The 92757-nt window shown below is 40.5% G+C and carries 77 protein-coding genes; 35 read left to right on the forward strand and 42 right to left on the reverse strand.

The features are described from left to right. Positions 1–969: 969 nt before the first annotated feature. On the reverse strand, positions 970–1692 hold the full coding sequence (locus tag LA313_RS09500) for a DUF4294 domain-containing protein (RefSeq protein WP_408641371.1): 723 nt from the start codon (positions 1690–1692) through the stop codon (positions 970–972). A 69-nt stretch (positions 1693–1761) separates the two neighbouring features. Here LA313_RS09500 and LA313_RS09505 point away from each other — a divergent pair, with 69 nt between their 5' ends. Further along, positions 1762–2850 (forward strand): M42 family metallopeptidase, encoded by a 1089-nt coding sequence (locus tag LA313_RS09505; protein ID WP_228914458.1) that lies wholly within the window; start codon positions 1762–1764, stop codon positions 2848–2850. Positions 2851–2966: 116 nt separating this feature from the next. Beyond that, positions 2967–4061, forward strand: coding sequence for a DNA topoisomerase IB (locus tag LA313_RS09510; protein ID WP_228914459.1), 1095 nt, complete (start codon positions 2967–2969; stop codon positions 4059–4061). A 131-nt stretch (positions 4062–4192) separates the two neighbouring features. On the opposite strand, the gene acs is transcribed toward LA313_RS09510, so the two are convergent. Next, positions 4193–6100, reverse strand: a complete 1908-nt coding sequence (gene acs, locus LA313_RS09515) for an acetate--CoA ligase (RefSeq protein WP_228914460.1) — start codon at positions 6098–6100, stop codon at positions 4193–4195. 188 nt (positions 6101–6288) lie between these two features. On the opposite strand from acs, the gene LA313_RS09520 reads away from it, so the two are divergent. After that, complete coding sequence (locus tag LA313_RS09520) at positions 6289–7218, forward strand: DnaJ C-terminal domain-containing protein (protein ID WP_228914461.1); 930 nt, start codon at positions 6289–6291, stop codon at positions 7216–7218. Then, entirely contained in the window at positions 7211–7501 is a 291-nt protein-coding gene (locus tag LA313_RS09525) for a chaperone modulator CbpM (RefSeq protein WP_228914462.1), read from the forward strand. Before LA313_RS09520 ends, LA313_RS09525 begins: the two co-directional genes overlap by 8 nt. Positions 7502–7583: 82 nt before the next feature. Here the strand turns inward: LA313_RS09525 and LA313_RS09530 are convergent, their stop codons facing one another. Continuing rightward, complete coding sequence (locus tag LA313_RS09530; protein ID WP_228914463.1) at positions 7584–10343, reverse strand: TonB-dependent receptor; 2760 nt, start codon at positions 10341–10343, stop codon at positions 7584–7586. A 158-nt stretch (positions 10344–10501) separates the two neighbouring features. Between LA313_RS09530 and LA313_RS09535 the strand changes: the two genes are divergently transcribed. Beyond that, entirely contained in the window at positions 10502–10834 is a 333-nt protein-coding gene (locus LA313_RS09535; protein ID WP_228914464.1) for a hypothetical protein, read from the forward strand. A gap of 236 nt (positions 10835–11070) precedes the next feature. Here LA313_RS09535 and LA313_RS09540 read toward each other — a convergent pair whose 3' ends face one another. Continuing rightward, positions 11071–12015 carry a phosphoribosylaminoimidazolesuccinocarboxamide synthase gene (locus tag LA313_RS09540; RefSeq protein ID WP_228914465.1) on the reverse strand — a complete coding sequence of 315 codons (945 nt, stop codon included), beginning with the start codon at positions 12013–12015 and terminating at the stop codon, positions 11071–11073. Between the two features lie 57 nt (positions 12016–12072). Continuing rightward, positions 12073–13026: a PhoH family protein gene (locus LA313_RS09545; protein WP_228914466.1), complete on the reverse strand. Its 954-nt coding sequence runs from the start codon at positions 13024–13026 to the stop codon at positions 12073–12075. Positions 13027–13133: 107 nt separating this feature from the next. On the opposite strand from LA313_RS09545, the gene LA313_RS09550 reads away from it, so the two are divergent. From LA313_RS09550 to dnaN, 5 genes are all read left to right on the forward strand, one after another. After that, positions 13134–13961 (forward strand): SAM hydrolase/SAM-dependent halogenase family protein, encoded by an 828-nt coding sequence (locus tag LA313_RS09550; protein ID WP_228914467.1) that lies wholly within the window; start codon positions 13134–13136, stop codon positions 13959–13961. 471 nt (positions 13962–14432) lie between these two features. Further along, positions 14433–14750 carry a putative quinol monooxygenase gene (locus LA313_RS09555; RefSeq protein ID WP_228914468.1) on the forward strand — a complete coding sequence of 106 codons (318 nt, stop codon included), beginning with the start codon at positions 14433–14435 and terminating at the stop codon, positions 14748–14750. Between the two features lie 223 nt (positions 14751–14973). After that, the gene (gldF, locus tag LA313_RS09560; protein ID WP_228914469.1) at positions 14974–15708 is read left to right on the forward strand and encodes a gliding motility-associated ABC transporter permease subunit GldF; all 735 of its coding nucleotides are present in this window, start codon (positions 14974–14976) and stop codon (positions 15706–15708) included. 1 nt (position 15709) lies between these two features. Further along, on the forward strand, positions 15710–17386 hold the full coding sequence (gldG, locus tag LA313_RS09565) for a gliding motility-associated ABC transporter substrate-binding protein GldG (protein WP_228914470.1): 1677 nt from the start codon (positions 15710–15712) through the stop codon (positions 17384–17386). A 183-nt stretch (positions 17387–17569) separates the two neighbouring features. Next, entirely contained in the window at positions 17570–18688 is a 1119-nt protein-coding gene (gene dnaN / locus LA313_RS09570) for a DNA polymerase III subunit beta (RefSeq protein WP_228914471.1), read from the forward strand. Positions 18689–18980: 292 nt separating this feature from the next. On the opposite strand, the gene LA313_RS09575 is transcribed toward dnaN, so the two are convergent. Beyond that, complete coding sequence (locus tag LA313_RS09575) at positions 18981–19319, reverse strand: DUF4870 domain-containing protein (protein WP_097057416.1); 339 nt, start codon at positions 19317–19319, stop codon at positions 18981–18983. Between the two features lie 292 nt (positions 19320–19611). Between LA313_RS09575 and mnmE the strand changes: the two genes are divergently transcribed. Further along, the gene (gene mnmE, locus LA313_RS09580) at positions 19612–21075 is read left to right on the forward strand and encodes a tRNA uridine-5-carboxymethylaminomethyl(34) synthesis GTPase MnmE (RefSeq protein WP_228914472.1); all 1464 of its coding nucleotides are present in this window, start codon (positions 19612–19614) and stop codon (positions 21073–21075) included. Between the two features lie 167 nt (positions 21076–21242). After that, positions 21243–22223, forward strand: coding sequence for a YihY/virulence factor BrkB family protein (locus LA313_RS09585; RefSeq protein WP_228914473.1), 981 nt, complete (start codon positions 21243–21245; stop codon positions 22221–22223). Between the two features lie 158 nt (positions 22224–22381). On the opposite strand, the gene LA313_RS09590 is transcribed toward LA313_RS09585, so the two are convergent. Together LA313_RS09590 and LA313_RS09595 are read right to left on the reverse strand one after the other, a co-directional pair. After that, positions 22382–23485: a fatty acid desaturase family protein gene (locus LA313_RS09590; protein ID WP_228914474.1), complete on the reverse strand. Its 1104-nt coding sequence runs from the start codon at positions 23483–23485 to the stop codon at positions 22382–22384. Between the two features lie 390 nt (positions 23486–23875). Continuing rightward, positions 23876–24382, reverse strand: coding sequence for a DUF2141 domain-containing protein (locus tag LA313_RS09595; protein WP_228914475.1), 507 nt, complete (start codon positions 24380–24382; stop codon positions 23876–23878). A gap of 661 nt (positions 24383–25043) precedes the next feature. Here LA313_RS09595 and LA313_RS09600 point away from each other — a divergent pair. Beyond that, positions 25044–25511: a CBS domain-containing protein gene (locus LA313_RS09600; RefSeq protein WP_228914476.1), complete on the forward strand. Its 468-nt coding sequence runs from the start codon at positions 25044–25046 to the stop codon at positions 25509–25511. Between the two features lie 133 nt (positions 25512–25644). Here the strand turns inward: LA313_RS09600 and LA313_RS09605 are convergent, their stop codons facing one another. Next, positions 25645–26766: an ATP-binding protein gene (locus LA313_RS09605; RefSeq protein ID WP_228914477.1), complete on the reverse strand. Its 1122-nt coding sequence runs from the start codon at positions 26764–26766 to the stop codon at positions 25645–25647. 555 nt (positions 26767–27321) lie between these two features. On the opposite strand from LA313_RS09605, the gene LA313_RS09610 reads away from it, so the two are divergent. Together LA313_RS09610 and LA313_RS09615 are read left to right on the forward strand one after the other, a co-directional pair. After that, positions 27322–28638: a paraquat-inducible protein A gene (locus tag LA313_RS09610; protein WP_228914478.1), complete on the forward strand. Its 1317-nt coding sequence runs from the start codon at positions 27322–27324 to the stop codon at positions 28636–28638. Positions 28639–28762: 124 nt separating this feature from the next. Then, the gene (locus LA313_RS09615; RefSeq protein WP_228914479.1) at positions 28763–29857 is read left to right on the forward strand and encodes a sensor histidine kinase; all 1095 of its coding nucleotides are present in this window, start codon (positions 28763–28765) and stop codon (positions 29855–29857) included. A 267-nt stretch (positions 29858–30124) separates the two neighbouring features. Here LA313_RS09615 and LA313_RS09620 read toward each other — a convergent pair whose 3' ends face one another. The 3 genes from LA313_RS09620 to LA313_RS09630 form a co-directional block, all read right to left on the reverse strand. Beyond that, complete coding sequence (locus tag LA313_RS09620) at positions 30125–30967, reverse strand: hypothetical protein (RefSeq protein ID WP_228914480.1); 843 nt, start codon at positions 30965–30967, stop codon at positions 30125–30127. A 242-nt stretch (positions 30968–31209) separates the two neighbouring features. Next, on the reverse strand, positions 31210–31968 hold the full coding sequence (locus tag LA313_RS09625; protein WP_228914481.1) for an SDR family NAD(P)-dependent oxidoreductase: 759 nt from the start codon (positions 31966–31968) through the stop codon (positions 31210–31212). A gap of 552 nt (positions 31969–32520) precedes the next feature. Further along, on the reverse strand, positions 32521–38091 hold the full coding sequence (locus tag LA313_RS09630; RefSeq protein ID WP_228914482.1) for a PAS domain S-box protein: 5571 nt from the start codon (positions 38089–38091) through the stop codon (positions 32521–32523). 404 nt (positions 38092–38495) lie between these two features. Between LA313_RS09630 and LA313_RS09635 the strand changes: the two genes are divergently transcribed. Beyond that, positions 38496–39137: a fasciclin domain-containing protein gene (locus LA313_RS09635; protein WP_228914483.1), complete on the forward strand. Its 642-nt coding sequence runs from the start codon at positions 38496–38498 to the stop codon at positions 39135–39137. Between the two features lie 102 nt (positions 39138–39239). Here the strand turns inward: LA313_RS09635 and LA313_RS09640 are convergent, their stop codons facing one another. Further along, positions 39240–39683: a hypothetical protein gene (locus LA313_RS09640; RefSeq protein ID WP_228914484.1), complete on the reverse strand. Its 444-nt coding sequence runs from the start codon at positions 39681–39683 to the stop codon at positions 39240–39242. A 148-nt stretch (positions 39684–39831) separates the two neighbouring features. Between LA313_RS09640 and LA313_RS09645 the strand changes: the two genes are divergently transcribed. From LA313_RS09645 to LA313_RS09660, 4 genes are all read left to right on the forward strand, one after another. Continuing rightward, a complete protein-coding gene (locus tag LA313_RS09645) occupies positions 39832–40320 on the forward strand; it encodes an RNA polymerase sigma factor (protein WP_228914485.1) in 489 nt (162 codons plus the stop codon). Next, positions 40304–40909 carry a hypothetical protein gene (locus tag LA313_RS09650; protein ID WP_228914486.1) on the forward strand — a complete coding sequence of 202 codons (606 nt, stop codon included), beginning with the start codon at positions 40304–40306 and terminating at the stop codon, positions 40907–40909. The genes LA313_RS09645 and LA313_RS09650 overlap by 17 nt, the downstream gene beginning before the upstream one ends. Before the next feature lie 215 nt (positions 40910–41124). Then, entirely contained in the window at positions 41125–41517 is a 393-nt protein-coding gene (locus tag LA313_RS09655; protein ID WP_228914487.1) for a hypothetical protein, read from the forward strand. Then, positions 41514–41708: a helix-turn-helix transcriptional regulator gene (locus LA313_RS09660; RefSeq protein ID WP_228914488.1), complete on the forward strand. Its 195-nt coding sequence runs from the start codon at positions 41514–41516 to the stop codon at positions 41706–41708. The genes LA313_RS09655 and LA313_RS09660 overlap by 4 nt, the downstream gene beginning before the upstream one ends. A gap of 9 nt (positions 41709–41717) precedes the next feature. Here LA313_RS09660 and LA313_RS09665 read toward each other — a convergent pair whose 3' ends face one another. Then, positions 41718–42620, reverse strand: a complete 903-nt coding sequence (locus LA313_RS09665) for a hypothetical protein (RefSeq protein ID WP_228914489.1) — start codon at positions 42618–42620, stop codon at positions 41718–41720. Positions 42621–42946: 326 nt separating this feature from the next. Between LA313_RS09665 and LA313_RS09670 the strand changes: the two genes are divergently transcribed. Then, the gene (locus LA313_RS09670; protein WP_228914490.1) at positions 42947–43897 is read left to right on the forward strand and encodes an NADP-dependent oxidoreductase; all 951 of its coding nucleotides are present in this window, start codon (positions 42947–42949) and stop codon (positions 43895–43897) included. Between the two features lie 135 nt (positions 43898–44032). Here LA313_RS09670 and LA313_RS09675 read toward each other — a convergent pair whose 3' ends face one another. From LA313_RS09675 to LA313_RS09700, 6 genes are all read right to left on the reverse strand, one after another. Beyond that, positions 44033–44635 carry a hypothetical protein gene (locus tag LA313_RS09675; RefSeq protein WP_228914491.1) on the reverse strand — a complete coding sequence of 201 codons (603 nt, stop codon included), beginning with the start codon at positions 44633–44635 and terminating at the stop codon, positions 44033–44035. Between the two features lie 102 nt (positions 44636–44737). Continuing rightward, entirely contained in the window at positions 44738–45388 is a 651-nt protein-coding gene (locus LA313_RS09680; RefSeq protein WP_228914492.1) for a porin family protein, read from the reverse strand. Between the two features lie 71 nt (positions 45389–45459). Continuing rightward, the gene (locus LA313_RS09685; RefSeq protein ID WP_228914493.1) at positions 45460–47172 is read right to left on the reverse strand and encodes a S41 family peptidase; all 1713 of its coding nucleotides are present in this window, start codon (positions 47170–47172) and stop codon (positions 45460–45462) included. 18 nt (positions 47173–47190) lie between these two features. After that, complete coding sequence (locus tag LA313_RS09690; RefSeq protein WP_228914494.1) at positions 47191–47412, reverse strand: hypothetical protein; 222 nt, start codon at positions 47410–47412, stop codon at positions 47191–47193. 6 nt (positions 47413–47418) lie between these two features. Next, positions 47419–47607 (reverse strand): hypothetical protein, encoded by a 189-nt coding sequence (locus LA313_RS09695; protein WP_228914495.1) that lies wholly within the window; start codon positions 47605–47607, stop codon positions 47419–47421. A 163-nt stretch (positions 47608–47770) separates the two neighbouring features. Next, a complete protein-coding gene (locus LA313_RS09700; RefSeq protein WP_228914496.1) occupies positions 47771–49057 on the reverse strand; it encodes a toxin-antitoxin system YwqK family antitoxin in 1287 nt (428 codons plus the stop codon). Between the two features lie 241 nt (positions 49058–49298). On the opposite strand from LA313_RS09700, the gene LA313_RS09705 reads away from it, so the two are divergent. Continuing rightward, complete coding sequence (locus LA313_RS09705) at positions 49299–50414, forward strand: DUF2914 domain-containing protein (RefSeq protein ID WP_228914497.1); 1116 nt, start codon at positions 49299–49301, stop codon at positions 50412–50414. Positions 50415–50609: 195 nt separating this feature from the next. Here the strand turns inward: LA313_RS09705 and LA313_RS09710 are convergent, their stop codons facing one another. The 14 genes from LA313_RS09710 to LA313_RS09775 form a co-directional block, all read right to left on the reverse strand. Then, positions 50610–50867: a hypothetical protein gene (locus LA313_RS09710; RefSeq protein WP_228914498.1), complete on the reverse strand. Its 258-nt coding sequence runs from the start codon at positions 50865–50867 to the stop codon at positions 50610–50612. Between the two features lie 173 nt (positions 50868–51040). Next, positions 51041–51448 carry a hypothetical protein gene (locus tag LA313_RS09715; RefSeq protein WP_228914499.1) on the reverse strand — a complete coding sequence of 136 codons (408 nt, stop codon included), beginning with the start codon at positions 51446–51448 and terminating at the stop codon, positions 51041–51043. Positions 51449–51532: 84 nt separating this feature from the next. Beyond that, positions 51533–51973 carry a hypothetical protein gene (locus LA313_RS09720; RefSeq protein ID WP_228914500.1) on the reverse strand — a complete coding sequence of 147 codons (441 nt, stop codon included), beginning with the start codon at positions 51971–51973 and terminating at the stop codon, positions 51533–51535. A gap of 19 nt (positions 51974–51992) precedes the next feature. Next, on the reverse strand, positions 51993–52445 hold the full coding sequence (locus LA313_RS09725; RefSeq protein ID WP_228914501.1) for a hypothetical protein: 453 nt from the start codon (positions 52443–52445) through the stop codon (positions 51993–51995). 315 nt (positions 52446–52760) lie between these two features. Next, the gene (locus LA313_RS09730; protein WP_228914502.1) at positions 52761–52910 is read right to left on the reverse strand and encodes a hypothetical protein; all 150 of its coding nucleotides are present in this window, start codon (positions 52908–52910) and stop codon (positions 52761–52763) included. A 148-nt stretch (positions 52911–53058) separates the two neighbouring features. Further along, the gene (locus tag LA313_RS09735; RefSeq protein ID WP_228914503.1) at positions 53059–53916 is read right to left on the reverse strand and encodes an alpha/beta hydrolase; all 858 of its coding nucleotides are present in this window, start codon (positions 53914–53916) and stop codon (positions 53059–53061) included. A gap of 253 nt (positions 53917–54169) precedes the next feature. Then, positions 54170–54943, reverse strand: a complete 774-nt coding sequence (locus LA313_RS09740) for a hypothetical protein (RefSeq protein WP_228914504.1) — start codon at positions 54941–54943, stop codon at positions 54170–54172. 85 nt (positions 54944–55028) lie between these two features. Beyond that, positions 55029–55469: a hypothetical protein gene (locus LA313_RS09745; RefSeq protein ID WP_228914505.1), complete on the reverse strand. Its 441-nt coding sequence runs from the start codon at positions 55467–55469 to the stop codon at positions 55029–55031. 194 nt (positions 55470–55663) lie between these two features. Continuing rightward, complete coding sequence (locus tag LA313_RS09750; protein ID WP_228914506.1) at positions 55664–56344, reverse strand: DUF6624 domain-containing protein; 681 nt, start codon at positions 56342–56344, stop codon at positions 55664–55666. 141 nt (positions 56345–56485) lie between these two features. Continuing rightward, positions 56486–59086: an NB-ARC domain-containing protein gene (locus LA313_RS09755; protein ID WP_228914507.1), complete on the reverse strand. Its 2601-nt coding sequence runs from the start codon at positions 59084–59086 to the stop codon at positions 56486–56488. Positions 59087–59145: 59 nt separating this feature from the next. Continuing rightward, positions 59146–59739 (reverse strand): hypothetical protein, encoded by a 594-nt coding sequence (locus LA313_RS09760; RefSeq protein ID WP_228914508.1) that lies wholly within the window; start codon positions 59737–59739, stop codon positions 59146–59148. 5 nt (positions 59740–59744) lie between these two features. Continuing rightward, entirely contained in the window at positions 59745–63557 is a 3813-nt protein-coding gene (locus LA313_RS09765) for a class I SAM-dependent DNA methyltransferase (protein ID WP_228914509.1), read from the reverse strand. Positions 63558–64163: 606 nt separating this feature from the next. Continuing rightward, complete coding sequence (locus tag LA313_RS09770; protein WP_228914510.1) at positions 64164–65540, reverse strand: hypothetical protein; 1377 nt, start codon at positions 65538–65540, stop codon at positions 64164–64166. 467 nt (positions 65541–66007) lie between these two features. Next, positions 66008–66211, reverse strand: coding sequence for a hypothetical protein (locus LA313_RS09775; protein WP_228914511.1), 204 nt, complete (start codon positions 66209–66211; stop codon positions 66008–66010). A gap of 818 nt (positions 66212–67029) precedes the next feature. Here LA313_RS09775 and LA313_RS09780 point away from each other — a divergent pair. The 3 genes from LA313_RS09780 (at position 67030) to LA313_RS09790 (ending at position 68843) form a co-directional block, all read left to right on the forward strand. Continuing rightward, complete coding sequence (locus LA313_RS09780) at positions 67030–67455, forward strand: DoxX family protein (protein WP_228914512.1); 426 nt, start codon at positions 67030–67032, stop codon at positions 67453–67455. A 3-nt stretch (positions 67456–67458) separates the two neighbouring features. Beyond that, positions 67459–67926 carry a MarR family winged helix-turn-helix transcriptional regulator gene (locus LA313_RS09785; RefSeq protein ID WP_228914513.1) on the forward strand — a complete coding sequence of 156 codons (468 nt, stop codon included), beginning with the start codon at positions 67459–67461 and terminating at the stop codon, positions 67924–67926. A 287-nt stretch (positions 67927–68213) separates the two neighbouring features. Continuing rightward, positions 68214–68843, forward strand: coding sequence for an SDR family oxidoreductase (locus LA313_RS09790; protein WP_228914514.1), 630 nt, complete (start codon positions 68214–68216; stop codon positions 68841–68843). Between the two features lie 298 nt (positions 68844–69141). On the opposite strand, the gene LA313_RS09795 is transcribed toward LA313_RS09790, so the two are convergent. Beyond that, the gene (locus tag LA313_RS09795; protein ID WP_228914515.1) at positions 69142–70047 is read right to left on the reverse strand and encodes a hypothetical protein; all 906 of its coding nucleotides are present in this window, start codon (positions 70045–70047) and stop codon (positions 69142–69144) included. Between the two features lie 597 nt (positions 70048–70644). Here LA313_RS09795 and tnpA point away from each other — a divergent pair. After that, complete coding sequence (tnpA, locus tag LA313_RS09800; protein ID WP_228914516.1) at positions 70645–71097, forward strand: IS200/IS605 family transposase; 453 nt, start codon at positions 70645–70647, stop codon at positions 71095–71097. A 781-nt stretch (positions 71098–71878) separates the two neighbouring features. Here the strand turns inward: tnpA and LA313_RS09805 are convergent. Together LA313_RS09805 and LA313_RS09810 are read right to left on the reverse strand one after the other, a co-directional pair. After that, on the reverse strand, positions 71879–72721 hold the full coding sequence (locus LA313_RS09805) for a DUF1206 domain-containing protein (RefSeq protein ID WP_228914517.1): 843 nt from the start codon (positions 72719–72721) through the stop codon (positions 71879–71881). 278 nt (positions 72722–72999) lie between these two features. Beyond that, entirely contained in the window at positions 73000–77487 is a 4488-nt protein-coding gene (locus tag LA313_RS09810; RefSeq protein ID WP_228914518.1) for an ATP-binding cassette domain-containing protein, read from the reverse strand. A 440-nt stretch (positions 77488–77927) separates the two neighbouring features. Here LA313_RS09810 and LA313_RS09815 point away from each other — a divergent pair, with 440 nt between their 5' ends. The 4 genes from LA313_RS09815 (at position 77928) to LA313_RS09830 (ending at position 82807) form a co-directional block, all read left to right on the forward strand. Continuing rightward, positions 77928–79805 (forward strand): sensor histidine kinase, encoded by a 1878-nt coding sequence (locus LA313_RS09815; RefSeq protein ID WP_228914519.1) that lies wholly within the window; start codon positions 77928–77930, stop codon positions 79803–79805. Between the two features lie 23 nt (positions 79806–79828). Further along, positions 79829–80749: an NAD(P)-dependent alcohol dehydrogenase gene (locus LA313_RS09820; protein ID WP_228914520.1), complete on the forward strand. Its 921-nt coding sequence runs from the start codon at positions 79829–79831 to the stop codon at positions 80747–80749. Between the two features lie 293 nt (positions 80750–81042). After that, complete coding sequence (locus LA313_RS09825; RefSeq protein ID WP_228914521.1) at positions 81043–81846, forward strand: formate/nitrite transporter family protein; 804 nt, start codon at positions 81043–81045, stop codon at positions 81844–81846. Between the two features lie 361 nt (positions 81847–82207). Next, positions 82208–82807 carry a DUF998 domain-containing protein gene (locus tag LA313_RS09830; RefSeq protein ID WP_228914522.1) on the forward strand — a complete coding sequence of 200 codons (600 nt, stop codon included), beginning with the start codon at positions 82208–82210 and terminating at the stop codon, positions 82805–82807. 138 nt (positions 82808–82945) lie between these two features. On the opposite strand, the gene LA313_RS09835 is transcribed toward LA313_RS09830, so the two are convergent. Next, positions 82946–83380: a hypothetical protein gene (locus LA313_RS09835; RefSeq protein ID WP_228914523.1), complete on the reverse strand. Its 435-nt coding sequence runs from the start codon at positions 83378–83380 to the stop codon at positions 82946–82948. A 344-nt stretch (positions 83381–83724) separates the two neighbouring features. On the opposite strand from LA313_RS09835, the gene LA313_RS09840 reads away from it, so the two are divergent. Further along, positions 83725–85188, forward strand: coding sequence for a glycosyltransferase (locus LA313_RS09840; RefSeq protein WP_228914524.1), 1464 nt, complete (start codon positions 83725–83727; stop codon positions 85186–85188). 185 nt (positions 85189–85373) lie between these two features. Here LA313_RS09840 and LA313_RS09845 read toward each other — a convergent pair whose 3' ends face one another. The 4 genes from LA313_RS09845 to LA313_RS09860 all read right to left on the reverse strand — a co-directional run bounded on the left by LA313_RS09845 (position 85374) and on the right by LA313_RS09860 (position 89188). Then, entirely contained in the window at positions 85374–86849 is a 1476-nt protein-coding gene (locus tag LA313_RS09845; protein WP_228914525.1) for an exonuclease domain-containing protein, read from the reverse strand. A 220-nt stretch (positions 86850–87069) separates the two neighbouring features. Then, the gene (locus LA313_RS09850; RefSeq protein ID WP_228914526.1) at positions 87070–87588 is read right to left on the reverse strand and encodes a DUF4494 domain-containing protein; all 519 of its coding nucleotides are present in this window, start codon (positions 87586–87588) and stop codon (positions 87070–87072) included. A gap of 279 nt (positions 87589–87867) precedes the next feature. After that, on the reverse strand, positions 87868–88611 hold the full coding sequence (locus LA313_RS09855) for an energy transducer TonB (RefSeq protein ID WP_228914527.1): 744 nt from the start codon (positions 88609–88611) through the stop codon (positions 87868–87870). Between the two features lie 355 nt (positions 88612–88966). Further along, the gene (locus LA313_RS09860) at positions 88967–89188 is read right to left on the reverse strand and encodes a CDGSH iron-sulfur domain-containing protein (RefSeq protein ID WP_228914528.1); all 222 of its coding nucleotides are present in this window, start codon (positions 89186–89188) and stop codon (positions 88967–88969) included. Positions 89189–89489: 301 nt separating this feature from the next. On the opposite strand from LA313_RS09860, the gene LA313_RS09865 reads away from it, so the two are divergent. The 4 genes from LA313_RS09865 (at position 89490) to LA313_RS09880 (ending at position 92661) form a co-directional block, all read left to right on the forward strand. Continuing rightward, positions 89490–90107, forward strand: a complete 618-nt coding sequence (locus tag LA313_RS09865) for a SatD family protein (RefSeq protein ID WP_228914529.1) — start codon at positions 89490–89492, stop codon at positions 90105–90107. Next, positions 90104–90820 carry a DUF3307 domain-containing protein gene (locus LA313_RS09870; protein ID WP_228914530.1) on the forward strand — a complete coding sequence of 239 codons (717 nt, stop codon included), beginning with the start codon at positions 90104–90106 and terminating at the stop codon, positions 90818–90820. The genes LA313_RS09865 and LA313_RS09870 overlap by 4 nt, the downstream gene beginning before the upstream one ends. 24 nt (positions 90821–90844) lie before the next feature. Beyond that, positions 90845–90997, forward strand: a complete 153-nt coding sequence (locus LA313_RS09875; protein WP_228914531.1) for a hypothetical protein — start codon at positions 90845–90847, stop codon at positions 90995–90997. A 173-nt stretch (positions 90998–91170) separates the two neighbouring features. Then, positions 91171–92661 carry a S41 family peptidase gene (locus LA313_RS09880; protein ID WP_228914532.1) on the forward strand — a complete coding sequence of 497 codons (1491 nt, stop codon included), beginning with the start codon at positions 91171–91173 and terminating at the stop codon, positions 92659–92661. The last annotated feature ends 96 nt before the right edge of the window (positions 92662–92757 follow it).

Raw genomic sequence — 92757 nt, forward strand, 5'->3', positions numbered from 1 at the left:
CCTGAGCCAGGATCAAACTCTTCATCGTTAAATCTTATATACTTTAACAACTACTAAAGGAATTCCTCTTCTTCATCTCACCGAAGTGAGAATCAAAGCTCAAAACGTTCTTCTAGTCTTAATTCTTATTATTGCATTTGTTGTTAATGAAAACAACATACGCGCTGTCAATTCAATATGTCAATGAACTCCACCCCTCTGTCCTTCCGGACATCTCCCCTTAATAAGGGGAGAAACTTTTCCTGAAAACAGGAGGCGTTTCTTGTTGAAATAAAAGGAGTTGAACCTTTTCTGCTACTGCCCTACACCGGGATTTCTTTTCAGTATATCTTGTGAACTTTTGCTCTGTCTCAAAGCGGCTGCAAATGTACAACCTTTTTTAAACCCTGCAAGAAAAAAAATATTTTTTTTCAAATGCTTCGGAAGTTATTTTGTCGCAAAAGCGGATGCAAACTTACAACCTTTCCTGCTTAACTTCAAAAACTTTTTTTAAGAACTTTTTTCGACTTTAAAAGAACACATAATTATGTCTCTCAAAGCGGATGCAAAGATAAAACCAATTTCCTTTACAATCCAAGATAAAATTCAAAAAATTTTCAGAGAACTTATTTGCTTCAATCCTTTACTACAACTGGGCTAAGCTACTGCCTCCCCCATCTCGTCACTCCCTCTCAAAGCGGCTGCAAATATACAACCGAATTCCATTCCCGCAAGTCTTCAGCTAAACTTTTTTAAGGTTTTTTTGACATTTTTGAAAACCCCAAAACTAAGGTGCTGAAAATGACATTTTTGAGAGGTGATTTTTTTCCGTTAAAACTCTTCCAAAGTTTGAAACTTTGGAAGAGTTCCGTAAACCCGCGTTAGGGATAGCAGCGAAAATCCTTTTTGGGAAGCATGGACAAAAAGATTGAAGCGAATAGCCCGGCCCCATCCAAGCGGCAGCGAAGGCGGGGAAACGCCCAAAAAAAATTAGGACTTCCTGTCCCCTTTCTTAGGGGAAGACCATTTATCTGTAAGTTCGAGGAAATTATAATCCAGGGCCGAGGGTTGTTTCTCGAGCTGTTTTCCCTGGAAAGCTCTCTGTAAAATGTCTTCAATATAATAGTCCTCCTGGTTCCCGGCAGGATTGTATTCTTCCTTTAGTGAAATATCAAAGAAACTGGCAGAAGTGTTATACCAAAAAGCTCTCCATCCACTTTTGAGATCTTTTACCAAATCAAAGGTGGTGATCCCGGTTTGACGATGAACTAACTTCACAAGGATTTGACCTTCGGTTCTAGTTAATTTCTTTAATTCTGCCGAAAATTCGTTTTCAATATAATCCTGAACAATTTTCGTGTAACGTTTCCTGTCACGCCTGGACTTTATCTGGTCCAGCCTGCTGTTGAGCTCCACCAATCTTTCCGAAGCAAGTTTTGCGTAAGGGTAAACTTTTATGGTTTTTCTGCGAAGAATAAGATATTTTCGACGCTCAAGGTCATTGTCGAACTTCAATCTTCCCAGGATAAGCACTTCATCAAGGTCAATTTGTTTACGCGCGACCGTATCTCCTTCTATTATATAATACTCATAGTCCACAGTATCCTCCACAGGTTCTTCAACCTGTGCGAGAACAGACAATGGTGCGAACAAGAGAAAAAAGAATAAAAAGTTTTTCAAAATATTCGTTTTCAATACTTGAGCTAAAATCATTCCAAAATTACGTTATCTATAAATTGTCAGCTCTTTAAATCTTATTAAATTCGTCAAAAAGTAAAAGAAATGGGTCAGAAAGAAATTCTCACCGAGGAATCTGTAAGTTTTCTCGAACAGTATTTAAATAATGCCGCGCCTACCGGCTATGAGTGGGAAGGTCAAAAGTTGTGGATGAATTACATAGAACCTTATGTGGATGAATTCATAACGGACACCTACGGGACCGCTGTAGGAGTGATCAACCCCAAAGCAAAATACAAAGTAGTAATAGAAGGTCATGCCGATGAGATTTCCTGGTATGTAAATTATATTACCGACGACGGATTAATTTATGTTATTCGCAATGGAGGAAGTGACCACCAGATCGCGGCTTCAAAAAGAGTAAATATCCACACCAAAAATGGGATTGTAAAAGGAGTTTTTGGATGGCCTGCAATTCATACCCGTGACAAGGAAAAAGAACAAGCTCCAAAGCTGGACAACATATCTATTGATGTGGGTTGCTCCTCAAAAGAAGAAGTGGAAGCTCTTGGGGTACATGTTGGTTGCGTCATCACTTATCCCGATGAATTTTTTATACTTAATAAGGACAAGTTCGTTAGCAGAGCTCTCGATAATCGAATCGGCGGATTCATGATTGCTGAAGTTGCACGCCTGCTAAAGGAAAACAAAAAGAAATTACCATTTGGCCTATACATTACAAATTCGGTACAGGAGGAGATTGGTTTAAGAGGGGCCGAAATGATCACTCAGCGCATAAAGCCTAATGTAGCAATTGTGACTGATGTTACGCACGACACCACTACCCCAATGATCGAGAAAAAGACCAACGGCCTTACCAGGATCGGAGACGGTCCGGTTATTTCCTATGCGCCGGCGGTACAAAATAAGTTGAGAAATCTTCTCATCCAGACTGCCGAAGACAAAAAGATCCCATTTCAACGTATGGCATCTTCCAGAATGACCGGTACAGATACAGATGCTTTTGCCTACAGTAATGGCGGAGTAGCTTCGGCTTTGATCTCTCTTCCCCTGCGTTACATGCATACAACTGTAGAAATGGTGCACCGTAATGATGTGGAAAATGTAATAAGGTTGATCTATGAAAGTTTATTACAACTTAAAGATGGGGATACCTTCAGCTATTTCGAATAGCATTCAATAAAGACATTTTAAACCTCCTATATAAGGAGGTTTTTTATTTTCTGAAGTTTTCACATTTCTTTACAAGGCTGAATTAATGATGAAAGCTATATTTAGAAAAAAATTTCATGGTCCTTTCTTCAGAAGAAGTAGAAGTTCTTCTCTCTAACCCCGATATGACTGCCGAAAAAGCAAATCTTCAGTATATTTCTGAAGATGATCTGTGCATTGTTCGGCGCAAAAGAGGAAAGGGTTACCAATACTTGCAGGAAGGGGAACCACTTAAAGATGATAAAGCCCTCGATAGAATTAAAAAACTTGTCATCCCGCCCGCCTGGGAAAAGGTGAAAATTTGCCCTTTTTCAAACGGACATTTGCAGGTTGTTGGTCTAGATGCGAAAAAGCGGAAGCAATACATTTATCATCCCGACTGGACCAAGCTTCGTAATCTCACCAAGTTTTTTAAGATGACCGCCTTCGGCAAGGTATTGCCAAAAATTAGAGCACAGGTAGATAAGGACCTGGATAAAAAAGGAATGCCACAAGAGAAAGTATTGGCATTGGTCATTAGACTCATGGAAGAGACCCACATTCGAATAGGAAATGAATCTTATGCCAAACAAAATAAATCATACGGTCTTTCAACATTAAGAAGCCGACACGTACAGATCTCAAGAGGCGAACTTACTTTCAATTTTGTGGGCAAACGCGGAATTGAGAATACGGTTTCTTTACGCGATAAAAAATTAATAAAACTGGTCAATAAATGCGAGGAGATTCCGGGTTGGGAGGTTTTCAAATATATAGGTGAAGACGGAAAGAAACACAGTATTGATAGCGGAATGGTGAATCAATATATACAGGAGTTGAGTGGAGAGCTTTTTTCGGCTAAAGATTTTAGAACCTGGAGTGCTACCAAGATCTTTTTTGAAAAACTGAGGGAAACTGGGTTTAATGAAGAAGAAAAGCAGAACAAAAAGAACATATTAGAGGCTTACGACACTGCAGCCGAAGCATTGAACAACACCCGAAGTGTATGCCGAAGCTATTATGTGCACCCGCATGTAGTTCAATTATATGAAACAGGAGGAATTGTCCCCTATTTCAAAAAGGTGGAAAGAAAGCGCACCTCCAAACCAAACCTTTCCCAAACAGAGGAAGTCTTGCTGGAGCTTTTAAAAGATTTTGAAATAGAACTGGAAGAAAAAGAAAAAGCCTCTTAAAGGCTATTACTGCTCCCAAACTTTCCTAATAATTAGATGACCCCAGAACTTTTAAGCTCTGGGGTCATCTTTTCCAATGAATTCATAATGGCCATTTAAGTATAGAACTGATCCTGCAATTCTTAATTTGATTAAATTTTTGCTTCGGCCATTATTTCATCAACAATTTCAGGGTTAAGCAAGGTAGAAGTATCTCCCAGGTTTTCTGTATCATTGGATGCGATCTTCCTAAGGATCCGCCTCATAATCTTACCACTCCTGGTTTTTGGAAGTCCGCTCACAAATTGGATTTTTTCAGGTTTTGCGATTGGCCCCAGGCTTTGGGAAACAATGTCCTTGATTTCCTTCTCCAGTTCTTCTGAAGGTTCCACTTTATTATAAAGAATCACATACGCATAAAGGGCATTTCCTTTAACCTCATGGGGAAAACCGACTACAGCACTCTCTACCACGTGTTCATGTTCATCAATAGCATTTTCGATTGCAGCAGTTCCCAGGTTGTGCCCCGAAACTATTACTATATCATCTACTCTTCCTGTAATACGATAATTCCCGGTAGCATCACGATAGGCCCCGTCCCCGGTAAAGTACTTGTTATTAAAAGTGGAAAAATACACCTCTTTATAGCGTTGATGATCGCCATAAATTGTACGGGCAATAGACGGCCATGGAAATTTAATGGCCAGCCTTCCTTCCACCGGCTCACCTGTACTGGGGATTTCCTCTCCCTGTTCATCCATGAGTGCCGGTTGCACCCCGGGTAAAGGTAGAGTTGCAAACGTAGGTCTTGTAGGCGTGATCCCTGCCATAGGTGAGATCATTATTGCCCCGGTTTCGGTTTGCCACCAGGTATCTACCACAGGGCAATTCCCCTTTCCGATATTATCATTATACCAGTGCCAGGCTTCTTCATTTATCGGTTCTCCCACACTTCCCAGAACTTTTAGAGAAGAGAGATCATGGCTTTCTACAAAATTCAAAGGTTGTTTAGCCAGGGATCTTATTGCGGTTGGTGCAGTATAAAAGTGGGTAACTTTTAACTTATCTACAATATCCCAAAACCTACCGTAGTCGGGATAGCTGGGAATCCCCTCAAACATCACAGTGGTCGCACCAGATGCCAGTGGACCGTAGATGATATAGGAGTGACCGGTGATCCAGCCAATATCGGCCGTACACCAATAAATGTCATTTTTTTCAAGCTGAAATACATTCTGAAATGAATACGTGGTGCCAACCATATAACCTGCCACAGTATGAACCATACCCTTGGGTTTCCCGGTTGAGCCTGAAGTATAAAGGATAAACAACAAATCTTCAGCATCCATAACTTCTGCGGGACATTCTTTTTCGGCTTTTTGAAGCTCATCGAACCAGAACTTGTCCCTGCCCTCTTTCATTGGAGTAGGCTCCACCGTTCGCCGGTAAACAATAACTGTTTCTATGCCAGGTGTTTCCTCCAGAGCCTTATCGCACATCTCCTTTAAATTCACTTTTTTGGCACCTCTGTAAACCTCATTTGCTGTGATGAGCATCTTGCAATTTGAATCATTGATGCGGCGTGCAATAGCCGAACTGGAAAATCCTGCAAAAACAATGGAGTGAACAGCTCCAATACGGGCACAAGCCAGCATTGCAATAGCCAGTTCGGGGATCATGGGCATATATAGACATACCTTATCCCCTTTTTTAATTCCATTATTCTTCAGCACATTGGCAAAGTGAGACACTTTTACAAAAAGCTGCCTATAGGTGATATAGCGCGATTCTTCATCGGGATCATTTGGTTCCCAAATAATTGCGGTTTTGTTTCCCAGGGTCTCAAGGTGCCGGTCCAGGCAATTTTCGGTAATGTTAAGTTTCCCTCCCTTAAACCATTTCACTTCGGGTTTTTCAAAATCCCATTCCAGGGTGCTGTCCCATTTCTTTTGCCATTTAAAAGTTGTGGCTATCTCATCCCAAAATGCTTCGGGATCTGTAATACTTTTTTTATAAGCTTTCTTATAATCGGCGAAGCTGCGCAGTTGTAGATTTTCCATAATCTAAATTTAGGAAAAGCAGCTTCAAAAACAAATATTTAAAATTAATTGATTTCCAGGAAAGTATCTAAAAATGACATTTTTGAGAGGAATTATTCTGAAGTAATAAATCCAGGGAACAGCCTGTTTATTTTTTCGAATTATGTATCTTTAAAGGAGCAGAAGATTAAAAAACTTCATAAAAACCTATGGAATTCATCGATTATTACAAGGTTTTAGAGCTGGATAAAAATGCTACTAAAAGTGATATCAAAAAGGCCTACCGGAAACTGGCCCGAAAGTACCATCCCGATCTCAACCCGAACGATACTGCAGCGCAAAAGAAATTTCAACAGATTAATGAGGCCCACGAGGTGCTGATCGATCCTGAAAAACGTAAGAAATACGACCAGTACGGCAAAGATTGGGAACACGCCGAAGAATTTGAAAGACAAAAAGCTCAGCAGCAACAATATCAGCGGCAGTATTCGGGTGGAAGACCCGGTGGCTTTGGAGGCGCAGAAAGCTTTAGCGGTGGCGGATTCGAAGGCGGGGATTTTTCAGACTTTTTTGAATCCATGTTCGGAGGGGCACAGGGCGGCAGACAAAGGACAACCCGTTTTAGAGGGCAGGATTTTAATGCCGAACTACATATTAATCTTACTGATGTTTACCGAACCCATAAACAAACAGTTACCGTAAACGGTAAAAATATAAGGCTTACAATTCCCGCCGGGGTGGAAAACGGACAAACCATAAGGATTAAAGGCTATGGTGGCGAAGGAATGAACGGTGGACCTAACGGAGACCTGTTGATCACTTTTGCCATAAAAAACAATACATCTTTTAAGCGGGAAGGGAAAAATCTCTACAAGGATGTGGATCTCGACATTTATACTGCAACTTTAGGTGGTGATCTCACAGTGGACGCCTTTGACGGAAAAGTAAAATTAAATGTAAAACCCGAAACTCAGAATGGCACTACCGTTAAATTAAAAGGAAAAGGATTCCCGGTGTACAAAAAAGAAGGTCAGTTTGGCGATCTCTTTATCACATATAAACTAAAGATCCCAACCAATTTGAGCGGCAGGGAGAAAGAACTTTTACAGGAACTAAAAAAACTGCGAAAAAATGGATGACCGATATATTTCAATTATAGAGTTCTGTAACTGGCACCAGCTCGAAGTATCCTTTATTCATACTCTTAGGGAACATGACCTTATTCAAACCGTAGTAATTGAAGAAGATGAATATATTGAGCAGGAAAAGTTGCAGGACCTGGAGCGAATCATGCGCTTACATTATGACCTGGAAATAAACCTGGAGGGAATAGACGCCATTAACCATTTACTTGACCGGGTTTCGCAACTTCAGCAAGAAGTGAGAATCCTTCAGAATAAATTAAGAAGATTCGAAGAGTAAAGCTCTTGCCATTCAAAAAAGGTAAAAAATGATGTAAAAAAAGGGAGCCTTAGCTCCCTTCAGTTTTTATCGTAGCCATCATTTAAAACCCCTGGAAGGTAAGCGAAAGATAATACTGCTGGCCTATATAGCCTGTACCGTAAGCGGTATAATATTCATCACCTCCAATATTGGTAGCCCCAGCCTTGATAACCGAATTAACAGCCGGCAATGCATAGTTCACCTGGGCATCAACAACCGAATAGGCAGGAACCTTGCCATTGGCAAAACTTGCCTGCCACATGAAAGCATCACTCCATCTATAGTTAATCCCAAATCCAAAATTGTCAAATAAGTCTGTGTTACCAAAAAATAATTTCACTTTGTGTTCGGGTGTATTGAAATTGGTCTGGAAATCGGGTGCAGAAGATTGGTCGAAGTCTTCCTGGGCGTAGGTGTAATTAGCACCAAAGTCATAATCGCCGAATATTTTGGTAGTAAGTCCTAAAGAAGTTCCATATGACTTAACATCTGCGGGAGAATTTGTGTAAGTCTGGAAAACCCGGTAGTCTCCTTGTTGAAGCGCAAGCAATGACAATTGACTATCGCCAACCTGTCCATAAAATGGTACCAGCACATTCTCTGTAGAAATAAAATCTTCGTAAATATTATAATACGCATTGATATCCAGGACTACCTGTCCCAGCTTTCCTCGATACCCAAGTTCATAGGCCGTTACTTGCTCCGGTTTTACAAGCTCATTTTCTGCCGCCGCCGGGGCCCCGGCTTGTACAGAAGCTACAGAGAAAGAATTTTCGTAGGCGTTTCTTCCTGAAATTTCGGCTGTAGGGCTTCCGGTTACAGCAGCTCCTGTTGCACTTAATTCGAAGGTCCTCACATACCTGTCAAGGTTATCTTCTGCTGAACCTACAAGAATTGCCCTACCTACATCAAGACCTATAAAAAGATCCTGAGTAGTTGGGTACCTGAAACCAGTTTGAACCGATGCCCTAAAGTTATGTTCTCTTGAATCCCCTGCTGTATAACCAACTGAAAGTCTTGGGGAAAAATTGCCTTCAAACAGTTCGGAATCATCATATCTAATGCTTCCGGTTAACTTTAGGCGCTCATCTATAAATTTCTTCTGAACCTGTGTGTAAATACCGTATTCAGAATAGCTGATAGGACCATCATAATCTGTAAAAATAGTTCCGGAGGAATTTAAACGGTATTCCCTGAAGGAGCCTCCCACCTGTACCTCGGCGATGTCACTTGTGAGGTGTGTAAAATTGTAATTTGCATCAACATGTCGAATTTGAGAAGCATCTGTAAATTGTGAACCTGTAAGGAGATCAGAATCTGTAGTAACTTCATCAAAAGCCTGTTGAAATTCGGCAGTACCGGGTTCAAATCTACCAGTTTCGGCCACCTGTCTGGCTACCATATGCGCCTGATCCTCTGGAGCACCCTGGCTTCTTGCCTGTACAAAAGCCCCGGCATACTGGCCAAACCACTGTTGATCTGTTTTCCAACGTCTGTTGACATTGATCCCGGTGAACCGGATGTCATAGGAATCACCCGCATCTTCATCGGTAATATAACCTCTAACAAAGAAATTATTGTTTTGCACCTCCAGTTTATGCTGTTGTAGAAAGAAATCTTTTAAAGCATACCTGTTTCCTCCCTGGTAGATAGTACTTCCAAAACCGGCTTTTCCAAGATAGCTAATCTCGAAATCATCGGCAAAAGGACGAAAATGTATGGCAGCATCAAATTTCACGCTTTTTGCTTCATAATCTGTGAGATCCTGTTCTGCATATCCTGTTCGACTTACAGCTTCATCTGGTAATAATGCCACGGCCTCTTCGGGTATTAATCCGGCAGCAGCAAGTCCCTCTCCCACTACCCGAATGTTTGTACTCACTTCATCACCGTAGATGTTTAATCCATCATAGTTGGGATGCATTCTCGTTCTACCGGGGTTTAGGACATCCTCCTGGCTTGTTGCAAACCAGTCTGTCCCTTCTAAGTATGAAAAATTTACTTTTGCCGCCCACTTATCTGAAAACTTGTGAGCCAGTCTAACACCAAAATCATAAACCGGGTTGGTGCCGGCGGCATCCTGAGAGGTGAATCCCTGTTTGTAGTAGGCACTAATTCCCGGAAAATCGAACGGATTCTTACTCTTCATAAAGAGAATTCCGTTAAAAGCATTAGCTCCATAAAGGGCTGAAGAAGCTCCTGGGAGAAGTTCCACGCTGTAGACATCAAGCTCGGTCATGCCCAGTAAATTCCCCAGAACAAAGTTCAAAGCCGGCGACGAATTATCCATACCATCCACTAGCTGTACGAACCTCGGATTATTAAAGGTTGCAAAACCTCTGGTATTTACCGACTGGAAAGTTAGGCTGTTGGTATTAATATCCACACCTTTCAGGTTCTCCAGTCCGCCGTAAAAAGATGCAGAAGGAGTATTCTGGATCTCTTTTAACCCATAATGCTCAATGGTTACCGGGGATTCAAAGATCCGCTCTGGTGTACGCGAAGCTGAAACTACGATTTCATCCAAAGAAGTACCCTGATTAAGAACAATTTCAAGGTTGGCATTGTTCTCGGTCACCTGGATTCTCTTCTCTTCGTATCCCATACTGGACACGGCCAAAGAAAAAGGAGGGTCCTGAGTGACCACAAAGGAAAATTTCCCATCAAGGTCTGTGGCCGTACCCTGGGTAGTTCCAAAGACAATAATGTTTACCCCCGGAACAGGAGAATTGTTGCTGTCCACTACCTTTCCAGAGACGGTTGTCTGGGCCAGGGAAGTGAAAAAACCAAAAATGAAGAAAATGAAAAATAATGGTTTCATACCTGATAATTAATAAGATTAGTCTTGTGAATATAACATAATTATCTAATCCTTAACACTAAACATAAATTTAACATAGTAATTGTTTTAGATTTTACAGATAAAAGGCGTCACTTTTTAATTACTTTTACAGGAAATTTAAAAACGTACCTACTATCATGAAAACCCTCACATCAATTTTCTTTGGAAGTTTACTCGTTATTTTCACAGCTACCTGCAGTAATATTTCAAAAGAGGAAGACAAACCGGCTTCAGCTATTAATGAAACAACTATGGAGATCACAGGCACCATCCAGGAACAGGGAATAACTTCTTACCAGTACGGTACGCATACCATTACTACTACCGGGGATGAGTATTATGCCCTAAAAAGTGAGGCAGTAGATCTCAATGATTATTTAGAAGTAAAAGTCACTATTGTGGCCGAAAAAATTGAAGGTTATCCGGTAGATGGTGGACCGGAATATCTTTTAGTACTGGAAGTGAAATAAAGTGCGGAGTTAGACCTACGAAGTTAGAAGTACTACCTTTTAAAAGTGGTCAGTGGTCAGTGGTCAGTGGTCAGGAAAATTTGAAATCCTGTACAATACCCCTAAAACACTAAAAGATTTCTCGTCGCATCTCCTTTCTACCGAAAGAAGATGCTCTGTCGAAATGACAATGCTTGATCATGTCAGGCAAGAGTAATTAGGTGCCTTTTTAGAACTCCTAACGCCAAGACTCTTAATTAGCGCAGATATTCGACCACATTCTTCTCAATCCTCTCTTCAATATTGGAAATATCTGCCTTCATAAATTGGTCTCCTGTTATTTGTTCGTAGAGCTCGATATACCTTTCCGAAACTGAGTTGATGTATTCATCACTCATCTCAGGGATTTGCTGTCCTTCTTTTCCCTGGAAACCATTCTGAATTAGCCACTGCCTTACAAATTCCTTTGAAAGTTGTTTTTGAGGTTCTCCCGAAGCCAGTCGATCAAGATATCCTTCAGCGTAAAAGTAACGGGAAGAATCGGGAGTGTGGATCTCGTCAATTAGCACTATTTCACCTTCAGAAGTTTTTCCGAATTCGTACTTGGTATCCACCAGGATAAGACCATTATCTTTGGCCAGTTGGCTGCCGCGAAGGAATAGTTGTCGCGTATACAATTCAAGAGTGTTGTAATCTGCTTCAGAAACAATGCCTTTTTTAAGGATCTCTTCCCGTGAAATGTCCATGTCATGTTCTCCCGATTCGGCTTTTGTGGTTGGAGTAATGATGGGTGCGGCAAAAGCTTCATTTTCCTTCATCCCTTCGGGCATATGTACCCCGCAAAGACTGCGTTTGCCACTTGCATATTCACGAGCCGCATGGCCGGTGAGATAACCACGAATGACCATCTCTACCTTGAAAGGTTCACATTTTTGCCCAACTGCAACATTAGGATCTGGGGTAGCCTGTAACCAGTTTGGCACAAGATCTTCTGTGGCCTTCATCATTTTTGTAGCAAGTTGGTTGAGAATTTGCCCTTTGTAAGGAATTCCTTTTGGCATTACTACATCGAAAGCCGAAAGTCTGTCGGTCACTATCATGACCAGCCGGTCATCTTCAAGCGTATAAACATCCCGCACTTTTCCTTTGTAAACAGCCTTTTGACCGGGAAAATTAAAATTTGTAGAGGTAATGGTATTCATCAAATATGTTTTTATTTATAAAGACCCCACAGGTGTGAGGTCTCAAAAATGTCATTTTTATTCAGCGTTTTCTATGCGTTTGTATGCAGCGATAATCTTCTTCACCAGCTTATGGCGAATCACATCTTTATCATCAAGATGAATTATCCCTACCCCATCTACATCCTGAAGTACCAGGATCGCTTCTTTAAGGCCCGAAACTACTCTTTTTGGAAGGTCGATTTGCCCGGGATCTCCGGTGACCATGAATTTGGCGCTTTTCCCCATCCGGGTAAGGAACATCTTCATTTGGGCGTGAGTAGTATTCTGAGCTTCATCCAGGATCACGAAAGCATGATCCAAAGTTCTACCACGCATAAAAGCCAGTGGTGCGATCTGTATGACTCCTTTTTCGATATAACTCTCCAGTTTTTCATGAGGGATCATATCACGCAGCGCGTCATATAGCGGTTGCATATAAGGATCCAGTTTTTCTTTTAGGTCCCCGGGTAAAAATCCAAGATTCTCCCCTGCTTCCACGGCAGGTCTGGTAAGGATGATCCTCTTTACCTGTTTCTCCTTAAGGGCTTTGACAGCCAGGGCTACTCCTGTATAAGTTTTTCCTGTCCCTGCAGGACCAATGGCAAAAACCATGTCATTTTTCCTCATGAGCTCCACCAGGCGACGTTGATTGGCCGTCTGCGGCTTGATCATCCTGCCGCTCACTCCATGAACAAGGACTTCACCGCTTTCATTGGAAGTGTCGTACTCTTCCCTGCTTTGGCTGGTGAGGACCCGCTCAATCGCATTTTCATCTAATCGGTTGAACTTTCCGTAGTGGTCGATCAACATATTGAACCTCCTGTCGAATTCTTCGAGCATTTCCTCGTCTCCGTAGATGCGAAGTTTATTGCCTCTTGCCACAATTTTTAGCTTCGGAAAATATTTCTTCAGCAGTTCAATATGAGAGTTTTGTTCTCCGAAAAAATCCCTCGGACTTATTTCAGAAAGTTCAATGATAAGTTCGTTCAAAAGCGACCGGATTTAATTTAAAAAATGAGTTAATTATCTTTAGATTTGCATTACAAACTTAAATAAATAAAGGTTTAAGTTAGGAAAAATATTATTAGAAATTGCCCATGGCCATAATTACCTTAACGACAGATTTTGGGGAAAAAGATCATTTTGCAGGGGCAGTTAAAGGAGCAATTTATACCGAATTACCTTCGGCAAGAATTGTGGACATTTCCCACTCTATCGCTCCCTTCCATATTACAGAAGCTTCCTACATCATAAAAAACGCCTACAAAAGTTTTCCTGAAGGCAGTATCCATATAATCGGGGTGGATTCAGAATTAACACCTGAAAATAAGCACATTGCCCTAAAACTTGACGGGCATTATTTCATTTGTGCCAACAATGGAATCCTTTCTTTAATTGCTTCGGAATTTGTGGCAGAAAAGATCGTGGAGATAAACATACATGACAAAGTGCAGAGCAATTTTCCCGTGCTTGATGTTTTTGTAAAGGTAGCAGGACATCTTGCCCGCGGTGGCACCCTGGAAGTTATTGGAAAACCCATTCCCGAAATCAGACAACTGAAGGAAATGGAACCCCTGATCAACCCCGAACAAAACCAGATCAAAGGTAACGTGATCTACATTGACAATTATGGAAATGTGGTCACCAATATTCCGAAAAAGCTGTTTGAAAAGGTGGGGAAAGGCCGTAGATTTAGTATGAGAGCCAGAACGGCTACTTTTAACGAGATCTATAGCACCTACAGTGAGGCCATAAATTTTGATACCGATATGATCAACCGGGAAGATGGCAAGAAACTGGCCATCTTTAACTCCGGCGGATATATTGAACTTGCGATCTATAAGAGTAACCCGAGTACGGTAGGTAGTGCCTCAACCCTATTTGGATTGGAATACAGAGATACGGTGACGGTGAATTTTGAGTAGATGTGAGTTGCGAGTTGCGGGTTGCGGGTTACAAAATTTTCGTTTTGCCCCTTCCCTAAAGGGAGCCGAAAATTTTGAATTAGATTTGAAAGGTTACCCGTAACTTGTCAGGCTGAGCCCGACCGCAGGGAGGAAAGTCGAAGCCGGCTTGGAAAAAGAGCCAAGAAACAAGAACCAGGAGCCAAGACTTAGATGAGTTGGAATTGGTGCTTGGAAATTGATGCTTTTCCAAATTGTCAGGCTGAGCCCGACCGCAGGGAGGAAAGTCGAAGCCGGTTTGGAAAAAGAGCCAAGAAACAAGAACCAGGAGCCAAGACTTAGATGAGTTGGAATTGGTGCTTGGAAATTGGTGCTTGGAATTTAGAATTTAGGGCTTGATTGCAAAATTTTCGTTTTATCCCTTCCCTAAAGGGATCCGAAAATTTTGCCTGGCTTTTTTGAGCTTGTTAATTGCTAATTGTAAATTAAAGAATGTTAGTACGAATAGTAAAAATGACTTTTGAACCTTCAGAAACCGAAGCTTTTCAGAAGTTGTTTGAAAGGAATAGAAATAAGATAAGAGGTTTTGAGGGCAATGAGTTCCTGGAGCTTTATCGCGATAAGAACAATAAAAACATATTTTTCACGTACAGTTACTGGAAAGATGAAGAGGCGCTGGAAAATTACCGTGTATCTTCACTTTTTAAAGAGGTATGGAGTGAAACAAAGAAGATGTTCTCGGCTAAACCTGAAGCCTGGAGCGTGGATAAGGTTTGGACCTCCGGTCCAGTAGACAGTTCGCAGGAATAAGTTGGCAGTAGGTCACTTAAGAAAATCAGGAGTCAAGAGTCAAGAGTCAAGAGACAAGACTTTTAGGATTAGTGTTTGTTGGTTGGAATTGGAATGCGATATGGGTTGATGCCAAAGAAGAGACCTCCCGACTCGGCTCGAGGTGACATTGCAATAAAATTTAGAACTTAATGCCCGGAATTTTTTATTATACTTTAATCCTTTAACATTAAACATTTACAAGTTGTTTGCAATTTTAAAGAAAGAAATAAACTCATTTTTCGCCTCTCCCATAGGCTACCTGGTTATTGGACTTTTCCTTGTGGTCAACGGGCTATTTCTCTGGGTTTTTAAAGGGGATTACAACATTGTTGACAGCGGTTTTGCCAATCTTGAACCTTTTTTCACCCTGGCCCCATGGATCTTTCTTTTCCTCATTCCCGCCATTACAATGAAAAGCTTTTCCGAAGAAATAAAGCAAGGGACCCTAGAATTACTACTCACAAAACCATTAAACACTTTAGAGCTCGTTTTGGGCAAATATTTTGGTGCACTTTCCCTGGTGATCCTGGCTCTTTTACCAACCTTATTATATATTGCGGCGATTTACTCCCTTGGCCGGGCAGAGAACCATCTGGACTGGGGAGTACTCATAGGATCCTACTTTGGACTTTTATTTCTTGGAGCCTGTTATACAGCTATAGGAATTTTTGCATCTATACTTTCTCCAAATCAAATTGTGTCGTTCATCCTGGCAATTTTCCTTTGCTTTATTGCCTATTTTGCTTTTGAAGGCATTGCAAATCTTAACTTGTTTAGCAGTAGATATTTTAGTGTTGAAGACCTAGGGCTTAGTGCACATTATGAAAGCATAAGCCGCGGGATCATTGACACCAGGGATTTAATTTACTTCCTAAGTTTGATCTTCTTTTTCCTGGCCCTCACAAACCTGAGTCTCAACAACAAAAAACTATCCTGAAGTGAAGTTTCAAAAATCACATTTTTCAAAGGCTTTTTTGTTGCTGCTTATAATTGTAGTGATCAATGTAATCTCCTATAATTTCTACGGAAGATTTGACCTCACTGCCGATCAACGTTATACCCTTTCTGAAGCCTCAAAAGAGATCATTTCCAAAGCTGAAGCTCCTATAATCGTTGACGTCTTTTTAGAAGGAGAATTTCCACCAGAGTTTAGAAGGCTACAGGCAGAGACAAGACAACTGCTGGAAGAATTTGCTGCAGTGAATCCGCAGATCACATTCCGGTTTACAAATCCGTTGGAAGAAGGAGGAAATGCCAATGAGATCGCAACCCAATTCTACGATATGGGGATGACCCCGGCACGTATTAATGTGGTTGAGAACGGCCGAACCAGTGAAGCCATTGTATTCCCTTGGGCTATGGCCAATTTCGGAAAAAATTCTGTTGCTATTCCCTTACTAAAGAATCAGCTGGGGGCAACTACCGAAGACCGCGTTGCAGCCTCTGTGCAGCAACTGGAATATGCTTTTGCCGATGCTTTTTCAAAGCTTCTGGAGCCAAAACGCAAAAAAATTGCTGTGATGCGGGGCAACGGGGAATTACAGGACCGTTATATAGCCGATTTTGTAAAGAGCATTCAGGAATATTATTACATAGCTCCTTTTACACTTGATTCTGTGGCTGCAAATCCGCAGGGAACATTGGCGCAGCTAAAGGAGTACGATCTTGTAATAGACGCCAAACCTACAGAACCTTATACCGAAGCCGAAAAGCTGGTGCTGGACCAGTACTTAATGAACGGCGGGAAACAACTGTGGCTGGTTGAACATGCAGCCATGGAAACCGATAGTCTTTTCTCTCCCGCAGGCACTGCTTTTGCCCTGCCGCGCGACCTCAATCTTGGAGATTACTTTTTCAAATATGGGCTGCGTATTAATCCCACTCTGGTAAAAGATCTTTATTCAGCGCCAATCATTCTGGCCACCGGCAGTGGAAGTGAAGCACAGTTCAACCCTTATCCCTGGTTCTATTATCCGCTTTCCTCCTCGCCTTCAGCTCATCCAATCGTCAATAATCTGGAAGCGGTGAAATTTGAATATGCCAGTCCTATAGACATCCTGGAAAACAGCATTCAGAAAACGGTTTTGCTCTCTACTTCCCCCCGTACTGCCGTGGTTGGACTTCCGCGGGAGATAAGCCTGGAGGAAATTACCGCTGAACCCGATCTTTCTGAATTTGCTTCAGGAGAGCAACCTTTGGCAGTAATGCTGGAAGGAGAATTTAAGTCGGTTTATGAGAACCGGGTGCTGCCTTTTGAGTTGGATAACTTCCGAAGTAAAAGTAAAGAGACAAAAATGCTGGTGATAAGTGATGGTGATATGGTAAAAAACCAGTTACAGCAAGGGCAGCCTCTTGCGCTTGGGTTTGATCGATTTACAGGAACTACCTATGGCAACAGGGAATTTTTACTCAACGCCGTAAATTACCTCCTGGACGACAGGGGCCTTTTAAACATTAGAAGCAAAGAGGTGAAAATAGCATTTTTGGATCCCGAAAAAGTGGAAGAATCAAAAGGCTTTTGGCAGGTGATGAACATATTGCTTCCGCTTGGTCTGCTGGCTTTGTTTGCAGGACTTTTCGGGCTGGTAAGGAAGAGAAAATACACCAGGAAGTAAAATGCTTCCCCAAAAAGGGTGGTTTATTAACAATTCCGGAGCTATTAAAAAGATAAAGTGCTGAAAATGGCATTTTTAGGAGGTATTTTCAACGATTTACTGTTAATAAAAAATACCCGCTGCTTTCCTGCTTTTTAAAGGATTAGGATATATTTGTATCAAGATTAACTTATTACCAAGCCAATGAAATTTATTGTATCGAGCACATATTTGCTGAAACAGCTACAAATACTCGGGGGAGTGATCAACAACAACAACACCCTGCCCATCCTGGATAACTTTCTTTTCGAACTAAATCAAGATGAACTCACAGTTTCTGCGTCCGACCTGGAGACTACTATGTCTACGAAACTTACCGTGGAATCTGACTCTGAAGGGAAGATCGCAGTCCCTGCGCGTCTTTTGCTCGAAACTTTAAAGACTTTTCCGGAACAGCCTCTAACTTTTGTGGTAGAAGACAACAACACTATTGAGCTTAGTTCCAACCATGGAAAATATGCCCTGGCATATGCCGGTGGCGAGGAATTCCCCAAAGCGGTAAGTCTGGAAGAACCCAGTAGCACTACCATTGAGGGAGATGTACTGGCAACAGCAATTAGTAAAACCATTTTTGCTTCGGGAAATGATGATCTAAGGCCTGTCATGAGCGGGGTCTTCTTTCAGTTTACCCAGGACCATCTTACGTTTGTAGCTACAGATGCTCACAAACTTGTAAAATACTCCAGAAATGATATTGCAGCTTCGCAAAATGCTGAATTTATCATGCCTAAGAAACCTTTGAACCTTTTAAAGGGAATTCTTTCAGGATCAGATTCTGAAGTGCTTATTGAATACAACGAATCGAATGCACGTTTTACTTTTGAAGATACTACTTTGGTTTGTCGTCTTATCGACGGAAAGTATCCAAATTATGAAGCTGTGATCCCTAAGGAGAATCCAAACAAGCTGGTTATTGACCGCGGACAATTCCTTAGCTCTGTAAAAAGGGTTTCTATCTTCTCCAACAAAACAACGCACCAGGTACGTTTGAAGATCGCCGGAGCAGAATTGAATATTTCTGCGGAAGATGTTGATTACAGCAACAAAGCCGAGGAGCGTCTTACCTGTTCATATCAGGGAGACGATATGCAAATTGGTTTTAACTCCCGTTTCCTTACTGAAATGCTTTCCAACCTGAACGCAAATGAAGTACAACTGGAAATGAGCCTGCCAAATCGCGCCGGAATACTTACTCCCGTTGATGGTCTGGATGAAGGAGAGAAAGTGACGATGCTGGTAATGCCGGTAATGCTGAATAACTAAAGCTGCGCTTTAGTTATAGACCGCTGCGCTGTTAGATCGATTTGCTGTTAGATATTAGATCGCTGCCTTTGGCAGCTGTTAGACTAAAAAAACACCCTCTGAAAATGTCATTTTTCAGAGGGTATTTTTTTAGTCTTCTAATCTTTTTTTTCGCCCCTACAGGGACTGTCTTTTTTTCTTAAAGATCTTCTATAATCATTTTCCCCGGGTTATGTAGTTATAAAGAAAAACCTACAAGATCAGGAAAAAGACCTTGTAGGTTTAATTTTAACTGACCACCGTCCACTGTCCACTATTTAATAATCTCTATCGACAAAGGATAAGAAGGTATCTCACCGTTATTGACCTTGATCGCGTTAAGGATAGGGAAAACTATAGCAATAATTCCGATTCCTATTAGCAACAAGATCCCAATTCCGAATAACAGGATTAGCGGTATGGAGATAATCGAATAGATAAAAATAGAGATCTGGAAGTTCAGGATCATTTTTCCATGGGCGTCCATCCCTAAGACCTTGTCCTTTTGGGTAAGCCAAATCACCAGCGGAACAATAAATCCACCAATCCCGGTCACCAGATCCAGTAATTGACTAAGGTGCGTAAGCATTAATAACTGTCTGTCTTCTCTCATAATAGTTGCGTTTGAATATTCCATTTTTTGATTTGATTGATGATTGTCTAACAAATATACGCTTTAATATAGTACTATGTTATAAAAGATACGTAAAAATATTTTTCCTTTTACGGGTTGCGGGTAGAAAAAGAATCAAGAGTCAAGAGACAAGAGACAAGACTGATCTACGAAAACTCAAAGTTTAGTGTTTTTTTCTTGTTGCGGGTTGCGGGTTGCGGGCACCACTCCAAAGTCTCAAGTCTCAATTCTCACATCTCCTGTCTAACATCTAATTTATTACTTTTGCAGCATGAAATTAAACGACAACATCGTAGCTCTTGCAACACCTTCGGGAGCGGGTGCTATAGCGGTTATACGGGTTTCCGGGCCCGAAGCGGTGAAGCTGGTAGCACCTGTATTTGAAGCTAAAAGCAAAAAAGATCTGCAGGAACAACTTTCTCACACACTACACCTGGGAAATATTGTGGACGGCGAGCGTATTATTGATGAAGTACTGGTCTCGGTTTTCCACGGTCCGAAATCTTATACGGGTGAAAACACCATTGAGATCTCCTGTCACGGGAGCCCATATATTCAGCAAGAGATAATTCAGCTGATGATACGCCGAGGTTGTCGTGCTGCCGAAGCCGGGGAATTCACCCTGCGTGCCTTCCTTAACGGAAAGATGGATCTGAGTCAGGCAGAGGCGGTGGCCGATCTTATTTCTTCTGAAAACCAGGCGAGCCACCAGATGGCCATGCAGCAAATGCGCGGCGGATTCTCAAATGAGATCCAGAAGCTGCGGCAGGAACTGCTGAATTTCGCTTCCCTCATAGAACTGGAATTGGATTTTGCAGAAGAAGATGTGGAATTTGCCAACCGGGATGAATTCAAGAACCTGGTAAGTAAGATACAGCAGGTGTTGAAACGGCTTATCGATTCCTTTGCCGTGGGTAATGTATTGAAAAACGGAATACCCGTTGCCATTGTGGGGGAGCCCAATGTGGGAAAATCCACCTTGCTTAATGCTCTTTTAAACGAGGAACGCGCGATCGTTTCCGAGATCGCCGGCACTACCCGGGACACCATTGAAGACGAGATCTCTATTGGCGGAGTGGGCTTCAGGTTTATAGATACCGCAGGGATCAGGGAGACCAAAGATGTGGTGGAAAGCATCGGGATCAAACGAACGTTTGAGAAGATAAGTCAGGCGCAGGTTGTACTGTACCTCTTTGACGCCTCCCGTCTCTATGGTCCTAAACCTGATACAGGATACAAACCCGAACGTCATCCTGAACTTGTTTCAGGATCTCAGCAACCCCCTGCCCCTACCGTAGAGCAGATCAAAATTGAAATTGAAAAGATCAGGAACCAGTTTCCGCAGAAACCATTGGTGATCCTGGCCAACAAGATCGATGAGTTGAATGGGAAGCAGAGAGAAAATCTCAGATCTCAAATCTCAGATCTCACTACTATCTCCGCCAAGAGCGGAGAAGGTGTCGAAGAACTTCAACAAAAACTGCTGCAATTCGTGAATACCGGCGAGTTGCGCAACAACAACACCATCGTTACCAACAGCCGACACTACAACGCGCTGCTCAGCGCCCTGGAAGAGATCAACAAGGTGCAGGACGGTTTGAACAATGACCTCTCGGGAGACCTGCTGGCGATCGACATCCGGGAAGCGCTCCACTACTTTGGCGAGATCACCGGCGAGATCACTAATGACGATCTACTGGGGAACATTTTTGCTAATTTTTGTATTGGCAAATGATTTCACGTAAATGGTTATTGACCACTTTGGAGTTATCCCGCTTTTTTTAATATAATGCCGTTATCCAAACCTCTAGATAAATAGGTTTTAAAGGACGATAATTTAAGGATATATAACAAGATTTAATTTTTTATCTTTTATGGTTATTAACTTTTAATCTTAGCATTATGGGTATTACATCAACAGGCGAAAGAGGTCATAACGCCGAAAAACCGACACAAATACTAAAAAAAGGATGGAAAGATATTGCCTTACGAGTAAAAGACCGGCTGACAAAGGATCATGTAACCATAGTTTCAGCTGGAATTGCATTTTATTTTTTCCTTGCAATTTTTCCCGCTATTGCAGCTGCTTTATCCATATATGGACTGCTAATGGAACCGGTACAGGTAGAGCAGCAGATGAGTCAAATAGCAAATGTCCTTCCTGAGCAGGCGCACCAAATGATAAGCAATATTTTAAAACAGCAATCCGAAAAGCCGGGATCATCCCTGGGCTGGAGTTTAGTTTTGGGTATATTGATCAGTATCTTGAGTGCCAATAAAGGTATAAAGTCCGTTTTTGAAGGAGTAAATATTACATATAATGAAATAGATGAACGTGGCTTTTTTAAAAAAAATGCTATTACCCTTCTTTTTACCATAGGGGGCATTATTATCGGTTTTATTGCTATTGCAATGGTTGTGGCTTTTCCAGCATTTATCGGTAAGATTGGTTTATCTTCAACATTAGAAACCATTATTCAATTATTACGCTGGCCCATACTTGGAGTGATAGTCATGTTTGCGCTGGCCGCGGTATATAAAGTTGCACCCCATCGTGAAATTCCTCCATTCAAATGGATTAGCTGGGGAGCAATTATAGCTACAGTGCTCTGGCTTGGAGGATCGCTGCTTTTTACACTTTATGTAAAGAATTTTGGCAGTTTCGATGAGACCTATGGCAGCTTTGCAGCAGTAATTATCCTTATGCTGTGGTTCTTTCTTACGGCATTTATTATCCTCCTCGGTTCAGAAATTAATTCTGAAATGGAACACCAAACGAGCCGGGATATTATAACCGGTGAAAATAAACCCATGGGACAGCGTGGGGGCTATCATGCTGATCATGTTGCCGGAGAAAATAACGGAAAAAAGAAAAGGCAGTAAACACAAAAAATATAAGTTAATACCAGGCTCGACAGTGATCGTTCAATATATTTTACAGATTTTCCTAACAATGCCAACTTAGAAGGCCAGTAGGCCAATATGATCTTATAACAGTAATAACAGATGTCCCGTCTAAGCTTACGGAAAAGAATTCAGATTTAAACTGAAAGTGCGGGTTTGGCCCCTATAGCTTTCAAGTGCTGAAAATGCGCTTTTATAGCGGCTCTCATAGTTTCATATTCATTATACGGCAAATTACAATCCCTGGCAGTTTTTTTTACTATTTCTGCTATTTTATTGTAATGGATATGGCTGATGTTTGGAAAAATATGATGCTCTACCTGATGGTTGAGCCCTCCTGTGAACCAGTTCACAAGTTTGTTATTGGTGGCGAAATTAACAGTGGTATAAAGCTGATGAATGGCCCAGGTATTTTTCATAGATCCCGTTTCATCCGGTAAAGGCATTTCGGTTTCCTTTACAACATGAGCAAGCTGAAAAACTATGCTCAAAATAAGTCCCGCGGTGTAATGCATCACGAAAAATCCAATCAAAACTTTCCACCAGGCGACAGAGATAAAAAACATCGGAATCGCGATCCAGATCGCAAAATAAATCAATTTTGTTATCGCAATAATACTCCATTGCCTCCTTGCACTTGGTAATTTACCATAAGAAAGTTTTTTCGCAAGATATCTTCTGGTTTGTTTAAAATCAGTGGTAAGTGCCCAGTTGAAAGTCATCAGCCCATACAGGAAAACGGCATAGTAATGCTGAAACCGGTGAAATCTCGACCATTTGGCATGCCGGGAAAAACGAATAATTCTCCCAGCATCAAGGTCTTCATCGTGGCCATGAATATTTGTATAGGTATGGTGTAAGACATTATGTTGAACCTGCCAGTTATATACATTTCCGGCTAAGATATAAATCGTGCCCCCCATAAATTTATTAATCCAGTTTTTAGAGGAGTAAGATCCGTGGTTTCCATCATGCATCACGTTCATTCCAACGCCAGCCATGCCGACTCCCATAACCACAGTTAATACCAGCATCCACCATTGGGAAATGTCAAGAGTGAGTAGAAGAAAATAAGGAGCCAGGAACAGACTGAACATTGCCGCAGTCTTAAGATATAACTTCCAGTTTCCCGTTTTCGGGATATTATTATCCTTAAAATACGAATTTACGCGCTTGTTGAGAGTCCTGAAAAATTTTGTTTTATCGGTTCGGGAAAATCTTATAGTATTAAGATTTTTCATATCATATAGATTTATGGAATTCTACATTTTCTATTTGTCACATGATTTTTGAAGTAGAGTATAGAACTTGTTTAAATTCAGAGAGAGAACTTCATGCTAATAACAGGTATATTAAAATAGAATAAAAATATCAAAATTACAAGTTTTTAGGAAGCCTAAATATTGATAATCAAAATTTTACGCAAATATAAATAAGGAGGATGCTGATGTTCATAACATTGGTAAAAAGCGGACGACCTATATCGTGCTGCGAAATTTTATTATCCCATTCTTTTGCCTGAAAATATTGCCCCCCTTACCTTTTAAGGCAACAGGTTTTTTATTTCCTTTTACTCAAACTTTACCAACAATCTTCGCAATTAGCAGGAGAACTATTTTTGAAGCCAAATTTTAATAGTTCAGGTCTATAATCATTTGCAGATCTCCTCCATCATATGTGAATTCAGCGTCAGAAAAGGAAGGAGCACTTAATGAAACTTCGGCACCACTGGAAAAGCCATAGCCTTCTTTAGGTATACCCAACCAATTGGTTTCCAGTTCGCCGTCGTAATTTTCATCATGGATTACGACAATGGCGTATCTTCCCGGTTTGATATCTGAGAACTCAAAACTCGCATCTTTTCCTTTTATTTGTGTTATCATGACTTTGGATGCGAATCTCAGGAATTTTTTGGGGAAGCCTTCAGGGGAATCAAAAATCGCACAAGCGATAACTCCGGTATTGTTATCAATGTTTTGAATTTTTACATTAATGGCAGGACATTCCGCCTGAGCAAATCCATTTGATGGTACCAACAAGAAGCTCAGAGCAAACCAAAAAACTAATTTTTGGAAAATCCGGGACGATTCACATGGGCAGATTCTTTGAAAAAACGATTTGATAAGTGAATTATTCATGATCCTAAGAATTTTAAATACATATCTACAAGATGTAAAAAGGATCTAAATGGAAAACATTCTTCTCAAATTTAGCCTAAACAAACCTTTTTAATTACTCATACATAATAACATATAATATACAAAAAATCCTGAAGTATCTTCTGGGTGATAGTCCGAACACCATTAAATTCAGTTTTGTTGTGGATTGATTGTGTAACTGCTGGTGCTGGTGGCTCAAAAAAGGATTAAAAACCTGGGCCTATTTCAACATGATTTCCGTGGTGCGCCTACATCTGATGAGTTAGAATAATTAACGGCTGATATCTTCTACTTTTCTTCAATCACTCTTAAATTTCACCTAAGTACCTGAATCAAAAGAACCAAAGCAAGGCTGTAATAAAGCCTAAGAATATAAGGACTATAAAAAATTTATTGGAATGCTTAAAACAAAAGGAATAAATGTACTTCTTTTTCATATGGATAGTTATTACTTCCGGCAGACAAAAAGAGAGGGGGATATCCATTTGAAAGAGGTGGTTTGTACTATTTAGTCGTAAAGTAATATAAAGATTACATATTTTTTAACAAATAGTAGAAAATATTTCCCAATACCGCTTGAATAATTTATGAAACAATAAAATTTGCCTATTTTAAATACTCATTCTTAAAATAGGAAACCATGGGTATAAAAAGTTTTCAAGGCAGAAAGGTAGAAAAGGAAAAAATCGAGAGTAAAGCGGTAAGAGTAGCAGATCATATGGTTAGAGATATTATCACCTTCCGAACTGACCAGACAATTTATGAAGTAATGGAACTCTTAATAAAAAATAATATTTCCGGTGGATGCGTTGTGGATGAAAAAAATAATCTGTTAGGAATTATTTCAAAGGGAGATTGCTTAAAACATATTTCTGATTCTAAATATTTTAATATGCCAATAGATGATATATCTGTTGAGAAACGTATGACCTCCAACCCCCAGACAATTGATGTAGAAATGAGTCTTTTGGATGCAGCCAAAAGATTTGTTGAAAATCATTTCCGCCTATTTCCAGTAACAGAAAGGGGTAAATTGGTGGGGCAGATAAGCGAGAGCGAAATAATACAGGCAGCCTTGAATTTGCGAGGTCAGAATTGGCACTCTTAGACAATCTTTACCTTCCTGTTAAATAAGGCTTTTAATGGCCTTAAAAGATAAAACTGTCATACATCAAATTCTGGACGCTTTAACAACTGCCCTTGTCTACCAATTGTAGGTTCCGCATGGAAAATAAATAAAATTATCGTCTTGGAAGAGTTATTTTAAAAGTGGTGCCTTTTTCTTCAGTGCTTATTAAATTTATCTGTCCTTTATGCCCGTCTACTATTTGTTTTACGATGTACAAACCAAGACCATAACTCTCCTTTTTCCTGTGATCTCCATTAGTCTTAGTTACCATTCCTTTTGAAATCATATCTTTTATTTCCTCCGGTACTGGCGAACCTTCATTATGAACTTTAAAAAATGCTTCATTGCCTTTAGCAGAGATATTTACTGTAACAGGGCCTCCCGGTTTTCCGTGACGCAGAGCATTAGTAATTAGATTGGTCATTAATTGATCCAGCTTCACGACATCCCACTCCCCCTGTACGGGACCCGGAGACTGAATAATTAATTCGGCTTCAGGGTAAGCTAATTGCACTTCCTGAACAATCTTCTCACTTTGTTCCGAAAGATCAACCGGGGCTTTATGGATCTTCATTCCGCTTCCCAACCGCAAATCTGTTAATTCCAAAAGATTATCTATTAATTCTGTCATACGTTTTACACTGGAACCCGCTCGTCCAAGTAAAGATCTTTCTTTTTCTGACAAATTTTTAGATAACTTGAGAATAGACTGCACGCCCGAAATGGCAGCAAGAGGATTGCGCAAATCATGTCCCACAATACCCATAACCCAATTCTTTCTTTCATCTACCTTATCCTGGAAACGGTCCAGGGAAATTAACCACAATTCGTCAACGGCTTCATTAAATCGTATCATGTCATGGAAATCAGTTTCCCACTCCTCTGTCTTGCTATTTATTTCCCACAGTCGCAATACACTTGCCCTTAGAGCTCTAAATTCCGAGCTTAATTCCATAGCGTCAAAACCTTTATCTGCCCGCTGTTCACCATGTTGATTAGCAGCCTTGCTTTCGCCAGATGACATATTCTTATTCCCTTTAGATTTTTTTTCCTGCTGGGCATCAGTTTCCGAGGTTTCCATGCTTTCTACAATCCTTTCAAGCATTTGTTTGATATGGTCCCGCACCTCCTCAAGTTGCATTTTATTGACCCCACTAATATTATCCTGGGCAAATTTCACCCATTCGTCGGTAATCTCTTCTGTATGTTTCTTAATAAATGGAATGAACTTCATATATCATGTTTGTTTGGTCATCAATATAAAGTTTTTAATGGATTTCTCTCTATTTTGATCTTTTTCCAGTGGATCAAAGCCTAATTTGAGGCTTTCTGTTCCTTATAAGATCATAATTGTTTAGTTCTGAAAACTTTCCAAATGCAGTCGGTGGAGGATTATTAGAATGAAGAAATATTGCCATTAGTATGGGAGAACATAGGAGAAATCTTATCAGGGATTTTTTTTCAAAAGATAGGACGAATTCTCCTGTCAATTTAATGTACCTTCATGTACCTTCGTTTGTCACACCGCATGTATTGGTAAAAGTTAAATGATGTATTAACAAAGAAAATATAATTGGTTAATTAGTGGTTAATAGTCTTTTAACCATTCTCTCCCGGATCAGCAAACCTAGATCAAAAAATTTTTATCCGGAATTTCTATTAAATGGTAGGAAGAATAATAGACTTTAGAAATCCCTTAGACTCCATTTCATTTTGTTTGTTACAATAGGTGAGTTGCAAAAGTGAGCTAATCAATCCTAAAGACTACCTTTAATAAATTTCAACCTACATGTCCAGGACCTTACAACAATTTATTTTGATTCTTCTCGCTGGTGCTTTATTACTAATCGCGGGATGGAACAGCTATTCGGTATACAAGTATTCTTCAGAAGTAGCAGATATTAAAAGGGATTACAGTGAGCTCAACAGTATCACTCACGGCATAATGTCAGTTAACATCTGGCGGGACCATCTTACTACCATGGTTCTAAACAGGATTGATGAATTTGAGTTCACAGAGGCCCAGGAGGACACCCTGGTTCACCAGGTTGAAAATATACTAACGGCGGGCATTGACAAGGGAGCAGATATTCTGGATCAAAAGCAGAAAGGAATAAAGGCTAAACTTCAAAAATTTGCGGTAAAGACTTTGGTGCCAGAAGATAAAATAAGAGCTCTTGTCCCCATGTTTGCCCAGACCATCGTCAATGAAATTCAAAAACCGGAAAACAAAGAGGCATTAAAATATGTCATTAAGAGCAAATTGCAGGAATACAGCGATCTTACATATGATGATTCCCAGGTGGCAACGTTAAAAATAAGAGCTCTGTTAGACAAATATAAAGTCCAAAGTCTTACCGAATTTAATGAGCAAATTCCGAAGAAGATATATGTCCTGGAGGCTCAAACCTATTTCCACACCTATATTTTGTTAGGAATTATTGGAATATTTCTTCTCCTGTGGTGGCTGTTTAGAAATCAGAAAGCGCAACACACACCACTTTTTATTATTTCGGTCCTGGTATCTCTGGTTGTCCTTTTTTCAGGCCTTACGGCGCCAATGATTGAAATCGATGCCCGTTTTCAAGAGATCAACTTCCTACTTATTGGGGAAAGTATCACCTTCAATGATCAGGTAATCTTCTTTCAAAGCAAGAGTATTCTGGAGGTAATAGGTATTCTCTTCAACACTGGAAAGCTAGACTCTTACCTGGTTGGTATTCTTATTCTTGCTTTCAGCATTATTTTTCCTGTGGCCAAATTACTGGCCACACAAATCTATTTGGCCGGAAATGAAAAAACCAGGAAGAACAGAATTCTCAAATTCTTCACTTTTAAATCGGGAAAATGGAGTATGGCCGATGTTTACGTGATTGCGATTTTCATGGCTTATATAGGCTTTCAGGGAATACTGGACAACCAACTCTCCAATCTCAACATGGAAACTGATTCCCTGGTGAGCATTTCAACAAACAAGACCTCATTACAGCCCGGATTTATTATTTTCATTGGATTCGTGCTTTTCAGTTTGATCCTTTCTTCCATCCTAAAGAAAATTACTGCCATGGAAAAAAAGGTCGCCAAGGAGAAAATTGCCTCTGTTTAAGACGTCATTTTAAAAATAGTCATCTGGTCACATCAACCGTGGGGATCCCTTGCTTAAGAAATAAAATATTTATATCCTATTTTATTGTCTACCTTTAACAAATTCCATTATGATATTTCCCCTTATGTCTAAACAAGTTGAAAAGAAAGATACTCATGCGAATGCAAAGAAAGACCAGGATCTTGAAAATTATTTTGCCAATACTATAATTCCGCAGCTTTTCATCGATGGAAATCTTATCTTGAAGAAATTCACTCCTCCTGCGATGAAGCAGTTCTCTCTTACAGATGCGGATGTGAACAGGGACATTCATGACGTGAAAGAAAATTTTCGTTTTCCCACCCTTATCGAAAATATTGAAGAAGTGATCCAAACCGGGGAAATCCTTGAGAAGGAGGTTCAAACAACAGACGGGAAATGGTACCAGATGAATATTCTTCCCTACAGAGTTTTTGAGGAGAACAGGAACGATGGGGTAATTGTAACTTTTGTAGAAATTACTAAAAGAATTAGGGCTATGGGAGAACTTGAGAAGTTAAATTCTGAATATCATACCCTAATAGACGCTCTTTCGCACGATATACGGCAGCCGCTTTCGGCTATAGTGTTGCTTTCTGATGCTTTATTAAATGCATACAACAAACAAAATACTCCCCAGTTCATAAAATATATTGAAACTCTCAAAGCCAGCTCCAACGCCATGAGAGATCTGGTAAAAGATTTTATAGCTGTAAATGATGATCAACCTGAACTTGAGGGCGAACCTGTAAGAGTGAATATCGAAAACATAGCCCAGGATGTTATACTCTCTTTAAAAGCTGAAATTTTTGAAAAGGGTATAAATATTTCTACAGATTTTCAAACTTCAGAAATTATCTTCTCAAGGAATAATCTTCGGAGTATTTTATATAACCTGCTGCGGAATTCCATTAAGTATAAAAAAGAAGGGAAACCATTAATGATCGTTGTTTCTACAATTAAAAGAAATGATCACATCTTGTTACAGGTAAAGGATAACGGAATTGGAATTGCAGGTGAGCATCAGGCGGATATTTTTAAAAAATCTACCAGAGTTTCCCACAAAATTGAAGGCACAGGAATGGGACTTTATATTATTAAACGTATGCTTAAACATAACGGCGGAAGTATTGAGGTGGCAAGCCAACTTGGGAAAGGTTCGACCTTTTCGGTTTATTTCCCTATAAATAAGGATAAGTAAGCTCTTTTATATTTTGATGTTCATCTGGTGAGATGAGACTAATTATGAAAGAAAAGTTGAAATCATAAAAAGGAAACAGGTGAACCTCCTGTTTTTTTATTGAAATAGAAGATATATTCTTCTGTCAGTTTTTTGTACCTTCTTATACCGTCGGTTGTCACACCGCATCTACTGGGGAAGGAAAAATTATTTATAAGAGGGGAAGTAATTCTTATCCACCTTTCAAAAATTTCTCTTAAATTCCAGAATGTGAGGACCAAGCAAGAGCTAAAACCCTACAAACTTCTCATATAAACCGGTGGTTTTTATCTCCAGATGTTTAGCCGGATCGAACTCCCCACCCGATTTGGAAATAAAGTTAAAGTAGAGCAGGAAACGATCGAAGCTGCGGATGGAATACATGGCCAGGGCATATTCCTGAGGGCTTCTGTACCCTGGTTCTATCCTCTCCAGCAGTTGCGGAAAAGCCTGCAGGTATTTCTCCAGATAGAATGCTGCAGGTCGTGATTGCTGCCCGTATTTGGAAAGCAGCAGTAAGCTAAAACCAAATCCAAGCTGCCCCACATTCTCGTCTTCATAGCCGTCAAAGTAGCTCCAGTTGAACTTAAGACACATGGTTTTGAAAATGAGTTCCAGAAGTTCCTGGTCATTAGCCGCAATCTTCCCACCTGCTTTGGTAAGGCTAAGTTTCCCATTGCGCTTTTTGGTCATGCCTGAGAGTTCAAGGAGGAGTCGGCTTAGGTGAATGACTCCTGCATCGGTTTCTTTATAAAGTTTGGAGATCCCTTCCTCTATATGTACATCTTTAATGTAGCCCTGATTGTAAAGATCGGCCACCAGTTTAACAGGTAAAAAGCCTTTTTTGGTCAGTTTGAGTTCGTCATTTTCTTTAAGATGGGCGATAAGGTATTTGATCTGATTTAGAATAGGGATACGGGCAAAATCTTCCGGATCTAAAGTGCGGAGTTTAAGAGGACTTTCAACAGAAAAAGGATCGTTAACTAAACAATACATTTGCTCAGGAGAAAGCCCCTCAAAATCCGGTGAAGCTTTACGGTTATAGTTATGAATGATCTCGTCAAGATGTGCCTTCAGGTTTTCCGGTTCCATTCTTTGCTTCTTTTAATAAAGGTTAAAGTTAAATATATTTAAGACCCGGGAATACTTGATATTTAAAATTTCAGATTCAGAATTCAAAATTAACATCTTAGGAAGGGCGTCTTCTGGTGGACCCATATTCAAATTCTCAAAACCTTCATATTCTAAAATTGTACACTTGGTTTAAGGTTCAAGTTTTCAGCCTACTGGCAACTGGCAACCGGCAACTGAAACTGTTCACCTTTCTTTCTTTTCTATTTAGCGGTATATCCCCCATCAATGACCAGCTCACTGCCGGTTACAAATTTGGACTCATCAGATACCAGGTATACGATCCCGTACGCGATATCAAGAGGTGCGCCTACGTGACCTATGGGATGTAGGCTATTGAGGTTTTCCCTAAAATTAGGCACATCTTTACCAAAATCTTCTACCAGCGGGGTCCAGATGAAACCAGGGTGGACGGAGTTCACTCTTATTTTATCCGGGGCATAGATTAGTGCGTCATTTTTGGTCATAAGCCTTACGGCTCCCTTGGAAGCATGGTAGTGCGGGATATCCCCGGCACCGATGATCCCATAGATGGAAGAAAGGTTTACTATACTTCCCCCTCCCGCTTTTTTCATGTGAGGAATGGCGTGCTTGGTACAGAAGAAAACGCCCTTGACATTGATATCCATGACCTGGTCCCATTCGGCTTCGGTCAGTTCATGGGTTGGTTTGTTTACCCCTGCTATACCAGCATTATTTACAGTAGAATCCAATTTACCAAATTCCCGGACCACCTCAGCATAAACCTTTTCCACTTCGCTTTCGGCAGCTACGTTGAGATGCCAGTACTTCGCCTCCCCGTCGGCCTTCCTGATCTCCTCGATCAATTTCTTTCCTTCCTCATCCAGAATATCGGTTACGGCAACTTTAGCCCCTTCTTTAGCCAGTAAGAGGCAGGTTTCCTTTCCAATTCCCAGGGCCCCGCCGGTGACGACCACCACTTTGTCTTTTAACCTTTCCATTTTGTTATTGTTTTAAGTATAAAATCGTGATTCAGGTGGGGGAAGTACACTACTAAAGAACCTTCCAGCTTTTAAAAACTTTCTTCACCAGTTGGTCTCTAGCATAAACTTAAACCATTACTAACTGGTTTGCAATGATATTTGTCAGAATGGCATTTTGGAGGCTCAAGGTTTGAGGTTAAAGAATAAATTACTCATTTTATTTCAAACGAAGCAAAATAAGATCAAAGTTAAGCGCCCGTTCAAGATTTAAAAATTCGATGGAACCTGTTGTACATTCAGATAAGTGAAAAGTGATGGATCTTTTTTTGAATGGATGGAACCGGAGAGGGTGATATTGAGATGAATAATTAATAACTTGTTTGTTATGAAAAAGCCCTCACAGATTTTGAAAACCTGTGAGATCCTTTGTAAGATTTAATTGAAGTATAACTGGATCACCTTTCAAAAATGACATTTTTGACACCTCTTTTTAGCAGTTGATTCGTGATTTTACTGTAGAAACCGTCAAATCTATAGTCTTGAGAAAATACTTCGCAGTACAATTAAAAATTACAACATGGTATTTAATCCCGCTATAAGAATCCCAAATTCCAGAAGCACCTCCTTGAGTTTTTCCCGTAGCGCTTCTTCTCTATATTGCTCCACTTTCGACCACTCCCTGAATTCGTTTATTACAAACTCGAGGCGGTTGGCCTGCAAATAATATATAGAAGTGGTATTTTTATGCACAAGATCTGAAAGTGCATCTGGATCCTGTCCCATGGCGGCAGCCTCAAATTCTTCCCGGTAAATTTCCATTGTTTTAATAGAATTTTTAATGAGCTTTTCAAAAACTTTTTTGTTCTTTCCTGCTAAATTCCTGTACCTGGAAACTTCAAATGAAGGCTCCTTCACCTCTTCCCTGATTCGCTCTATTATTTTATCAAGCCGAATTTTCACAGCCTCAATACTTTCAGGTCTTTCCTTTTCTGTACCTTCAGAGATCAACAGCAGTGAATTCTTCAGTTGTCCCGAAAGATCCTCCAGCTTTAGCATGTCATAAAAATTTTGGGACTTGTGGTGCAGGTCGATAATATCCTGAGAGTCTTTTTCTCCTGTACCGCTGATGATGTTTTTCCTATACTCTTCTAACTGGTTCAGGATAAGCATGAGTTCTCCCTCTTGTTGAGCTTCCGGAATTGGTTTACTGCCGGAAGTCGGGTTTTTATCTTTCCCACCTTCGCCTTCACTGCCATTAGTATAATGGGGCAGATGGAGAAGTATTTTCTCCTTAAGATCCATTGGTTCAAATGGTTTAGTTAAAAGTCCGCTAAACTTAGTCTTATGATCTACCTGTTGCACCTCCTGATTTTTGTCGGCAGTTAGGGCCAGGATAGGAACGTTTTCATATCCCGGCAGTTCCCTTATTAGCTGCGTAGCTTGGTAGCCGTCCATGACCGGCATACGAATATCCATAAGGATGAGGTCATAGCTGTTTTGACTGGCCATTTCTACTCCTTCCTTTCCGGTCCTTGCCTCATCGGGTCTTATCTGCCACCAGCTTTGAAAGAACTGAAGTATGATCTTGCGATTGATCTCAACATCTTCTACAAGCAGGACCTTAAGCTTCTTCACACCCCGAATGACATCTCTTTTTATATCCCGAGCTGGAGATCCTGTCTCTTTTTTGGCCTTTTTGACAGGTAAGCTGAAGTGAAAGACAGAACCTTCCCCCGGTTTGCTGTCCAGTTTGATCTCACTATTCATTAAACCTAGTAGAAGCCTGGTAATACTAAGGCCAAGGCCAGTTCCTCCATACTGTCTTACCGTAGAGCTTTCTGCCTGAGTGAATTTCTCAAAGATATGCTCCACTTTTTCTTCGGAAATTCCAATACCTGTATCCTTTATTGTAAAATTGAGCCAGAAATCTTTCTTTTCCCGTTTTTCCAGATCCACCGAGATCTGTACCTCTCCTCCACTAGTAAATTTTACTGCATTACTTACCAGGTTGTGAAGTACCTGAGATAACTTCAACTGGTCTGCTGCAATTCTTGCTGGAACTTCTTCTCCTATCTGCAGAATCAGAGCGGTTTGCTTTTCATCTGCAATGGGTTGATGAGCCTGCTTTAAATTCAGTAAAAGATCGTGAAGATCAAAATCTGTTATTGTTAGTTCGGCTTTTCCTGCCTCCAGTTTACTAAAGTCGAGGATGTCATTAATAAGGGCAAGAAGGTTTTTAGCCGAAAAACTAAGGGATCCAAGATCTTCTTTCTGGTCTTCCCTGGGGTTCTTTTCGAGCAGCAAATTTGTTAATCCTATGACTGCATTAAGAGGGGTGCGAATCTCGTGGCTCATTGTGGAAAGAAAGTCTTCTTTGGCCCTGGACGCTGCCTCGGCCTCTTCTTTGGCCCTTATCAATTCTTCTTCGGCCTGCTTCCGGTCGTGGATATCGATATGCATCCCAGACCACTTGGTTACCTCGCCCTCCATGTTGAAAATAGGAATGGCCTTTGCGTTAACCCACCTTGCTTCTCCGGAAGCCCCCATGAGCCTGAATTCAATATCGAACTTTGTATTTGTAGACACTGCCTTTTTCCATTCAGTTTCTACCCAGGATCGGTCTTCTTCATGCACGGCATTTATCCAGCCTTTCCCCAATGCCTCTTCATAAATCTGTCCGGTAAAATCAAGCCATGAAGAACTTTCTTTAAAAACTGTTCCGTCGGGTTCGGTTTCCCAGACCGCTAAAGCAGAAGCCTCTACAAGGTTTCTAAACCGCTGCTCACTCTCTCTCAGTGCTTTTTCCGCCTGCGCTTTTTCAATTGCCGCCCAGGTTTGCTCACATAATTCTTCCACCAAAGCCACTTCCTGTGAAGTCCAACGCCGTGGATTTTGTTGCTGAATGGCTACAAGGGCGACTAACTTACCCTTCTTTACCAGAGGTACAGTAATAAGGCCCCTCACCTGACTCGCATTTATACGATCTTTGGCATATTCATTTAGCTGATGGGTTGTTGAAATATCTGTCTGTACCAGTGTCTTCCCCTCCAGGAGTTGTTTGTGAACCTCTGCACTAAAATCAGATATTTTAACTCTTCCGGTTAAGGGTTTATTATCCTTCACGTACCCCAGCCTTCCCGCCAGCGTATCTTCATCCTCCAGTATCTCTGAATAGTAGGCTCTGTTCACTTCCAGGTGAGTTCCCAGAATATGCATTGCAGTCTCCTGGATTTTTGCTGCGTCTTCCAGGGGACGAATGGCGTCATTCATCTTGAGCAGGAAGGTCTTTCGTTCTTCTGCTTCCTTGCGTTCGGTTATGTCTTTAAATATCAGGGCTACGTGCTGCTCATTGGGAGCATCTATACGAAAAGCATTGACGTCAAACCATTTTTCCAGAGGTTCAGCGTAATCTTCGAAACGAACAGGCTCTCCTGTTGAGGCAACATTTCCATAAATTTCTTTCCAATAATTCTCAAGATTTGGAACTAATTCATTAACAGTCTTTCCCTCTACATCTTTTAAACCCGTCTGAGCTTCAAATATTGGGTTAGTTTCCAGATAACGATAATCCACACAAGCTCCAGAAGAGTCCCGTATGATTTTAAGAATACAGAAACCTTCGTCCATTGAATTAATGATCTTCCTGTATTTATCTGTTACCTTTTGAGTAAGCTTTTCCTTTAGTTGAACAAGTTCTTTTTCTGCCTTTTTTTGCTCTGTAATGTCATGGTAAGTAAGAATGAAACCATCTCCATTTTTCACTGCAGATACGTCAAACCAATTGTTAAAATGTTCTTTTGAATAATGACGCTGCACCCGAAGAGGTTCTCCCGTTTCCACCACCTTTACATAAGTATCAAAAAAAACCTCCTTTACTCCCGGGAAGAGTTCAATTAAGTTTTTCCCTATGAGGGTTTGATTCGGCATCCTGTTAAGAGAGTCGGCCGCTTTGTTTGATCCTTTGAACTTAAAATCAATGATCTTTCCATCCTCATCTCTCACCGATTGCAAAATGGAAATAGCTGCAATTGAGCCATTTAACATTTGTTGAATAGTCTCTTCTGTCTTCTTTCGTTCGGTGATATCTTCGGCGGTAGCGAGCAGGAGACCGCCAAGTTTGGTAGCCCTGAAATGAAACCAGTTCTTAAATCCCTGTCCCTCATACCATACTTCAAAATCTGCCGGCTCGCCAGTCTCTGCCGTTCTTTTAAATTTCTCCAGGATCCCTGTACGATAAACTCCCGGAAATAAATTGCTATATCTTTTTCCTATAAGATCCCTCGGCAATCCCAGGGATTCATAGTTGAAGGCGTTCACTTTAAAGAATTCGAAATCTTCTGGTTTACCATCAGCATCAAACAACGTCTTATAAAGAATGATAGAATTTGGAGAGGCATCAAATATGGATTGTAGTAATGCTCTGTTCTCCTTCAATTCATTAGCCTGAAGTTTTACTTCCTCCAAAGAAGTTTTAAGCATTTCAGTTTCAGAAACCAATCCTTTTATAGCCGCTTTCTCTACCATTACCTCTGTAATATCCAGAACCCTGTGGATGATATAGTCTACTTCCCCTTCAGAATTTATTACCGGGGTATTGGTAAGGCTCCAATGCTTTTCTATAAAACTGCCGTCCCGGCGGCGAACATCATAATGCTGGATCGCCATGCGGTGCGTCTTTTTGGTCGATAATACTTTTTTCAAAGAGGCCTGGAGATTTTTAACTCCTGTAGCTTCAGGTATGGCAGGATTATCGGGAAAGACTTCAAAAACGTATTTTCCTATTATTGTGTCACGTTCAGTATCTGTGGCCTTAAGATACGCATCACTTGCCATTTGAATATATAGATCGGGAGAGAGAACAAGATACGAGTCAGGAGCATTCTGCAGCACTTCTACCAGGTGCCGGCTGCGCTCCTCGCTTCTCTTCAATTCTGCTTCGGCCTGCTTGCGTTTAGTGATATCCTGAACAATTCCAATGATCCTGCTGGTTCCTTTGACAGGATCTAAAACGAATTTTCCATGCGCTTCCACGGTTCTAAGTTCTCCCTCCTTTCGAAAGATCCTGCGCATATAGGTGTAAGCCGTTTTTTCTAAGATTGCCTGACTTATGGTTTCCTGTATTACAGGAACATCATCGGGGTGGGATCGTTGATCAATCCATTCTAAAGAAGGAACAAAGGATCCCGGTTCCTCTCCAAAAAGGCGAAAAAGTCCATCGGAAAAATAGACTTTATTAGAAGCGAGATCCACCTCATAACTCCCCGTGTCGGCTAAAGCTTCGGTAGAGCGAATCAAATTTTCCATCCGCTTCTTTTCCTCGGTTGATCTTATCCTGGAGCTTATATCCTGAAAAGTGCCATAGACACTCTGCGGGGTTCCACTTTCGTCTTTCACTATCGCTGCCCTGCGGTGAACATGCCTTATTGTATTGTCTGGACGCACGATCCTGGTAATGGTGTCAACCGGCTCACCGGTGGAATGGGTCTTATCTACAGCAGTGAGAAGTGGTTCTAAATCTTCGGGATGTACAAAAGAATAAAATTCTTCAATAGTGAGGCCGTTAGGGCGGGGTTCGATCCCAAAAATGCGATAAAATTCTTCGGAACATTGTATAATGTCGCCGGGAAGTTTTCTCTCAAAACTACCGAGATTTCCTATCCTCTGAGCGTTTTCAAGGCGCCTGTGCTCTTCCCTGAGTCTTTCTTCCCCTATTTTTTGTTCATGGATATTTTCTGCCGTCCCTAACACCTGGGTAACTTCCCCTTTTTTGTTGCGTTGGAATGCTTTTTCCCTTATCCTGTACCATTCCCACCGGTTTTCTCCCGCAAACACACGCACCTTTACCTCGCACTCTTCTTCGCCGGAAAGCAAGTGGCACTTTTCAAGATTCTCTATGCGACTTTCGTAATCTTCAGGGTGGATAATGACCTTGAAAATATCGGCTCCACTTTTAAGAATGTGATCGGGATCATAACCTGTTAAAGCCTTTACCCTTTGACTTATATATTCAACCCGTTTTGCCCTAAGGTCAATTACAAATAAAATATTAGGACTAAGATCAGCTACTTTTTGAAGAAAATCAAAGTTTTTCGTCAAGTCTTCCTCCTTGGATTTGTGTGGGTTTTTTTCCTTTTCTGTCATTAAAATCTTCTCAAAAATTAAAAGGCATTTTGAATCAATCGTGTACCTGTGAGCAGGTGTATCCGGAAGAAATGATCCTGAGCCGGAAGAAGTGACACCAATATTGTACCTGGTAGTAGGAAAGTATTATTTATTGCCGATTTGCAATATAAACAAAATGTATTCAAAATATTAATGAATTATGAATGATTCAAACGACGCGGGTCCAGGATTTTGGAGCCAAATAAAGAAATCTGTAATTAACTTCCAGGTCATCCTCTGGAGGGTTCAAAATAATGCCGCCTGGATTAAATGATTCGAATGAAAAAAACAGGATAATATAATTTTGTTTAAATTTTAGTTAATTAATTTAAACATAAGGAAATGTAGATATATATTTACCTCATAATCAAACTATAACAGATATGAAAAATGTATTAAATTATTCGAATCTTCTGAAGTCGTTCTTAGTAGCCGGCTTATTTGTAATGACATCTTGTGAAAAAGAACCTGCTCTTGGGGAGGTAAGTGCACTTAATGTAACTGAAGAAGCTACTGCAGCCGCGAATGCAAAGGCTTCGCCTGCAGCAATTAAAGGAGACAAAACTATTGCCGAAATAGTAGTATCCTATGCTACCGCCGAAGCAGTAGAAGACCGACAGTTCACTTTATTACTGGCGGCCCTGGAGTACGCAGGAATTACTTTCATGTTTACAGAATCTGATCAATACACCGTGTTTGCTCCTACCGATGCAGCATTTGAGAGATTCTTAGATGGTAATGCTTTAGATTCTTTTACAAAGGAGCAGGTTGCAGCAGTACTCTCTTACCATGTTACAGACGGAAGAAGATTTAGCAATAGCGTTGTTCCTAAAAACTCTCCACGTAACATTGAGACACTACTGGGACCTTCCATTTATGTAAACAGCTCAGCCGGCATTGATACCAATGATGAGGACAAGCAGGCCAATGCTTCCATCCTTGTAGAAGCAGGATTGTTTGACATTTCAGCAAGTAACGGGGTGATCCATGTGATCGACGAAGTACTGGTCCCAGTGTCCGAATAATTTAAAGTATATTTTCCTGTAGAAACTGTCTTTTTGCGAAGACAGTTTCTTTTTTTTTACTGTAGCCCGAAGGTAAACGCTGTTACAGAATCATTCGCGGCCTCAGCGCCTTTTATAGACGCGGACCTCGCTGCCGTACTTTATACCTTCCAATTCATACGGCTCTCCATGGTACATCCACAAGGTATTACTATCAGGAAAGGCAAACTTGAAGTTGCGGCCGTCGGTATTTACGTTTTTGAGGTTGTATAGGCCTTCAGAGACCTTTGTCCAAACGTAGTTCCTGGTGGCACTTTCATTTAGTTTACACTCCATGATTTCATTTATGTAGTAATGAACCGAGTATAGTTCCCCGTTAGCTTTAAAATGCATTCTTTCCTTTTTACCACACTCATCTGCCTCTTTCTCGATAGGCTCAGCATTTTCCGGAAATTCCATGTATTGCACATGTCTCCAGTCACCAACAATGGGGTCGTTGGAAGTCTCTTCTGCAGAACATGAAAGCAGAAGTGCAGGTAATACCAGGAGGAGCAGTAGTTTTTTCATAGAAAAATTCTTTAGAGCAGGTTAGTTCCATTTGCTGTACTAAAAAACATTTTTCTTTGAAAGATCATGTGTAGCAGGGAAATTAAATTTTTCCAGTCCAGATGTGTAATAAATTCGAACTTGCGGCACTAAACAGGAAAAGAACATTTTGAGCAACGATTTTTACACCTCCTCCATTCTGCCTTATGCCCCAATTATCATAAAAATATGTAGGGCATATACAGATTCGCAGGAAGATTATGAGGATTATTATCAGGAAGTATGCCTGCAAATATGGAAAAGCAGGGATATTTTTAAAGGAAATTCCAAATGGTCTACCTGGATCTACAGAATCTCTTTAAATGTTTGCCTTACTCTTTTAAAAAAGAAGGATAGAAATCAGCAATTAGCTTCCGAAGAAAAAATAGCAGCAGAACCGGAGGAGCCGCATTATTTCTCAGACAGATCGCTGTTATTACTTTATGAAGCTATAAAAAAACTTTCTGAAGTAGACCGGGCTGTTATCCTGCTGTACCTCGAGGAAAAATCCTATCAGGAAATATCTGAGATCATAGGCACCAGCCCCAATAATATTGGCGTAAGAATTACGAGAATTAAAAAACGACTTAAAAAATTATTAGATGGAAAATTCGATTGAAACAATCTGGACCAAAGGATTTTTGAAAGAGGAAGCCCTGGTAGCTCCCAAAATAAATAACCTTTACCACAAGAAATCCAGCCTGCTTATTGAAAAACTTAAAAGCACCTATAGAACCGATAATAAAAGCATCATTCCTTTGGCCATTCTCGCTGTAGTGGGATTTGGGATAGCGGGTCATTTACTAACAGGGCTGTATGTTATGGCGCTAATGACCGGCATGTTCTTCCTGAACCGAAAACAACTGGCGACACTTGAAAGAATCAGCATTGAAACCAGCAGCTATGAATACTTGCTGGAATACAGAAAGATGTTCCTGAACTTAAAGAAATTTTATACCCGGTTGTTAGGTTTCGGGCTCCCAGTTGCGGGGCTAGCAGGCTATTTTCTCTTTTTTTGGAACACTCCCCTGCTCCACGAATTTCTTCAGTTGGGGACGATCTATATTTTAGCGATCCTTGTAGGTCTTGCGCTTCTTCTCTCTGCTCTTGGGGTGATGGCTTACCGGCTAAGCCTGAAGCTTATTTATGGCAGATTCATTCAAAAACTGGAGGAAATGATATCCGATATGGAGGAGCTGCGGAAGTAGGTGACAAAAAAAGATTTCCAAAAATGTCTTCTACTCCGTGTTTTTTCCGGAGGGAAAAGGCATTTCTTTCGTTCAATATAGATGAGCCTCAGCAATTCCAATCCTGCCGTTCTTCCTTTCGGCAACAAAATTTGTAAATAAGACTTTACATTAAAAAATTTAATCTACATTTGTAAAGTACACTTTACTAAAAGTCTAACTTTAATTACATTATCATGAAACAGACACGGAAGAAAAACCTTTACAGACTTGCTGGATGGACGTGGAGCTGGGTTGCAACAATGGCAATCGCTTCCCTCGGCCCCAAATATATTTGGGATGACCACACTACCTTAACTGTGCTGGCAGTTACCGTCAACTTTGCCAATGGGATCTTTATGATCATTGCAAACAGAAATTTGTTCAATAGTTTTGATGAACTGGAGCGGAAGATACATCTGGAGTCTCTGGCCTTGACCCTTGGATTAGCCGTGGTAGTGGGATTAACATTTTCTTTGCTGGACGTAACAAATCTTATTGGTTTCGACGCAGAAATAAGCAACCTGGTCATGTTTATCGGGATCACCTATTTAGTTTGTGTTACAATAAATACCCGTAGATATTCATGAAAAACAGGTTAAAAGTACTACGGGCCGAAAATGGTTATACCCAGGAAGATCTGGCAGATATCATAGGAGTATCCCGCCAAACAATTAACGCCATTGAAAAAGAAAAATTTGATCCCAGTTTACCCACAGCTTTCAGGATCTCGAAGCTTTTCAAACAGCCTATAGAAGCTATTTTTCAGTTTGAGGATTAGTGTGCGGTTCTAAGGATTCACCCGGTAAAATATATAAAGCATTTTATCTTCGTTTTTATCTGCATAGGTATCCAGTCTGTCACCTACAAAGTTGAAATCAAATTCGTAGGAGAACGAGTTGCCATGTATGTTATTCTCGTTTTTCTCTATCATCTTAATGACATTATTTTCAGAAAGATATGCAGGTCCAATGTTTGGCATAAAGACAGATGCAGCAATGAAGAGACCTTTAAACGGGTTTGGTTTATCATCATAGAAATAATAATAGGTGTAATGGGAATTAAGGCCTATCTTTTCATGTTTGATCACATTAGAAAATGATTTGTCATAATAGAACTTTTGAACTCCGAAACCCGGTTCCCAATCCCCCTTGTGGTGAAAATCGTTAAATATTTCTTTGATCCTGCCATTGGGATAATAACTAAAATAATTTTCCTCGACAGAAGTTTCATTATCCATAAAGATGCTTTTCAATAGACCTTCGCCGGTATAGTTGAAGGTATAAAGCCTGTTTACCTCAAATTCATTGCAAACATTAATACGATTGGAAACAATGGAATCTAAAAGGTTTTCCCGGTTATAGAAAAAATTAAAATTTGTTTGTTCACATCGTCTATAATTGCCTGAATAAAAGACCATTTCTGACACCCTATCACTGTTTGGCAAATAATGGAACTCCCAGTACTTCTCTGCGGGCTCTGGGAACTCATCATGATGCTGCCTAAGAACAGCCTTGATATTCCGGTCAAGATTACCCTTTGCCAAATTGTTTAAAATGCTGTTGGGCTCATCTAATTCAAAACCCAACTCAAAATGTTCCAGGTCCCGTTCTAAATATGAAAAATCCTCCTCCTCCTTTATCGTACAGCTACCTAAAATGAACAAACAAAAAAATGGAAATATAAATTTCATCCCAAAATTTTAAAAATCCTGTACCACGGTTTCAGTTATGAACAAGTTGCGGGAGTAGGGAAAACAACCTGTGCAGGATAACGTTTTTTAAAGATAGTCAAAAATGGCATTTAAAGATATACAGTCAAACCCGGGGACGCAGATCTCCCCATCGGGATTTTTGAGCAGTAAAATTAAATTTCTTTCCTAATGGGTGATTGGACACTATAGCCTGCCCCCTTTTTTCAAATTCCTTCTAAAAATACCCTGATACTTTTTAATAATTCTTTAGTAGAATTTGTTTGCGGAACCAGGGTTTAATCCTGACCTTTTAAAAAAAGAAAGACATGAAAAAAGAAATGAAAGCTGCTCTATACGATCAATTTGATGGGCCTTCAAAGGTAAAATCGGGCACAATTGAACTGCCCGAATTAAAGGAAGGGGAAGTATTAATAAAGATAAAGGCAGCCGGGGTAAATCCCGTAGATACCGTAATTACCAAAGGATATTATAAAAACATGATGCCCCATTCCTTCCCCATCATCCCGGGCTGGGACATGGCCGGGGTCATAGAAGCACGTGGACATGCTGCGCGCAGGTTTGAAGTGGGAGATGAAGTTTATGCTTATGCGAGAAGACCAGAAGTAAAATGGGGGACCTTTGCTGAATACATTATTATACCCGACAGCTATCTTTCAAAACGACCAAAAAATGTTTCTATGGAAGAAGCAGCCGGAATTCCCCTGGCAGGACTCACCGCCTACCAGTCCCTCTTTAAAGCAGGAAAACTTGCTAAAGGACAAAAACTTCTCATTTTAGGAGCTTCGGGGGGTGTTGGAAGTTTTGCTATCCAGCTCGCCAAGACCAAAGGCGCAGAAGTAATTGGGGTAGCCAGTAGTAAAAATCATGACTACATGCGTTCCCTGGGAGCCGATCATACCATAGATTATAAGGGCCAGGACATTGGGGAAGCCGTAAAACAAATATTTCCTGAAGGCGTAGATCTCATTTTCGACTGTACCAGTGGGGAAAGCCTGCAGCAAAGCCTTAAATGTTTAAAAGCTGACGGGAAACTGGTGTCTATCCTTAACCAGGGAGATGACCTTGACCCAAAGATCGATCATGAATTTGTGTTTGTTGAACCTAATGCCCTGCAGTTGGATCACCTTAGTGAGTTGGTCGATCAAGGCAAGGTAAAGGTGAATGTGGGCCAGACTTTTTCTTTAGATGAAACTGCCAAAGCCCTGGAGCAGATCGAGACCCTGCATACCACAGGAAAAATTGTAATTGTGCCTTAGGTTGCGAGTTGCGAGTTAGATGCTGAAACAAGTTCAGCATGACGGGATGGGATTATCTGTTTCCTGTTACGGATTGCGGGTTACGGGTTGGATGATGAACTACAAACAAAAAACTACAAACCATAAACCACTGCTCTAATTCGTGATCCCGTTTTGTCTGTATTGTCTAATGAGTTTCTTTATACTTTTCAGCGTGATGGTTTGGGCGCTATTGACGTAATCCCAGTTCTTATCCCCTTCAGACTTAAGGACCTCTGCAACCCCGGAAGTGGAGCTTTGGGAGATCAATTCTCCCGTATTAAGATCATAGATCCTTATTTTGCTACGGGCATCATTGGTATTTATGGTACTGCCCATTGCAGGGGCATGAGCGAAAGACCCCATCTCATTTTTTCCCATGTTAGCCTCTACATTAATTAGAAAATCATGGCCGGTGGTTTTTCCTGCCAGCTCCAGTTGTTCCGGTGAGGGCTCAAAGGGAAGATGTGCAGCCACTACCCTGCCGTTTGGCATCTGGGACATCCGGGTAAGGGAATCCCCCAGGATCTTTTTAAAATGTTTGGCGGCCATTTTTTCTACGTATTCACTTTTATAATTGGTGAAGGGAAGGTTTAACAGCCATTTCCCCCGGGTAAAGTCGATTATCCTCCCTTTTTCAAAGTGTGTGGTGAATTGGGTGTTTCCGCAACCGGTCACAATCAATAAGAAAAGAAGGAAAAAAGTGGATTTTCTAAACATAGATAAGTTTAAATATTGACTGCCAAAAATGGCATTTTTGGAAGGTAATTTTTCAGAAGCAAAAGATTATTAAAAACAGAATTCAGTTATACCAACTTCATTTTATAATTTGTACTCCAGCCCAAGACTAAATACAGAAGACTTGATGCTATTATCTCTTTCCACTATTCCGAAAAAGTAACGTCCATTAATGGTGAGATCTTCAGTTAGATCATAGCCGGTACCAAGGTTAAGACCAACATCGAACTTGTCATAATCGTATTCTGTAATCACCTCTGGATTACCGGGTTGTTCCAAAGGATCATTTTGCAGCTTTTCATTTCTGTCGATAATAAAACCTGCCTGTGGGCCGGCATCCACAAAGAAAGATCGGGTGAAATGGTATCTTAACATCAAAGGAACCGCTATAACCGATTCCGTAATATTCGTTTCAAGATCGAGAACAATACCTCCTACTTCGTGACCGGTTATTTCCACTCCCTGTATAAGAAAATCAGTTTGCCGGTGAACGAAGTGCAATTCGGGTTGGAAATAAAATTTTTCTGAGATGCGTTTGCTTAAAAAACCTCCCAGGTAAAATCCGGCTTTTCTTTGATATACGCCGTATTCCCTTCCATCTACCTCAAAATTTGGGGTAAATTTCGAATAATTTCCTCCTGCTTTTATGCCGAATTCCAACTTTGAATTTTGGGCGTAAGAATTAATAGAAAGGCTGAAGATTATTGCTAATGATAAAATGCTGATCTGTTTCATTTCAAATTTAGGTTTTTCAGTTTTGTATGGTTATAAATTTTGATATTTAGTGGCAGCAGTTTATAAGTTGATTATGGGATACTTTCCATTTTTGCCTCCTCTTCAATAATTTTGAGAGCTTGCTTCAGGTATAATTCAGGATCGTAGTTTAAAGCACTTTCAGTAATCACATGGTCCAAAGCCACGCCTTCCCGTTGCACGCCACGACCATCGGGATAGAAGCCTCCCAGGCCGGTGAAAGAGGCAGTCTGCCCATCGGCTAAAGTGTATGTCCAGATATTTAAAGGGGCTCCCGCTGTTTGCTCCCCGATAGTGGTCACGTTGGGCGCTCCCTGTATGGCCATGGCGAGCCATTCTGCTTTGCTCATCGTAGAACGATCTACCAGCAGGATCACCCGTCCCTTGTAAAAATCCCTGTTCCTTCTTCCGGTTTTAAAAGGATCCAAAATAAACCCGAGCGGGGATTGTCCATCGGGATCTCCCAGTGAGGGTTGGGAAGCCAGGGGAAAAAGCACCTTCAAATATTTCTTTTTCTGCGGATAAAGAAAGCGGCTTAGATGTGTGTCTGAAATATTTTTGGGATAGTTTCGAAGATCAAGCACTATCGCCTTTTTTTCTTTTCCGTGGTTAAAGGCAGTTTTAAGTTCTTTGGAGGTAATACTGTCCAGGTTGATATATGTTACCTGCGGCGTGAGATCATACCACTGCTCCTTTCGCGGATTGTAAAGCTGCTGATCTTTTTCAATTTTTCCGAAGCTGCTATAAAGCTGGATGGTTTGCTGCCCGGAAATACCAGACGCAGGAGAAAGCACTTTGACCCTGACGGAATCCTTGTTTCTAACAGACAGCAGGAACCACTTCTGAATGCGGTGATCTAAATAATTCTTATTGGAAGCAGAAATAATAGGTTCAAAGTTCCTTTCGATATAATCTCTTACCGGGAGGCCCTCAATTTCTGTAATTACATCTCCGGGATGTATGGTGGCTTCGGGTGCCGAAGAGAATTTTAATACGCGGGTCACTACCAGCGAGTCGTTCACCAGTTTTCCGTTAAGGCCAGGAGAATGGGTATACAGGGAATCCCAGAGATACCGGGAAATGCGATAGGAATGAGAGTCGTTTAGTTTGGCGATCATCTTCAGCTTTGCCAGTTCGAACTTTTTAGTGGTGGTTGCTTCGGAAAACTCTTTGGTAAGGGCCGGCAAGATCTCCCTCCAGTCTTCATCCATAAGATACTTGTTGACATACCAGTACTGTATGGTGTTCCAGAAATTGTAGAGCAGTAACAGGCGATGGCTCTCAATAGAGGCATCAAAACCTGCCACTGCCTTATTGTTTTCGAAGTTGAGAAAATTGTTGAGCCATTCCGAAGAAGCGTAGTGGTCGCCAATTCTCCTGTTGTTCCTTAGCTTAAGAAGTGTTGCGGTAAGTTCCTCTCCAAAAGCGTACTCTTCTATCCAACCATAGTCTTCATTCTTTCTGAAAAGACCCTCTGTGCCCGATTCTTCTTCTATTTTAAACCTGGTCTTATTAGTAGTTACTTTGTTGACAAGCCCAAGCAGGAGCGCATTGAGTTCCTGCTGGTCTCTTAAGTCCCGGGATTTTTCCAGCATTGCCAGCAATTCCCTGTCCCAGTCATATTGTCCACGGCTCACATCGGGATGATGATATTTGATAAGGCCCCAAACGAGTCCGACCTTACGATTTATTTCATTTTGAGAAAGGGATTGTCCAAAGCTGAGACCTGAACAGATCAACAGGATTAGGAATAAAATATATTTCATAGCAATTGTTTGATTAATTCACGAATCAGCATTTTCCCGTTCCTTTTTTGTGTGTCTAATTGAAACCAGCATGGCCGCCATGAGAAGGATATTGGAAAGGCCTCCCAGAGCTTTCCCTAAATTTTCCCGGGAGAACAAGTTGTCGTAATCCAGGAGCCAGAAATTGATGATCAACAAAATCCCGCTTATAAGGATGACGGCTTTTCTTAAGTTTTGTTTTGAATTTTTATTTGATCTCATGAACTTTTACCTGTCACGATCCCGTGCTTTTTCCCGTTGTGTCTTAAAGAGTTTATACCCGTGAAGAATTGCCACTAATAGAGATAAGCCGCAAAGCAGGTAGTTTTCTTTTAAATAAAAACTGAAGCCACCCATCAATCCAAAGCCAATCCATAAGAGGCCCGGTACACTTTCTATTCCGGCTTGTTTTTTCATGTATTATCTAATTATTTTCCCTCGAAACCCGGCAGGTCTTTTAAAAGTACTTCTGAAGCCACTCTTACTTAAAGCTGAATACGAATTTTCTTCTCCTTCGCTGCTCAAAATATGGCTGTGTCGAATTCTGGGTTTCATGACTTTGAACTGTGCAAAATTCCCTTTATAAATTTTCAACCGACTTGTATTTCAGCTGAATTACCGAAAGTTCTCCGGCGTTTACTTTTTCAATGGCATTTTTATAATCCCCTGCAGAATTGATCACTACGCCATCCCGGTGTTCCTTAAGGGTGGAAAAAAACTTTACTTCAAACCATACTCTGTCAAGTTTTTCCTGCTCCCTGGGAGTAATGCCGGTTCTGCCGCTAATCAATGCGTCCATATGTTTGCGGGCAATATTTTTAATATCATCGGCTACATTGCTGTCAGTTGGAAGGTTACGTATCGCACCTATCACAAAAAAGATCTTTCCATACCCTGCTTTTTCAATATACTCGCCTCCATACTTCAGCTTGTATAGCCCGGGATTTTCATCAAGAACTTTGGCCAGGGAGTCCCTTACCTCCCAATTGTCCTGAAAATATTCGTAACCATCCTCATATTTCCCCCCGCCAATCAATACGCCTCTCTCGGTTACCGGATACTGTTCGATGACCGACTGGTAAAGTTCTGTGCTTACAGCAAACCTGGTGGCAAAATAATTTCCGGGATTGTAAAACTCATCGAAAAGCCGGTAAGGGAACATGAATGATATTGGATCGGCATCGTGCTGCCAGGAAGGACTTTGGGAAAATGCCTGATTAAGCTTATAGTAAGAGGTTTCAGTCGCACCAAAAGGATTGGCGACCGGAACATGACTATCTGCGTAAATTCCCGCACCAACCTGCTCCCGGTATGCATAGTTTTCATCGAGAACAGTTTCTCCGTTACTTGTAATGATTACATTCCGGTTTTCCCCGGCTATGTCGTAAGTGGTGGTGGCGGTGCTGTTACCATCAGCCGCTGTAAATTCTACCAAACTCAATTCTCCATTGGTATAGGTGTAGATAGTCGTACCTGCCTCGCTATACACTTTCTTGATCGAGGGAAGCCCGTTCTTATACTCTGTTTCAAACCACAAGGCTCCGTCGGGATTATAGTATTTTGACCAGAGGGGCTTATTATCTTCACTCCGGCTCACTTCCATATACAGGTGCTGTTGCGGATAACTCGCGTATACCTTAGCCGATTTAATATAACCGTTCTCATAATATTCAAACTCCTCCATTGGGTCTCCCGAAAGTTGATATCGGCCCTGCTTTATCCAGCCATTCTGGTGTTGATCTAGCAGCTCGAAATGGGAAGTAGATCCTATAGCGTAATCGATTGGTGGAACATTGTCTTCTTTTTCGCAGGAAGATAAAAGTACCGTAGCTAAAAGGAGCAGAGACAGGTAATGTTTTTTGAACACGGTATTTGTTTTTAAAAATTCCTATTTGAGTAAAACACTTATTATTTAGTAGGAATTTCCCCTTTTTTGTTACAGAAAAAGCATTTTCCCGAATAAGGATGAACAATAAATAATTAATTCCCTTCCGCAGAAATATTCGGGAATATCCTGATTCTGCTTTTTTCATAAGCTCTCTGGCATTATAGTCAAAGCAAATATCCGGATGAAGTTTTTACCTACATTTGGCACCACTCAATACATTATGAAAAAAGCTTTAGTAAGATATAGAAACAGTGTTTTTGGAAGGTTTGTTTTTCGCAATCAAAAGTACGCTCCCATTCTTTTTTTTATGGGTGGTTTTATTTTTGACACGTTGACCTTAGGGCGAATTGACCGTGTTTATGACACGGTGGTACTTTGCTCGCATATGACCTTATTATCCATAACGCTTTACTTATATAATACAGTAGATGAAGCCAGATGGGAAGGTACTTTTATAAGACGTTATTTCGAATATTTTCCGCTGGTCATACAGTTCTTCTTTGGCGCACTTTCAAGTGCTTTCGTCATCTATTTTTTCAGAAGTGTGTCCATGTCAAAAACTATGTTTTTTTTCATACTGCTGGTCCTGCTCCTATTTGCAAACGAATTTCTTAAAAAGAAGATCTCCAATAAATACCTTCAGTTCAGTGTCTATTTTTTTATAAGTTTCACCTTTTTCGCCTTTATGATTCCCACGCTGATCAAGGAAATGAATACCTTTATTTTTATCATTTCCGGACTTGTAAGTTTGGTGAGTACGCTGGCACTCATCAGGTTTATTTACAGGTCAAGCCCGGGTACAAGAGCTGAGATAAGTCTGAAAAAACTGATCGGTCTTATCCTTTCTATCTATATAACAATTAATGTTTTTTACACTTTAAATCTTATTCCACCGGTGCCGCTGGCTATGGATACAGGGTTGGTGGCTCATGATGTGCGAAAAATGAATAACGAATACATCGTGATTTACGAGAAGAGTCCATGGTATGTATTCTGGCGTAAATATGACACCAATTTTCATCGTCAGGCAAGTGAAAGAGTTTATGTATTCACTTCTGTTTTTGCACCTACAGATTTAAAGAAGTCCGTTTTTCATAGATGGAAATGGTACAATCCCGAAACCGGGAAATGGGAAGTAACTGATAAAATTAACTTTAAAGTTACCGGTGGGCGTGATCGTGGTTTCCGTGGATATACTCATAAAAATAACCTTAGGGAAGGCCAATGGAGAGTTGATGTAATTACAGAAGAGGAACTGGTACTTGGGGTTGTGGATTTTGAGATCAAAAACACTTCTGAACCTCATAAAGAAGGAATGGTAAAGAAATCATTTTAACAACTGTTTCCTCAATACTATTTTTTATTACTCACTGTAAGTTCTGGAACTATAAGGTGCCGACGGAAACCCGGAATTATCGGTTTCTCGGGGCTCAACTTTTTTACCTGAATTTTATTCAGTAAACTGGTGTTAAATAAGAAATTAAGTGTTAACTGTGACCCTTTACACCTGGTTAACTAAGATTTAGAGATCTTATTTTATATTCCGGGCTTTGATTCCCTTATTGGTTTGACCCAAAATTATCAGCATAGGTAGAAAGGTTATTGGTAAGATAAAAAGCGGAAGGAATGCTATTGCATTAATATCTTTAAACCCGTAGGAGATAAAAAAATAGGTTGAAAATGAAATTGCGATAAAAGCAACTAATCCTAAACCAAATAAAGCGGCTTTAAGGGAATTTCTTCGCTTGAGTAATTTTTCGTTAGATAATTCTTTATAATTTCTTTCCATATATTTTCTTGTGATTTCTGTAGGTTTATAAGATCATTTTAAGATCTATTATTCGAGTTATTTCAAAATTCTCATCTTTATCTCTTCTCTTATTATGGAATAGTTTCGCCAGGACCGAAACAAAAAAAATACAAAGGCAAAAGGCAGTTTTTGATCCTGAATCCTGAATTCAATTAGTCTCTCTTTACGGTCCTGATATTTTTTTTGAAATAAAAGTTTAAATAATAAAAAACGAGCATAAGCATCATGAGTTCATACCCGCTGATTACTTCTGCGTTTTCTCCCTGAAAAATTATTTCTGCAAAAAATTCGTAAACAAGGAAGAACGCTCCAAAATTGAATGCGGTCTTAATGCAGCTAGATCTTAAGGTGGCTGTTCTTTCGTTTTCCACTTTTTCTTTTGTAGAAACAAAGAGCAGCAGGGAGATGAGAATTATGATCTTCAGGATCCAGCTGAATTTATAGGGATCTAAATTTATAAGCTCAGGATTTGCTGCGTTGACAAACCAGATGCCTATGGCGAGCACAAAAAGTGCTAAGGCAATCATTTTCCAGTAATGGGGAAGTAGATTTTCTTTCATTATTATTGATTCTTGTGAGTGTATAAAATGACCTTTTAAAATCTAATTTCTGAAGCTTATTTCTAAAAGACTAACAGCCGGAATCTATTTTCTCTTAAAAATCCGTACATCACTTTCATACTTTACACCATCCACTTCATAAGGTCCGCCATTGTGCATCCACATGGTGTTGCTGTCCGGAAAGCTAAACCTAAAGTCCCTTCCCTCGGGCGACACCCTCTTTAGATTATAGATGTCTTCAGATACTTTTGTCCATTCATAAGTCATGGTGGCGTTTTCATTCAATTTGCACTCCATGATCTCGTTCATATAGTAATGAACCGAATAAAGTTCTCCGTTGTTTTTAAAGGTCATTGTTTCCTTCTTAAAACATTCATTTGCCTCATGTTCTTTCGGCTCACCGGTCTCAGGGAATGCCATGGTGCCCCAAAGTTGCCAGTGACCTACTATGGGATCTTTTGGAGCTTCTTCGGAAGAACAGGAAAATAAAATGATGAGAAATGTTAGTAGTAATAGTTTTTTCATGCTATTAGTGTATATGGTCTTAATTCTTTACTCTCTCAAAATGGTAATCATTACCTCCTTTTTGATGCGACCTCCCTAATATCATAATTCCGTCTGTGAGCGTATAGCTATAAATGGCACCATTGATTGAAACTGCAGGTTCTGTTTGGTCATTTTCTCCCCAGGGTCCGGGATATAAATAAGCTTTTCTAAAATGATACTCATATTTTCCATTTGAATACCCAATGGTTTCTGCTCCTGTAATTATTAATTCATTGCCGCTTTCGGGAGCATCGTATCTTTTATTGGAAGTGAAGTTGTAAATGACATTTTTATCTGAAAGATCCATCAATGTGGGATCATAAGAACCATCACTTGTTATCCTGAGTAATCTCCACTCCCCGGGAAATGGTTCTAAATCACCTGGATCATCACTTCTGGAACAACTTGACATAGTTAAACCGATGACTAATAAATAAATAAATTTTTTCACGTTTTTTTATTTTAAATATTGCAGGCAAGATGCTAATTTCAATTGTTAACTTCCTCAGTTCTGTCCATAATAACTTTCCTTCGCAGGTGTATCTGGTATAGAACTCTTTCCTGATAAACCTCATTTCATAAGAATCAGAAGAGACCATTCTTGAAATGCTCCCAATCTGAAAAAATGTTACCTAATATGAAGAATGAAATGACCAGAACCATTATTAAGATCAGGAACTAAATTCCTGTTGGTTTAAAAATTTTATTCATTGATATTGAGTCTTTTAATGATAGACAAGTTAACCACTTTCAAATTCCAATTAAATCACCAAACTTTCTTAATTTTTCCTACCACTAAAAGTCCAATCCCAATACCTATACCTGCTCCAACCCAAAACCCGTTAAAATCCATTATAAAATTTGCTGTTAGGCCAAAAAGAAGGATTACTAAGCCTGTAATTTGAACTTTATTCATTTTTGTATTTTTTTCCGTGAGCCCAGTTAGTTGGCAATTTTGAATTTTGAACCCTGAATTTTAAATTTTAAATTCACTCTGTCAGGCCTTTATTGATTTATAAGTTTAATATTTACCTATTCTTGCTTTTCATTCTTTAAACCTCGAACTATCTTAGAAATCCATTTGAAACGAAAGGCAGCGCCAAATAAAGGGCAGAATGCCAGTATTCCCAGTCATGGCCGCCATCTCTCACTCTTAGTTCTGAAGGGATCTTCGCCTCCTGCATAGCGCGGTAAAACTCGAGGTTTACCGGAAGTAAGAAGTCGTCGTCCCCACAGTCTACAAACCACCTGATATCCTTTAATTCTTCCTGTTTATCTTCATCAGCATTGGCGACAAATTTCACCGCATGGTTTTCGAGGACAGTCCTGTTCAATTCTTTGCCTTTTTCATCCGCATTCTGGATTCCGCCGCCGGGTTCTATTCCGAGCCAGGCACTCATGGCATAGACCGAGGAGAACATATCCGGGTGTTTCTGTGCATAGACAACAGCTCCGCCGCCGCCCATGGAGAGTCCGGCAATCGCGCGGTGCTTTTTATCGGGAATTGTTCTGTAGGTTTTTTCGATATGTGGGATCAACTCCTTAAAGAAGTAATCCTCATAGGCCCATCCATTCATGTTGAAGTAACCATACCAGTCTGTTCCTGCATCTGGGATTACTATTATCATTTCTACCGCTTCTTCCGCATTGATCAGCCGGTTGGCTACATCTTTTACATGTCCTCGTTCTACCCAGTCTTTGTTGCTGCCGTACAAGCCGTGCAAGAGGTAGAGAACGGGATATTTTCTATCTGTATCGGTGCTATAGCTTTTGGGCAGGTAAATGGGGTAACTTCTTTCGGTATCGAGGATCCCGCTGCTCATGGTCTTGATTTCCGCCACGCCCTGCGGCGGACCAAAATTTTGAGAGTAGCCGACAAAAGTGCAGCTGATAAACAGGAAAAATGTAAAAAATCTTTTCATGAGTCTAGGTATGGTGGTTAAAGCTCTTCAAAAATACAATTTTTGAGGGGTATTAATTGTGGACAGTGGACTGAGGATAGTGGAGAGATAAAAATTATACATTATACAATAGTCATTATTCATTTTTTTAAATCCAGCACTGTTTTTCCTGAAGCCTCTTTAGTCAAAATATACCTTATCCTGAAATCCTGCTGCTCAATTTCATCCGACTCCTCCAAAGGCTGTGGCTTAAAACTGAGACTAAATACTATTTTTAAATATTATTTTCATTGTTCAGGAAGTCGATCAGCTTTTGTTGGTGGGGTAAATTCCGGATATATTCTTCCTGTTCCTCCAAATTCATTGGAGGTGCATCGGTCTGATAAAAGCGGATTGATCCGTCTTTTTGCGGTGCCACCAAAATAAGTCTCCCTGCCCTGAGGTCGAAGAGCCGTGAATTAACTATTGCATATGCGTTTTGATCGGCTAATTGTACTGCAACCCAGTCCACCCTGCTCCTGGTAGACGTGTTTATGCTCCCTTGTGATAAATAATGAGGATGATTTCTTGATATTGCTGAAACCGGATTTTCATTTTCTTTACCGTCTGCAATACTTAAAATGGAGAAGTAAACTATAGATTCATCCTCCGGACTTTTAAATAAATGTTTACTATGTTCCCCTTTTCCAATGATGGCGTAATGCCCTCTAAAAGATTTTCCGGCAATTTCTGTTTTGATAGGTCCGTTCCCATTTCCCGGCGAATCATACATCGGGGTTGGGAAAGGTGAAGGGAAAAGAGGAAGGTCTTGTGAAGTCAAAGCATCAATATATTCAATCTCCATATTTAGGGTTTCAGTGTCCCAGGTTTCGGAGGAATTAAAATCAGCCGCTTGTTTTTTAGCTTTCTCTAATGTCCAGAATTGAGTTTCCTGGTTTTCGATCTCAGTCGTCCCGATCTTAGGTGAGCAACTTAAAGTAGTTATCAAAACCAAAAATATTCCTGGAGCACTTATTTTCCAGTAGTGGGGGAGTAGACTTTCTTTCATTATTATTGATTTTTGTGATTTTCTAAAATGGCCTTTTTAGGATCTAATTTCTGAAGCTTATTTCTAAAAGACTAACAGCCGGAATCTATTTTCTCTTAAAAACCCGTACATCACTTTCATACTTTACACCATCCACCTCATAAGGTTCGCCATTGTGCATCCACATGGTGTTGCTGTCCGGAAAGCTAAACCTGAAGTCCCTTCCCCCGGGCGACACGCTCTTTAGATTATAGATGTCTTCAGATACTTTTGTCCATTCATAAGTCATGGTGGCGTTTTCATTCAATTTCCACTCCATGATCTCGTTCATATAGTAATGAACCGAATAAAGTTCTCCGTTGTTTTTAGAGATCATTGTTTCCTTCTTAAAACATTCATTTGCCTCATGTTCTTTCGGCTCACCGGTCTCAGGGAATGCCATGGTGCCCCAAAGTTGCCAGTGACCTACTATGGGATCTTTTGGAGCTTCTTCGGAAGAACAGGAAAACATAAGCAGGAGCAAGGGAAGTAGTAATAGTTTTTTCATGAATTTGGGGGACATCAACCTGAATATTCTTTCTGTAAAATAGGTTTTTTAATAGGTGTCAAAAATGTCATTTTCTGAGAGGTACTTGTGGTTTTGCCTGCAGACCTAACAGGTTTTGAAAACCTGTTAGGTCTTTCTTAGCCCGTCCTTTAGCTTTACTTTTTCTGGTTATCCGGCAACTCCCGCTGCCGGTTTTAAAGATCATCAATTTCATCAAGGGTGTAAAATTTCACCTCCATATCCATTCTTTTTAAATATTCTTCAACGGTACTTTTAATTCCCATATTCTTCCTAAGAATATTTACTTTTTCGGGGTCTTTTACCGGCCATAAAAAGAAGATCCATTCCCCTTCTTTATTAGCCTGTCCTTTTATTTGTGTGCCGTAGATCTGTTCCAGGCCCTGAAACATTAAATTTCTATCTTCCATCATGGCCAGGTAGGTTTTAGACAACTCACCTTCTTTAGCTGCTTTTCTCACCAAAGGCAGGTATCGATCTATTTTATCTGAATGCTGGATAACCAAAAAAACTGCTTTATTAGCAGGCTCTCCCACGAGGGATTTCCCGGGGTAACCATACTCCTGAATGATTCTTTCAACCTTTATCAAATTTATACTATCAATTTCCCGCATTAGTGAGTACAACTTATTTCCCTCAATATCCTTTTCATCCAGGTCCATCTTCCTTAGTAACTCGGCTTTTCTCTCCCCGGATGGATTACCGTCTGTAATTTCTCTTATTCCCTGGTCCATCAGGTATATTCTTTCAAGTTCCTCCTTAAGTTCAGGGTTTATTTGATCCTCTTCAGGATTAGTGACCTGTGAGTAGGAATAACAGCTGGTTAGCAGTAATAAAGTGAAGATTATTTTGTTCATTTTGAAGTATGATTTATAATATTCAATATTGACGGTGAGACGAAGTCAGATACTTTAAAATGCCTTGTGCTTCTATCAAAAATGCAGCAGCCGTGAGTTCACTACTTTCACAGAGCGGAAAAAGATGTAGTGCGGCTTGAGCTAAACAATAACTGATAAATTGAGTTTGGCTAGTATTTTTTGCGCTTCGAAGTGTTCAGGAACCTCTTCTAAAATATCTCTTGCTAATTTAGCAGCATATTCCTTCTGGGTATTGTGCAAATAAATCCAACCTAAATTCGTTTTATCCTCATTACTTATCTCTTCAAAATTAGAAGGTTTTGTAGCCAATTCTATAATTGTATTAGAAAGAATTTTTTTGTGCTCAGTACTTCTGAGAACCTTTAATCGAAGTAAATGGGAATATCTTTTTAATAAATTACTTAATTCAATTTTGGAAGATTGTTCGACATTGCAAAGATTAATTATAGAATTTATTTCAGCTTCATAATCTTTCTTTTGTTTATATAATTTGATTAGTCTTTTCCAAGCAACTAATGATTGGTTCTCTTCTACTGCAGCGATATATTTATTACAAGCTTCTATTGCTTCATCAATGAAATTAAATTCCTCTAATAAAGTTGAGTACAATAAATATGTTTTTGGCCGTTTAAGGGAAAGATATTCCATTATTGGGATAAATTTGTCTATTTGTTCTACCTCGGAGGAAATATCTTTAGCGACTTCTTGGAAAAATTTCGAGATTCTTTGCTCAATACCGCTTTCCAATTCTGTATTTCTTCCAACACCAAATTTCATTAAAATTCCCGCATCCTTTTTTATTGCGAATTGGTGAATGTCTGTTTTGAGCTTTTTTTCTGCGAATAATTGAGCACTAATTGGTAAACCTAAGAGAACTTCATTCTTTTGAGTAACTGTTTTGTCAACAAGTGAAAATTTATAGAGCTCATCTATTGCACCTTCAACATTTATTCTTTCCTCAATTGTAGATTTTAAAACTGCTTCAAGCGCTATTTTTGGAATTGAACTTCTCCATGATCCTAGAGTTAGAAAGACTCTTTTAGCTGCTGCGGAAAGCTGATTATAGGTTCGTTCGAACAATGCTTGAAGTAAATTTTCTTGATCTGCCATTATTCTTTTTATGTCACCAAGTTTCTGTTCATTAGCAACTTGACCAAGAAGAATTTTAGCTACATAGGGATGTCCAGAAGATTCTTCGAAGAGTTGGTCTATATATCTAGAAGTAACAATATCAAAAATTCCCAACTCTTTACTAACAGTAGTAATTAGTTCTTGGAATTCTTCATATTCCATTCCGCCGACGTTTATGGGGTAATCAGCTTTAAATTCATTCATTCTTGAGGTAATTAAAACCTTGTTGGGTAACCGAATATGAGTATCCAGCCAATTAAACATACTCAATTGGTCAACAACAGTTTCGAAATTGTCAAAGACAAAAAGTGAGCTTGTAGATTTATCTTGTAAACTTTGCTTAAACAACTCAACTTTTTCGTCTTCTTTTAATTTAGGGTCTTGAGGACCTATTAATTTGTTAAATACGTTAACAACATCTTTTATATCTAATATATCAGGCTGTACTTGTTTGGCACCTAAAGACATTAAATCAATATCACGTGAACTAAACCAAAAAATATTTTCAAAACGATCTTTGGAACAAAAATCTCTTAAAACTTTAATAGCCAAAGTGGTTTTTCCAATACCTCCTCTACCGATTAAAGTTATAATTGGATGCCTTTCATTATTTAAGATTTCGTTAAGCTCAGTTTCCAGTGATGCCCGGTTAATATAGACTGTTTGATTTTCTGGTATATTGGTAAAGCAGTTTTCAACTATTTTTAATTCCTCTAAGCCTTTTGTTTCGCTCTTGGGTAACGTACCAGGTGGTGTTAAATACTTTCTACCACTTTTAATAATTTTTGTTCCTGTTGAATAGGACAATGTTTCAAAATTTTCCTTTCTAAAAGATCCATTAGGAAAGAAAAATTCATTTAATTCACTATCAGTGAAAATCAAATCTATTTTTATGGGCTCATTTATAAATGTATAAATTCCTGTTTCTAAACTAGCTCTAATTCCTGCAGCACTAGTCAAGTAGGCGAAATTATCGGTATGTTCTGATATTGCTGAAACTCTGTATTTCCCAGAAAGGTTTTGACTTAGGAAAGCCCATTGTAATTTAAAAGGTGAGAACCGTTCGCAAATAATTCTAAGTGAAGGACCCAATTTTTTATTTAATTCTGTGGCGATTTCAATTGTTATAGCTCCATGACCCCTAGTCTTATTTCTGAGATTGGCAAAATATCCAAACCAAGTTTTTAATTGTAGCTTATTAGTTCTAACCGAGGGATCTTGACCAATTATTTTTAGACAATCTATTATGGCAGTTACTGCAATATTCTGCCAGCTATCTTTCGAAGTTTTATCATTAAGCTCCTTCGAATACTTATTGTATTCAATTTTCATTTCTTGAGATGAAGGGCCAGTGAGTAACTCATCTAAGCTACTGCTCCAATCACCTATGCCATTTGCACGGACTAATTTATAGTACTGGGTATATTTGTAATTTTTTTGAGATTCACCAAGTCCAGAAAGCATGAACAAGCAAGTTGACTTGGTTATAACCTCACCCAAATACATCAAACTATTAAAGTATGATATTTGTGAATCCTTCTTTTCCAACTCAATTCGGTCCCAAATTTTTTGAAGTAATTGATTTTTCAAAATATTTCTTTTTTCTAGTTTTAGTTTTTATCGATTATTCCAATCTGGAATCATTTTCATTACATGTTCTTAATTTCCAGTAGATCCCTTATTCTCATTCCACTTTGGTAATTAGGTTCATTAGTTGATCTAATTAAGCAAGATGGATTGAGCTGGTTTCTTTTTATTTTACTAATGAGTTGGTCTGAATTAAAAGGTCCGTGTTCTTGATAAAATTGCATATAGAAGAATTTATTCTGCGGTTCTAAAAAAGTCCTTTTCAAATATTTTACTTCCAAATATCTGACCAGGTCTTCAAAACTATTTATAGAACCTTTGTATTTGCTCTCATTTACAAAAAAGGCATAACTCTTATCGCCATCTAAGTTCATAACTAAAACATCTTCATTTTTGAAGGATTGCTTCATTAAAAAAGTCTGGGTTCCGTTTTCAATTAAGAGTGAGTCTGTATTAAGATATTCCCAATTTGCTTTGCTCACTAAACCATTTTCTGCAATTAATAGAATACCTCCATCACGAAAGATGTATGTGGTTTTTAAATCTTGTAGATCATTAATCAGGACCCATTGTTGATTTGTTATCAAAGTCAAGTCATCCAGTTTTTTACTGAATTTTTGAATTTTCGGTACTATATCAGATATAAAAGTTTTCATTATTATTACTTAATTGAATCTTCAACAATCTCAATCTCCTCCTCCGTCAACCCATAAAGCTCATAAACAAGCCGGTCGATTTCTGCTTCTAAAGAAGAAGTGTCGGCTGCGGGATTTTCATTTTTTAATTGAAGAATATTATCCACAAGTGTGATTATTACTTTATTATGATCCTGTTTTTTTGGTATTAGAAATTTTTCAATAGTAGTCTTCTTAAATACAAATGCACCACCCGCCGTTTTTTCTCCTATTATTGAAAAGTAAAATTGGTATAATTTAGAATTAAACAGAGCGAGAATAAACTTTATAGGTATGGTATCAGAAGTGAGGAAAAATGATGCACTCGTTAAAAGTTTCCGGTCTTGATCGAGGGAAAAATCCCAACCGCCTGAAATTAACCCCCAAACTATTTTTTCCCTATCAAACAACTCAACGTAACTAGCTGCACATCTTTGTAATGCATACCATTCATATCGTATTCCAGTTTCTGATTTATTTCTGCTTTCGAGTTTAGGTTTGAACGATAATAAATGATTATACTCTTCGGCATGGGAATGTTGAAATTCCTTTTCTGCAACTTCACTTGCTCCTTTAATATTATCATCATTTTGAAGTGGAAAATGCCATGGGACAAAGAGAAGTTTTAAATTGTTATTAGAAATTTTATATCTGTTGATGTCTTTCCCTCTAAGAAATGGCTTTGCTATATTTGAATCATAAATAGATGATTTTTCCGATACGATAAAGGCATTGTCAAATCCTGTAGTAATTCCTCTTCTTATTTCAACAGTCTTATCGGCACTCAGTGGCTTACCCAATTGCTTAAGCTTTGCAACTAAATTTTGCTCATCAATTTTAGAAAATAGCCACGAATTGTTCGAAAGTAATTTGGCGTCAAGAACTAACATTTCTTCTTTATACCTCAAATTAAATTTTTCCTGGTCTATACTCTCCTCTTTAAACTCCAAATATTTAAAAGTTTTTGATGGAGTGTTTTTATCTATGTTTATTATAACACTTGAGACTAGAGCTTCGTCAAAAATTGGAACTAATTCAAAATTTATAATTTCGTTGACATCGAAAGATTTTAAAAAACTTCGTAATGGTTTGCCGTATTCTGTATTGAAAAATTTATTTGTCGAAATGAAGGAAAAATTGCCTTTTTCCTGTAAAATTTTAAAAGCTCGTTCGAAAAAGAAGACGCTCAAATCAGCTGTCCCAGAATAAACTGAATACCATTCTCTAAAAATCACGGTTGCACCTTGTGATTTTCGCTGTTGAACATACGGCGGATTCCCAATCACCACATCAAAGCCCACATAATCCCCGTTTTCATCCAGCACTTCGGGAAATTCAAAGCGCCACTCAAAGGCGTTTTCATAGATCTTGTTGTCTTTGATCTCCTGTATCTGGGTTTCCAGTTTTCTACTCTCTTTGGAGAGTTTCTCCAGCTTTTTGTTCCAGGCGGCTTTTTCCCTTTTTGACTGCTCAAACAGCTGAGTTTGGTTGGCCATTAAAAAGATCTCGCCTTTTACTTTCTCCAGCCTTTTTACCTTGGGATCATTTGTGGAGATCTCGCTCCTAAAGTCGTTCTTGATGTCGTGGATGATCTTTTCCATCTCCCGCTTCTGCTCCTTGTTATGGGCGTTGCGATAGGTGTCCACGGCCACCCGGTAGCTGTCGATATTCCATTTGCTGTCTTTGAGCGCCTTGCTTAAGTCGGCATCCAGGTCAAACCGGGAGATGAGGGAGTTGCCGCATTTGATGTTGATGTCGATGTTCGGCAGCGTTTCCAGTTCTGTCTCATTCTTATAATACGCGTTTTTCAGCAGTTCGATCCACAATCTCAGGCGGCAGATCTTGACAGAGTTCGGGTTGATGTCTACTCCAAAAAGGCAGTTTTCAATGATGTTCTGTTTCTCGTGGAAAAGCGCTTCCTGCACCCGTTGACTTTCCTTTCCGGAGGGATTGTATTCAAAAAGCTCCCCGTCGTCATCGGTCACGATGAGTTCGTCGTTGACCACTTCCACCTGGTATTCCTTCAGTCTTCTTCCGTGGCGATCCTGCAGGATATTCAGGTCATTCTTGATCGCGATCATCTCATTGAGCGCCGAAACCAGGAAATGCCCCGAGCCCACCGCGGGGTCACAGATCTTGAGGCTGTTGATGAGATCATTCGCCTCCTGCCGATCTTCTATTTTATCATAAAGCGCATCCAGGTCCTTACAGTTCCAGCCTTTGGTCTCATTGAATTTTTGCACCACGGCTTTCCTAATGGTCTCGCGGCACATGTACATGGTGATAAAGCCGGGCGTAAAGAAAGAGCCGTCCTTATAGCCGTTGATCTTTTCAAAAATAAGCCCCAGCACACTGGCGTTGATGAGCGTCTTGTTGTCTTCCTGTATGGTCTCGCCGCCTTCACTGCTAAAGTCGTAGGCGTTGAGAAACTCGAACAGGTACTCGAGCGCGTTGAGTTCGCCGCTGCGTTTCTTGCCTTTTTTATCCTTCAGCACGGTGGCGCTGTAAATGGGCAGCGTCTTGTCATCGCGCAGGTTGCTGATGAACAGCGTGGCGTGCTCAATATCTGTGGGCTCAAACAGCGAAGAGTTGAGATAAGGTACCTTCTCAAAAAGGGCTTTTACGTCTTCATTTCTTTCTGAAGCTTGCCGCGCCAGCACCTGAAAGAACAACGAGTTGAGATCGTCGTAATTATGGATCCTGTCGAGGCTTAAAAATTCATAGGATTTATCCCCTTTTTGATAGGTAAGTAACTGGGCTTCCAAAAGCTTCAGAAACAATATCCTGTTGAGCCACGTGATGCTGAGTTCCAGTCCTACGGAAAAAAGCCTTTCTTCATGTGTTTCCCCAAACTGCGACGGCTGCTCCAGCCTCCCGATCTTATCCATGCTGTCCAGCTGAATGATCGCGTTCTCCAGAAAAGAACCGGTATTCCGCTGACCTTCCTTCTGGCGTTCGATGATCTTCTTGCCGCCCTGTTTGGTTTCGGTTAAACCGATGATGTGCAGCAGTTCGCCATAAAAACGTTTGTCCAGGCTGTTACTGTCATTCAAAAATGGCAATTTCAGCAGGTGTTCCGGAGAGAGTAATTTGAACAGCGCGATGAGCTTATTGTCATCCTTCGGATTGTTATTCCGCAGCGGTTTTTCGTAATTCCGGATATCGAAGTACGTGAACTCCACTTCCTGCTGTATTTCAGCAATAAAAGGTTCGGCTATTTCGCGGTAGAAGAAGTCGGTCGTTTTCCCGGCCAGCCTTCCGGCTTCAAAATCGGTAAACTGAGCGACGAGTTTTTTGTTTTGTGCAAAGGCCTTTTCAAAGAAGTTGGCGTCAAAGATGAACCATTCGTTGATGTTTGTCGCCACCACATATTTCACCTCCAGGTTCTTATGCGAGAGGCGCTCCCGAAGATAATACAATACCAGCTCGTGAAATGCCTTGCAGTTGATCTTCTCCCGGCTAAGCATCTCGGCCCGGTTGGTGGGTTTCTTGGCTTCAATGATAACCCCCACGCTGGATTTGGCCTTGTTCCCGTTATGAATAACAAGATCTGTGCGGCCTTTGGTATTGATAAAGTGGTGAGGATCGTAATACGTTTTTTTCAAAAAATCGGTCACCAGGTTCTTGTGGAACTCCTCACTTTCAGTATCATTCGTTCTGTCCAGCAGCTGAATGAGATTCTGCTTGAACTGCTCGATCTGCGAACGGTTCGGCTTGACCTTTAAAAAAGCTTTATTGAGTGCCTTACGCGGCTTAAGTATATGTAAGTTCCCTGTAGTTAAAGACTGTTCTGTCTGCATGCAGAAATGGGGTTTAGCTGAAACTGCAAAAGCCTGTAGGGAAAACTTTTACCGGTCCTCTGTTAAAGAGGTCTTAAAAATAGTAATATTTCTAAGATAATATAGCAATGGAGCTATGAAAAAGCTACTATTTTCTTACAGATGGGAAGTTTTTTCACAACAAACCCCGGCCTTTATTTTCATCTAATCTGCTTTTAAAAAGATCCCGGTGAAAAACATTTCCGCTGGGCGCCCTAGTACTTTCCGCCTTAAATATCTTCTTTTAAATAACCGGCAATTATGAGGGCATGAATATCCTTTGCAATTATTTTCTGAAAAAGCTTCTGAAAGTTCTTTTAAACAGAAGTACTTCTTCAAATCTATCCCTGTTCCTTTTACTGAGCATAAAGGCCCGCGTTGCTTTATAAAATCATTCTGAAGAATATTGCGCGTTCGTGCGGATAGGTGTTTATTTCCAACATCTTACCATTTTTGTTTAAACATTAATTCAAGGTGAAAAAGGTCAAACCCTTCAGAACACCTTTTTTCTGAGTTGGTTAAAAGAAAAAACATTGCCACACAGGTGACAATGTTTTTCTTCAGTTTTCAAATTGGATCAAGAGGGGCCTAGTTAGCACCTGTCATTTGAAGCTTTGGATCAATCGTAAAGGTTTTGGTGTTTTCTGCATTAATGATCCTAATTGTAATGTTGTAGCTTTCCAGTCCGCTCACATACTCATTCCTTACCTGGCCAACTATTAGCCTGTCATCTTTGGATATACTTTCCAGGATCATTGAACCTCCGTCTGGTTTGCGTTCAACTTCTAAAATATCAATAATAACAGAATTATTTCCGTCTTTAGTTTGCCCACGCCAATAGACCTTCATACCTCTGTCTACCAGTGATGTGAAATTTTCCGGATCCCCGGGATATCCGACGGGATTGCTCCTGTCGTCTGTAAAAATAATTTTGGTGTCCAGATTATCTTCATTAATGTTCTCGGTATCTACCGTGAGTAAAATATTAGTATCTCTTGGAGTATCACCTTCCCCACAATTAATAAAGAGGTGTTCATATTCTGCAGTAGTTCCATCATCGTTCAACAAAGCCTGTACCTCATTATAGCTTAAAGTACCGCTTTCCTTATAATCTCCTGCAGTTCCATAGTTACCTTCCCAGTCTTTAATGCTTATTTCATAATACAGGTAAGCTTCCCCGTTACCTATACCTTCTCCAGGAGTAGGAACGGCCAGGCAAATAGGATTTGCATAATAATGTTCCCCCAGTCCTATAACAGGGGTTTGGTCCATATACAGGGGAGTACCGGCATTTGAAGTTCCCAGATAAAGATCAAGACTGTAATTAGCTGTATAATGCCTGCCATCATCTGCACAGTAATTGGCAAAGAAGCAAAGGCTGGAAACTTCGACAGTATTCAGGTCAAAGAGGTAATATCCATAAAGATTGACCTGCCGTTCATCAAAGCAAATTACAGGAACTTCCAGATAGGTTTTTGATCCTGCCTGAAGATTTTGGGAAATTGGCAGGGCCATACTAACAAATTCGGCAAACATACTCCCCGTCTTTGGAGCGGCCCAGATAATATCTCCCGGAGAACCTTCACTCCACACAACAAAATCTGTGATTGTTACAGAGACTGTCGCAGATCCTGCAGGAACTGGTATTTCAAGGTCATCACTAAAGGCCGTAAAGTAGCCGTTTTCATTTCCAAGGATATCCACAGTCACATTCACGGGAATTTCAGACTCTCCATAGGTTAGGGAGAGTTGAGCGTAGGCAGGAACTGCATCAGAACATTCAGGAGGATCTGTCACCCCCTGTTTATTAGCAGATTTGTTCATCATATTGTTGAAAACAGGCTGCAGAGATAATACAGCTACCTGTTGGGGAACTACAGGATCTGCGGATTCATCTCCACTACATGAAAGAAAAAAGATCATGATTGCGGGCAAATAAAGAAAGTAACTTTTAAAAGTTCTCATAATTTTGATTTTAGATTAATATTCAGATAGGTTGTTTTTTGCTTTAATCCTGAAAAATATGCACGCTTTTATTCAAGAGGTGAATATTGCTGTAAGGCCTAAAAATCCAGCTGCTGTATCTGTCCCTTTTATCTACAAAAAGAAGAGCGGGATAATATAGATTTAAGGTGCTTATCTCATAAAACCACTAAGGTCCTGTTAACAAAGTGCCTAAAAATTACTTATGGGGGATTGATATAGAAAACAGAGTTTGAAGTTTCCCTGTCTATTGTTGTTTAGATTTTAAGATAAGACTTAACAAATCCTATTTTTTCAGAAAAAAAAGGCGGACATACGTCCACCCTTTTTTGCTCCAAATCTATCATGAACTTAACCTACTTAGGTGATGGTACTATTAAATTACATAAGAAGAAGATAGAGGAGAAAATTTTTAGATCAACGCCCTGTAAATCTGTTAAAGTACTGTATTATAGATTGTTAATGTGGGAATTTCTGTTTTTTAATAGGAAAGTTTCAGCTAGATACTTTTTTCCATGGATCTCCGGAATATCAATTTTCTTCCCGTTAACTTCTTTTGTTTCCCACGGAAAAAGTTTATCTGTATAGCTACTGTTTCCGAAGTCAAAAAGATCCCTTAGATCAAACACCTGAAGATCCCCAAAAGGTTCCAATTATCTGCCCTTTTTGGAGGCAATGCGATCATTTCAGAATAAAATTCCTGACCTAGGCCTATAAATATTAAATGGAGATGCCTTCTTTAATGTGATTCCTCACTGGAAAGGATTGGGCTAAAGCCATTTCAACCTGTTCAAGACCTCCCGGCTAAAGCTAAAGCCTGGGGCTATAGGAAAATAATTTTGATAAGTTTTGCAAAGCAATAAGATATGGGCTTTAGGCCAATTTAGGGAACAGCTTTTTGTTTCGGTTAATAACCGCCTTTTATGCCGCTCCTCCAGAGCTCATTTTATCGCATCACCTGTTGTTTCTATAGATATTTCGCTCCTCTGGAGCTCGTCTAAACAAAGTAAAAATTTTTCTATTCCTCGGCTAAAGTTGTAGGCAATTCACGGTTCTACTTCTACTAATACTTCTTTTAAGGTTTATATTTTGAGCCTCAGAGAGACGACATGTTTATAGTAGAAGGAATTATATATTAGCACAAAGCTCCAGAGGAGCAACACATTTATCCTAATTTCCATATCTATATCCATGGATAGACAGAGGCTTCTGCCCGTTATATTTTTAAAAAAGCAACAAGGACTTTAGGTCAATTCACCGGCTGCAGCTCGCATAATTATTATTTATTAACTGCCTAAGTCAATAAAAATCTTTAATGTGATCTATTTCTTAGCCCGGTAACGAAAAAAATTGATCATATCCTTCTAAAAATTTAAACGTTAAACCTTTTCTAAACCTTAGCGCGGAACCTAATACTCTCCCTATATTTGCATCGCACACGATTTAATCGTGTTTAATAAGAAACTGAGCAGTGAAAAATTATATTGAGACCTCTACCATACAAAAAGTTTTTAGAATCCTACTGGCAGTTTTTATGATCTATGCGGGTTTTAGCCACTTAACCTTTAACCGTATTGAATTTCAAACTCAGGTGCCAGACTGGGTTCCATTAAGCAAAGACCTTGTGGTTATACTTTCGGGTATTGTAGAAATGATCCTTGGGCTTACGTTGCTATTCTGGAAAAAACAGCGTGTAAATATTGGATGGCTACTCGCCCTGTTTTTCGTGCTTATCTTCCCGGGTAATGTAGCCCAGTATTTAGAAGGTAAAGATGGCTTTGGCGTATTGGATACAGACCGGGCTAGACTCATCAGGTTATTTTTTCAGCCTGTACTCATAGCATGGGCCCTGTGGTCCAGCGGTGCCTGGAAAGCCTGGAGAATTTCAAATAAATAGTACATGAAAAAGGAGGAACAGCTTAAGCTAGAAAACCAAATTTGTTTTCCCATCTATTCGGTTTCCAGATTGATCACCAGGGCCTATAAACCGCACCTGGATAAACTGGGACTTACGTATCCGCAGTATTTGGTTTTACTGGTATTATGGGAAGAGAACGGGCTTTCTGTAAATAAGATTGGCAGAAAGTTACTACTGAATACAAATACACTTTCTCCACTTATAAAAAGAATGGAGAAAAATGAACTGCTAACGCGAACCAGATCTAAGGACGATGAGCGAACAGTGCTAGTGGATTTGACAGAAAAGGGTATAAACTTAAAAGAAAAGGCTGCCTCTATACCGCAAGAATTGTTGAATACATTACTTAATGAGGACGTGGAACCTTCGGATGTTATTCTACTCAAAAAAACTCTTGACTCCTGGATCAATATCCTGGCTGAGGATCCAGAAAGCCCTGCTGATAAATAAAAGAAATAAATATGAGCGCATTACCAATCACAAAATATAGAAACCTGAGCAGGTTTTAAGAGAAAGATCAGCTGAATAAAGGCATACCCTATGCAAGCAATTGAAGGAGATCAAGGTTGGATCGTAAGTGAAGACCAGTAAAGGATCTTGTTTATACTTTTAAAAATGCCGTAAAAGCACAGGAATATTCAGCTACCGGAAGAGCTCTGGGAAAAGTAATTGTTTGCCGGGCTAAAACCTTTGGCAGTCAATAATTAGTTTAATTATCAATTTAAAAAAGAAAAATTATGAAAAAGGAAAATGTATTAGTAGCAGGTGCCAACGGTACCACGGGAAGAATCATTGTTGATCTTTTAAAAGAATCAAATAAATATAAACCTGTCGCGCTGGTTCGCAAAAAGGAACAGAAGGAAGATTTTGAAAGCAATAATGTATCTGCTATCCTTGCCGACCTGGAAGAAGATCTTAGCAGTACTACAGAAAATGTACAGAAAGTGATCTTTGCTGCCGGTTCTAAAGGAAAGAATGTAAAAGGTGTAGACCAGGAAGGTGCTAAAAAACTAACGGATGCCGCGAAAAAGTCGGGAGCCTCGAAATTTGTGATGTTAAGTTCTATGGGCGCCGATAATCCTTCAGTAAATGAAGAAATGCAGGATTATCTACAAGCGAAGCAAAATGCTGATGAGCATTTAAAGTCCAGTGGTATAGCCTACAGTATTGTTAGACCGGGATCATTGAACAACAATGATGGTTCAGGTAAAATTAAACTGGAGAAAAAATTTGATGATTTCGGAGAAATTCCACGAGCAGACGTAGCTAAAACTTTAGTAGAAGTACTGGATGATAACGTTCGTCACAACGAGGTTTTCGAAATCCTTTCTGGAGATACTGAAATTGAGAAAGCAGTGAGATCTTAATTTGATCAAATTTGATACTGTAATCTTTTAATAATTTTCTGGATATAACAGGATTATTAATAAAAATAGAAAGAGCTGAACTTAAACATTCAGCTCTTTTTGTATTACTACCATACCGGTTCTCTTAAGCCTTTCTTCAGATGAGAACTAAAGTCTAAAGGATCATTATCCACATCGTAGATGATGCCCGGGACAAACATGTTAATTTACAGCAAATAATGCCAAAGACTATCACAAATTGGATCTTATCGACTTTATCGCAAAGCACACAGGAGCATCTTATTTACTTACCTCCGGCTTAATCTCCAATAAAGTAATTAAGCGCCTGTGGATGATGCTCGTGAATGATCTCCAGCTTACTGCGGTTATCCATGACCAAAGACTTGCGATAATCCTCCTGGCTGCTTATTAGCTTTTCAATGTGGTAAGTGAAATCTTCCAGGGTTCTCAAAGCGGTGAATAAGTAGCGAAGGCTCTCTATGGAATATACAGAAGTCTCCTCATCTTTTTCCACAGGGTTTTTCCCGTGCATTGCCATGTTCCTAAGGCTGGTTACCAGTCTAATCTGGTCAATCTTCCTTCCGTTCACTTCTATAGTTTCCGACGGAAAAAGTTTATCGGTATAGCTACTGTTTCCGAACTCCAGGAGATCCCTTAGATCAAACACCTGAAATTCCCCCAATTGATTCATTTCATCTGCCCTTTTTTCAAGGATCCCGATCTTTTCGGAATAAAACTCTTTAGTGTTATCATATTTTTCCGCCCGATAATGGAAAAAATTGATCATATCCTCATTGCGGTAACTCTTCAGGAAAAGGTACTGCCTCATTCGGCGTTCAAAGGTGAGCACATCATCCTGGATCGCCTGTAACACCTTGGTCTGGTTATAATCAGCAAAATGCACGATCCCGCTAAGTACTTCTCCTTTAAATACAAATAGCACACTGTCCCTGTGACTCTTGAATTTCTTTAGAAGCCCTTCATCGAAAATGGGATTTTCTGTCAAAAGCTTGTCAGTCTCTTCAATTTCTTTTTTGGAAAAATTCCCGTCCCGCAGTTCATAATAATGCTGCGAATCATAGGCCGGCATATTATGTATCCTAAGAGACTTACATATACTCAAACAAGCCTCTTCTAACTCCTCATCATAATAGAGAATATTCTGCTGGGAAATATCTTTGAAATTTAGTTTCTTATGCTGCATAGCAATTCAATTTTTAATCTTCACATTTCTGCTTGTCCCGACTCTTTTTCTTCTGAAGTCTTTACCCGAAAAGGCTGAATTCCTCATCTGAACCTCCGGCTCTTCTGAATAAATTTCTACCATACCATAGCAACCGCTTATGAATAGCTGCAGAAGGAAAACGGAAAAAGTTGTAATGTAATTTTTTTTGGGGAAGTTAATCATTTTCGCAAAGTATACCTGCGAGTTTGCCGGTGCTACAGATATAAACCGGCTGTTTTTGGCCTTTCTACTGATGATAACTAAGGTAGAGCCCGTGAAGGGGCGTCATACCCTTACTATGAATGCAGCCATGGGAACAATGGCGTATCTGGATACCCATAGGAAAAGCCCCAAAGGGGCGCCATACTCAAAAGATGGGTGTAGCCATCGGAAAAAAGTGTAACTTGAGCATAGCCCTGAAAGGGCGCCATACTCAAAAGATGGGGGTAGCCCATCGGAAAAAAGTGTAACTTGAGCATAGCCCTGAAAGGGCGCCATACTCAAAGATGGGGGTAGCCCATCGGAAAAAAGTGTAACTTGAGCATAGCCCTGAAAGGGCGCCATAAACGAACTGCTATGGGACAATCTCTTGTGAAAAATTATGTTCATCTTATTTTTAGCACTAAATACAGAGCTCCTTTAATTAAACCTTCCGTGGAAAACGAACTTCACAGCTATCTGGGGGGGATTTGCAACAATTTAGATTGCCAGGTGCTTAAGGTTGGTGGCTATACCGACCATGTTCATATCCTCTGCATGCTGTCAAAAAAGATTGCTTTAATGAAACTGATGGAAGAATTAAAATCTCACTCCTCTAAATGGATAAAAACCAAAGGAGTGGAATATTCAAACTTCTACTGGCAGGATGGATATGGTGCATTTTCGGTAAAGCCTTCAGAAATTGATAGAGTCATTGGTTACATTGCTAATCAACATGAGCATCATCGTAAGAAAACCTTCCAGGAAGAATACAGGGCTGTTTTGACTAAATTTAATGTCCCGTATGAGGAGAAGTATGTGTGGGACTAATGTGTAAGACGCCTATATATTACGCCCCTTCAGGGCTATTATCTCCTTCATCCCGCTTTTACTTTATCCCGCTTTACGGGATGTTAGTATATTAAGCCCCTTCAGGGCTAAGCAGTCCCTGTCTTCTTTAATTTATCCCGCTTTACAGGATGTTGGTATATTACACCCCTTCAGCTAAGCAGTCCTTGACTTCTTTAATTCATCCCGCTTTTACTTTATCCCGCTTTACGGGATGTTGGTATATTAAGCCCCTTCAGGGCTAAGCAGTCCTTGACTTCTTTAATTTATCCCGCTTTACGGGATGTTGGTATATTACGCCCCTTCAGGGCTAAGCAGTCCCTGCCTTCTTTAATTTATCCCGCTTTACGGGATGTTTCTATATTACGCCCCTTCAGGGCTAAGCAGTCCCTGTCTTCTTTAATTTATCCCGCTTTACGGGATTTCTATATTACGCCCCTTCAGGGCTAAGCAGTCCCTGTCTTCTTTTATTCATCCCGCTTTACGGAATGTTGGTATATTCCGCCCCTTCAGGGCTAAGCAGTCCCTGTCTTCTTTTATTCATCCCGCTTTTACTTTATCCCGCTTTACGGGATGTTGGTATATTAAGCCCCTTCAGGGCTATTATCTCCTTCATCCCGCTTTTACTTTATCCCGCTTTACGGGATTTGGATTTGTATATTAAGCCCCTTCAGGGCTAAGCAGTCCTCCCTGCCTTCTTTTGTTCATCCCGCTTTACGGGATGTGTTGTGGTAATACGCCTTACAGAGCTTTGTTGCTAACTTTAACCTTTCTGCGGATGAAAATTGGGGTCTGAAGGATCATTATCAAGATCATAGGTGATCCCCAGGGCAAACATGAATAAGCCATAGCATAGAATTCCGAAGGCGACTACCGCGAAGGGAATCTTTCCGATATGATCGCCAATAAAATTGAAAGCTTTATCGGTATTGACGACATATTCCGAATCATTAAGAATGCCCGATTTGATGAAGAAGAAGCCAATGATGCCCAAAATGACTCCACGGGCCACATAGCCGGTAAAACCCAGGAAAAAGATGGTCGCCTTTTTCTTTCCGCTGAACTGCACGATATCAAGACGCTCCCGGTATCCGCGGGTGATTCCGTAGAACAATTGCACTGCGGCAGTTACAGCGATTAGCACGCCCAGGCCCACCACCATCCATTTGCCCCAGCCGTAATCCAGCATATTGGCCGTCATTTCCCTCTTCTGCTCAGCACTGCCGTCTTCGGAATAATTCGCTGAACCCAGTAATACTACCAGCGCAGAGTAAGCAATAAGCGCATCGGCAAGAGAGCTGAGGCCGATCCCGGTACGACGGGCAAGTCCTTTCCAGCCATTCCCGTAATGATAGGGATCGCGAAAGGATTCATAGACACGCCAAATGATATAACAGAGCATGCCCAGCAGGATGGCCCAGATGATAATTGCGCCTCCCGGCCAGTCCTGCAGATAGGCAAGAAGGCTGTTCTTTGAAGCGCCCCCATCTTTAAGCCTTAGTAAGGAAAGAATGGCGATTAAACCAATGGCCGTATAGATGAGGCCGGTGGAAATGCAACCCAGAATAGGTAAATATTTGATGTATTTCTTTTTCGCTTTTTTCACGCGGAAATCGGATTTAGCCCTGAAAATAAGGATTTTTTATTTTTTCGGAGTTATGTAAAAAGGGAACGGGAAACGTTGATCGGTTAAATGGTGACTAATTAATTGGGAAGGAGCAGGAACAAATTAGTATCGAGAACGACGGGATTTAGTGCACGCCTCTGTTCTCACCCCACTAAATCCTGAAATCAATTCAGGATGACGCTGACAATCGCTCCACCCCGTCATGCTGAACCTGCCGTTGCAAAAATTCTCTTTTCAGCATCTAATCAAAAATCTCACTATAAAACCAGTCCTACTCCTATCTTTCCTAACAAATATGGATTGTGATCAATGACAAGAATATCATTTTTTTTGCTCAGCTTTTTGAGGATCGCAAATAACAGGTCAATATCTGCATAATGCAATCCGGTGCTGGGTTCATCCAAAATGTAAAGAGCGCCGGTAGCCTGGTCCTGCAGCCAGTTCAATAACAATAAACGTTGCTTCTCACCCGAAGAAAGGGACTGTACCGGCTGCTCCAGATTAAGATGCGCCAGGCCGATCACCTCCAGCTGCTCTAAGAACTCAAGATTTTTAGCAGAAGCCTTCACCTCCTCCAGCCACGCTTTTACTTCCGAAATGTTCAGAGCGAGTACCTCCGCTATATTTTTTGAGTTTACCAAGTGCCCCAGAATTTGCGGCTGATAGCGTTTTCCCTTACAGACCTCGCAGATCTCAATCGCATTGGCAGTTACATCCAAAGAGATTTCAATAAAGCCTTTGCCCTTGCAGTTGGTGCACTGACTGGTTTTTGTTTTATAAGAAAAATCTTTTGGCTTTAGGCCCGTTTCCCCCGCAAAGATCCTGCTGATCTCCGGCAATAGCTCCAGATAAGAAACTAATAGAGTACTCGCATGGGAACGAAGTTTTTTAGTTTCAAAATAATGCGCTGCTGTATACTGCTTCGGAAACTTTATACTTTCACAATACACCGGTCTATTTGTTTGAATACTTGGGATCAGAATGTCCTTTACCAGCGTTGTTTTACCTATCCCTGATTTTCCACTAATGGCGGTGATCCCACCCACCGGCACTTCCAGCGCTTCCCTGACTAAAGTGTGCCTTGACAGGTGCCGGATTGCAATTACCTCCTGCCCTGCCTTTAATGCCAACGCTTTAAAAGGAGTTTTTAAGAAAGGATGACAATCGGGCTGTTTTAAAAATTCCCGGGGAGTGCCTTCGAATGTAATAGCACCTCCGAACTTTCCCGCCTTCGGTCCCAGCTGCACTAGTCGGTCTGCCGCAAGGATGATCTCCTTGTTGTGCTCGATCACGATCACCGTATTACCTTTTTCAAGCAATTCTTGCAGAATATTTAGCAAATCGGGGATATTGTCATTAGACAATCCTGCCGAAGGTTCATCTAAAAGATAGGTGATCCCTTTGAGCGGAGAGTTTAATTGAGTAATCAATGCCACCCTTTGGTTTTCCCCTCCCGAAAGTGTAGACGATTTCCGGTTGAGCTGCAGGTGATCAAGATGTAGTTGCTTTGCCCTTTGGATGGTATTGATCAAATGAGGGCGAATACCGGAGACCAGTTTTTGATCCACCTCTTCCTGAATATCCTTCAAAAAAAGCCATTTTTCGAGGGCATTAAAATCCATAGCCTTAATATCGTGAATGGGTTTTCCTCCAATTTGAAAGCGCAGTCGCTCGGGCTTTAATCCGCTACCCTCGCAGTGGCTGCATTCCGCAGGAGAAAAAAGTGCCCTGAGCTTATCAATATTTTTGTTTTTCCGGGTTTTGTAATATTCTTCCTTTAAGTAATGGAAAAGCCCTTCCCACCGCATGCTTACCTCCTGCGTACCTTCCCGGGTTTTGGTTTTAAAAACCCATTGCGCCTTCCAGACTCTTTCGCCGGTCCCGTAAAACAGGATTTCTCTTTGCCCTTCTGTCAGCTCCTTAAATCGCGTTTCCAAGTCAAATCCATACGTCTTCCCCAGCTCCCTAACAATGGCCATAAACTGACTGCCCGAGTGCCCATAATAAGCCAAAGCTTTGTTGTGTTCAAAGAGTCCGTCGGTGATGCTTTTGTTTTGATCCAACACTATTTTATCGGGATCGGGCAGGAACTCCTGGCCCATTCCATCACAAACGGCGCATTTTCCCAGTTCGTGATTGTTGGAAAAATGACTGGCAGATAATTCGCTGCCTTCGTACTGCGCCTTCCGGGAGAAGGCAAACCGCAGGATCCTGTCTATCCCGGTTTGTTTGGCAAGTTCGGATCGCTCCGTAAACCTCTTTTCCTTACGGGTGATGCAGATCGTGGGCGTAAGTCCTTCAATGCTGTCAACTTCCAGCTGAAAATTCACGCCTGTCCTGGACTGCTGATAAGCCGAAAACTGTTTGGTCATTTCCTGCAGTCCAAAACCATGCAGTGTGTCGATCCCAAGCGAGGATTTCCCCGAACCCGAAATACCTGTGATCACAGATAACTTGTTTCTAGGCAGGTCCAGGTTAAGGTCTTTAAGGTGGTGCGTGCGGGCGCCCTTAACAGATATCTTATCCCGGGGCTGCACTGCCGGTTCTTTCAGATCTGCCGCCTCAGCTTTCAGAGCATTATCCACCAGGGTATCACAGGAATCTTTAAATAGCGGATGCTGTTCAAAGCAAATAATTCCTGCGGTTTGATTTTTTAGCTCATGTAAAGCCTTTAACAGCTGCCTCACATTTTGCCGGTGTAAGCCTATACCCGTTTCTTCCAGTACCAACAGCGTCTTTTTGAATTGTTTCGCAAAATGCTTTGTGAGTTTTATCCGCTGCGCTTCCCCACCAGATAATGTATTCGAGGGTTGCCCCAACTTGATATAACCCAGTCCCAGTTGCAGCATCAAAGTCAGGATTTTACTGAGCTGCTTTTCTTCGGAAAAAAAGTCCGCAGCTTCTTCTATGCTCAGTTCATAGATGTCTGCAATATTTTTGTTGTTCCAATGCACCTGCAGCACTTCAGGTTTAAAGCGTTTGCCATTACATTCCGGACAGACCTGATTAATTGACCCCATCACATTCATAGAAAGGGTGATAACCCCTGCACCTTCACAGGTTTCACACCTTCCGCTCTTGTTATTAAAAGAAAAGGCGTTCTTTGCCATTTTCAAAGATTTGGCTTCAGGGGATTTTGCCAGCAGATCGCGGATCTTATCGGCCAGACCAGTATAGGTAGCGGGATTGCTCCTGGGCGTTTTCCCGATAGGCTGATCGGATACCGTCTGGAGGTTCCACTCTTTTTTTTCGCAGGCTGCGGAAAGCCTTTGCAGAATTTTTGGTGTTTTCCTGCTCACCACCGTCAGTTCTCCCGGTTGAGGCTGAAAGGAGTCGGCTGATACGTGTGTAGGCTGCTTGTCTGGTTTGGAGTTTTCTCTTTGTAATTCGGCTAAAGTCGGAGTCGCCAGCCCTTCCGCAGATAAAAATTCCTGGATAGGTCCGTTAAAAACCACTTCACCCCCGTGCACTCCGGCTTCCGGACCTAATTCGATGATCCAGTCGGCAGCCCTGATAAAATTCAGATCGTGCTCTACCACCATGACAGTATTTCCGCGGCTTATAAGGCGCTTGAGGATATGTCGCAAATAGTGTTGATAATCTTCAGCTAAACCGATGGAAGGCTCATCAAATACATACAAAATCCCCTGCAGGCTACTGTTCACCTGCCTGATCAATTTAATACGCTGGGCATCCCCGGAAGAAATTTCACTGCTGGGAGTGCTTAGGCTGTACTCCTGCATCCCAAGGCGGCGCAGGTCGTACAACTGTCCGTAGATCTTTTCCACTAAAAGTTGTTCCCCGGCTGAAAGATGCAGACTTTTCAGTCGGTCATAAAGATCGCTTAAAGGCAGATCCATCCATTCCCGGAAGTTCAGCCCCTGCCATTTGTATTTGAGATGTTCTGCTTTTATTCGTGCGCCTTTACAATCGGGACAAACCCGGGAACTGACAAATTTTAAAATGTTCTTATTGCGATCCCTTTTTAGGATATCATTCATAATGGGCAGCATGCCTTTGTAGTATCCTTCTTCGCGGGGCTTTGCCTTAAGGCCTTCCCATCTTAACCGGGATTCCAAGGTATGTTTTCCGTAGAACACCTTGATGCGGTCACTTCCATTCAGGACCACATCTCGTTGTTCAGCTGTGAGCTCCTTCCAGGGTATATCCACGCTAAAATCGTGAGCCCGGCACACCTTATCCAGTTCCTCCACCGTAATCTGCGAATATACAATGTAGCCGCCGGGCAAAGTTGTGGTAATGGCGCCTTCCCTCAGCGTCTTGTTCTCATCCCCCACCAGCTTTCCAAGATCTATATACTCCGCCTGCCCCAGTCCGTTACAGCATTCGCAGGCGCCTTTTGGATGGTTGAAGGAAAAGAGCGACTTGCTCATCGTCACTGTGTCGGCATAGCGCGCAAAAAGGATCCGGAAGATCGCGGCAAGCTCAGATAGAGTGCCAAAAGTGGCATTTACAGACCGAAATCTTTTCGACTGCTCCACCTTGATCACCGGCGGCAACCCCTGTATCTCATCGACCTCGGCAGTGGGGATCAACTGCGCATTCTGCTGCTTGTAGGCCGGCAGGCTTTCCAGGAAATAGCGGTATCCTTCATTGGCAATCACATCCATCGCCAGCGAAGATTTCCCCGAACCCGATAAACCGGTCACCACGATAAGTTGATCTTCAGGAATATTAAGAGAAATGTTTTTGAGGTTATTCTGGTGGGCATTGAAGATGCGCATAAAGGCTGAGAGTTCTTTTTTTAGAAAGATAAAGATAGGAAGATTGTTTTGGGGAATGGTTAATTGGGATTGGGGATTGGGGATTGGGAGAAAGAGTCAGGAATAAGAAAAAGGACTTTAATAGCTAAAGGTTAGGTTAATTGAATTGGAGACTGAAGCTTTGCAATACATTTTTCAAAACCGTCATGTATTGAGAACAGGTTTTGAAAATCATTTGAATTGACGGCAAAGCGGATGGAAAAAGCATTGATAAGATTATAATTTTTTTTAACCTAACCCGAAAATCCTTTCCCGATTTCTTCCGAAGAAAAAAATATTCAAAAATTATAAATTGACTGTATCCCAGATACTTATAAAAACGTAATACCAATTCTTATATGGGATTGTCGTATATTTCAGGTTACAAGAATATTAATTCTTCCCCCGGCTTATTTAGCGGTATGTACAAAATAATTTCGGCCATAACACTGGTTTGGATTTGTTCCGGTTTCTGCTTTTCGCAGTCTCAGGTTCCGGGCGCGAATCAGCCAATTGATTCTATACTTACCTGGATGCGCACTAACGAAACTTCCGCAGAGAATCTGGAGGATTTTCACGCCATAGGCCTTAGAACTTTAAACCGTAGTTTGGAAACAGCACCAGATAGCACAATTGCCCAGATTCATGAATCATTAGCGAGCTGGCATTCTTATAATGGAGTGTTTTCACCGGACTCTGTAGTGGATCATGCAGAAAAGGCGCTGAAATACCACTTAAAGGCAAATAATAAACAGAAAGTTGCAGATGCTTACCGGTCCCTTGCCATAGACTACCTAAACGCAGGAGAGTTAGAAAAAGCACAGGAAGTGTTGTTCAAGTCCATAGAACTGTACGAAGATCTCAATGACACCGCCGGCCTGGGAAGTGCCTATCGCACCTTAGGGGTAAAATATCGCGTAACGGGAGATTTCGAAAAATCCATTGCATATACAAATCAGGCGATCCCGTTACTGGAAAAAACCGAAGATTATAGTGCGCTGGCCATTGCTCAATTTAATTTGATCATTGGTTATGGAGAACTGGGAGAATTTGAAAAGGCCTACGAAGCAACAGAAGCCTGCCTGGAAATTGTTAGAACCAAAGCACCTGAAGAAATCTTTGTCCCGGTGAGAGCATACTCCTATCGCGGGGATGTCTATATTAAAGCAAAGGATTATGACAATGCTTTAAAAGATTATATGACCGCATGGGAATTGTGCAAGAAGCACATAGGGGAAGAACGCTGCGCCACCTATCGCACTGAAATTGGACATATTTACCTGTTGCAGGAGAATTATAAACAGGCTTTGGGTCATCTTTTGGCAGGCGTAAATGCTTATGAAGATAAAGGGCAAGTGGGTCTCATCCAGCCCTATTTAGATCTTGCAGAAGCTTACAGGCAATTAGGCGACTTCAGGAATGCCCTGGTCTATAAAGAGAAAGCGCACGCAAATTCTGAAAAGATGCTGGAAGACAGGATTAGTAGTATAGAATCTGAAATGGCCATAAAATATGAAACTGAAAAAAAGGATGAGGCCCTGGCATCACAGGCGGCTTTGATTGAGCAAAAAAACAAGATGCAAAAGCTCATTATTGTGATTGCCTCGCTGTTGCTGATTTTCCTGGTATCCTTATTTTATTTCTTCTACAGGAACAAAAAAGCCACTAAGATCATACGTGCCAAAAATGCGGAAAAAGAGTTGCTGCTGAAGGAGATACACCACCGGGTAAAGAACAATTTGGAAATGGTGAAAAGCCTTATTGCTTTACAATCGGCGCAAATAGAAGATCCTGTTACTAAAGAGGCCATGATCGCGAGTCAGAATCGGGTGCAATCGATGGGGATTATTCATCAGAAGTTATATCAGGGGAAAAACCTTGGTAGTATTGAAATGAAAGATTACTTCATAAATCTGAGTGAGGGGATTCTCGACAGCTTCAATGCAGAAGAGCGGGTGACAATAGAATGTGCTATGGATAATCTGGAACTGGATGTGGATACTGCCGTTCCCATTGGTCTTATTGTAAACGAGCTGCTTACCAACGCTCTAAAATATGCATTCCCACAAGAGCAACAGGGCGTTATCAATATAAGTCTGGAAAAGGACGGAGATCAAAATTTAAAACTGGAGGTGAGAGATAATGGGATCGGAAAAACAGCAGGTCTGGCTCCCAAAGGTACCGGTTTTGGCTCCCAGCTGGTACAATTATTAACCCGGCAACTAAATGGAAAGATGAGAGAAAGAGTTGATCAGGGAACCATTGTTGAATTCAATTTTCTCCTCGAGAAAAGCGCTTAATGACCTAAAGTAAAAAGATGAAAATGAAAGCAGTAATTTATGAGGAATATGGCCCACCAGAAGTTCTTAAGCTAAAGCAAATAGAAAAGCCACAACCTAAGGAAAATGAGATCCTGGTAAAAATACATGCAGCAACTGTCACTTCGGGAGATGTAAGACTCCGCAGTTCTGATTTTCCACCTTTGTTCTGGCTTCCTGCCCGATTAATTTTTGGTCTTTTTAAACCCAAAAAGAAAATTTTGGGACATGAATTTGCCGGCGTCGTTGAAGAGACAGGGAAAAATGTTTCTGGGTTTAATGTTGGGGACGAGGTATTTGGAACCACCACAATGCTGAAAACCGGCTCCTATGCTGAATACATTTGCTTACCTGAAAAATGGAAAGGTGGGGTTCTTAATTTAAAACCACAGAATTTAAGTTTTCATGAGGCTGCAGCATTACCGGTTGGAGCAATGACTGCAATCTATTTCTTAGAAAAGGCGAAATTGAAAAATGGCCAGAACGTTTTGATCTACGGTGCTTCGGGAAGTGTTGGCAGCTATGCAGTTCAAATCGCAACCCAAAAAGGCTCAAGAGTAACTGGGGTGTGCAGCACTTCTAATTTTGAAATGGTAAGATCATTAGGCGCTGAAAATCTCATAGATTATAAAAAAGAGGACTATTCTGAAGGCAATGAAAAATTCGATATAATTTTTGATGCTGTTGGAAAAACAACAAAATCAAAAGCAAAAAAGGTATTTAAAAACGGAGGTATTTTCGTTTCAATTAAAACGATGACTAAAGAAAAGGATGAACATCTTAAGTTGATAAAAGAAATGGCTGAAAAAGGAATTTTAAAACCCTTTATCGACAGATATTTCAAACTTGATGAAATAGTAAAAGCTCATGAATATGTTGACAGGGGACGAAAAAAAGGAAATGTGGTGATTGACATTGCAGAATAGAAAGAAAACTACCAACAACTTGAAACTTATTGCTTGCTCCCTTCTACTCTTACAATTCCTGGAGAATTTCCGGTCTGCGTATTGTAAAATGAAATACTGGCAGGGAAAAGCAGTTTTCCACAAAGAAATATTTTTTAGAATTCACCTTTTCCAGATTTATTCTTTCTTCCCTTGCAGCTCAATACAAATCATTTGTATTTACGGCTTTTTTCCAGATCACCAATAGCAATAGTTTTGTTAAAATTTTTCCCGGTTTGGCTTACTGCACTACCTTAAAATTTAAGCTCAAAATCATGTTAGAAAAGGAAGATTATTTTATTGAAACCGAAAGAAGACAATCCCCTTCTGCCGCTGTTGTTCATGAAACCATTTTTAAGGAAGCAGAGTCGGAATTAGAGCGTTCTACTAGTGCGCTTTTCTGGTCAGGCTTTGCTGCAGGCCTTACCATGAGCCTCTCCATGATCACCGAAGGTATTTTGCACACCTACCTGCCTGAGGCCGACTGGAGACCGCTTGTTGCCAACTTTGGCTACAGCATAGGCTTCTTAGCCATTATCCTGGCCCGGCAACAACTGTTTACAGAAAACACTCTCACTCCAGTTTTGCCGCTACTCCACCGCAAGGATATAAAAACCTTTAAAAATGTACTCAGGTTATGGGGGGTAGTATTGGTGGCAAATTTATTAGGTGTATTTCTAATCTCCTGGATCGCGGCAAAGACATCTGCCTTTGAACCGGAAGTTCAGGAGGCTTTTATAGCCCTGGGTTCAAAAGCCCTGGCCCCCGACTTTTCCACGATTCTGCTGCGAGGGATTTTTGCAGGATGGCTTATTGCGCTGATGGTTTGGCTTCTACCTTTTGCTGAAACGGCACGGGTATGGGTAATCATCATCATCACCTGGATCGTTGGAATTGCCGAACTAAGCCATGTCATCGCGGGTTCTTCCGAAACTTTCACGCTGGCTTTTTCCGGAGCGGCAAGCTGGGGAGAAGTATTGGGAGGTTATCTGGTACCATCGCTTATAGGCAACATACTTGGGGGAGTGATCCTGGTTGCTGTGCTCAACCATGCCCAGGTAAAAGGTAATGAAAAATAGAAATGCCTTTTTTTTAATCTCTCTGGTTTATATGAATGCCTGCCAATCCAGATGCTGGTAAACGCCTCTACTCTCGACTCATTAAGTCCGAGTGAATTGGGACCTGCGATAGCAGGAACGAATTAAAATTGAGAACCAAGTGGTTTTTAGTACATGCCTTTGTTCCCGATATAATTTTTTCTTGGCTTACAACTCAGAAAAAATTTCTCGAACATACGGCGCCACTCAAACTAACGGCGGATTCTAAAAAAACATTTAAGCAGCAAAGAAACTATATAAGACTCACGAGATTTTGTTTCTTTGCGGCCCAACCTAGGTTTTCAATTCTAAAAAGATGAGACTATCTGGAAAAACCAAATTTGTGAGTAAAGAATTGATTTACAAGATTAGCGGAGTAACCGGAATCCTGGGTTGTTTGGGGGTGGTGGCAGGTGATATTATTGGGATCATGGTTCATGAAGCCCATAACCCCATTGGTAATACCATTAGCATGCTGGCCATAGGTAAATACGGCTGGATCCAGGACTTGGGGCTTGATCTACTGGCAATTGGTTTTCTTGGCCTTGCCTTAGGACTTTTCGTCTGGAAAAGCTCTGGCACAAAATGGTTTTTTGGCCTTTTGATCCTTGTGCTTTTAGCTGTAGATATCATCTTTATAGCAGAACACAATCAATATGCAGGTAGGCCGGGAAATACCATACATCGTAAACTGGTCTATGCTTTGGCGCTTCTATTCCCTGCACTTCTTGTACTTATGAGCTTTGATCTAAAACATCTCAAGCCTTACCTGAAAAATCTTTCCCGATGGTTCGCCGGAATATGGCTTGTGCTGGCACCTCTAATGCCATTGATCCCAACGACTATAGAGGGTGCTTATGAGCGCGCGGTATCTTCCCTGATTGTTATCTGGCTGGGTTTAGTCTCTTATCACGTATATCGCCTACCCCAAAAGAAAGTATAGAGTTGCAACTGATCTTTTGAAAATATTTCAATCATGATCACACCTAAGTTCTATGGCAGGATGAGTCGTCACAGATCAAATTTTCAATCCATAATATCTTTATTTCAATTGGTGGCCGCTTAGCTGGCTAATGCTTATTTATTCATTCATTCGCCCTTCTTCCATTCTTTCCTGCATCTCCATGTACATGGCAGTGTCGCGCTCCATCATTCTCGTCATGTTCTGCATCATACGTTCCCGTCTTTCAGGATTGCGCATCAACATACTGTCTTTTTCCATCACAGCGTAAACACCTACCAAAACGGAATCCATAACTTCAGGATCGGCCATCATTGATGCCTCCACCTGTTCCCGGGTGTACATGTTCCGCATCATATTTCTGTCTTCGGTCATCTCTTCCATGAACTCATTAAAAAGTTCATCATCACTCAGGATCTGTTCGTAAACCTCCTGCCGTTGAGCTTCATTTTCCGCAAGGTTAATTTCCTGTTCCCGTTCCTCGCAGGAAGCGAAGAGTGCAGAGACCATTATTCCGAGAATGAATGCTAGAGGGGTTAAATTTTGTTTTTTCATAATCATTGGTTTTTATTAATGTAAAAACTACTGGCTACAGTAGTAGGTAATTAAAAATAAGGATTTTATAACAAACCGGCAATCTACCTGGCTGGATCTTATTTTTTATTGCAATTCTGTTAAACCATTGTTCACTATTCCCAGATTTATGTAGAAAAATTCCACAACTTTTTCTGCTGCACCACAACTTCCCTCCCGCCACTTTTGATAAACCTCCTGATTTCCAGGGTTGGCTATTTGAGGTATACAATTTGGTATAAACCATATGGATCTTAACCGGGGCTGTTCAAAGTTTCTTATCGCGAACTGAAGCTCAGGTCCACCTAAAAAGATTAAAACAGACTATGATAACAAAAGCATTTAAATTACCCCCTTCGGCTTCGACTGAAAAATTTAAAATAGAAAATAAAACAAAACAACAGGATAGCATAACAGAGGAAACGGGAAACGAGGTTTCAGCAAACTACAAGAAAGCATCTTTCACTAAAAGGCACCTTTTTACTCTTGCGGGCACATTTTTGCTCCTGCTGGGTGGAGCTCTTTCCGTTTACCTGTTGCAACCTCAGTTTGAGGAAATGAATATGAGCAGAATGGATACCGTGGGAGGTATGATCCTGTTATTCCTAACCAGCTTCCTGTTAATATTTCGACTAAGTTTTCTGGCATACATTTCCAGGCTGTTCTTTCGTTATAAGCCGGTCGATTCGGTTCAAAATGAGGAATTGCCATCCTGTACCGTTATCGTACCCGCATATAATGAAGGCAGACAGGTTTATGATACTTTAATAAGCCTCACTAACAGCCTTTATCCCGAGGAAAAGCTTCAGGTAATAGCAATTGATGATGGAAGTAAAGATGACACATGGGATTGGATGAAAAAAGCTAAAGAGAAACTGGGAGACCGTGTTTCGATTTTTCAACAACCACATAACCAGGGAAAAAGGCATGCGCTTTATCGTGGCTTCAACATGGGTACAGGGGAAGTTTTTGTAACAGTGGACAGCGATTCTATTGTGGAAAAAGATACATTGCGCAATCTTGTTTCTCCCTTTGTAGTCAATAAAGACTGTGGCGCAGTGGCAGGAAATGTTCGGGTTTTGAATAATGAAAAAGCGATCATCCCCCGTATGCTGAATGTGAGTTTTGTATTCAGTTTTGAGTTTATACGATCTGCTCAAAGTGTGTTGGGTTCTGTACTATGTACTCCCGGTGCCTTGGCGGCTTATCGAAGTAAGGCCGTTATGACCTGCCTGCCAGAATGGATCAACCAAACCTTTATGGGACAACCGTCGGATATTGGTGAAGATCGCGCCATGACCAATATGATCCTGAAACAGGGTTACCACGTTCTTTTCCAGCGTAATGCCTACGTACTTACTAATATTCCTGAAAAATTCAGCAGTTTGCACAAGATGTTCACCCGATGGGAAAGAAGTAATGTGCGGGAAAATCTCATGATGTCAAAGTTCGCTTTTAAACCCTTTAGAGCTGGCTCAAGATCGGGCACCCGTCTTTTGCTACTAAACCAATGGATGCATATGTTAACCGCATATCCCCTGGTCTTCATCATGCTCGTATTACTGGTCTTATATCCTGTGATGTTTATTAGCTCTACCCTTTTAAGTATTTTGATATTCTCAAGTCTGCCTGCGTTCTTTTACGCTAAGAAGTATAATATAGCTGAAGCTTTTTGGGCTTATTCATACAGCATATTTTATACTTTCGGCCTGTTCTGGATCACCCCTTACGCTATGGCCACAGCAAGTAGAAGAGGTTGGTTGACCCGGGAATTACCTGTAAAAAAATAAGCAGAAAATCTATCCTTTTTGGATGCCTTCTGAAATAGAAAGTTACCGGGGCAGTTCGGTAACTTTTTTTTTTGCAGTAGTGCATAGCTACAAATTCAGCACAGTTCTTCTTAAGTTTCTTAATGAGTGAAGAACAGGAGAATTAAACTGAAGTTGTTGTTACAATTATGGTTAAAAATTTCTGGTTAACTAAATAATGACAGCGTTTGGTGTGAAGCCATTACCATGGCATTCTTATTAGCCCTTGCTGCCGGGCGAACCATCTTAGCCTCTTCTGAATTTTCAAAAAAGATCACTTTGGGTGCTCCTTGTTTCCGCAGGTAATTACTTAAGATCTTATAAGTGTGGTAAGTGGCCGTCTGCGGCTTTAAAAAAGGTTCGTAATCTTCAGGGCTACTCACCTGGACTTCCTTATCAATAAAGCCGAAGCCACGGTATTTCCCATCCTGGACCAGGACAAAAGCCTCTTCTTCAAAGTGCCTGCCTTTCTCCCTAATAACAAAAGTTGAAGATTCTTCGGAAAGAGATAAACTGGCTGCCACCACTTTTTCATTATAATTTTCAGCATTTTCTGTTCCGGAACAAATGCCTTCACAACTAATAATTTCATAATGTGAACATTCCTCCACATTGCTCTGCAAACTGCAATATTTTGGGCACAGCTTGTATTCCCGACATAAGTACTCCAGTTTTTCCTGTGCCAAAGCCCGGCTGTAAAAGGTACTCACAGATTCTCTAAGCTTATTGGTCCTTTCCAGTGCCAGTTGCAGGATGCCACGTTGATTGGTGTAACTAATGATCTGGTACACCGGCCCCGGCCGTTTCTGGGCTCTGTTGAATTTCGGATAATATTTCCTTATACATTCTGCTTCGAGAAGAAGCGCTACAAGTTCACTGCCCGTAGTTTCATGATCTATGTGGAAAGTCTCCTGCCCCAGCTCATATTCTTTGCTCATACGATCGTAAAAATGAGAAACTACCCGCTTCTTAATATCAATGGCTTTCCCCGCATATATAACTTTATGCTGCCTGTCCTTGAACAGGTAAATACCTGGACTTTCCGGAAGACTATGAACCTGTTCGGCATCAATATGTGGCGGTAAGGTGGCTTGTCTGGACCTGGCATGCAGGAAAGAATTGATCACCCTGTAATCATCATCCAGGGACAACAAGCGTTGAAAAAGGATCACAGTTGCATCTGTATCCCCTTCGGCGCGGTGCCGGTTATTAAGAGGTATATTTATAGAATCACACAACCTTCCCAGGCTGTATGAAAACAATCCGGGAATAAGTTTTCTTGAAAGACGCACGGTGCAAAGCTTCCTGCGGTTATACTCAAAACCCAGCTCCCTGAATTCATTCCGCAGTACATTGTAATCGAAATTGACATTATGAGCTACAAAAATTGCATCTCTGGTAAGCTCTTCCACCTTTTTTGCTACTTCATAAAACTTTGGAGCATCGGCAACCATGGAATTATCGATCCCTGTTAACCCGGTGATCTGCCGCGGAATTTCCTTTTCGGGATTTATAAGACTTGTGAATTTATCTACGACTTTTTCGCCGCGCAATAAGACGATACAAATCTCGGTAAGACGATTACCGTTTATTCCTCCCCCTGTGGTCTCTACATCAATAACCGCAAATAACTGATCTTTCATGAAAGGTTTTCAAAAAGGTAAAAGTAAGAATAATTTTTAAGAAGTAGGAAAAAATCCACAACATTGGATAATTTCCTACTATTAATAAAGAAGTCAAAAAAGAAAGGGGGGTATTTTATAGCCTGAGCAGGATCCTTAAAGCTTGATCGAGTAAAAATGAAGACAAAAAAAACACCTCCTTAAGAAAAGAAGGTGTTTCAAAAATTTTAATTTTTTGGGATTAGACAGCTTCTGTCGTTTCTGTTTTTTCCTCTTCTGATTTTTCAGAATTATCCACAACATTGAATTTCTCCAGTTGCTCTTCTTCTCCGGTAAAATATGGGAACACATCTAAAATTGGAGATTCGGTTATTGAAGGAATAGTGTAATCCCCCATAGTATCTGCCATTACTTTTGTAGTGTTCTCAAAAGCCTCTTTTATGTCATTGGCCTGCACCAGTAAGTAAATATTGGTTTTTCTTTCTTTCCCGCTCTCCTCATCAAGTGCTACCAGGGAAACCTTTGACTTGAACCAGCGATCGGAATTTTCAAAAGGATGAACTTCCGAAAAATTTGCCACCTTTAAATTCGTGATCCGGAATTCTTCACTGGTATACGCCTTCATTTCCTCAGTGATTCGTGATTCTGCTTCGGTATACGACACCGCATCCAGTAAATAAGTGTCTGTGCTAACTTTCTGTTCTCCCGTTTCGTGTGTTTTTCTGTATTTCACCTTACATTCATACCAGGTTACGCTCATATCTCAGTCTTTTTAGGGAGCCAAAAATATCATTTTAGAAAGGTCATAGAGAAGAAATTTTGAATTAGATATCCACAATTTTCTCTGTACCCTTGAACCGGATTGGGAATCAGGTAATTGTAAAAATCAGATGATTTATTCTGAAAAATCCATTTCAAAAAATAAATGAGGCTGTCTTAAAAGCCTTCAATTCGTCCACCTGAAGATTCTGATATAAATTCAGAAAGACGTTATAACAGCTCTTTAGACAGCCTCACGCTATCAATTGTATGGACAATTTTAGATTCGATCCCTTATCTCGTACATGATTGGCAGGGAATACTCAACTGCAACAGGTTTGTCCCTTTGCCTGCCGGGAATCATTTTAGGTAAGAGATTAACTACCCGCATTGCTTCCTCTTCAAGTCTCTTATTAGGTCCTCTTGCTCGTATATCGGCAACATCACCATGTTCATTGATCTTGAAGACCACATAGATCCTGTTCATCCCGGTGAGCCCCAGTTCTTCACTAATTCTAACGTCAAAATGCTTTTTTACATGGTCATCAATTTTCTGAGACATGCATTTCTTTTGATCGGCTTTGTTCTTAATATTTTCACACCCGGGAAAGGTGGGAATTTGTTGAACTACCATAAAAGGAACTTTTTCAATTTCCTCCTCCTCCTCTTCATAGGCAATTTCTTCTACCTCAACTATTTTCTCAATTTTATCATCCTGACTACTTTCAGTGGACCGGATTTTAGTTTCCTCAACTTCTATTTGGTCTTCCACGACCTCAATAACTTCGGGCATTGGAGGTGGTGGAGGCGGCGGAGGCGGTGGAGGTGTATTTAGTTGTGTGATGGGAATGTCTTCCTGCTCAAAATCTGATACCTGCACCTCTTGATGATCCATTTCCTCATTCCCGTAAAATTTCCATTCCAGGCCAAAGTAGGTAAGACCAAGCATTACCACCAGGCCCACCTGGAAAAAGATCATACTATTTCTACCCAGATCTGCCTTCGGATTTTTTTTGACTTGCATAACAGTAGATTAAGAAATTAGTAACTACACCATTATATTGGGAGGGTCTCTCCTCAAAAAGTCTATTTGTAAGCTCTCTTAATCCATCGATATTTCCAAGCCCGGGATAGCTTTTGATCCCGCTTCATACAAAAGAGAGAAGCGTTGGTTCTTCCTGATCTTTCTCAAAAATCCTTTATTAACCAGCACATTAAAGGTAGAAACTACTTATGATCCAAAGAATGATATTTGTCATATCCCTCCATTAACATGAGGCAGCAGAAATAAATTGTGGACAAAAAAAAGGACCCGGAGAGAGCCGGGTCCTTTTAATAACTGGAGTATTTTCTTCTTCTTTTTTGTTCCTCTGTTCGCTTTATGGCTTTGGCGGAAGATCAAAAGCTTCGGCCTCGTGTTCGAAATGTCCACGATGGGAACCATCACAAAATGGCTTATTTGCCGATTTTCCGCAGCGACAAAGACTCACTTTGTCCCTGCCACCCAAATCATAGGTATTGCCGTTCTTATCTACAATTTGAAAGTCTCCATCAATGATAAGAGAGCCATTGTTATTTACTGTTATTTTCGTCTTTGCCATAATTGATTGTTTTAAATGCTAATATAGTTTCGTTTTCTAATGATAACAACAACAAAGAACACAAACTATGAATATCTTTATAACTCATCTTCTACAGGACTACCAGAAAAGAGAAAATATTAGAGTATTTTCTTCCAGTAGAAGGTTTGGTTTCAATAGAACCATGGGAATTTCAAGAAAGAATTTTCCAAGGTTCTGGTAATAAATTTTGGCATCTATCTTCTGAATAATAAATTATCGGATTAAATACCGATAATTTGCATTATCGGGTTATAATGCGATATTTGGATATATCGGCTTAATGTGCGATATTTCCAACATGATAGCAGTTATTACAGGAGATATAATTAATTCCAGGACAGAACCAGCCGGGCAATGGCTGCCTGTGCTCAAAAATACGCTTGAACAGTATGGGGAAAATCCCGTGAACTGGGAAATTACGCGGGGGGATAGTTTTCAGCTTTTGCTTTCTCCAAAAATGGCATTTTATGCTGCTCTTCAAGTAAAAGCCGAAATCAAACAACTTCGGGATCTTGATGTAAGAATGGCAATAGGAATTGGGGAACAGGACCACAAGGCAGAAAAAGTAAGTGAATCTAACGGTTTAGCATTTGTGCGTTCAGGGGAATGTTTTGAAAATCTCAAGAAACAAAATTTAGGAATTATCACCGGAGATCCGCAAAAAGATGAAGTTTTAAACCTGCTCTTTAATTTAGCCTTGCTTACCATGAATAATTGGAGTTCAACCGTAGCCGGGACTATAAGTGTTTTTCTGCAAAATCCTGAAAAAAGTCAGACGCAGCTGGCAAAACAGTTGAACAAATCCCAAAGCAGTTTAAGTGAAGCCTTAAAAAGAGGTGGTTTTGATGAGATAATGCAACTTGAAGCTTTCTACCGCAACCAAATACATAACTTATGACAGCACTTGCCCTTAAATTGTTGCTGGCCCACATGTTAGGAGATTTCCTGTTGCAACCAGATGGATGGGTGGCCCAGAAAAGGCAAAAAAAATATCGATCTCCCCTGCTCTACCTGCACATCACTGTTCATGCTGTTGCAATGTTATTATTGCTGAATTTTAATCTAAGCTTCTGGATAGGAATAGTGGTTATATTAGTAACACATTATTTAATAGACCTCTTAAAATTAACGCTTGAAACCGATGCTAACAGAGGTAGATTATTTGTTATAGATCAATTAGCACATCTACTGGTCATCACTGGGGTAGTCTATAGTTATTATCCATTCCAAATTGAATGGACAGGATTTTTTGACTCTGCTGTTGTGCTTTTCATCATTTGCCTCGTGTTTTTAGGACCGGTTTCAGCAATTATTATGAGACTATTAATGAACCGCTGGGAATTACCCGAAGACAGCGAAGAAGATTCGTTACCCCAGGCAGGAAAATACATTGGAATGCTCGAGCGATTCCTGGTGTTTGGTTTCATTGTGCTCCAGCAATGGCAAGCCATAGGGTGGCTCATAGCTGCAAAATCGATTTTGAGGTTTAGTGATCTCTCCCGGGCGAAAGACAGGAAACTCACCGAATACGTCCTGATAGGCACGCTCCTTAGCTTCGTAATGGCAATTATTACCGGATTGGTATATCTCTACATCAAGCAGGAAATTTAAAGAAAAATCCCTATTTTAGAAGGGATGAAATTTTTGATGTCAAATACTGCCCTGGGCTACGCATTAATAATGGGTGCCGTACTCATAGCCGTGATTATCTACACGATTATTAAACTTAAAAAACAGGCAGGAGAAGCCGAAAGGAAGGAAAAAGAGAAGAAAGACCATCATCATTAGCAATTAACAAAATTGGCTAAAAATCATCTCTCACTTCCCAATCACAACCTATATTAAAATTCCCAATTAACTAATAACCTGCTGATTATGGCACAGTTGCTGCAGATACATAACTGAAAAAATTACGGAAAAACCTTATAGACACTTCCTTTCCGGCTTAAAAAAATCTGCTTATGAAAATGAAGAACTTCCCCCTGATATTAGTTTTATTCACTTTTATTTTTACTTCCTGCTCTAAAGACGACGAGGCTTTGGAAGAGAATAACAGCACTAATAATCCGGAGGAAACTACCCAGGAAAGTGAGCTTGAGATCGAAGAGTTTATTTATGCAGGAATGAACGAAATCTACCTGTATAAAGCCGATGTTCCTGTTCTTGCCGATACTTATTTTGATACAGAGGACGATAAACTGGATTATCTGGCAGGGTTTAGTTCACCTGAATCACTTTTCAAGAACCTTAAATCTTCCAGCGATCGCTTCAGTTTTATAACAGATGATTACGAAGCCCTGGAAGAAAGTTTTAACGGCGTGAGCAGTAGTACTGCAGGAATGAATTTTGGCCTTGGTCAAATTAGCGGTACCAATAATTTATTTGGCTTCCTGCAATACGTCATTCCCAATACACCTGCAGCCGATGCCGGCCTTACCCGCGGAACTGTTTTTACAGAAATCAACGGACAAAAGATCACTCTTAATAACCTCGAGTCGCTGCTGGATTCCGATTCTTTTACAATTAATATCGGAAAAGTTGAAGGTGGCACTATTGTGCTTACAGACGAGACCGTTACTCTAAACTACGCGTCCTATACTGCAAATCCTGTCCATTTGGTAAAAACCTTTGATGTAGATGGAACCAGAGTAGGTTACCTCATGTATAACAGCTTTATAGGAAATTTTGATGATGAACTTAATCAGGCATTTGGAGAACTTAAGTCTGAAGGAGTTGAGGAGCTCGTTCTGGATCTTAGATATAATGGAGGTGGAGATGTAGATTCGGCCGTAGATCTTGCGAGTATGATCACGGGTCAATTCGAAGGAGAAGTTTTTATGCAGGAAATGTGGAATGAAACTTATCAGGCCTACTTTGAAGAGAATGCACCTGAACGATTATTAAATTTATTTGACAGTAAAATTAGAACAGGAGAGAGCATCAACAGCCTTAATCTTTCGAAAGTTTATGTGTTGTCCACTGCAAGTACCGCTTCGGCCAGTGAACTTATCATTAATGGTCTTGAACCGTACATTAATGTAATACAGATAGGCGAAACTACCACGGGTAAATTCCAGGCTTCAGTAACTTTATATGACAGCGAAGATTTTTCCAAAGATTCCGATATTAATAAGGACCATACCTATGCCCTACAACCTCTTGTTCTGAAGTCGGCTAATGCCAACGGAAAATCCGACTATTTCAACGGACTGGATCCTGATGTTGAACTGGTAGAAAACATTAACAACCTAGGTGTTTTAGGAGATCTTAATGAGCCTTTTTTACAGGCAGCCGTCAATCATATCAAAGGGATTCCCCAAATTGGGGCGGATGCAGGGCAACAAAAAAGACCTGAAAGCAACCTGAAGATCATAGGAGACGGGGAAATGTTTGAACCTACCTACCAACGAATGTATATAAACAGAGTTCCCGAAATTTTTAGAAGAAAATAATAATGGTCAAATGATTTTTAAAAGAGGCTGTCTGAAAAGGCAGCCTTTTTTTTGTATAAATAGGAGGAGCTGCTTATTTTTAGTATATGAGCAGAA

This window comes from Salinimicrobium sediminilitoris (assembly GCF_020866905.1).
GTDB classification, from domain to species: domain Bacteria; phylum Bacteroidota; class Bacteroidia; order Flavobacteriales; family Flavobacteriaceae; genus Salinimicrobium; species Salinimicrobium sediminilitoris.

Bases quoted from the DNA above. Each gene is read 5' to 3' on its own strand.
- LA313_RS09815 (WP_228914519.1), top strand. From the start codon at position 77,928: ATGTACAAAATAATTTCGGCCATAACACTGGTTTGGATTTGTTCCGGT.
- LA313_RS09880 (WP_228914532.1), top strand. From the start codon at position 91,171: ATGAAAATGAAGAACTTCCCCCTGATATTAGTTTTATTCACTTTTATT.
- LA313_RS09615 (WP_228914479.1), top strand. From the start codon at position 28,763: ATGTCTAAACAAGTTGAAAAGAAAGATACTCATGCGAATGCAAAGAAA.
- LA313_RS09525 (WP_228914462.1), top strand. From the start codon at position 7,211: ATGGATGACCGATATATTTCAATTATAGAGTTCTGTAACTGGCACCAG.
- LA313_RS09870 (WP_228914530.1), top strand. From the start codon at position 90,104: ATGACAGCACTTGCCCTTAAATTGTTGCTGGCCCACATGTTAGGAGAT.
- LA313_RS09655 (WP_228914487.1), top strand. From the start codon at position 41,125: ATGAAACAGACACGGAAGAAAAACCTTTACAGACTTGCTGGATGGACG.
- LA313_RS09745 (WP_228914505.1), bottom strand. From the start codon at position 55,469: ATGAAAAAACTATTACTACTTCCCTTGCTCCTGCTTATGTTTTCCTGT.
- LA313_RS09575 (WP_097057416.1), bottom strand. From the start codon at position 19,319: ATGAGAGAAGACAGACAGTTATTAATGCTTACGCACCTTAGTCAATTA.
- LA313_RS09685 (WP_228914493.1), bottom strand. From the start codon at position 47,172: ATGAAATATATTTTATTCCTAATCCTGTTGATCTGTTCAGGTCTCAGC.
- LA313_RS09630 (WP_228914482.1), bottom strand. From the start codon at position 38,091: ATGACAGAAAAGGAAAAAAACCCACACAAATCCAAGGAGGAAGACTTG.
- dnaN (WP_228914471.1), top strand. From the start codon at position 17,570: ATGAAATTTATTGTATCGAGCACATATTTGCTGAAACAGCTACAAATA.
- LA313_RS09520 (WP_228914461.1), top strand. From the start codon at position 6,289: ATGGAATTCATCGATTATTACAAGGTTTTAGAGCTGGATAAAAATGCT.
- LA313_RS09860 (WP_228914528.1), bottom strand. From the start codon at position 89,188: ATGGCAAAGACGAAAATAACAGTAAATAACAATGGCTCTCTTATCATT.
- LA313_RS09550 (WP_228914467.1), top strand. From the start codon at position 13,134: ATGGCCATAATTACCTTAACGACAGATTTTGGGGAAAAAGATCATTTT.
- LA313_RS09740 (WP_228914504.1), bottom strand. From the start codon at position 54,943: ATGAAAGAAAGTCTACTCCCCCACTACTGGAAAATAAGTGCTCCAGGA.
- LA313_RS09770 (WP_228914510.1), bottom strand. From the start codon at position 65,540: ATGAGAACTTTTAAAAGTTACTTTCTTTATTTGCCCGCAATCATGATC.
- LA313_RS09555 (WP_228914468.1), top strand. From the start codon at position 14,433: ATGTTAGTACGAATAGTAAAAATGACTTTTGAACCTTCAGAAACCGAA.
- LA313_RS09505 (WP_228914458.1), top strand. From the start codon at position 1,762: ATGGGTCAGAAAGAAATTCTCACCGAGGAATCTGTAAGTTTTCTCGAA.
- LA313_RS09760 (WP_228914508.1), bottom strand. From the start codon at position 59,739: ATGAAAACTTTTATATCTGATATAGTACCGAAAATTCAAAAATTCAGT.
- LA313_RS09665 (WP_228914489.1), bottom strand. From the start codon at position 42,620: ATGAAATTTATATTTCCATTTTTTTGTTTGTTCATTTTAGGTAGCTGT.
- LA313_RS09650 (WP_228914486.1), top strand. From the start codon at position 40,304: ATGGAAAATTCGATTGAAACAATCTGGACCAAAGGATTTTTGAAAGAG.
- LA313_RS09660 (WP_228914488.1), top strand. From the start codon at position 41,514: ATGAAAAACAGGTTAAAAGTACTACGGGCCGAAAATGGTTATACCCAG.
- LA313_RS09680 (WP_228914492.1), bottom strand. From the start codon at position 45,388: ATGAAACAGATCAGCATTTTATCATTAGCAATAATCTTCAGCCTTTCT.
- LA313_RS09600 (WP_228914476.1), top strand. From the start codon at position 25,044: ATGGGTATAAAAAGTTTTCAAGGCAGAAAGGTAGAAAAGGAAAAAATC.
- LA313_RS09845 (WP_228914525.1), bottom strand. From the start codon at position 86,849: ATGAAAGATCAGTTATTTGCGGTTATTGATGTAGAGACCACAGGGGGA.
- LA313_RS09765 (WP_228914509.1), bottom strand. From the start codon at position 63,557: ATGCAGACAGAACAGTCTTTAACTACAGGGAACTTACATATACTTAAG.
- LA313_RS09875 (WP_228914531.1), top strand. From the start codon at position 90,845: ATGAAATTTTTGATGTCAAATACTGCCCTGGGCTACGCATTAATAATG.
- LA313_RS09715 (WP_228914499.1), bottom strand. From the start codon at position 51,448: ATGAAAGAAAATCTACTTCCCCATTACTGGAAAATGATTGCCTTAGCA.
- LA313_RS09820 (WP_228914520.1), top strand. From the start codon at position 79,829: ATGAAAGCAGTAATTTATGAGGAATATGGCCCACCAGAAGTTCTTAAG.
- LA313_RS09635 (WP_228914483.1), top strand. From the start codon at position 38,496: ATGAAAAATGTATTAAATTATTCGAATCTTCTGAAGTCGTTCTTAGTA.
- LA313_RS09785 (WP_228914513.1), top strand. From the start codon at position 67,459: ATGAAAAAGGAGGAACAGCTTAAGCTAGAAAACCAAATTTGTTTTCCC.
- LA313_RS09795 (WP_228914515.1), bottom strand. From the start codon at position 70,047: ATGCAGCATAAGAAACTAAATTTCAAAGATATTTCCCAGCAGAATATT.
- LA313_RS09705 (WP_228914497.1), top strand. From the start codon at position 49,299: ATGAAAAAAGCTTTAGTAAGATATAGAAACAGTGTTTTTGGAAGGTTT.
- LA313_RS09640 (WP_228914484.1), bottom strand. From the start codon at position 39,683: ATGAAAAAACTACTGCTCCTCCTGGTATTACCTGCACTTCTGCTTTCA.
- mnmE (WP_228914472.1), top strand. From the start codon at position 19,612: ATGAAATTAAACGACAACATCGTAGCTCTTGCAACACCTTCGGGAGCG.
- LA313_RS09840 (WP_228914524.1), top strand. From the start codon at position 83,725: ATGATAACAAAAGCATTTAAATTACCCCCTTCGGCTTCGACTGAAAAA.
- LA313_RS09675 (WP_228914491.1), bottom strand. From the start codon at position 44,635: ATGTTTAGAAAATCCACTTTTTTCCTTCTTTTCTTATTGATTGTGACC.
- LA313_RS09790 (WP_228914514.1), top strand. From the start codon at position 68,214: ATGAAAAAGGAAAATGTATTAGTAGCAGGTGCCAACGGTACCACGGGA.
- LA313_RS09605 (WP_228914477.1), bottom strand. From the start codon at position 26,766: ATGAAGTTCATTCCATTTATTAAGAAACATACAGAAGAGATTACCGAC.
- LA313_RS09590 (WP_228914474.1), bottom strand. From the start codon at position 23,485: ATGAAAAATCTTAATACTATAAGATTTTCCCGAACCGATAAAACAAAA.
- LA313_RS09690 (WP_228914494.1), bottom strand. From the start codon at position 47,412: ATGAGATCAAATAAAAATTCAAAACAAAACTTAAGAAAAGCCGTCATC.
- LA313_RS09730 (WP_228914502.1), bottom strand. From the start codon at position 52,910: ATGAATAAAGTTCAAATTACAGGCTTAGTAATCCTTCTTTTTGGCCTA.
- LA313_RS09530 (WP_228914463.1), bottom strand. From the start codon at position 10,343: ATGAAACCATTATTTTTCATTTTCTTCATTTTTGGTTTTTTCACTTCC.
- LA313_RS09670 (WP_228914490.1), top strand. From the start codon at position 42,947: ATGAAAAAAGAAATGAAAGCTGCTCTATACGATCAATTTGATGGGCCT.
- acs (WP_228914460.1), bottom strand. From the start codon at position 6,100: ATGGAAAATCTACAACTGCGCAGCTTCGCCGATTATAAGAAAGCTTAT.
- LA313_RS09695 (WP_228914495.1), bottom strand. From the start codon at position 47,607: ATGAAAAAACAAGCCGGAATAGAAAGTGTACCGGGCCTCTTATGGATT.
- LA313_RS09625 (WP_228914481.1), bottom strand. From the start codon at position 31,968: ATGGAAAGGTTAAAAGACAAAGTGGTGGTCGTCACCGGCGGGGCCCTG.
- tnpA (WP_228914516.1), top strand. From the start codon at position 70,645: ATGGGACAATCTCTTGTGAAAAATTATGTTCATCTTATTTTTAGCACT.
- LA313_RS09535 (WP_228914464.1), top strand. From the start codon at position 10,502: ATGAAAACCCTCACATCAATTTTCTTTGGAAGTTTACTCGTTATTTTC.
- LA313_RS09735 (WP_228914503.1), bottom strand. From the start codon at position 53,916: ATGAAAAGATTTTTTACATTTTTCCTGTTTATCAGCTGCACTTTTGTC.
- LA313_RS09825 (WP_228914521.1), top strand. From the start codon at position 81,043: ATGTTAGAAAAGGAAGATTATTTTATTGAAACCGAAAGAAGACAATCC.
- LA313_RS09750 (WP_228914506.1), bottom strand. From the start codon at position 56,344: ATGAACAAAATAATCTTCACTTTATTACTGCTAACCAGCTGTTATTCC.
- LA313_RS09610 (WP_228914478.1), top strand. From the start codon at position 27,322: ATGTCCAGGACCTTACAACAATTTATTTTGATTCTTCTCGCTGGTGCT.
- LA313_RS09585 (WP_228914473.1), top strand. From the start codon at position 21,243: ATGGGTATTACATCAACAGGCGAAAGAGGTCATAACGCCGAAAAACCG.
- LA313_RS09855 (WP_228914527.1), bottom strand. From the start codon at position 88,611: ATGCAAGTCAAAAAAAATCCGAAGGCAGATCTGGGTAGAAATAGTATG.
- LA313_RS09620 (WP_228914480.1), bottom strand. From the start codon at position 30,967: ATGGAACCGGAAAACCTGAAGGCACATCTTGACGAGATCATTCATAAC.
- LA313_RS09595 (WP_228914475.1), bottom strand. From the start codon at position 24,382: ATGAATAATTCACTTATCAAATCGTTTTTTCAAAGAATCTGCCCATGT.
- LA313_RS09500 (WP_408641371.1), bottom strand. From the start codon at position 1,692: ATGATTTTAGCTCAAGTATTGAAAACGAATATTTTGAAAAACTTTTTA.
- LA313_RS09865 (WP_228914529.1), top strand. From the start codon at position 89,490: ATGTGCGATATTTCCAACATGATAGCAGTTATTACAGGAGATATAATT.
- LA313_RS09810 (WP_228914518.1), bottom strand. From the start codon at position 77,487: ATGCGCATCTTCAATGCCCACCAGAATAACCTCAAAAACATTTCTCTT.
- LA313_RS09710 (WP_228914498.1), bottom strand. From the start codon at position 50,867: ATGGAAAGAAATTATAAAGAATTATCTAACGAAAAATTACTCAAGCGA.
- LA313_RS09720 (WP_228914500.1), bottom strand. From the start codon at position 51,973: ATGAAAAAACTATTACTACTAACATTTCTCATCATTTTATTTTCCTGT.
- LA313_RS09850 (WP_228914526.1), bottom strand. From the start codon at position 87,588: ATGAGCGTAACCTGGTATGAATGTAAGGTGAAATACAGAAAAACACAC.
- LA313_RS09540 (WP_228914465.1), bottom strand. From the start codon at position 12,015: ATGAATACCATTACCTCTACAAATTTTAATTTTCCCGGTCAAAAGGCT.
- LA313_RS09835 (WP_228914523.1), bottom strand. From the start codon at position 83,380: ATGAAAAAACAAAATTTAACCCCTCTAGCATTCATTCTCGGAATAATG.
- LA313_RS09510 (WP_228914459.1), top strand. From the start codon at position 2,967: ATGGTCCTTTCTTCAGAAGAAGTAGAAGTTCTTCTCTCTAACCCCGAT.